Raw genomic sequence first — 114,926 nt, 5'->3', positions numbered from 1 at the left:
GCGCGGCCGCGCTCGTCTTCGCTCTGCATCCGTCGTGGACGCCGGGCCAGGTCAAGTCCGCGCTGGAGACGACCGGCAAGACCACGGTCAAGAAGCCGGACCGGGTCAGCCAGGCCGACCCGTTCGACATGGGTGGTGGCCGGATCGACCTCACCAAGGCCGGCGACCCCGGTCTGACCATGGACGAGACCGCGGCGAACTACGCGGCCTCGGCCACCGACGCGCTGAACCGGATCGACCTCAACCTGCCGTCGGTGAACGCGCCGACCATGCCAGGCCTGATCACGGCCGAGCGGACGGTCAAGAACGTCACCAACTCCACGCTCACCTTCACCGCCACCGGTACGACGGTCAGCGGCGCGAACATCACGGTGCTGCCGCCGGTGTTCCAGGTGAAGGCCGGCAAGACGCAGAAGCTGACCATCGCGATCACCGCACCCGACCTGCCCGACGGCCAGTACTTCGGCCAGGTCAACCTCAAGCAGGTCGGCGGCAGCCGGGCCCTGCACCTGCCGGTCGCGTTCTTCCGCCAGGAAGGCATCGTGCCGATCGACCAGACCTGCACGCCGTCGAGCATCCCGAAGAACACCGGGGCGTCGACCTGCACCGTCACCGTGCAGAACAACAGCCTGCAGACGACCGACGTCACCGCAGTCAGCACCTTGAGTTCGCAGCTGCGGCTGAACAGCGTGACGGGCGCGACCAAGGTCGGCACCCAGATCGCGACCAAGACGGCGACCCTGGCCGGACGTCAGCCCGACAAACCGGTGATCGCACCTGGTGTTTCGCCGGCGGGCTACCTGCCGCTGGACATCTTCGGCATCACGCCGATCCCGATCGGGGACGAGCAGGCGCTGAACTTCAACGTCGGCGCGTACCAGTTCGCCGGGCAGACCTACAACCGGATCGGCGTGACCTCGGACGGCTACTCGGTCGCGGGCGGCACGACGTCGGGCGACGACGTCCAGTTCCTCCCGCAGACGCTGCCCGACCCCGCTCGTCCGAACAACGTGCTCGCGCCGTACTGGACCGACCTCAACGGCGAGGGAGCGCCGGGCATCCTGGCCGGCAACCTGACCGACGGGGTGAACAACTGGCTGGTGATCGAGTGGCGGGAGTTCCTCTTCGGGACCAACCAGCTGAAGGTGTTCCAGCAGTGGATCGGCACCAACGGCGTCGAGGACATCTCGTTCACCTACGACCCCGGCAACCTGCCGGGTGACCCGGGCGCGGCGTACGGCCTGACGGTCGGCGCCGAGAACGTCGAGGGAACGGCGGGCAGCCAGATCGTCGGCCCGCCGGTCGAGGACTACCGCGTCACCAGCACCCCGGGCGCGCCCGGTGGCTCGATGACGTACTCGATGAACATCAAGGGTGTGCAGAAGGGAACCGGCACGGTGACGACCGGGACCTCCACGCCACTCGTCAAGGGCCTCACCATCGAGGTCGACAAGATCACCGTGAACTGATCTTCGCGACGCTCCGGGCCGGATCCCACGGGGTCCGGCCCGGACGTCGTTCGGATAGCGGCCAACAGGTATCAGCGGCCCCCGTGGCGCACTCATCGCAAGTAGCAGATGCGCACTGGCGCATTCAGGTTCTCTTGCCTAGGGGTGGGCGCAATGTCGTTGAGCGAAAGAGGATTCCCGCAGAGTTTCGATCACCCGGCAGCGGGCGAAAGCACTTTGGTCGCCGAACTGCTGGCGATCCGGTGGCGGGACGGGGCCGAGCGTGCGGGCAAGGAGGAGTTGCTCGCGGCGACCGGGTTCGAGCAGGCGACGATCGGGGAGGCCGGCCGGCCCGTTCTGGCCGTCAATCAGACCGACGGCCTGTGGTGGGTACGCCGCGGCGACGAGTCCGCCGTCGACGAGGAACAGCTTGACCAACTGGGGTCCAGTCCGCTCGTCGAGTGGGTGGCACCGGCGTACCGGTCCGCGGGCGCCGCGCGGGCGGCTGACGAGACGGCGACCGTGGGTGCGGTCTTCACGGTCAACCCGACCAGGCTCTACGTTCGGCAGCAGGTCTTCGATGCGGCAAGGACTGCGGGGACACCAGACCTGGCGCCGGATCCGCAGCGCCGGAGCCGGCTGCCGGAGTACGCCGCGATGCGGGTGACCGACGGTACGGCGTTGTCCGTGGCGGCCAGGCTTGCCGACGCGCCTGAAGCGCGGGGTGTCGCGGGTGCGGCCGTCGTCCGGTTCGAGACCGTGCCGTTCATCTCGCCGACCTGCTCCGTGTCGCCGGCCGCGACGCGCGGCAACTGCAGGCCGCCGGCGGGTGAGTTCGTGCCGAACGATCCGCAGTTCGGCACGCAGTGGGGATTGCAGCGAATGGAGGTGCCTCGGGCATGGCAGATCGTGCGCGGTTCGTCCGATGTCGTTGTCGCGGTGATCGACCAGGGAGTCGAGCTGGGGCACCCCGATCTGCTGTTGTACCCACAGTCCTGGAACGCGTCCTCCGACACCCCCGACGGCAGCCCCACGGGCGACCACGGGACTGCCTGCGCCGGGATCGTCGCAGCTAGGCTCGACAACTCCGAGGGCGTGGCCGGGGTGGCCGGCGGATGCCAGGTGATGGCCATCGCGACCTCCACCTGGGCCGACGTGGACATCGCCGAAGGCCTGTACTTCGCGGCGGACAACGGCGCCAAGGTCGTCTCGATGAGCTTCGGCGTCTACGAGTCGTGGGGTGTCTGGGACTTCGACCTGATCCGCGACGCGCTGCAGTACGCGCACGACCAAGGTCTGCTCCTGGTCGCCGCGTCCGGCAACGAGGACGGCAACATCGCCCGCTTCCCCGGGAGTGACTCGCGCACGCTGTGCGTCGGCGGCTCCAACCGCAGTGACGAACGCAAGCGCACCGGCGACTCGTCCGCCGAGGACTTCTGGGGAGCGTCGTACGGTCCCGACCTCGACGTCGTCGCGCCCTGTCTGGAGATTCCGACGACCGACCGGCTCGGCGGCGACGGGTATGACGCGGGCGACTACTTCGGCTTCTTCAACGGAACGTCGTCGGCAACGCCCGCGGTGGCCGGGCTGGGTGCGCTGGTGTTCAGCCTGCGACCGCAGCTGTCCAACGCCGCCGTCCGGAGCATGATCGAGAGCACCTGCGACAAGATCTCGCCCGCGCTGTACTCCTATGCGAACGTCGCGACCAAGCCGTCCGGCACCTGGAACGAGGAGGTCGGCTACGGCCGGGTCAACGCCGAGCGGCTCCTGCTGACCGCCTGCGCCGCCGACGACGGTTGCGACGACTGCACCGGATGCGGCGACGAGTGCCGGAGCCCGCGGCCGGTGCCGTGGCTCCCCTACGACCGCTGCCAGTACTTCTACGAGGCTCGCGTCTTCGACGTCGGCCGGCTCGAGCAGGGCCGGCTGGAGCTCAGGGTCACCTACGAGCACTGCCTCCGGCTGCTCGGCCAGCAACAGGGACCGTTGCTCTACACAACGACCCTGCTACCGGGCGAGAAGGTCGTCCTGTACGAGTACGACCGGTACCGCCGGGTGCGCGCCGAAGAGCAGCGGCTGTCCGTCCACTCATCGTTCCGCCAGACGATGAGCGCGCTGTCGCAGACCCGCCGGTTCGCGTCGGCCACCGCCTACGCCCAGACCCTCGTCGACATCCGCACCTCGGTGGACACCTCGGTGTCGGCCGGCGGTGGCCTGGCCGGGTTCTTCGGCGCCCCTACCGCGCAGGGCGAGTTCTCACTGGCCACCGAGACATCGCTGGCCAGCGGGTCGTCGGTGACCGCGGTGGCCGAACAGTTCACCCAGAACGCCATCACGGCGGCGCAGTCCACCGAGACCGAGCGATCGGTCGTCGTGTCGACCTTCGAGGAGGCCGAGCACCAGCAGTCGACCCGGCGGGTGCTGCGCAACCGCAACCGTTGCCACGCGGTCACGTACCTGGTCCGTCGTGCCCTCGAGGTCTACGAAGCGCACAGCCGCGTGCTCTCGGTCGAGTGGCGGGTCGGGGACGGGATCTGGCGATCTCTGGGCGACCTGACCCGTGAGGTGGAGAGCTTCCTCAAGGACCTCGGCGACCGGATCCCCCGCCCAGGTGAGGAAGCCCGCGACCAGCGCTGGATCACGCTGCCCACGGACGGAACGCTCTACGAGCCGATGCTCGCCTACTGCTCGTCGTGCGAATCGGAACAATGCGGGGACAGCGAACAGGAGGGCCGTGCCTAGGATTGCTTCCATGGAGCGACTCGAGGTCGGCGATGGACGGGTTGTGGAGTACTTGGTCGAGGGGCCTGCCGGCGGCCGGCCCCTCGTACTGCACCACGGCACGCCGGGCGTGGCCATGCTGCTGGAGCCGGTCGCCGAGGCGGCGTACCGGCACGGCCTGCGATTCGTCACTCACAGCCGGCCTGGCTACAGCGACAGCACGCCGCAGCCAGGTCGCCGGGTGGCCGATGTCGCGGACGACGTCACCGCGCTGCTCGACGTACTCGGTGCGGATGACTTCGTCACCATCGGCTGGTCGGGTGGTGGACCACATGCGCTGGCCAGCGCGGCGCTGCTGCCGGACAGATGCCGGGCCGCGGCCGTCATCGCGGGCGTCGCGCCGTACGACGCCGAAGGTCTCGACTGGCTGGCCGGTATGGGCGACGAGAACATCACCGAGTTCGGTGCGGCGGCGACCGGCAAGGACGCGCTCGAAGAGTTCCTCATCGAGGCGAGTGCCGACCTGAAGAACGTCCAGCCCGGCGAAATCATCGCCGCCTTCGGCGACCTGCTGTCCGCTGTCGATCAAGCCGCCCTCCGCGACGGCCTGGCCGACTACCTCGCCGCTTCCTGCCGGGCAGCCGTCTCCCGCGGCTACGACGGCTGGCGCGACGACGACCTCGCGTTCCTCACCGACTGGGGCATCGACCTCGCGACCATCCGGGTCCCGGTCTCCATCTGGCAGGGAGACCAGGACAGGATGGTCCCGCACGCGCACGGCCGTTGGCTCGGCGAGCATGTGCCGGGAGCGACCACCCAACTGGTCCCGGGCGAAGGCCACCTGTCGCTGATCAACAACATCGACACCATTGTGGCCAAGCTCGCGTCAAGCTGACATCCGGCTGACCAGTCGTATCGGTCGCCTTCGCAGGGCGCGGCGTTCCTCCTCGGAGTAGCCGCCCCACACCCCGGCGTCCTGGCCGGTGCGAAGCGCCCACTCCAGGCAGGCGTCGGCGACCTCGCAACGGCGGCAGATCTGCTTGGCGTCCTCGGTCTGTTGTACTGCGGGTCCCGATGTACCGATCGGGAAGAAGAGTTCGGGGTCCTCGTCGACACAGGCTCCCCGCTCCACCCATCTCATCGCGCCTCCTCGGCCGGCTGCTTGATCCTGACGTACCCAGGACCAGGCAGCCGGCCGATTTGTGACGACGGTGGTGCCGTGGGTCAGGAGTTCCAGATCTGGAAGTCGGAGATCTGGCCTGCGATCCAGCCGGTGTTGGCGGTGATGTTGAGGCGGAAGTAGCGCTGGGTGGCCGGGGTGAAGGTGATGGTGACGGTGTTGTTGTTGCCGGGGGCGAAGTTGTAGCCGGCGGATCCGACGAGGGTGCTGAAGGTGGACCCGTCGGTGCTGCCGAGGACGGACAGGGTCTGGGTCCGGGCGCCCCAGCCGGCCGGGAGTTGCAGGACGATCCGGCCCGCGCTCTGCGCGGAACCGAGGTCCACCTGCACCCATTGCGGGAAGGCGTTGTTCGCGCTCTCCCAGTACGTCGCCTGGTTGCCGTCGGTCACGTTGCCCGAGACGTAGACATCGTTGTGGCTGGACTCGCTGGTGGGCTTGCCCGCGGCAAGGTTGGTATTGGTTGCGCCTGCGCCGGTACCGGACAACGTGACCGTGGTCGGGTTGTTGGTCGCATTGCTGTTGACCGTCAACGTCCCCGACCGAGTCCCGGACGCGGTCGGCCGGAAGCTGACGTTGACCGTGCAGGAGGCGTTGACCGCGATGCTGCCGCAGTTGTTGGTCTGTGTGTAGTCCCCCGACACCGTGACGCTCGAGACCGACGCAGCCAGGCTGCCCGTGTTGGTCACGGTCACCGCCTGTGCGGCGCTGGTCGTGTTGAGCGCCTGGGACGCGAAGGTGAGCGACGACGGGCTGGTGCTCAGTACCGGAGTGTTGATCGGGGTGCCACCACTCGGGTACACCTCGAACTCCGAGACCTGCCCGGCCGGCCAACCGCTATTGGCGGTGATGTTGACCCGGACATACCGGGCGTTCGTTGTCGGGACGTTGATGTTGACGACGTTGGCCGGTGAGGTGAACGTGTACGTCGCGGACGCGACCGGCGTACTGAAGGTGGATCCGTCGCTGCTCGCTTGGACCGACAGCGTCTGGGTGCGGGTGCCCCAGGCGGTGGTCGGCGGAAGCTTCAGCGTCACCTTGCCGATGCTGCGTACCGCTCCCAGGTCCACCTGCAACCATTGCGGGAAGGCGTTGTTGTTGCTTTCCCAATAGGTGTTGGCGTTCCCATCGGTTGCGGTGGTCGCGGCCTGGGTGCCGTTGACCTGGCTGCTCGCCGTGGCCGGCTTGTTGAGGGCGAGGTTGGTGTCGGTGCCAACGCCGTTTCCGGTCAGGGAGATCGTCGTCGGGCTGTTGTTCGCGTTGCTGGTCACGGAGACGCCACCGGTCCGGATGCCCGAGGCGGTCGGCCGGAAGGTGACCGTGACCGTGCAGGAGGCGCCTACCGCGACGGTGCCGCAGTTGTTCGTCTGGCTGAAGTCGCCAGTGGCCGCTACGCCGGAGACGCTGGCCGACGCCGTACCGGAGTTGGTCACTGTGACTGCTTGGGTCGAGGAAGAGCTGCCGACCAGGGTGTCCGGGAAGGACAGGCTGCTCGGGTTCGGGTTGAGGATCGGGCCTGGTGAGACGCCCGTGCCCGACAGCGAGACGGTGCTGGTGACGCCCGCCGCGTTGACGGTCAGGTTGCCGCTCCTGCTGCCGGCCGCTGCCGGGCTGAAGGTGACGTTCACCGTGCACGAGCCGCCCGCAGCGATGCTGCTGCCGCAGTTGTTGGTCTGGCTGAAGTCACCGGTGGTTGCGATCGAACTGACGGGTGCCGCCGCGGTACCGCTGTTCGTGACCGTGACGGGCTGCGCCGAGCTCGACGCGCCGGTCGCGACGGAGCCGAAGCTGAGCGCGGTCGGGCTGACCGAGATCTGCGAGCCGTTGTCCGGCAAGTACGGCGGGAAGGCGGGGTTGGTGATGTTCTGGCACTGGTTGGCGCCGAAGATCCCCGAGTTGCCGCCGCCGTCGGTGAGCGTGAAGCCGACACCGCAGTTGTAGATGGGGCCGGGCGCCTGCGTGCCGGTGGCCGTGCTGTTGGTGATGGTCGCCGAGCCGCCGACCTGCTCCTGCACTACCCAGGTACCGGTGTTCTGAATGGTCGCGTTGTTGATCTTGACATTGGTGATGTTCGAGCCCGAGACGAACTGGATCGCCTCGAACGGGCTCTGCTGGATCAGGATGTTGTCGACGTTGGTCAGGCCGGTCATCGCGCCGTCGCGGGCGTCGAACCACAGCGCGCCGACTCCGAAGTTCCAGTTCGGGTCCAGCCCGCCGGAGCGGATGATCGTGTTACGCAGTACGTCGGTACGGCCCAGCGTGGTCGAGCCGAACCGCTGCGCGACGTGGATCGCGCCGCCCTGGGTGAGGCCGGCGTCGATCACCCGGTTGTCGGTGACGAAGTTGTCATGGCCGCCGTAGATGGCGATGCCGTTGGCCAGGATCGGGTACTGCACGGTGTTGTGGTCGAACGAGTCGTTCGCGTCGGCGTTCTGCTCGGCCCAGGTCGCCAGGCCGTCGTCGCCGAGGTTGCGCAGATCGCTGTTGGTGACCTTGGAGTTGGTGACGCCGTTGTGGAAGTTCACCCCGTCGGCCGTCACGTTGCGGATCCGCAGCCCGCTCATCACCAGGTTGGTGAACGGGCCGTCCATCCAGGCGCCGACCTTCTCGTGCTCGATCCAGACCCGGTCCACGGTGGAGTTGTTCAGCGCGCCGCCGATGCCGTTGACCTGAGCACCGTCGTTGCGCTCCTGGACGTCGCCGAAGATGGCGAAGTCCGACAGGTGTACGCCGCTGCTGGCGTTGGGCGCGTAGTTGCCGTAGAAGCCGGGCGCCGCACCGACGACGGTCGAGTGCCACATGCCCGCGCCCTTGAAGGTGATGTTGTTGAGGATCAGGTGACCCGGGATCTTGAACGTCCCGGCCGGGATCCAGACAGTGCCACCGGAACCGGCCTGCGCCATCGCCGAGTTGAACGCGTTCGTGGAGTCCGCGGCACCGGTCGGGTCAGCGCCCGTGCTGGTCACCGAGACCGAGCCGGCCGGCTGGGACAGCGCGCCGGCGACGTTCTCGAAGTCGGCGAAGTCGATCGTGTACGACGAAGCGGTGTCCTCGGCATCGACCTGGAGCTTGAACTTCGTACCGGCCGGGTAGGTAGTCGCGAACAGCCGGTGCACCTCGTCGTAGAAGTGGTGCGGGTTGCTTCCCGGCGTGTTGGTGAACGGGTAGCCGCCGTAGTACCAGCTGTACGCGTTGGTCAGGGTGAAGTTGGGCTGCTTGGTGCCGTTGACGTAGAGGGACAGTTGCGGCGTGTAGACCGAGCCGCCGCCGGTGTCCGGGATGCTGTAGCGGAAGACGATCGAGTTCGTCGCCGCCGGCGTGGTGAACTCGACGAACTTGCCGGTCCCCTGCAAGGTCACCGCCTTGCGGTACGACGCTTCGGCCGCAAGCGTGTTGTAGGCGGCGCTCGGGCCGATGACGGTGCCGTTGGTGGCCGAGTTCTCGGCCTGTACTTCGACGTACGGCAAGGTCGCGCCGACCCCACCCGTCGCCGCGGCCCAGGCCGGACCGGTCGCCAGCACGGCGAGACCGGCGGCGATCAGCGCGCTGCAGACGGCGATGACGCCGGCGCGAGCCTTCCCACTCCAGGATTCGATTGACCGGAACATGCGCAGCTCGCTCTCGACGGGGCGGATGGTCGATGGTGGCCAGACCGTAACGCCGTCGACACATCAACGCAATATCGAGATCAATCTTTGCAAGAATTCGACTCAACGAGACCGTTGAGTCCGCAGGCTCAATCGAGAGGCCGGTCGAGCACCGCCTTCAGGTGGCTGAAGGTGTCGATCGAGTACTTGCCGTGGTACCGGCCCATGCCGCTCTCGCCGACGCCGCCGAAGGGGAGGTCGGTCGCGGTCAGGTGGACGACGGGGTGGCCGAAGCCGACGGCGCCCGACGTCGTCTCGTCGAGGATGCGGTGCTTGGTGTCGTCGGAGTCGGTGAAGGCGTACAGGGCGAGCGGCTTGTCGCGGTCGCGGATGAACGCCAGCGCCGCGTCCAGCGACGGCACGGTCAGGATCGGGAGGATCGGGCCGAAGATCTCCTGGCCCATCACGGCTGAGTCCGGTGCGACCTCGGTGAGAACGGTCGGGGCGATGTACTTCGAGGCCTTGTCCGTCTCGCCGCCGACGACCACGCGACCGCTGGCGAGCAGCCCGCGGAGGCGGTCGAAGTGGCGCTCGTTGACGATCCGGCCGTACTCCGGACTCGTCGACGGGTCGGCACCGAACTTCCGGCGTACCTCGTCGGTCAGCGCCGCCTCCAGCGGACCCGAGTCGCCGATCGCGAGCACGTAGTCGGGGGCGACGCAGGTCTGGCCGGCGTTCAGGTACTTCGCCCGGACCAGCCGGGTCGCGACCAGGACCGGGTCGACGTCGGTGTCGACGATGACCGGACTCTTGCCGCCGAGCTCGAGCGCCACCGGGGTCAGGTGCTTCGCGGCGGCGGTCATCACGATCCGCCCGACCTGGCCGTTGCCGGTGTAGAAGATGTGGTCGAAATGCTGCTCCAGCAGCTCGGTCGTCTCCGGGATGCCACCCTCGACGACGGCCACCGCTGAAGGATCCAGGTACTCCGGTACGTGCCGGGCGATCGCCGCCGAGACGGTCGGCGACAACTCGCTCGGCTTGATCACCGCAACGTTGCCTGCGGCAAGGATTCCGACGAGCGGGGCGAGGGCGAGGTGCAACGGGTAGTTCCACGGGCCGACGACCAGCGCGACGCCGAGCGGCTCGCGGATCACCTGTGCGGTGCCTGGTTGCAGCTTCTCGGGCAACGGCGCGGGCTCGGGCGCCAGCCAGGCGTCGAGGTGCTCCAGGGTGTGGTCGATCTCGTTGATGACGAACTGCAGCTCGGTGCCGCGCGCCTCGTCCGCGGGTTTGCCGAGGTCGGCGTACAGAGCGCCGACGAAGTCCTTGTCCTGCTCGAGCAGCATGGTCTTCAGCGCGCCGAGCTGCGCGCGGCGCCAGTCGATCGGCCGGGTGAGGCGCGAGTCGAAGGTCTTCCGCAGGCCGGTGACGAGCTGGGGGATGTCGGTCATGTTCACAGTCCTGTCGGGAGCCAAACGGGTCGGCCGGAGCCGCGGGGGACGAGAATCGTGCGGAACGCGCCGGGGGTCGCCGACAGCTGCACCTGGTCGGTGACGCCCTGGTAGAGGCCGAGCGGTGTCTCGGCGGTGAAGGTGTCAGGGTCGAGGTAGGCGTGGTCACCGCCGGTGCCCGCGATGCCGCGGGCGTAGTTCTTGTCGAAGACGCCCATGCTGATGATCCACAAGGCGATCCGGGTCAGCGAGATGTGCACCCGGTACGAGCCGCCCTCGGTCGCTCGGCGGATCAGCGCGGAGCAGATGCCGGCGGTAGCAAGCCACGGGACCAGGTAGTCGTTGACGACGCCGATGTGCGGAAGTACCGGCTGGTCTGCCGAACCCTCCAGCGTCATCATCCCGGTCACGCAGCCCGCCGTCTGGTCGAACCCGACCCGCGTCGACCATGGCCCCTGCTCGCCGTGCAGCGAGACGGTCGTGTGGATGATGCCCGGCCGGATCGCGGCTGCCTGCTGCGGCGACAACCCGAGCGACGACACCTGCCCGGGCCGACGGTTCGCGTAGAACACATCGGCGCCGCGGAGCAGCTCACGCAATGTCTCCATCGCCGCGGGGTTGCGGGCGTAGTCGAGAGTTGCCGACCGTACCCCCACATTCGCGGTCAGGTAGACAACCGGGTTCTCCCACTCCGTCGGCCGCCAAAGGTTGAGCGCGTCGGCCCCGTGCTGCGCAAGCGCACGCCCGATCCCCGCACCCGCGATGACATGGCCCAACCCGAGCGCCCTGATCCCGTCCAACGGCTGAACCGCCCCGGCCGGCAGCGGCTCCGGCGCCGAATCCCCGATCTTCTCGATCTCGATCAGTGGCAGTTCTGCGAGCACATCCTGGTACTGCTTCGTCTCCAGGAACTCTTCCGTACTCCGGACCATCGGCATCACAATGCCCGCGTCCGCCCCCGCTTCCTCGAGCTCGATCGCCTTCCACTTGGCAATTGCCGCCGCGATGGCCGTCGCATCGTCGTACGTCCGCAACAACTTCAACGTCCGCGACTTCAGCTTCGGATAGATGTTCAGCGGCATCACCCACCGCCCGTCCCCCGCCTGGTAGAACGTCAATGACAACGGATTCCCCGGATCCGCCGTGTTGGTAGGCGGCAGCCCATTAACCAGTTCCCACTTCTTGTCATAAAACGGACACAACCGACGCGGCGCCTTCCGCAAATCCATCCGGATGTCCTGCCCGGCTCCACCCCGATGGCGCCACAAAGCAGCCACCCCGACAGACTTGGCCACCAACCCAACCGCAGGCGCGGCCCCCAGCCGAACAGCACTGGGCACAATCGGATCGGCACCGACGAATTCGACCCTCCCTCCGCAGTCGTCCGCACTGAGCCCGACGTCAGCCAGCACTTCCGCCAGCGCGGCATGGATGTCGAAATGATCGTCCGCCGCAGACTTGATCGGGTTGGAGAGCGCTGCGCGCACTCGCGCTGTCACGTCCACGGCGCCGTGTAGTCGCCCGGTCCGGTCACGTCCGGCATCCGCATCACCTCGGACCGGACCAACGGGTCGAGGAGTGGTGAGCTGGGCGCTGACGTCGTCCTCGGACATGGCCATGACCCGATGCTATGACATGGCTACACACAGTTCCCTGAGGCTGCGTTTTCGCCGATCGGCGGCGGCCGGTTAAGGTTTCGATGGTGTCCACTTTCGATGTCGCCGCAACAGACCACGAACTGCCGGACGTAGAGGAACGCGCCTGGCGCGATGTCTCCGATGTCGGCATGGCCACCGCTCGGACCGAGTGGGCCGGTGCCGCCCGCGAGATGCTCCTCGTCGCGGCCAAGAAGTACATGTCACTCGTCCAGCACAAGGACATCGCCACCGGTGTCCAGGACCTGACCGGTATCCGGACCAAGCAGCCCACCCGGCAGTGGATCGGCGGCGTGCTCGCCGAGGTCTCCGCCGAGAGCCTGCGCCGGGGCGAACCGATGCTGTCGTCCCTGTGCGTCAACCCGGACGAGAGCGTCTTCGACGGCTACGCCGCCATCGTCGGCGCAGCCACCGGTACGACTCCTGCCGACCCCGACGTCCACGCCTCCCACGAGCGCCTGGCCATCTACCGTCACTTCGAGGCCGCCGGCCTCCCTGCAGGCGGCGGCACCCCGATGATCCCCTCCAAGCTGGGCGCCGCCCGCGCGAGGGCTCGCAAGGCCGCCATCGCCGAGCGCCCGATCAAGAAGTGCCCGAAGTGCAACATGCAGACCCCGGCCAACGGGATCTGCGACACCTGCGACTGACCGCCGAAGAGCACGGGCTCACCCGGTGGCCGGTCACTGGCCCGGCCACCAGGGTGAGGGCCGGTGTGTTGCCCGGGTGCGACAGAACCTGGGGTGGAGTGATCTTCGATGTATGAACACGACACGGATTTCGGCTCCCCGGAGCTTGGCGAACGCGCATCGGGTGAAGGTCGTCGAGCGGGCTGATGTGGCTCGGCTGACTGTGGTTCCGGCGGTGGATCTGGCGGGGCGGCTGGCGGTCGTACCGGGCCTCGTGCGGCCGGGTGTTTCGCACTGGGACATGACTACGCGACTGCCGTTGCATCCGCTGTCGGTGGAGAACGCGTACGCCGATCCGCGGCTGCTGCGTGAGCTCGCGGCGCCGGGAGCGGACTTCGCTCGGCAGCTTGGAGCTGAGGTCGTGGTCGGCGCCGAGACCGGCGGCATCCCGCTGGCGACGGCGATCGCGTTGTCCGGCGACCTTCCGTTCGCGTTCGTCCGCAAGCCCGGGTACGTGGGGCACGAGGACCACGAGCCGCGGGTGCGTGGTGCGGGCGTGACGGGCCGGCGGGTAGTGCTGGTCGATGATGCGATCTCGTCCGGTGCGGCGCTCGAGGCCTTCGCGGATGAGCTCCGTGCCGAGGGTGCGATCCTGGTCGGCGCCTTCGCCCTGGTCGACATGCGTGACGTCGCCGCCTCGGTCACGCCGACCGCGAGGACCCTGCCGATCGGATCGGTCGCCACCTATCTCGACGTCCTGGAGGCGGCGACTGACGCAGGTGTGCTCGACCCGAGCGTTCACAAGCTCGCCGTCGACGCGCTGGTCAACCACTGGTCCGACGACGACCCCCGCTGGTCCCTCCTCGACCAGCGCCCCGCAGCCTGAGGCCCGGCTGCTACCGGATCCCGTAGTCGTGGATCTTCCGGTAGATGGTGGCGCGGGACATCCCCAGAGCCCGCGCTGCCTCACGGCGGTTGCCGTTGTTGTCGAGCAGGCTGCGGATGATGGCGTCGCGCTCGAGTGCCTCGAGCTGGCTCAGGTTGCGGCGGCTGATCGCCTGCAGGTCGGCCGGGAGATCGCCGAGCACGATCACGCCGGTACGCCGGCGGTGCTGGACGATGTGTTTGAGCACCCGATGGAGCTCCGCGGTGTTGCCCGGCCAGGCGGACCGGAGTACCTGGTGCAGCGCCTCCGGGGAGCATCGCAGTTCGCCCCGACTCAGCTGGCTCAGGAAGTACGGGACCAGCTCACGGATGTCGTCGGCATGATGCCGCAGCGGCGGAACCGTGACGGTCAACGGGAACAGCGGTAGCAACTCGCCCAGATCCGGCTCGGTGGTCCCCGCCGTCGTGACAGTCAGCGCCACCCACGGCGGATCCGACCGACGCCGCTCCCGCGCGCTGTAGAGAGCGCCGATCAACTCGTCCAGCTGGGCCGCCGCGAGCTTCTCGGCATGCCGGATCACCAACGCCTGAACGGAATCGTCGGCCAGCTCCTCCTCGACATCTGCTGCGAAATCAGCGACCGGTACCGCCGCATCCAGCACGTCGAGCGCGCCGGCCGGGTTGTTCTGCAAGTGCGCAGCTCGGGCGAGCGCCACCTTGCCCGTGCCCGCCTCACCGCTGAGCACGATCCACTGCCCGGCGCGATAGGCGTTGTCGACGTCCCGGCAACAGGCGAGCCAAGGACCGCTCCGGCCGACCATGCCAGGAAGCTCCGGACGGGGTGGCGGCCGGTTCGTGCTGACCACCATGACGCCGAGGCCGGGCGTTCGCGGGCTGACCTGAAGTACCGCCGCGTTGGTCCGGACGCCTTCAGGCACTGGCCTGCAGGTGATCCGGACGCGGCTCCCGCTCGGCAGTTCGACCGCAAGGGCGGATCTGCCTTCGGTCAGCATCTCGGAGCCGTGCGCGAGGATCGCCGCCTGGTCGCTGTTGTCGAGGTTGCGCCGGGCGTTCGCGTTCATCACCAGCAGGTCGCCGTCGAAGGCCAGCACCATGTCCGCATTGCGGCGCCCGGCCTGCAGGTACTCCTCGACCAGCTCCTGCTGGCGCGCCGAGCAGTCCCGCAGCAGGGCCGCGCGGATCTGGTCCGCGGTCGTCTTGGCCAGCGCGATCAGCAACGAGCCGGCGTCCTTGCGCCAGCAGGTGAGATCGATCGCGCCGACGGTCTTGCCGCTGATCGGATGCTTGATCGGTACGCCGGCGCAGGCCAGGTCCTCCAGGTCCTCCGCGTAGTGCTCGTGGCCGAACACGTGCATCGGGCCGCCGCGTTCGAGCGCGGTACCGATCCCGTTCGTACCGGCGAACTGCTCGGAGTAGCTGAAGCCCGGGGCGAGGTGGACGCGGTCCAGGTGCCTGCTCAGCTGGGTGTCCGCCGTCAGGCGGCGGAGGACCAGGCCGTCCCGCTCGGTGAGGATGACGCTGATCGGCTGGCCGTCGAGATGCTCGTGCAGCCGCATGATCACCGGGTCCGCACTGCGGGTCAGCGGCTGGTCGAGATCCGGATCCGAGACGTAGGGCAGGTCGATCCGGTCCGCGGGCAGGTTGCGCCGGCGCGAACGGACCCACGACGCGAGCACCGGCCGGCGGACGTCGCCGACCGGGAAGGCGTCGTAGGTCAGGAAGCTCAGCCGGGCGCCGGCGGTCCGGGGGCTGTCTGCTGTGACGGTTTCCAGTTCCTCCACGACGGGACCTCCTGCGGTGACGTCGTTCCTTTCAGCGTAGTCGCGCCGAAGCGTCCGGCTGTCTCAATTTGAGACAGCCGGACGGGCTGGTGAGGAGTGTGATGTAAGGGAGCGGAGAGGGGTAGCGGATGGACGACCAGATTCCCGCCGACGAGGCCTACAACCCCTGGACGATCGTGAACGCGGTCTTCCACAGACTCGTCGACGCCGGGCTGCATCCGGTCCTCGGCTCGGCCGGCGATCCGGGGGCGGCGGCCGCCGCGCTGCTGGTCACGCTCGGCATCCGGCCGGCCGTGCCGGGCGACAGCCGCAGCCTGCGGGAGGCGGCCGAAGAGCTGGCCAGACTGCGGGAAACCGTCTTCGGAGACCGGTGAGAAGCGCCGTCTCAATTTGAGACCTCCCGTCGCGGACCGTGTGCGTTGTACTGCAAAGGCAAGCAGGGCGTGGGTCTCCCCCACGTCGTACGGCCCCGTCCGACCGGGGCCCGGCCAGAGGCCACAGCGAGCCATAGAGGAGTGCCATGAGTCGCCAAAGTGTGGCGAAGGCCCACCAGAAGATCCAGGAACTGTCCTGGGAGCCCGCGTACCACGAGCCCGTCTCCCAGTACGGAACCGACTACACGTTCCAGAAGGCGCAGAAGAAGGACCCGCTCAAGCAGGTCCTCCGGTCGTACTTCCCCATGCAGGAGGAGAAGGACCACCGGGTGTACGGCGCCTCCGACGGTGCGATCCGCGGCAACATGTTCCGCCAGGTGCAGGAGCGCTGGCTGGAGTGGCAGAAGCTGTTCCTGAGCATCATCCCGCTGCCGGAGATCTCGGCCGCCCGGGCGATGCCGTTGCTGTTCCGGACGGTCCCGAACCCGGAACTGCACAACGGTCAGGCGATCCAGATGATCGACGAGGTCCGGCACTCGACGATCCAGCAGAACCTCAAGCGCCTGTACATGAACAACTACATCGACCCGGCGGGCTTCAACTCCAGCCTGCGCAACTTCCAGAGCGACTACTGCGGCACCATCGGCCGGCAGTTCGCGGAAGGCTTCATCACCGGTGACGCGATCACCGCGGCCAGCATCTACCTGACCATCGTGGCCGAGACCGCCTTCACCAACACGCTGTTCGTCGCGATGCCGGCCGAGGCCGCCGCGAACGGCGACTACCTGCTGCCGACGGTGTTCCACTCGGTCCAGTCCGACGAGTCCCGGCACATCAGCAACGGCTACGCGACGCTGCTGATGGCGCTGGCCGACGAGAGCAACCACCAACTGCTGGCCCGCGACCTGCGCTACGCGTGGTGGAACAACCACCGGGTCGTCGACGCCGCGATCGGCACCTTCATCGAGTACGGCACGAAGGACCGGCGCAAGGACCGGGAGAGCTACGCGGAGATGTGGCGTCGCTGGATCTACGACGACTACTACCGCAGCTACCTGGTGCCGCTGGAGAAGTACGGCCTGGAGATCCCGCACGACCTGATCGAGGAGTCCTGGAACCAGATCTGGAACAAGGGCTACGTGCACGAGGTCGCCCAGTTCTTCGCCACCGGCTGGCTCGCCAACTACTGGCGGATCGACCCGATGACGGACAAGGACTTCGAGTGGTTCGAGTACAAGTACCCCGGCTGGTACGACAAGTACGGCGCCTGGTGGGAGAACTACAACCGGCTGTCCACCCCCAACGGGCACAAGCCGATCGTGTTCGAGGACGTCGACTACGAGTACCCGCACCGCTGCTGGACCTGTATGGTCCCCTGCCTGGTCCGCGAAGACATGGTGATGGCCAAGGTCGACGGTCAGTGGCGGACGTACTGCCACGAGATGTGCAAGTGGACCGACGAGACCGCGTTCCGCCCGACGTACCAGGGCCGGCAGACGCCGAACATGGGCAAGCTGATCGGCCACCGCGAGTGGGAGACCCTGTACCACGGCTGGAACTGGGCCGACGTGGTCTCCGACATGGGCTTCGTCCGTGACGACGGCAAGACGATGGTCGCCCAGCCGCATCTGGATCTGAACCCGGACAAGATGTGGACCCTCGACCACCTGCGCAAGTGCCCGCCGCTGGCGAGCCCGAACGTGCTGCTGAACGAGATGAGCGACGACGAGCGGACCGCCTTCGCGGCCCGGTACGTCCGCGGCGGTCCGGCCGGACGGCCGGCCAGGGACAACTGACGCAACGCCATGGGAGGGCGGGCGCCCCTCGCTCTCCCCCAGGTCCACCCCTCTGATCGACACAGTCGGTCGGCACAGCCGGTCAGCGCAGCTGCGAGGAGCCATGGGCGACAAGCACGTCGTACGGTTCGAACCGGTCGGCATCGAGATCGAGGTCGGCGAGGAGCAGACCATCCTGCGGGCCGCGGCCGAGCAGGGCGTGATGCTGATGCACGGCTGCAAGGAGGGCCAGTGCGCCTCCTGCAAGTCGTTCGTCCTCGACGGTGACGACATCGAGCACGACCGGTACTCGACCTTCGCTCTGCCAGACTACGAGCTGGACGAGGGCTACACGCTGCTGTGCCGGGCGCACGCCTACGAGGACCTGACGATCGAACTGCTCAACTACGACGCGGACATGATCCGGTCCGGCCTGCCGATCCAGGAGGCGGTCGCCGAGGTGGTCGCGAACAACGCGGTCACACACGACATGCGGCACCTGGTACTGCGCCTGCTGGACCCCGGCGAACTCAAGTACTTCCCCGGCCAGTACGTCGACATCACCGTGCCCGGAACGCAGGCCACCCGGTCGTTCTCGATGGCGAACACATCGAGCCGCGACGGCGGACAGCTCGAATTCGTGATCAAGATCTACCCGGGCGGCCTGTTCTCGTCGTACCTGGACGAACGGATCTCGGTCGGCGACCGGCTGGAGCTGACCGGGCCGTTCGGGGTCTTCACCCTGCGCGACAACCCCGGCGCGCGCCTGGTGTTCCTCGGCGGCGGGGCGGGGATGGCCCCGATCCTGTCGCTGCTGCGGTCGATGGCCGAGCGGGCGATCGACCGGCCGACGACCTTCTACTACGGCGCGCGTGGCAAACGGGACCTGTGCTTCGACGAGGAGCTGCGGTCGCTGGCGGCCACGCTGCCGGACTTCCGCTACCTGCCGGCGTTGTCCGAGCCGGCCGACGACGACGCGTGGGACGGCGAGGTCGGCTTCATCACCGACGTCGTCGCCCGGTACGAGAACGACCTCGACGGCGCCGACGCCTACGTCTGCGGCCCGCCGCCGATGGTCGAGGCCGCGCTGCCCCTGCTGGAACGGCTGGGGGTCGCGCAGAAGCGCATCTTCTACGACAAGTTCACCACCACCGGCGACGCCGGTGATCCCGAGGCGCTGGAGGCAGAAGCCAGATGACGACCACACAGGACTCCCCGCAGGCACGCAGCGTGCCGCAGCCGGTCTTCACCGATGCCGAGGCCGGTGCCAAGGTCTTCCCGGACTCGACGGCCCGCCGGTACAACTACTACACCCCGCAGAAGCGCAAGCAGAGCCACTACGAGGACGTCACGGTCGACGTCCAGCCGGACCCACGGCACTACCTGAGTCAGGGCTGGCTGTACGGCTTCTCCGACGGCCGCGGCGGTTACCCGCTGGACTGGACCGCGCTGAAGGCCTGGGGTTCGGACCAGCCCTCGCCCAAGCGCGGGCCGGGCTCCGGTGGGCTGTTCGTCAAGGAATGGCCGGCCACCGGCTGGCACGAGTTCCGCGATCCCAACGAAGAATGGGAGATGACGCTCTACCGGTACAACTCCAACGTCGTGCGGCAGGTCACCCAGAACGTCGAGGCGGCCCGGCAGTCGCACGCCTTCGAGCAGTGGAACCCCAACTGGATCCGGTTCGTCGAGCAGCACGTCGGCGCCTGGATGCACGTCGACCACGGCCTGGGCCTGTACCTGTTCGCGAACGCGAACCGGCGGGCGCCCACCAACATGCACAACAACGCGATCTCGGTGAACAGCATGCACCGGATCCGGGCCGCCCAGGACCTCGCGCTGTACAACCTCACGCTCAGCGAGGAGATCGAGGGCTTCAACGGCAAGGCGCACCTGGACACCTGGAACTCCGACCCGGCCTGGCAGGGCGTCCGCGACCTCGCCGAGCAGCTGACCGCGATCGACGACTGGTGCGAGGCGATCTTCGCCGCGAACGTTGTGTTCGAACCGCTGGTCGGTGAGCTCTTCCGCAGCCAGCTGGTCCAGCACGCGGCGCCCGGCAACGGCGACTTCGTGACGCCGACGGTGATCGGCGCCGAGGAGTACGACTTCGCCGAGCGCGACCTGCGCTACACGAAGGCGATGTTCGAGCTGCTCACCAGCGACAAGGAGTTCGCCGACCACAACAAGGCGATCCTGCAGGACTGGCTGGCCGACTGGACCGAGCGGTCGATCGGCGCGGCCCGCAGACTGCAGCCGCTGTGGTCGCAACCGGACAGCAAGCCGCCACGATTCGAGGACGGGCTGGACCGGGCGAAGAGCCGCTTCCGCGGCATCGTCGTCGGGTTGGGCCTCGAGGAGCCCAAGGAGCTGGGACTGTGAGCACCACCTTCACCACCGCAGAGAGTCCGTTCAAGTCCGACAACACCCCGTCCAACCGGTGCGGCTTCACGCTGATGAACAACCAGGTCGGCGCGGTCGTGGCGGAAGTGATGGGCACCAAGGACAACGTCACCGTGACGCCGTTGCCGTCGATGATCCGGGTCGACGCGGTCGGCAAGATGGAGGTGATCTACGACGAGATCTCCGAGGCGCTCGGCGAGGAGCAGGGCTTCTTCGACGCGGCCCAGTTCGAGGAGAACATGTCCACCCACTACGGCCGGATGATCCACCTCGACGACCGCACGATCATGTTCGCCAACCCCGAGGACGCTGCCGAGTACATCGGCTTCGACCTGACCACGCGCTGAGAACTCTCGGGAGGGACCGTGTACGAGAAGAACGGCGAGAAGTACTTCGTTGTCGACAGCCACATGCACTTCTGGAACGCCGGGCCGGACAACTGGGTGCCGGGGGCCGAGCAGTACGCGAAGGGCTGGATCGAGTGCTTCCACGCCTACCAGAGCCTGGCGCCCAAGGAGACCCACTGGCCGATCGAGAAGTTCATGAGCTACACCGAGGACGACCTGATGAAGGACGTCTTCGAGGACGGCTACGTGGACGTCGCGATCTTCCAGCCGACGTACCTGAAGGAGTGGTACACGAAGGGGTTCAACACCACCGAGCAGAACGCCGACCTGGGTGAGAAGCATCCCGGGATGTTCGTCCTGAACACCCGCTTCGACCCCCGCGACGGCGACATCGGCCTGGAGGAGCTGAAGGCGAACGTGGACCGGTACGGCTCGAAGGGCGTCAAGCTCTACACGGCCGAGTGGAACGCCGGCTCGCGCGGCTACAAGCTGACCGACCCGGCGGCGTACCGGTACCTGGAGAAGGCGCAGGAGTACGGGATCAAGAACATCCACGTCCACAAGGGCCCCACCATCTGGCCGCTGGACAAGGACGCGTTCGACGTCTCCGACATCGACCACGCGGCGACCGACTTCCCCGAGCTCAACTTCATCGTCGAGCACGTCGGGTTGCCGCGGATCGAGGACTTCTGCTTCATGGCCACCCAGGAGCCCAACGTGTACGCCGGGCTGTCGGTGGTGATCGGCGGCCTGATGGCGGCCCGGCCGCACTTCTTCAACAAGGTGATGGGCGAGCTGCTGTTCTGGGTCGGCGAGGACAAGATGACGTTCGGCAGCGACTACGGCATCTGGGAGCCGAAGTGGCAGATCGAGGGCTTCGTCGACTGGGACTTCCCCGACCTGCCCGAGTTCGCCGACTATCCCCGGCTCGGGGTGGAGGGCAAGAAGAAGATCCTCGGGCTGAACGCGGCGAAGCTGTACGACATCAAAGTGCCCGACGAGCTGCAGCTCAAGGCGGCCACTCCGGCGGCGCAGGACGACGCGAAGCTGGTCACCCAGTAATGACGGCAACAGCTGAGAGGTCCAGGGTGCTGAGCGCCCTGGACCTTGTCCGCGATCCGGAGCTGGACGAGCCGATCACCACGCTCGGGTTCGTCTCGTCCTGTCATGTCTCGGCAGCCGGTGACGTCGTCGTCAGACTCCGGCTGCCGACCTATTTCTGCGCACCGAACTTCGCCTTCCTGATGGTGGCCGACGCGTACGACGTACTGGCCGCGCTGCCCGAGGTGCGGAGCGTGGACGTGACGCTGGAGGACCATTTCGCGGCCGACCAGATCAATGCGGGCGTGGCCGCGCGGGCCGGCTTCGTCGCGGCCTTCGACGGCGAGGCGGCGGATGAGCTGGACGACTTGCGCCGGACCTTCGTGTCCAAGGCGATGCTGGCCGGGACCGATCAGGTCTGCCGGCCATTGGTTGCCTCGGGCACCGATCCGGCCGAGCTGACCCGGCTGACGCTGGGCGACGTACCACCGTCGGCCGACCTGGACCGGCTACGGCGCCGGCGGGCCGAGCTGGGCCTGCGCTCGGACGACGGAGCGCCCCTGCTCGTCGATCCGGGCACCGGTGCGCCGATCGCCGCGGCCGGCGCACCGAAGTACCTGGGCCTGGCCCGGCTCACCCAGACCGGGATCGAGGCCAACACCGGGATCTGTAGGGGAATGCTGCGGCACCGGTACGCCGGGGCCGGGGCCGGGGAATCGGAGGAGGGACCAGGATGAAAGCAGTCCGGCTGCACGGATACCACCAGCAACCAGTGGTCGAGGACGTTCCCGAGCCGAAGATCAGCGGCCCGCTGGACGTGATCGTCAAGATCGGCGGCGCCGGCGTGTGCCGCACCGACCTGCACATCATCGAGGGCCAGTGGGCGGACGCGATGCAGCCGGCCCTGCCCTACACGATCGGGCACGAGAACGCCGGCTGGGTGCACGAGATCGGCTCCGCCGTCACCAACGTCCAGGTCGGCGACACGGTGATCCTGCACCCGACGCCGACCTGCGGCCTGTGCCACGCCTGCCGGGCCGGCAACGACATGCACTGCGAGAACAGCACCTTCCCCGGCCTGGACAGCGACGGCGGGATGGCGGAATACCTGCTCACGTCGGCCCGGGCCTGCGTGAAGCTCGATCCCTCGACGCAACCCAAGGATGTCGCGGCACTCGCCGATGCGGGCATCACGGCGTACCACGCGGTGCGCAAGGCGCTCCCCCAGCTGTACCCCGGCACGACCGCCGTGCTGATCGGGGCCGGCGGGCTCGGCCACATCGGCATCCAGTGCCTGTCGGCGCTGACCGCCACCAACATCATCGTGGTGGACCGCAACCCGGAGGCGCTCAAGCTCGCCGAGCAGCTCGGCGCCGATCACACCGTCGTTGCTGACGGCAACCAGATACAGGCGGTCCAGGAGCTGACCGGTGGCGCGGGCGCGCACGTCGTGCTCGACTTCGTGGCCGAGCAGGGCGCCGAACAGGACGGCTTCGCGATGACCCGGCCGAACGGTTCGTACTTCGTGATCGGGTACGGCGGCGAGCTCCGGGTCCCGACCCTGGACATCATCTCCACCGAGCGCAACGTCATCGGCAACATCGTCGGGACGTACAACGACCTGGCCGAGCTGATGGCGCTCGCCCAGGCCGGCAAGGTCACCCTGCACACCAGGGCCTACCCGTTGGAAGCCGCCGCCGAGGCGGTCGCCGATCTCGACGCCGGCCGGGTGCGCGGCCGAGCGATCCTCGTGCCCTGACGCACCTACACCGTTCGCCCTGACCGGGCACGTACTGAGGAGGGAACGATGGCCAAGGAACTGCGATTCGGTGCACAGGCGCGTGAGCTGATGCTGAGAGGGGTCGAGCAGCTGTCCGAGGCAGTCAGCTCGACGCTCGGCCCGAAGGGGCGCAACGTGGTGCTGGAGAAGATCACCGGCTCCCCCGTGGTGACCAACGACGGCGTCACGATCGCCCGGGAGATCCACCTCAAGGACCAGTTCGAGAACATGGGCGCCCAGCTGGTCAAGGAAGCCGCGATCAAGACCAACGACATCGTCGGCGACGGCACCACCACCGCGACCGTGATCGCGCACGCGATCGTCCGGGAGGGGATGGCCGCGATCGGTTCCGGCGGCAACCCGGTGCTGATCAAACGAGGGATCGACCTCGCGGTGGCCCGGCTGGTCGAACGGCTGCGTCAGGTGGCCTACCCGGTCGTCAGCGAGCTGGACTTCGCCCGGGTGGCGGCCATCTCGGCCAACGACGACAACACGGTCGGGGCGGTGATCGCGAAGGCGCTGCACTCGGTCGGCGACGGCGGCATCGTGACCGTCGAGGAGTCGGCCGAGCACGGGATCCGGGTCGACTTCGTCGAGGGGTTCGAGTTCGACAACGGGTACCTGTCGCCGTACATGGTGACCGATCCGGGCAGCCTCCAGGCGGTCGTCGACGATCCGTACATCCTGCTCTGCAGCGAGAAGATCACCAAGGTACAGGAGCTGATGCCGCTGCTCGAGAAGGTGATGCGCGATCCCAAGCCGCTGGTGATCATCGCCGAGAACCTCGAAGGCACGGCGCTCAGCATGCTGGTGCACAACCACATCAACGGGCACTTCCAGTGCGTCGGCGTGCGGGCGCCCGGGTTCGGCGACCGGCGGCTGCACAAGCTGGAGGACATCGCCGCCATCACCGGTGGCGCGGTGCTCAGCAAGCACTCGGGCTTCAGCCTGGAGACGATGACCATCGACCAGCTCGGCCGGGCCGACCAGGTCCGGGTCACCGCGGAGCGGACGGCGATCGTCGCGTCGCCCGGGCATGAGAAGGATGTCGAGTTCCGGCTCGCCCAGCTGCGGGCCGAGCTTCAGCGGGCGACGTTCGGGGTCGACGAGGACGTACTGACCGAGCGGATCGGCGCGTTGTCGGGCAAGGTCGGCGTGATCTCGGTCGGAGCGCCGACCCCGGCCGAGCTGAAGGAGCTCCAGCACCGGGTCGAGGACGCGCTGTCGGCGACCCGGGCGGCGATGGCCGAAGGGATCGTGGCCGGTGGCGGGGTGGCGATCCTGCACGCCGCGTCGGCGCTCGACGATCTCGAGGTCAAGGACGACTACGCGACCGGCGTCGACATAGTCCGGCGGGCGCTGCGCGAACCGGCGTACCTGATCGCCACCAACGCCGGCTACAACGGCGAAGAGGTGCTGGAGCGAATCAGCCAGCTGAGCACCGACGACGGCTTCGACGCCCTCGACGGCCGCTACGGCAACATGCTCGAGATGGGCATCGTCGACCCGCTCCGAGTAGCCCGCTCAGCCCTCCAGAACGGCGCCTCGGTGGCCGGCCTGCTCCTCACCACCAACGCCATGATCGCCGAAGAACAAACCGCCTGGGGCGGCAGCGCCGCCCTGATGACCGAGTTCGGCCCCCTGGACGAAGGCCTCCACCAACCCTCCCCCGACTCCAGCACCCCGCAATCGCTGGGCCTCGGTCCCTCCGTCGGCTGACCACCTGGTCCGTACGGTCTTCGGCTCAACCGCCGAAGACCGTACGGAAGCCGTCGCGCCAGGACGGGGTGGTCAGGGTCCAGCCGAGGGCCGCCTTGGCCTTGCCGTTGGTCGCGGCCGGGAGCTGATCGCCGTAGTACACGGCCTGTACGCCGAGGGTCTCCGCCGCCTCCGTGGCGGAGATCCGGCGTGGCAAGGGTGCGTCGAGGATCCCTGCGAGATAGGGCAGCCACTCGGCCTGGGCGGCCGGTTCGTCGTCCATGATGTTGTAGACGCCAGGGTCACCCTGCTCAGCGGATCGGAGGGTGGCCGCGACCGCGTCGTCGACGTGGATCAGCGGATAGCGGCCGGCGCCGTCGCCGACGATCGGCAGCTCGCCCGCGCCGATCGCCACCGCGATGTCACCACCGGGTCCGATCGAGGTGCCCGCGCCGTAGAGGAACCCGTAGCGCAGGACGACGCCGTCGATCCCGGTGGTGCCCAGCACCAGCTCCTCGGCCACCACGTTCGCTCTGATGTGGATGCCGATCGGCCCCGGAGCATCCAGGTACAACGGTGACGACTCGTCCGTCAGGTCCTGCCCGGGCGCGGTCATGAAGCTCGCGCTCTGCGCCACCACCCGGCGGGTGCCGGCCTCGCTCGCGGCGCTCATCAGGATCTTCGTTCCCTCGATCCGCAGCCGGTTCGTCACCTCGAGCCAGGCGCCGTAGTCGGCGGCCGGGGAGGACAGCGCGGTCATCAGGTTGACGATCAGCTCAGGCTCGGTCTCGGTGATCGCGCGGTGTACGGCCGCCTGGTCGAGTCCGTCCATCAGGACCGGCCGGGCGCCGAGCGCCGCCACGATCGGCAGATTGGCCGACCGCCGGGCACTCGCGGACACTTGGTGGCCGCGGGCGACCAGCGCATCGACGAGCGGCCTGCCAACCACCCCCGTACCACCCGCGACGAAGACTCGCATGGTCATCTCCTTGTCGCCGATCCGGCTGTGACTGAAGACAGCCTGCCCCGGTCCGGTCACGCTTCGCGCCCCGGACACCCCTGGTCGGGCCACTGGTCGGCGCGACTCACCAGAGGTCCGCGGCCTGCAGCGCTTCGGTCAGATGCGTACGGGTGCTGATCGCGAGCTTGGTGAACACCTTCCGCAGATGCCACTCCACCGTCCGCGGACTGATGAACAGCTCGGCGCCGATCTCGGGGTTGGACAGCCCGCGGGCCGCCAGCCGGGCGATGTGCAGCTCCTGCGCGGTCAGGTCGAGGCTGGTGTCGACCGTCCGCTTGCGCGCCAGCTCACCGGTCGCGGCCAGCTCTCGCCGGGCCCGCTCGGCGAAGGCGTCCATCCCGATCTCGGTCGCTGCTTCGTGGCTCGCCCGCAACAGCTCACGGGCCTCGACCCGCCGGCCCTCGCGCCGCAGCCATTCGCCGTACAGGAGCCGGGCGCGGACCAGCTCGGTCCGTACGTTCGTCCGGCCGAGTCGTTCGATCGCTTCCCGATAGAGATCTTCGGCCTGTTCACCCTGGTGGAGTTGGGCGTTCGAACGCGCGGCGACCCCCAGCGCCCAGTCCGTGCCGCTGGCCTGCGTCATGACGGAGAGCTGCTCGAACGCCTCGACCGCGGTGGCGCGCTCACCCGCGCGCACGGCGGCCTCGACCAGCTCGACCAGTCCCCAGTTCGACACCCCGATCTCGGCCGGGAACGCGGCGGCCTCGCGGGCGGCGGCCAGCGCCTCGGAGTACCGGCTGAGTCCGTTGCAGAGCAACGCCCGGGCCCAGTGCGCCAGCGAGACGCCGATGCCCTCGCCGCGGGCGGCGAGCTCGCGCATCGCGTCGGCGATCAACGGAGCGGCCTGATCCTCGTGACCGCGGAACGCCGCCAGGCCGATCGCCGCGTAGAGCGTCAGCGTGTTCTCGGCCGCCTCGCTCACTGCCCTGATCTCTTCGACCGCGTCGGCGGCCGCGGTCAGCTCGCCGGCGAACACGTCGACGAAGACGCACGTGGTCAGTGCCAGCGGTAGAGCGCTGAGCGCCCCCGTGGTACGGACGTTCGCCAGATGCCGGCTGGTCAGGACGGCCCAGGCGCGCTCGTCCCACAGGTCGGAGGCCACGACCGCCGCCAGCCACATGAAGCGAACGCTCTCCTCCATCGTCAACTCATCGCCACCGAACGCCCGGATCGCCTTCCTGAGCAGCGGTACGGCCGTGGCGTAGCCATCGGCGAACAGGACGGCCACGCCCTTCAGGAGCAGGTCGCCGCGACGCAGGTGATCCGCTGACGCCAGCGCGCCGTGGGCGGCCGAGGCCACCTCCAGCGGTCCTGGCCCCGACGCCAGCCGGCCGGCGAACAGCGCGGCCGTCATGGCGTCGCCATAGCTGTCGAGCGCGAGAGCACGGTCGAGTGGTTCGAGTCGCCGGGCCGCGGTCAGCAGCAGCGACAGCGCCTCGTTCCCGCGGCTCGAGGCGAACTCGACCTGCCCCCGGAGCATGTCGGTACGAGCCCGTTGCAAGGCGGTCAGCGGCCCGTGCCCGGCCACCGCCAGCAGATTCAGGGCGTCGTCGAACGCACCGGCGTGCACCATCGCCCCGGCCGCGTCGAGCTGGCGCTGGGCCCGGTCGGCGGGATCCGGGGTGAGGATGGCCGCCCGGTCGAGGAACGCCGCCGCGGCAGCCAGTCCGCCTTGGGCCATGGCGCGGTCCGCGGAAGCCTCGAGCTCCGCGGCGACCGTCTCGTCCGGATCGGTGGCAGCGTGCGCGCGATGCCAGGCGCGCCGGTCCGGATCCAGCTCGCGATCCGTCGCCTCGGCCAGCGCCCGATGCGCTGTCCGGCGTTCCGCCAGGTCCGCGGACCAGTAGGCCACGGACCGTACCAAGGGATGCCTGAAGTGAACGGTCTCCCCCAGCTCGATCAGACCGGCCTGCTCCGCCGGTCCGGCCGCGTTCACGTCGAACCCGGCCTGCCGGGCGGCGCGCCACAGCAGAGCGACGTCACCCAGTGGTTCGGCGGCCGCGGTGAGCAACAGCCGTCGCGACGGAGCCGGCAGCTGCTCCAGCCGGCGCAGGAACCCGTCCCGCATCCGGCTGACCAGGGTTCGCGGCCAAGGGGGCTCCGGTCCGAAGGTCAGTTCTGTCGAGGTCAGCCAGCGCGGCAGCTCCAGCAGCGCCAGCGGGTTCCCGTGCGCTTCGGCCAGGATCCGCTGCCGGACCCGGTCGTCCAGCGGACCGTCGAAAGAGGCCTTGAGCAAGGTGTCCGCGGCCGGCTCCGCCAGCCCTTCGACAGTGAGCGACGGCAGCCCGGTCCACGACCGGCGGCCCTCGCCATCACGGGTCGCGATCACCAGCACGACGGCCTCGGTCGCGAGCCGGCGGACGACGAAGGCGAGCGTCTGCGCGGACGCTTGATCCAGCCACTGCGCATCGTCGACCAGGCAGAGCAGCGGCTGCTGTCTTGCGCCTTCGGACAGCAACGTCAGGACTGCGAGCCCGATCAGGAACCGGTCCGGTGGTGGCCCGGCCCGCAGCCCGAATGCGGTGCCGAGAGCATCCGCCTGCGGAGCCGGCAACCGGTCGAGCCCGTCCAGCAAGGGTTCGCACAGCTGGTGCAGACCGGAGAACGCGAGTTCGAGCTGTGACTCGACGCCGGCGACCCGCAGGATCCGGCTGCCCCCGGCGGCACCGGCCAGATACTCGAGCAGCGCGGTCTTGCCGATCCCCGGTTCGCCCTGGATCACCAGTACCGCGCTGTTGCCCGCGCGCGCTGCCTTGACCAGACCGGCCAGCGTCTCGCACTCGCTGCGTCGGCCTGGTAGATCCGGCCATCGACTTCGCGGCCCCGGCGACATCGTCCCTCCAGCGACTCGGTCTTACCGTGCCATCCCGGCGCGACGCTGGCAATGGCCGACCAGGGCTGCGACCAGGGCAGTCACTGGTGCCAGTGACTACCGGCCGCGCCAGGCTCGCGACATCGGCAGACACAGCGATCTGTCCCCTGACAAAGGAGTTTCGCGATGAGCAAGTCGCTTTCCCGTCGTGGGTTCGTCACCACGGCCGCAGCCGCCACCACGGTGTCGCTGGCCGGTGGCTGGGCGTCGTCGGCAACGGCCGCGCCCACCCGGGTGCAGGACGGTTTCGGTTCGGTCGGTACCGCTCCGGGGCTGCCGGCCGGATTCACCAAGACGTTCAAGAGCCGGTTCGTCCAGGCCAACGGCATCCAGCAGCACGTCGTCGTCGGAGGTGACGGCCCGCCGCTGCTGCTGATCCACGGCTGGCCCGAGAACTGGTACGCCTGGCGGTTCCTGATGCCGGCCCTGGCCCGTGACTTCACCGTCGTCGCCGTCGACCAGCGCGGTATCGGACTGTCCGAGAAGACCGCAGGCGGCTACGACTCAGCCACTCTGGCCGCCGACCTGGCCGCACTGATGACCAAACTCGGGCACCAGCGGTTCGCCGTTGCGGGCCATGACACCGGCTACATCATCGGCTACGCGCTCGCCGCCGACCACCGTGACCGCGTCGACCGGCTGGTCGTCGCCGAGATCCCCGGGCCACCCGGTGTGGTCGACCCGCTGAACCCACCGCCGCCGCTGTTCCTGCCGGGTTTCCTGAACGACAAGCTCTGGCACATCCCGTTCAACCGGGTCGACGACGAGCTCATCGTGGACATGGTCAAGAGCAACGCGGACGCCTACTACCGCTACGAGTTCTCCATCCAGGGCGGCGGCGCGACCTTGCCGGATCAGGCCATCGACTACTACGTGAAGCTGTACACCCGCGACCGGAACACTCTGCGGGCCAGCTTCGGCCTGTACCGGGCATGGGACGCCACTCTGCAGCAGAACGGAGCACGCCAGGCCAGCAAGCTGACCATCCCGGTGCTGGGCATCGGTGGCGCGAACAGTTGGGGTGGAGCCGCCGCCGGTGGAATCGCCCCCGCCGCGACCAGCGTGCAGTCGCTGGTGATCCCCAGCGCCGGCCACTGGGTAGCCGAACAGGCACCCGCCGCGATGATCGCGGCACTCACCGGATTCCTCACCCCGTAGCCCGACCGGTACCCATTGCCAGGCCTGTTTGCCGATGGCAATGTACGGAGCACGGCCCCTGCACCCACTGGCTGGGAGCCGTGATTCTCCGGACGGTGTGCCATGGCGGCGATGGCAGGCTTGCGGGGGCGAGCCAGCGAGTGCGAAGTGCTGAACGGCCTTGTGCAGAACGCACAGACCGGTCACAGTCAGGTCCTGGTCCTGCGCGGTGAGGCCGGCATCGGGAAGACCGCGATGCTCCAGTTCCTGCTCGACCGAGCCGCCGACTGCCGGATCAGCCAGGCGTCCGGCGTCGAGTCGGAGATGGAGCTCCCGTTCGCCGGCCTGCACCAGCTCTGCGCCCCACTGCTCAATCGTTTGGATGAGTTGCCGACGCCGCAGCACGAGGCCCTGGCCACCACGTTCGGTCTGCGGCCCGGCAACCCGCCCGACCCGTTCGTGGTCGGCCTCGCCGTCTTGAACCTGCTCTCCGGCGCGGCCGAGCAACAACCCCTGGTCTGCGTGATCGACGACGCCCAGTGGCTCGACCACGCCTCCGCCCAAACCCTCGAGTTCGTCGCCCGCCGGCTCCGGGCCGAACCGATCGCCCTCGTCTTCGCCGTCCGTACCACGGACCAGCAGCCCAAGCTGACCGGACTGCCGGAACTCGTCCTGACCGGGCTGACCAACCGCGCGGCGACCGGGCTGCTGGACTCAGTGATGGTCGGCCCGCTGGACGACCGGGTCCGCGACCAGGTGCTGGCCGAAGCTCACGGCAATCCCCTTGCGCTGCTCGAACTGCCCCGCCAGGTGTCCCGGACCGAGCTGACCTTCGGACCGGACGGCGCCACCCTGACCGGCCGGCTGGAGGAAGGATTCCTGCGCCAGTTGCAGGTACTGCCCGAGGAGTCCCGCCGGCTTTTCCTGCTCGCCGCCGTCGAACCTGTCGGCGACGTCGACCTGTTGCGCCGCGCCGCGCAACGGCTCGGCATCGGCCATGTCGCGATCCAGGCGGCCGACGGCGCCGGCCTGCTCGAACTACGGCACCGGGTCGAGTTCCGCCATCCCCTGGTGCGATCAGCCGTCTATCGGGCGGCGAGCGAACAGGAACGCCGTACCGCCCACCAGGCGCTGGCCGACGTGACCGACCCGGTCAAGGATCCGGACCGTCGCGCCTGGCACCGCGCCCGCGCTCTCGCCGGGCCGGACGAAGCCGTCGCCGCCGAACTCGAACAATCGGCCGACCGGGCCCAGAAACGCGGCGGGCTGGCGGCCGCGGCGGCCTTCCTGGCAGCGGCAGCGACCCTCACCCCCGACCCGGCCCGCCGCGCGCAACGCGCCTTGACCGCTGCCCAGGCGAAGGCCGCGTCGGGCGCGTTCGATGATGCGCTCAGCCTTCTGGCGGAGGCTCAGGCCGGACCACTCGACGAGGCCGAAGGCGCGCGGGTCCAGCTGCAGTACGCCCAGATCTCGCACTACTCCCAGCACGGCAACAAGGGCATGCCGCTCCTGCTGGACGCCGCGAGCAGGCTGGAGAACAGCGATCCGAAGCTTGCCCGGGAGACCTACCTGGATGCGCTCGCCGCGGCCATGTTCGCCGGGCGGCTCGCCGACGGCCCCGACACCGGGATGCAGCAGGTGGCGGAGGCGATGCATCAGGTTCAGCTGCCCGCAGAGGCCACCAAGCCCGACCTGCTCCTCCAGCATGTCGCCCGGCTCTACACCGACGGCTACCCGGCCGCCGCGGCCGGCTTGCTCGACGTCGTGAACGCCTTCGGCAGCGACGAACTCACGATGGACGAAGCGGTCCGCTTCGCCTGGCTGGCGGCGTGCGCGGCGACGGATCTGTGGGACGACCTCAACTGGGGCATCCTCACCCGCCGCCACCTGGACGCGATCCGCGGCATCGGCGCGCTCGGCGTACTGCCTGTGGCCCTCAACAGCCGGATCATCTACGACCTCTACAGCGGCGACCTGGCCGAGGCCGAGTCTCTGGTCGCCGAGGCCGCCTGGGTCGCCGAGGTGACTGGTGGCCAGAACGCGATGATCCCGTACGGCGAGATCAGCCTCGCCGCGCTCCGCGGCCGCAGGGTCCACGCCGAGGCCGGCTTCGCCAGGATCCTCGACGACATCGCGGTCCGCGGCGAGGGTGTCGGGCTGAACATGGTCAGCTGGTTCCAGGCGATCCTGTACAACGGCCTCGGCCGGTACGACGAGGCGCTCGCGGCCGCCCGTACCGGCGCCGCCTCACCGCTGGAACTCGGGCCGCCGAAGTGGGCGCTGGCCGAGCTGGTCGAAGCCGGCGTCCGTAGCGGGAACATCGACGAGGCAACCGCCGCGCTCGAGCAACTCGGCACGTTCGCACGGGCCAGCAACACCGACGCGGCCCGTGGCGTCCTGGCGGGACGTACCGCGCTACTGCGCAGCGGAAGCGCCGCCGAGGACTGCTATCGCGAGGAGAGCGAGTTGCTCGCGCGCACCACGCTGCGGGTCGAACAGGCACGTGCCCAGCTCCGGTACGGCGAATGGCTGCTGCGCGGGAACCGTCGCCACGACGCCCGCGACCAGTTGCGTCCGGCCTACGAATCGTTCAGCTCGTTGGGTGTCGACGGATTCGCCGAACGGGCCCGCGGCGGGCTCGTCTCGGCCGGAGACTCCGTCCTCGAACGCTCCCTCGACACACCAGGAGATCTCACCGCCCAGGAAGCCCATATCGCGAGACTCGTCTCGGAGGGACTCACGAACGCCGAGATCGGCGCGGTTCTCTTCATCAGCGCCCGGACGGTCGAATGGCACCTGCGGAAGGTCTTCGCCAAACTCGGCGTCTCCACCCGGCGCGAGCTGCAGCAGCTCAGAGCGGCCAGTGCCGGCACCAGGGGCGTCCCTGGTTCGAAGGAGCGGCACGACGAGCGACGGTGATCCCATGACCACCACCAAAGTGCCTTCTTCGGCAGTACCGACTGCACCCACCGGAAGACCGACGGGGTGGGGAGTGCCGATCGCCCTGTTCTCGATTCCGCTCGGCCTCGCCGGGCTGGGCGGCGCCTGGCAAGCCGCGGCTCAACTCCTCGGGGCGCCGGGCCTGGCGGCCGACCTCGCCTACGCGGCCGCCACCGTCGTCTGGCTGTGCTTCAGTGTGATCTATTGCGTGAGCGCGCTCCGGCACGACCTGGGCAGATTCCACCTGGATCTGCGGCATCCGTTGTTCGGTCCGCTGACCGCCTATATCCCGGTGATCGCGATCCTGCTGATCGCGCACTACGCCCCCGACCTCGGTGCGGCGGCGCGCTGGCTGACCTTCGCCGCGGTGGCCGCGCTGGCGATCAACGCCGCCGCGCTGGTGGCCCACTGGCTGAACGCTCCGCTCGACGCGGACGCGCTGCACCCGGGCTACTTCCTGCCGGTCGTCGCCGGTCCGTTCATCGCCGGCATCGGGCTGGCCGCCGTCGCCGAGATGTCCGTCGCCGTTGCCGTGTTCGGCATCGGCATCTACTTCTGGCTGCTCCTCGGAGCCGTCATCACCGGTCGGCTGTTCTTCGGCTCGGCACTCCCCCAGCCCTTCAAGCCGGTGCTGTCCATCCTGCTCTCACCGCCTGCCACGGCGAGCCTGGCCTGGTTCGCGATCAAGCCCGGACAGCTCGACCAGGTGCAGGCAGCGATCGGGGGCATCACCTTGTTCACCCTGCTGATCCAGCTGTTCTTCCTGCCCGACTACCTGCGGCTGCCGTTCAGCTCCCAGCACTGGGTCTTTACCTTCCCCCTCGCCGTCCTGGGCAACCTCGGCGTCCGCTGGACCGCCGCCCTCGACTTCACCGGCTGGCGGCCGGTCGCCTGGACGATCCTGGCCTTCTCCACCGCGGCGATCCTCGCCATCCTCGGCGGCACCCTGCGCGATCTCGTCCGGAAACTCACCGCGGGCAGGTCAGCGTGACGCCACCGCGGTCCCTGACCGAGGTCGAAGGGCTCGGGTCACCGCACGTCCAGTTCCTCACCACCGAACACTGGAGTCTGCTGGCCACCCGGAGCATGACCTGGAGCGAGATCTTCAGCCGGACCGGCACCTACCTCACCGTACTGTCGGCCACCGTCATCGCCTTGTCGCTGGTGGCCAACGCCAGCGGCTTCGGATCGGCCTTCCTGACCTTCGCGTTGCTGGTGCTGCCGGTCACCCTGCTGATCGGCCTGGGCACGTACTTCCGGCTGATCGAGGCAGATGTCGAAGACTCCTGGCTGGTGATCGGGATGAACCGGCTGCGGCACGCCTACCTCGAACTCGCACCGGAGCTCGAGCCGTACTTCGTCGCCGGCCACCACGACGATCCGCCGGGCATCATGACCACCTACAGCTTCCGCAACCGGGTCGGCCTTTCGCACTGGCTCTCGGGGTCGCCCGTCGTGGTCGGCATCATCGACGCGGTGGTGGTCGGCGTACTGGCCGCGGTGATCTGTGAAGCCGCCGGCGGCGAGGCCGTACTTCGTACCGTGGTCGGCGTTCTGGCCGCTGCCGCCGCCACCGTGCTGCTGGGTGTTCTGGGCTACCGGAAGATCCGCGAGGTGACCCGCGACTACGAGCCGCGCTTCCCGGGCTGACCTGCTGGCAGGAAGAAGCCGATCGAGGGACTTGCCTCGATCGGCTTCTCTTCGTTGGGATCAGGGCTGTTGCATCGGCCGGAAGGCGGCCCGTACTTCGGTAGCGAACAGCTCAGGCTCCTCCCAGGCGGCGAAGTGGCCGCCGCTGCCGGCCTCGTTGAAGTACTCCAGGCCGGGATACACCGTCTCGGCCCAGCTGCGTGGCGCGGCCCAGATCTCACCGGGGAAGGTGGTGAAGCCGACCGGAACCTGGACGGGTGGCGGGGTGTGACCGGCTGCCGCTGCGAGGAACTGTCCGAACTCCCAGTACCAGCGGGCGGCCGAGGCGCCGGTACCGGTCAGCCAGTACAGCATGATGTTGTCGACGATGGTGTCCCTGGTGAGGCCGCCGGTCGGCTGCTTGTCGATGAACGCCTGGGACATCTTGTAGTAGCTGTCGGTGTCGTGGTCGAGCATCCAGGCCGCCAGCCCGATCGGGCTGTCCAGCAAGGAGTATCCGATCGTCTGCGGGCGGGTCGACTGCTCGAGGAAGTACCCGAAGCCGGTCGCCGTGAAGGTCGCGAGCGCCGCATGCGCCGCGCGCTCCTGCTCGGTCTCGGCCGGCAACTGGTCGACGATGCCCAGGGCTGTCGCGAGCAGATTGACGTGGATGCCGAGCAGTCCTTCAGGTCCCATCCGGCCCATCGCGTCCGTGACCGCGGCGCCGACGTCGCCGCCCTGGGCGACGTACCGGGTGTAGCCGAGCCTCTTCATCAGCTCCGCCCAGGCGTGCGCGATCCGGCCGTTCTCCCAGCCGAGTTCGGCCGGCTCGCCGGACAGGCCGTAGCCCGGCAGCGACGGCAGTACCAGATGGAACGCATCCTCGGCCCGGCCGCCGTACGCGGTCGGATCGGTGAGCGGACCGATCACTCCGAGCAGCTCGACGACCGAGCCGGGCCAGCCATGCGTCATGATCAGCGGCAGGGCGTTCTCGTGCGGCGACCGGACGTGGACGAAGTGGATCTCGACGCCGTCGACGTCGGTCGTGTACTGCGGCACCGCGTTCAGTCTCGCCTCGAACGCGCGCCAGTCGTGATCGGTGGTCCAGTAGCGGGCCAGCTCCTGGACCGTCGCCAGCTGCACACCCTGGGACCGATCCGTGACCAGCTCGCGGCTCGGCCAGCGAGTGGCGGCGATCCGGTCGTGCAGGTCGGTGATCGCTTCTTGCGGCATCGCGAGCCGGAAGGGACGGATTGCGTTTTCGTCGGGCATGGTTCCACCTGCCGGGGAGGTTCGGCCGGCGCGGGCTGCGCCGGGTCAGTCCGCTCAGCGTCGCGCGCCCCCTCGCCCTTCGCGCCAGTGTGATCCCCGGCCCACGCCCGGGTCCCCCTTGCGAGGAGCTCGTCGCCCTCTCCCCCGTGTACGTTGACCACCCGACCCTCCACCAACAACGGAACGCTGACACCGATGAGAGAAGACTGGTTACGGCCCATGTCCGGCGTCGAAACGCTCTCGGTGCCGGTCCGCCGGGTTCGCCGGGTGTTCTATCTGACCGGCACCGCGCTGTTCGGCGGCTTGGTCGGATACCTGGTCGCCGCCGGCAGCAACGACGACTACGTGCGGCTTGGCTTCCACATCGGCGTGGCAGGGCTGGCCGTCTATGCGTTCGAGGCGGTGCGGTTGTACTACGGGATCCTCACCGGGCGGTCGAGGCTGACCATCGGTCCGCGGGGCATCGCGTTGGGAGAGCGGCGGATCGACTGGGCGGAGATCCAGGACGTCACGCTGCGGCCGGCCTCACCTGTGTTGCGGTATCTCGCGTTCGGGCCGCCGTCGGTGCGGATCCAAGGGCCTAAGGCGTCTCAGCGGATCGACGTCACTCGGGATCATGTCAAGGATCTCGAAGGCTTTGCCGCCTGGCTGGAGAGCGTCCGGCAGCGCTAGGAGCAGCGGCCGGGGCGGAGGGTGTGGCGGGGGCCCATCTCGCGGGCGTAGTGGCGGAGGCCGGAGCGGTACTCGACGCGGATGCCGGTCAGGCGGGCTTCGGCGAGCGGGTCGGGGCGATGGACGTGCACGATCAGTCTGGTGTCGGCGGACTTCTGGAGTTGGGCGCCGACGGCGAGGGCCGGGGCGCCGTTCTCGCCGTCGAAGGGGCCGTTGCCGAAGGCCCAGCCGGTCTTGCTGCCGCTCGACGACCCGGCGCTCACGGGCACCAGCAACGCACCGTCGTCCTCGACGCCGTCGGGGCCGATGACCGAGACGGCGGTGATCGTGATCGGGTCGGAGCCGGTGTTCCTCAGCGGCAGGTTGCCGATGGTCGCGTCGGCGGTTTCGCCGACGCTCAGGCAGACGGCGTCGCCGAGTACGTTGCCGCTCAGTGGGCCGCCGTCGTGGCGTAAGGCGAAGTACCAGACTCCTACCCCGACGACCAGGGCCCCCGCGGCGATACCGGCGACCAAAGTTCTAGCACCCATCTGATCCCCCGGTTCATTGCGTGCTTGTGGTCAGACGGTATCGCCTGCGGGGGTCCGGGTCAGGTCGGCCAGTCGGCTTCTGTGACGTGTCCGCCGGCTACTTCGACGGTCAGCTGCACGGGGCCGTCGGGCAGCAGGTACAGCTCGTAGCTGCCCTCCGGTACGTCGAAGAAGACTGCCGAGTGGACCAGCGAGCCGTCCGGAGATGGCCGCGGGACAACGGCCACATGCGGAAATCCGGCTCCATGGCCATGACCGTGCCCATGGCCGTGTTCAGCGCCATGGTCGTGACCGTGCTGATGGCTGTGGCCGGGTGCGACCATGTTCTCCGCCGTCCAGCCGATCGGGCGGCGTTCGATCTCGGCGTCGTCCAGGGCGGCCGGCATCGTCAGGACGATCGCGCCGACGCCGTCACCGATGTCGAGCAGGACCGAAGAGCCCTTGCCCGCGTGGGGATTCTCCTCCGCGTTGCTCATGACGCGGCCGGTACGCCCGGCTTGCTCTGGTAGCCGCCACCCGGCGTACCGAGGTACGGGAACACCTTGAGGTAGTCGGAGTTGGTGTTCGACGTCCCGTCCTTGACCGCCGACGCGGCCCCGTCCGGGGTGAACGACGGGTCGACCAACGGGATCGTCAGCCCCGCGACCGCCCGGATCTCGACCGTGACGACATCGTCGAAAACCCTGCGCCCGTTCGGGAAACCGGCCGCGTCACCGGCCACCAGCCCGAGCGGATTCGGCGACTTCGACGGCGGTACGGCGAGGTTCAGCCGCAGCATGTCCGCCTGCACCGGCCCGGTGTAGTTCTGGAACCCCGGTACGACGCCCTTCGGGATCCCGGTCAGCAGAATCGCCGCCAGATCCGCCCGCGGCTTCTTGTACGCCGCCAGGTTCGGGAAGACGCCTGGGTAGAGGACCGGCAGCAACCCAGCCAGCTCGGGCTTGGTCACGTACTGCGCGTACTTCTTGTCCTCCGACGGCGGCCGGCTGTTCCACTTGTCCTTCTCGGCCATCGGCACGATGACCTCGTTGAACAACGGGTTGCCCAGCCGCGACACCTGCTTGTGCGGACCGTGCCAGTGCGAGATCCCGAGCAGCTCGTCGAAGATCTTCGACTGCTGGCGACTCGCGGTCGCGTAGACACCGATGACGGACTTTGCATCCATCACGTCGGTCGGCTTCTTGCCGTCGCGGGTCAGATCCGAGATCGGCACCTGCAGCGCGATCGTGTGCACGTTCGAGCCCTGCAGCCCGTTGACGCCGACGGCGGCCGCCGACGGGATCAGGTGCGCCGCCTGGAACGGACGCAGCGTGCCGAGGTCGAAGATCGACCCGAGGTCCGCGAAGAACCCGTCGGCGCGCTGGCCGGCGAACACCTTGCGGTCCTTGCCGATCGTGTGGATCGCCTCGCCCGCGAGCTTGGCGTAGTTCGGCGTACTGCGCACGCCCACGTTCACCGGCGGCGCGGCCAGGTCGCGCGCCAGGATCCGCGACCGGCCGTGCTCGACCCGGGTGACCGAGTAGTACTGCGGCCGGTTCCAGGTCTTGTCCTTGATCGACGTGATCGGACCGGTGTTGTAAAGGAACGTCTTCTTGTTCCGGATCTCGGCGTGGAAGCGGAACTGGTAGCTGATGTCCGCCTTGCCGGTCCCGGAGTTGGAGATGTGGATCTGGTAGAGCACGTCGTCGCCGAACTCGTAGAAGTTCGGCCCGCCGAACGGGTTCTGGAACGGGATGAAGTTGGCGATCAGGGTGACCGTGTCCGGCTTGTCCGGGCTGACGAACGCGTAGACGTCGGTGTTGTCGGCGACCGGGTCCTTTGAGATCTCCGGTGCTTCGCGATGCGATGACATGTCCCGCTCCTCAGGCCGTGGTCACGCCGGCCAGCCGGGTGGCCAGCTCGCGATCGATGATCGAAACCTCGCGCTCGCCGACCAGGATGGTCAGCTCGCCCAACTTCACGTCCTTGACGTGGACGACGAACGACTCGGCGTTCGCCAGGTCGGCCGCCTCCAGCTGGGGCGCGGCGTCGGCGGGCTGGTCGCCGAAGATCTTCGGCGCCGCGACCGCGCCGACCGCGGCTGCCGTCCCCGCCCCCGCGAAGACCAGAAAGCCGCGACGTGTTGCGTCACTCATGACTGTCCCTTCCCTCGTGTCTGCCCTCACATGCGAATCAGTCGCATGTGCCGTGATCTGGATCACAGGTTGCAGTCGAGGGACATTCGGCGCTGCCCGGCGGCCGGATGGGTGCCTTCCGCCGGCAGATGGGCCGCGTGTGCCTTCGGCGCTACCCCTTGGCCGGCGGGGTGGCCGACGACGGCGGAGGCGTCGAGGGGTTCTCGGGTGGCGGCGTGCTCGAAGGGGCGGTCGTCGGCGCGGACGTGGCCGGGGTGGTGGGTGCGGTGCTCTGCGGCGGCTTGGTCGACGTAGGCGTCTGCGTCGGCGCGGTTGTCGTCGGCGTACCGGAGGACGGCGGCGGTGTGGGCGTGTTCTGGCTGGACGGGGTCTGCGACGGCTTGGCCGTCGTGCTCTGCGTCGACTGGTTCGTGGTGCGGGTCTGGCCCGGTCCCGAGGTCGACGGGTTGGCGGGTGCGGTCGGCGTACCGGAGGTGACGCCTGGGCCGGGGCCGACGTTGTTCGTCTCCGGCAGTTGGGGATCGTTGTTGTTGAGCAGGACTACGGCCAGTACTGCGGCCGCGGCGGCGAGGAGCGCGATCCCGCCCGCCAGCAAAGCCTTCTGCCGCGTCTGCCAACCCGAGGGCGGTGGCGGCGCCGGTGTGACCGGAACAAGCGGTGTCGTCTCGACCGGAACCACCGCGGCACGAACCGTCGGTGCGACGGCTGGGGCGACCATCGCCGCGGTCGCAAGGGCTGGCGTACGGAGGAAGCCGGCCGCGATCTCCTCGGCGGTCGGGCGTTCGGCGGGCTCCTTGGCGAGCATCCGGAACAACGCGGTCTCGAAGGCGCCCGCGAGCTCGGGCCGGGTCGCGCTCGGCAGCGCCGGCTCGGCGTCCACGTGCTGGTAGAGAATCGCGGCCGGGTGCTCGCCCGCGAACGGCGGCTGACCGGTGAGCAGCTGGTAGAGCACACAGCCGAGCGAGTACACGTCCGACGGGGTGCCGGCCTGTCCACCGCGAGCCCGCTCCGGCGCCAGGTAGAGCGCGCTGCCGATCAGCTGCCCGGTGGCGGTCAAGGCGGTCGCTTCATCGGCCCGATGCGCGATCCCGAAGTCCGCGACCTTCACCGTTCCGTCGGGTGTCAGCAGCAGGTTGCCCGGCTTGACGTCGCGATGCACCACGCCCTCGCGATGCGCCGCGGCCAGTCCCAGCGCGGCCTGCTCGATGATGCCGATCGCGCGATCCTTCGGCAACGGTCCGTATTCGGCCAGCTCACCGGCCACCGTCCGCCCGTCGACCAGCTCCATCACCAGGAAGAACTCGTTGCCGTGCTGGCCGAAGTCGTAGACCGCGACCACATGCGGATCGTTGAGCTGAGCCGCCGCCCGGGCCTCCCGATGAAAGCGCTCCACCGCGCTCGGATCGCGATCGGACGGTAGCATCAGCTTGACCGCGACCGGCCGCCCCAACTGCTCGTCGACGGCACGGAACACCTCCCCCATTCCGCCACGCCCGAGGGAAGTACCAAGTCTGTATCGCTCCGCTACCAGCACTCACCCATCCGTACCCCACGACGCAAACCCCAACCGGGCAACCGTCGCTAACTGGTCTGGTACGGACCGAACATCCACTGGGAAGGGGACGCGGGGTCGTCGCCGCGCCAGAAGCCGGACCACAGTTCGCGGAACTCGTCGCGGGACAGGTGGCCGTCGCCGTTGAGGTCGAGCTTCGGGAACACCTCCTCGGCACCGTCGGCGGAGCCCTTCCAGGCGTACACGACCTGCTGGTGCTCCGCCGCCGCGATCCGGTCGTCGCCGTTCTCGTCGATCGCGTCGAACATCGCCTCCGCCGTCGCGTAGACGGCGTCGTCCATCGCCGGCAGCTGATCGACCACCGTCATCAGCTCGTCCAGCGACACCTTGTCGTCGTGGTCGGCGTCGGACATCGTCGAGATCGCCGACCACCAACCCATCATGATCGCGCGCATCCGCTCGTGGTCCTCGGTCCCCGGCTGCCAGCCGCGGATCCCGACCCAGCGCTGGGTCAGCGCCTCGAAATCGGACTCCTCGAGAAAGCCGTTCCGGTCGGCATCCATCGCCTCGAACACCCCGGCCACCTTGCGCCGCTGAAACTCACTGGCCATTCGCCCGCCCCTTTGCGCCACACCTCGATCACACCCCGTGACCGACCCCAGTGTGTGACCGCGGTGACCGGCTGGCTACCCCGAACTATTCCGGCTCTCCACCGAATCTTTTCCGCTGAGGATCTGCGTCACGGTCGCCGCCGGTACTTCGAGGAGGAAGGCCACCCCGTGCTCGTTCAGCCTGCCCCAGGTGGTCAGCGCCAGCGCGAGCTCTTCGAGCTGTTCAGGCCCCGAAGGCCGCGGATCGCAATGGAAGTACAGGCGCTGGGCGAGTTCCTGCCGAATCCCGGTCGCGGACAGCCCATGCGGTAGCGATGCGGGGTGGGCCGCGCAGACGACCGCCGAGACGGACTCTTCCGCCCGCCGCTGGTCGCCGGTCAGCACGAGCGCCAGTGACAGCAGGCCGACCCCGTGCTGCTGGAAGAGGATCGCGGCTGCGGAGCACCGCTGACCGACCAGGCTTCCATGCCCGGAATGGGTCTTCAACATAACGCCCTGCCCCCTGGAATCGACACTCGCTGAGTGCCGCCGGGGTCTTGGGCAGCAGTTCGGAACGATCGGATGAACCGGTCCCCCCGGTCCACACCTCAGTGTGCGCTCAATATCTCCTCACGTACAGCGACGCCGTCAGTTCTGACCGTGGTTCAGCAGTTCGGCCTCGACCGTTCCGTCGATGACGGCCGCCGCGACGGTGGCCAGCGGTCGCTGGTTGCGGCGGGCGTACGCGCGCATCAGGGTGAACGCCTCGTCGACGGTGACACCGGCCCGCTCGGACAGGATCCCCTTGGCCTGCTCGAGCACGATCCGGCTGTTCAGGGCCGATTGGAGCTGCTCGGCCAGCAACTGGCCCTGCCGGACGGCACGCTCCTGCAGCAGTCCGACGGTGGCGATGTCGCACAGCGCCTGCGCAAGCTTCACCTCGGTCGGCCGTAGGGTTGCGGGCTCGCGGCAGAACAGGTTCAGGACGCCGACGACCTGACCGCGCAACCGCAGCGGCAGCGCATGAGTACGCCGGAAACCCAGCTCGGTCAGCGCCGCATGGAACCTCGGCCATCGCTGCTTCGCCTCGTCGGGGCCGACATTCACCACCGGCTGGCCGATCGAGTAGCAGTCCAGGCACGGGCCCTCGTCGTTCTGCAGGGCGAACAGCTCGAGAACCCGGGCCTCGGTGGTGGTCGAGGCCATCACCTGCAGGATGCCCCGGTGATCGGCCAGGATCAGGCCGGCCGCGTCGGCCGGCAGCAGTTCGACGCTCCGCTCGCACAGCGTGTGCATGAGGTCGATGACATCGAAGTCGTCGACGAGTGTGTCGGCGAGCTCCACGAATACTTCGGCGAGGCGCTGTTCCCTGCTCATCGCGTGCTGCCTTTCCGGACCCGCTGGGACCGTTTGTCGATGTCATTCATCATGCTCGTCCTCGGGGTGAAAGGTCACCCGATGGGCGACCACGTCTGCCGCGAGTTCCCGCAGTGGCCTCCCGTCGGCGTACGCGCGGGCCCGCAACAGCAGGAGGGCCTCGTCGAGACCCACCGACGCCTGGACGGTGACGATGCCGGTGGCCTGATGGATCTCCCGGTGGTCGTCGGCCGCGTCGACGAGGTCCGGATGGAGATCGCCCGGCGACGTGGCGTGCTGCAGATCCAGCAGGATCGACGACGCGGCCGCCGCATAGTCGAGCGCTTCTTTGAGTTGCAGTGCTTCCAGCGGTCCCGGCGTATCGCGGTACAGGTCGAGTACGCCGAGCCGGATGGCGCCGATCTGCAGCGGGAAGGCGAAGACGGCGGCAACCCCGGCCGCGAGCGCACCGGGGACGAAGCCCGGCCAGCGGGCGGTCTCCTCGGTCAGGTCGGGCAGTAGGACCGGCCGGCGTTCGTGGAAGGCGTTCAGACACGGTCCCTCGCCCAGGGTCTGCTGCAGGTCCTCGAGGACCGCTGCCGGTCCGTCCGTCGAGGCCAGCGTGCCGCCGTGGCCGCGTGCGGTCATCAGTGCGACTCCTGCTCCCGTGATCGGTACGGCGCTGACCGCCGACGCGCACAACCTGGTCCAGACCGTGGCCCCATGCGCGGTCCGGTCCGGCTGGTCGAAGGCGAGCACCTCGAGGAGGATCTGCCGCACACGGAGCGAAGCCACTGCCTGAGTCCTGTCCCGGCCGGTACTCGCGCGCCCAAACAAGGAGGACCACGGTTGCGCAGTCTCGACGTCGCAGCCCCCACGATGCCTGGCTCAGGCGCGTTTGGGAATCCTGCCGCGCCGCGTCTCGGTCCCGATCAGGACGCAACCGCCGTGATCACCGTGTAGCCGCGGTCCCGGATCGCGTCGAAGCAGCGCTCCCGGACGTCGGCCGACGGGAACGCCGCGACCACCCTCTTGGTGTCCAGATCGATCTCCGACACCGTCACCCCGTTGCTCTGCAGCACCTTGGTGATCGTGCTCGTGCAGTGCGAACACGTCATGTCCGGTACTTCGAACACCTCGCCGGCAGGACTGCTCATCGCGACCTCCTGATCACTGTTGATCTCCACCCCGTCGACCAGCCGGGCGAACGTCTCGACGAAGGTGTCGACGACACCGGGCAGCAGCGTGACCCGGCGGCCGTCGACGGTCGCCGGCATGTTCGCGAGACACCGCGGCTGCTCGGTCAGCGACCCGTACTGCCGCAGCAGACCGGCATCCTCGGGATCAGGCGAGGCGATGACCGCGTCCTTCATGGTCCGCAGCATCCTGGTCGTCTCCGCGGTGTACCGGGTTGTCCCGTCGGCCGGCGCGACCGGGATCATGCCGCGCCGGAACGTCGACGACTGCAGCCCCCAGAACCACGTGTTCGCCACCACCGCGAACAGCCCCGAGTCCCGCAGTCCACGAGCGAACTCCCCCGGGGTCCGGTACCGCGTCCGATCGGCCAGATACGCATGCTGCACCAGCGCCCGCGCAGTCGTCTCCAACCCGACGCTGAGGATCTCCACCGGATCCCGATCCGTCGTGGTCGCCGTCATGACGGCGATCTCGGCGGCGTCCAGTTCTTCGACCACCGCGTCGGCCAGGGCCCTCCGATGTACCAGCACGGTCTCCCGCGCAGCGATCGGGACGATCGGGCCGAATCCACCCGGACCGCAGTGGGCGACGTTCAGCACTCCGTCTGTGTCGTGCCACATCACCCGGTGAGTCGCGCTCGTGACCAACTCCGGCGGGCACGGCCGCATCCCGCTCTCGAGATAACTCAGCTGCGCCCTCGTCAGGTGGCTGCCAGGCGCCGGCGTCAGCGGGGTCAGCTCCGGTTCGACCCGGTACGGCGAAGCCGGAAACCAGCGATCCGGCTGCAAGTCGACGTCGGCGAGCACCCGGGCCAGGAGCTGCGCCGCGGCCGACCGATCGTAGTGCGCTACGTCCGGCAGCATGCTCCAATTCTGGGTGAAGCCAACTGTCAGTGCGCTGCGCTACTGCGTGTCACGGTCCGTATCGCGCGCGGAGCTGTGATGGGCAGTTCGAAGAGCGACTTCGGCAGATAGCGGTAGAGGACGAGGCAGAGCCAGGCGAGGAGGCCGGTCAGGGCGACGGGCTCGGCGATGGCCACGATCCACTGAGTCGTCGGACCGGCCGCGGACAGCGGGCCGATCAGCGCCGCGTGGGTCAGCGCCAGCAAGGGCATGTGCATCACATAGATCGGCAGTGTGCGGCTGCCGATGCTCGCCAGCCCCTTGGACAGGCCTTCCCAGCGGGTCACCAGGCCAGCCGCCGTGACCCCCAGGACGATCGCCACCCCGCTCACGACCGGCCAGAGACCGAACCAGGTCTTCGCGTCGAAGACGGCGATGACGGTCAGCAGTACGGCGTACGGTGCTCCGACAAGCAGCAGCCGTCGCCAGCTCGCCCGCGCGGCCAGGTCCTCGATCAGGCTCTTGCCGTAGAGGCCTGCCAGGAAGAAGACCAGGTTCTGGTAGACGCCGGCCCGGTCACCCGGTACAGCGAGCAGGCCCGCCGACGCTGCCGCCGACAAGAGGAACGCCGGGGTGAGGACCGCCCACGCCGGCAACCGGTGCGCCGCTTTGGCGATCACGAAGTACAGGGCGAGAGCGTAGAGGTACCAGAGGTTCGACGGTGTGATCGTCAACTGCGCCAGGAACTTCAACGGACCGTCCGCCCGCTCGGTGCCGAAGTCCGGTACGAACGCCAGTACGACGGTGTGGATCACCAGCCAGACCACGTAGATGTAGTAGAACTTCGCCACCCTGGTGCGAAGGACCACCGGCCACGGGCGCTGGACCGCGCGGACCGCGAAGAAGCCGGACACCGCGAAGAACAAGGGCATCCGGAGCGGCAGCAACTGCTCACCGAGCGTCCCCCACAGCCCCCGCGCCTGCCCGCTGATGTGCCAGTCGATCTGCAGGTAGTGCTTCATCAGGACGTGCCAGAGCACGACCAGCAGAATACACATGCCCTTGGCAACGTCCGCCCAGGCGACCCGCCCCCGCTCCGTCGTCAACATGCTTCAAAACTTAGGGAAACCGGGCCCTCACTCCATCAGGCCCGAGTCGCCACCGACCGTCATCCCGTGGTCGTAGGCAACGATCCGGGCGTCCACCCCGAGGCCGACGGCCGGCCCGGGATCCGCACCGGATCGCGCGTTCTGTCCCCGGCCGCCGGTAGTGTTTCGGCTCGTGGATACAGGGGAGCGGATTCAGGAGCTGGCCGACCGGATCGTCGTGCTGCGGGACGCCTACTACCGGGGGTCTCCGGAGGTGGCCGACGCCGACTACGACGCGGTCGAGGACGAGCTGCGGGCGCTGATCGAGGCGAATCCGGAGCTGGCGCCCGACCCGAATCCGCTGGAGCAGGTCGGAGCGCCCGCGGTGCTGCACGCGCCGATCCGGCACTCGCGGCCGATGCTGTCACTGGAGAAGGCGACCCGGCCTGAGCAGGTGGAGGCCTTCTTCGCTCGCTTCCCGGGGCAGTCGGTCGTGGTCATGCCGAAGCTGGACGGGTTGTCGCTGGCGCTCGTCTACGACGACGGGCGGCTGGCGCGGGCGATCACCCGTGGTGACGGGACGACCGGCGATGACGTGACGCCGCTCGTGCGGGCGCTGGCTGATGGGGTGCCGGAGCGGCTCGACGTACCGGGCCGGATCGAGGTGCGCGGCGAGGCGGTCATGTTGCGCTCGACCTTCGCCGCCTACAACGCCGCTCATCAGGACAAGCCCCTGATCAATCCGCGGAACGCCGCCGCCGGCACCCTGCGCGCCAAGGACCCGGCCACCGTCGCCGAGCGGCGCCTGCAGTTCCTCGCCTTCGACCTGCTCAGTGACGCCGACGACACCGACGCCGATCTGGATCGCGCGCTGCGGACGCTCGGCTTCACCGTCGCGGAGATGCGGCACTGTGATGACGCGGCCGCGGCGCAGGCCGTCATCACCACGATCGAGCAGCAGCGCAACGACCTCGACTACGACCTCGACGGCGCCGTACTACGCCTCGCGGACCGCGACGCCTTCGCCGCCGCCGGCACCCGATCGAGCTCACCGCGCGGTGCCCTGGCCTTCAAGTTCGCCGCCGAGGAGAAGACCACCATCCTGGCCGACGTGGTCTGGGACGTCGGCAAAACCGGCAAGATCGCGCCGGTCGCCTGGCTCGAGCCGGTCTTCGTCGGCGGCACGACGGTCACCCGCGCGACGCTGGCCAACCAGGAGGTCATCCGCGCCCGCGGCATCAAGATCGGCGACACGGTCCTGGTACGCCGCGCAGGCGACGTCATCCCGTTCGTCGCCGGCGTGCTCGATGCCGCCAAGCGCACCGGCGCCGAGCGCGACATCGTGCCCCCGTCGGTCTGCCCGTCCTGCGAGCAGCCGCTGACCGAGCAGGGCAACAGCCGCGAACTGTTCTGCACCAACGTCGCCTGCCCCGCCCAGACAGTCCGCCGCCTGATCCACTGGGCGTCCCGGGCGGCCGCCGACATCGACGCGATCGGCGGCGTCTGGATCGAGCGGCTGGCCGAGGCCGGCATCCTCGAACACCCCTCGGACTTCTACCACTTGACCAAGGAGGGCCTGCTCGAGTTCGACCGGATCGGCGAGGTCTCGGCCACCCGGATGATCGACTCGATCGATGCCAGCCGCCAGGTCGGCCTCCGCCGCGCCCTGATCGGCCTCGCCATCCCGATGGCCTCCGAAGGCACCGCCACCAGAATGTGCCGAGCAGGCTTCGGCTCCCTCGAGGAAGTCGCCGACGCGGGCGTCGACGGTCTAGTCGCGGTCGAGGACATCGGCCCGAAGGTCGCCGCCTCCCTGATCGAGCACCTGGCCCGGCTCCGCCCAGAACTCGAGCGCCTCCGAGCAGCCGGCGTCTCCCTGGACGTCCGCGAGGAAGACCTCCCACCCGTAGTCGCCGCCGGCGCCCCGCTGGCCGGCAAGACCGTGGTCGTCACCGGCTCGATCAGCGACCCCCGCTCCGGCGAGAAGGTCCCCCGCCCCGCCTTCCAGCGCCTCTGCGAGAAGGCCGGCGCCACCATCGCCTCCTCCGTCTCCGCCACCACCGACCTCCTCATCACCGGCGCCGACGTAGGCGCCGCCAAACTCACCAAGGCCGAAAAGCTGGGCGTCACCGTCATCGACCAGTCCGACATCTGGCAACAACTCCAAGAAGCCGACCTGCTCAACCGCTGACCCCCAGCAATCGCTTGATCACCGGCCGGTACGGACGCTGCGTGGCCACCTCCGTACCGGCTGTGGCAGCCGCGCCGACAACGCGCCGTCGTTAGCCAATCTCCACCTAACGGGGCGTGGTCAGCCCTATCGTGAGCGGCGTCGACCCGATAACAATGGGCGACGGGAATGTGAACAACGGTCATCATCCTGAGGGGGCGAGATGACCAAGATCTTGGTTATCGACGACGAACCAGACCTGGTGAAGTTCGTCAAACGGGCACTGGAGACTGACGGGTATCAGGTGCTCACGACGACCAACGGGTTCGACGGTATCCGGCTTGCGCTGACCGAACGACCCGACCTGGTCGTGCTCGACCTGATCATGCCGGGCGTCAACGGTGAGGCGGTGCTGTCCGCGCTGATGGCGCAGGACCCCGGTCTGCGGGTGCTCATCTTGTCGGCGACCGGCGACGTGCAGCTGCGGATCTCCTGCCTCGAGCAGGGCGCGGTCGACTTCCTGGCCAAGCCGTTCGCGGTCCGGGAGCTGATCGCCCGGGTGCGCAGCCGGCTGCGGGAGACCGCCACCATGCGGCGAAGAGACACCCTGCAGGTCGGCAACATCGTGCTCGACCTGCAGGCGCGTCAGCTGCTCGTCGACGGCAAGCCGACAGTGCTGTCACAGCGGGAGTTCCTGCTGCTGCTGCACCTGATGCGCAACGCCAACGCGGTCTGCACCCGCCAGGAGCTGCTCTCCGAAGTGTGGGGCTACGACTTCGATCCAGCCACCAACGTGGTCGACGTCTGTATCGGCCGGCTGCGCGCGAAGTTGCGCCCCGATCTCATCGTGACGGTCCGCAATGTCGGTTATCAGCTCCAGAGCGCGTGAGGCGCTGAGCACGCCGGTCCGGGTTCCGGTACCGCGCCTGCGGACCGGGCTGGCGGTCGACGTCTGCCTGGCCGTCTTCGTCGTGGCGATGATGGGTCTGATGCTCGCGCTGCCCGGACATGAGGCCGCGCCGTTCCACATCATGTTCCTGGCCCTCGCGGTCGCCTACGGCTACCGGGTCTGGCCGGTGGTCCCGACCCTGGCCCTGATCGTCGCGATCACCGTGCCGGGCGGCTGGCTCATGTGGACGCATGCCTCCGAGGGCGTGCTCGCCCGCGCCGAGCTCGCCGAGATCCCGTTGATGCCGGCAGTGCTCGGCGTGATGGTCTGGCACGCCCAGCGCCGGGCCACCGCCCTGCGCCAGGTCGAGGAGATGGCCGCCAAACAGGTCGCCGGCGTGAACCGGGAACGCGAGTTCTTCCGGGACGCCTCGCACGCCATCCGTACGCCGGTGACGATCGCGCGCGGGCACCTGGAGCTCGCCGCGGCCTCCGGGGTCGCACCGGGCACGGCGGAGGACCTGACCGTCGCTCTCACCCAGCTGGAGCGGATGTCGGCCCTGTCGAACCGGCTGCTCGCGCTCGCCCGGCTGGACTCCGGGGTCGCGATCCGCCGGCAGCCGACGGACCTGGGCGAGCTGGTCGGACAGCTCGGCGCCAACTGGTCGGCCGGCGCCGATCGGGCCTGGCGGATCCGCAACGGGGAGACCGGCATCGTCACGGCCGATCCCGAATGGCTCGCCCTGGCCATCGACGCCCTGATCGAGAACGCCGTGCACTTCACCGCCGACGGCGGCGCGATCACCGTGGCCTGCCAGTTGCTCGAAACCTCCTTCGTGATCGCCGTGACGGACTCCGGTCCCGGGATCGACCCCGAGGACCTGCCCGCCATCTTCGACCGGTTCTGGCACCGGATGCCGCCGAACGGCCCGATGGGCAGTGGCCTGGGCCTGTCGATGGCCCGGGCGACCGCCACCGCCCACGGTGGGACTCTCACCGCTCACAACCATCCGCTAGGCGGCGCGGTCTTCGAACTGTCGCTGCCGCGCTGAGCACTCGATGACAGTTCGGTCATCTTCCTTGTCCTCCACGGCATCCGGCCCGCAGCCTGGATGACGACTGCGTACGTCGACGCGCCAGGACGTCCCCCCATTCGTCCCGGCGCCGCGGCTGTCGCCCGTCACCGGCACTCCCCCCTCGCCGTGACAGGACCACCGCGCTTGGCCGACGTACGCAGTGGTACGTCGGCTCAGCCAGCGAGCAGGCGCGGCTACGTCGATTGCGCGATGCAACGAATCCACCCGCTTCCTACCGTGGAACCATGAGACTGATCAGGAGTCTGGGCCTGTGCGCGACCGCGCTGTTACCGGCCGGCCTGCTGGCGTTTCCTCCGCTCGCCGAGGCCGCCACGACCTCGCTGTACGTCGACCGCACAGCAGCCTGCTCGGACTCCGGGACCGGCACCGCCACCACGCCGTACTGCACCATCGGCAAGGCCGTGACCAAGCTGGCCGCCGGATACACGCTCTACATCGGCAACGGCACCTACGCCGAGACGATCAAGCCCACCGTCTCCGGTACCGCCGCCGCGCCGATCACGATCACCGGGTGGCCCGGGCGCACCCCGACCATCGCCGGTGGCACGTACTACGGCGCTGCCCTGACCGGGCGCAGCTACGTCGCCATCGCCGGGCTGACCTTCGCCGGAACCGTTGCTGACGGCATCTATGTGTCCGGCGGCGACCACCTCACAATCACCGGCAACACGATCAGCGGCGCCGGCCGCCCGGCCACCGGCAAGACCGCCCCCGGGATCAGCATCCGCGGCGCCACCTCGTCGGTGGTGACCGACAACTACGTACATCACAACAACGGCAGCGGCATCGTGCTCACCTCGGGCGCGACCGGCATCACCGTCAGCCGCAACACCGCGAGCTTCAACGCCGAAGGATTCCGGCGCAACGCCAACGGGATCAACGTGGTCAGCCCGGGCAACTCCGTTCTGCGCAACGTCACTCATGACAACGAGGACTCCGGGATCCAGTTCTACACCGGCGGCAACGACAACCTGGCGGCGCTCAACGTCACCTACAACAACGGCGACCACGGCATCGACAACCTGAACGTCACCGGCGGCCGGATGATCGGCAACACGGTCTACCGCAACTGCACCACCGGGATCAACGTCGAGGGCACCTCCGGCGACTACCAGGTGGTCGACAACATCGCGGTCGACAATGCCGTCTACCCTGCCTACCAGGGCATCTCCTGTGCCCGCCGCGCCGGCAACATCGGGATCTGGGACTCCGCGCCGGCCAGTACCACCGTCGACCACAACCTCGTCTGGCTGACCAAGGCCGGCAAGATGTACGCGTTCAAGTCGACCTACACCTCGCTCGCCGCGATGCAGGCAGCGACCCAGCAGGAGTCCCACGGCATCCAGGCCGACCCCGGCTTCGTCTCCCCCGGCGGCTGGGACCTCAGGCTGCAAGCCGGTTCGGCCGCGATCGACCGTGGCGACTCCGGGGTCTCCGGCGCCCAGTCGACCGACCTCCTCGGCGCCGGCCGGTACGACGATCCCGCCACGGCCAACACCTTCGCCGAAGGCCCGAGGCGCTACGACGACCTGGGTGCGTACGAGTTCCGTCCATGATCCCCGCGCGCGGTTCATGACAGGAAAATGACCGCCTCATGACGACTCCGCGAAACCGCCACCAGCACGCGAGCCAACCCCCTGTACTGGTGCCCTGAGACCGGGACGTGCACGCCAGGGGGCCCTGCGAGGGGATTGGCCGCACGGAACCGCAGGGGCAGCGGTTCGCTCGGTGACGACTCTGAGGGGGGTCACGGATGAGTGCTGTCAGTGCGCCGGAACCATTCGTCGAGAAGTGTGCGGAGACGAACAACCCGGATCAGTTGAAGAGGCTGTGCCACGACCTGCGGCAGTACGTCGCCGCAGGTCTCCTGCTGTCCGAGCCGAGGGCCGGGCAGGACGCCGGGCAGACCCGGATGACCTTGATCCACCAGCAGTTCACCGCGATCGCCGAGATGCTCGCGGCCGAGTTCGACCGCGGTCAGGACACCGGTACGGTCAACCTTGCCCGGCTCGTCACCGAGTGCGCGGAGGTCGTGCGGCTCACCCACCGGGGCCAGATCACCGTCGTACGGTCGAAGCACGTACTGGTAGCGGGCGAGCAGGCCTTGTTCCGGCGGGCAGTCGGCAATCTGCTCGACAACGCCTGCCGCGCGGCCGGACCGGACGGAACCGTGACGGTGACGGTCGGCGTGGACGGCGACGAGGCGAAGGTCGAGGTCGTCGACGACGGCGCTGGTTTCGGCGGCATCGCGTCAGGCACCGGCCACGGCCTGCAGGTCGTGGCGGCCGCGGTCCGGGCCTGCAAGGGCAGGCTCGAGATCTCCAGTGGACCCGGAGCCGGTACCACCGTCCGCCTCTGTATCCCGGCCCTCCGCCGTCCGGTGAGGCCGGCATGAGGCTCGCGATCTGCGACGAACAATGGCTCTTCTCGTCGGTCCTGTCGACAGCTCTCGCGCAGCAAGGCCACGAGGTGGTGCTGACCACCGACGAGCCTGCCGTGCTGATGAACCGCGCCACCGAGCTGCGGCCGGACATCTGCGTCATCGACGTCGTGGAGGCCTATGCGGTCGCCGTCGCCGGGTTCCTGGCCGGCCTGGACGATCCGCCGGCCGTCGTCCTCCTCACCGACGTCTGCCAGGACGGCGTGTGGGACGCCTACGAGCAAGGTCTGATCCGCGGAGTGGTCAACAAGGCCTGCGCCTTCCCCGTGCTGATGAACACCCTCGACCGGGTCGCCGCTGGTGAGCGGGTTTCCGAGGGCTGGCAGATCCCGGGCCAACGGCACGATCACGGCGTCGTCGACGCCCTCACCGGCCGCGAACTCGAAGTACTGCGGCTCGTCGTGCGCGGGCATTCCACCCAGGCGATGGCCGACCAGCTCGGGGTGAGTCGCCACACGGTGCGAACCCATGTCCAGCAGATCCTGCGCAAGCTCGGCGTCCATGGCAGGGGCAAGATCGCCAGGGCTGCCGAGGCCGCCGGTCTGGTCGACGCGGCCGCCCTGAGCAGTGGCGGTACGCCGGTATGACCGACGGCGCGACCCTCTTGCTCGTCGACGATCATCGCGTCTTCGCGGACGTCCTCGGCGAGGCGTTGCTGGGAGAGGACGGCATCGACCGGGTGAACCGTGCCTCGAACCTCGACGCCGCCCGCGCGCTGATCGCCTCCGATCCGCCCGACCTGGTGCTGCTCGACCTGATGCTCGCCGACGAGTCCGGATTCGACCTGCTCGAAGAGCTGGCCCGCAGGACGGACGGCCCGCCCGCGATCGTCTTGTCGGGCAGCAACGAGCCGCGCCTGATCGTCAAGGCGCTCGAGTCGGGCGCCGGCGGATGGCTGTCCAAGACGACTCCACTCCAAGCTCTGGTGGCGGCTGTGTGGCAGGTCCTCGGCGGCCAGCTCTACCTCGCGCCGACCACGTTACGGCCGGTGCTGGACCATCTGCTGTCGGACCGCCAAGGACGTCAGGCGGCCGCCGGGTTCGTCGCGGAACTGACGCCGCGCGAGCTCGAAGTACTGCGCTGCTTGGTGTCCGGGATGACCAGAGCCGAGGTCGCGGCACACCTGTTCGTCTCCATGAACACGGTCCGGACCCACGTGCAGAGCCTGCTCCGCAGATCGGACCAGCACTCCGCCCTGGCACTGGTGGCCTTCGCCCGCTCACACGGCGTGAAAGGCATCGACGAAATCGACGAACTCCCGGCCACCACCGGCCGCGGATCGCCCTTCTGACGTAGACGTTCTCACCTCCTCGTCGGGCGCGAGCCACGCTCACGGCCCGTAGCGTCGAGGTCAAAGCAGGGGCTCTGAGGGGGGCTTACGGGATGACGACCCGAATCAATGCTGTGCCGCGCGCCGTACCGGCCGAAGAGGTCCAGGTACCGTTCGCCGACTGCTACATCACCGCCGCGGCCCAGAACGCCGCACTCCGCGTACTCCGGTCCGGCTGGGTCACCACCGGCCGCGAGGTGGCCGCCTTCGAAGGCGAGTTCGCCGGCTACGTCGGGGCCGATCACGCGATCGCGGTTTCCTCGTGTACCCACGGGATCGAGCTCGCGTTGCGGTCCTACGGGCTGCCGCGCGGATCGCTCGTCCTCACCTCGACGATGACGTTCTGCGGCGCCGTCCAGGCGATCGTGCACGCCGGGCTGCAACCGGTCCTGGTCGATGTCGACGCGATCACCGGCATGCCGACTCCCGCCACCGTGCGGGACGCAGTACGGGCCTTCGGGCAACCCGCGGCGATGACGGTCGTGCACTGGGCCGGCGATCTCGCAGACGTGCCGGCGCTGGCCGAGGCGGCCGGCCTCACGCTCGACCAGGTCGTGGTCGACGCCGCCCACGCGATCGGCACCTACGAGGGCTCGACACCCATCGGCTCTCAGTGCGGTGCGACCTGTTTCAGCTTCTACGCGACGAAGAACCTGCCCCTCGGCGAGGGCGGCATGATCACCACCGACAACGCGGACCGGGCCGGATGGTTGCATCAGGCCCGTTTGCACGGGATGACCGCCGACGCGTGGCGCCGGTACCTCCCCGGCGGCAGTTGGCGCTACGACGTCGCCGAAGCCGGTCTCAAAGCCAACATGACCGACATCCAGGCAGCGATGGGCCGCGCCCAGCTCACGCACCTGCCCAGGTGGCAGGAGCGCCGAGCCCAGATCGCTGCCCGCTACGACCTCCAGCTGTCCACGCTGCCGGCGGTGGCGCTCCCCCACCGGCCCGCACCCGGAACCGGCACCCACGCGTGGCATCTCTACCCGATCCGGCTGGCAGCAGGGATCGAGCGGGACGAGGTGATCGCCGAACTGGCGGCCCGGGGAGTCGGCACCTCGGTGCACTTCATCCCGGTCCACCAGCTCACGTACTTCGGCCAGGTCGCGTCGATTCCGCCGAGCGGGATGAGCGGCGCGGACGCCCTGTTCGACCAGTTGCTTTCACTACCGATCCACCCCCGTCTGACCGACGGCCAGATCGATGCCGTGTGCGCCGCGTTGGCAGACGCGACGTTGCGGCGGTTCTCCAGAAAGGGAGCGGAATGAGTCAGCCTGTGCTGCTACGGCAAGACGAGAAGAACCTGTTGCGGACCATCGTGGTCGGGGCCGGTGAGGCCGGCCTCGCCCTGGCCCGCGACCTGCACCGGGTCAGCTCGTTCGGGCTGGAGCCGGTGGGCTTCCTGGACGACGACGAATCCAAGCGGGGGCGGCGGTTCGGAGGACGCCGGGTACTGGGCACGCTGGCCGACCTCGAGGCCGTACTCGAAAGCAACCGCGTCGATGTCGTCGTGGTGGCCATCCCGTCGATGCCGACCCACGAGGTGAAGCAACTCGGACTCCGGGCCGCCGCCCAGGGCGTCACCGTGCTCCACCTGCCGCCGTTCCTGTCGGCGCTGCAGCGGCAGATCGCCGGCACCGACATGCGCGCGCTCCAGGTCGGGCCGTTGATCGGGCGACCGGAGATGCACGTGGTCAGCCGTGGAGCGGCCGAAGCGATCGCGGGCAAGCGGGTCCTGGTGACCGGCGCCGGCGGCTCGATCGGCAGCGAGTTGTGCCGTCAGGTCTACGGCTTCGGGCCGGCCGAGTTGATCATGCTCGACCACGACGAGTCGAACCTGCACCGCACCCAGCTCGACCTGTGGGGTGAGGCGCTGCTGGACACCGAGAGCACGGTGGTGGCCGACATCCGCGACGGCGAGCGGATCCACCAACTGTTCCGCGACCACCGTCCGCAGATCGTCTTCCACGCCGCGGCACTCAAACACCTGCCGGTACTGGAGCGCCACCCGTGCGAGGGCGTGAAGTCGAACGTCCGGGGCACCGAGAACCTGGTCGAGGCCGCGATCGCGTACGACGTCGAGCGGTTCGTGCTGATCTCCACCGACAAGGCGGCCAACCCAGCTTCGGTGCTCGGGGCAACCAAACGGCTGGCCGAGCTGGTCCTGGAGGCGCACCACGGCTCGGACACCGTACTGACGGCGGTCCGGTTCGGCAACGTGCTCGGCAGCCGTGGCTCACTCCTGCACGTGGTCCGCGACCAGCTCGCCAGCGGCGCTGACGTGACGGTCACCCACCCGGACGTGAACCGCTTCTTCATGACCATCGAGGAAGCCGTCGGGCTGGTCCTCGAGGCGGCCCGGATGGCCGACGGATCCTCGACGTACGTGCTCGACATGGGCGAACCGGTCCGGATCGTCGACCTGGTCCGCAACTTCGCGAACCTGCTCAACATCCGCGACGTGAAGTTCCGCTACACCGGGCTGCGGCCCGGCGAGAAGCTGACCGAGGAGCTGTTCGGCTGCGAGGAGGAAGCGCTGCCGACCGACCATCCGCGGATCTCGATGACGAAGCCGCCGCACGCCGTTGCCGGCTTCCGGGCCGGCCTGCGCGAGCTGTACGACGCGGCCTCGCACAACCGTCCCGACGAGGTGTTCCGGCACCTGCGCCGGCTCGTCCCGGAGTACACGCCGGCCCCCGGCCTGGTGTCCGCGGTCACCGCGTGCGCGCCGTACCCCGACGACTTCTGACCACGTGACCGCCTACCACGACTGCGAGCAGACATGACCACTGAGCAACGGCCACCACTGAACGTCCGCGTCCTCGACTCCGCCGTCACCGACCCCCCGACGGTCTTCGATGACCCCAGCCTGCTTCCGGCTGACCACGCCACGGTCTCGGCGTTGCGTCATCAGGTCGAGGGCGCGGACCTGGCCGCTCCACCCGTCGTCCTGCCCGATTTCCACCACAAGTCCAAGATGGAACTGCCCTCCAGCGTCGCGGTAGCCACCACCGGCACGATCCGCCCGGACCTGACCAGTTCGTCGGTGAACTGCGGGATGGCGCTGATCGCCGTCGACTCCGAGGTTCCGGACGACCGCGCGATCGATACCTTCATGCGGGCAGTCCGCGAGCGCTATCCCTACCCGACCCAGGGCACTCGCGAACTGTCCCGCTCCGAGGTCGTCAGGGCGGTCAAGAACGGCTCCGAGTTCAGCGTCGAGCGCTGGGGCGCACCCGCCGACGACCTCGAGCGAATCGAGGAGGGCGGCCGGATCGAGCTGGAACGCTACGGCGGAATCGACCGGCTGCAGTCCGAGTTGCCCGGCGTCGCGTTCCAGCTGGCGCGGTACCGGTTCGGGACGGTCGGCCCGTCGAACCACTTCGTCGAGCTGCAGCGGGTCGAGGAGATCCTCGATCCGGAGCGGGCCGCCAAGCTCGGGGTGAAGGAAGGCCAGCTCACCATCCAGTACCACGGCGGCGGTGGCGTCTTCACCGGTGAGATCGGCCGGCTCTTCTTCCGCCGTAAGGACTACCCGCGCCAGATCAAAGCGGTCAACGCGGCCCTGAAGCCGTGGTTCCACCTGCGCTCGGCGAAGTCCTTCGCCCAGCTCAAGGCCCGGCTGAGCCTCTACTTCACCGACGGCTGCACGCCGCTGGAGCTCGCCACCGACGAAGGCCAGCGGCTGATGCTCGCCACGGCGGCGGCGATGAACTACGGCTTCGCCTTCCGTACCGCGACGTACGCAGCGCTCCGCAAGATCGCCGCCGAATCCTTCGGCGGCGCCACCGGGCGACTCGTCGTCGACTCACCGCACAACAGCATCTACGAGGAGCCCGTCGACGGATCGACGGCCGTGGTCCATCGGCACAACTCCTGCCGAGCCTTCCCGGCCAGCATGATGACGCCCGGGACCACCTTCGCGGACACCGGTCAGGCCGTCCTGCTGCCCGGCACGCATCGCACCTCCAGCTACCTCGCGGTCGCCGGGGACAAGGCAGCCAACAGCCTGTACTCCGCCTGCCACGGCGCCGGCACGGTCGTGAAGGACCTGGTCACCCGGGGCATCTCCGGCGACGACCCGCTCGGCCGCAAGACGTTGCGCTATCGCTACGACGACGGTGCGCCCACCGACGCCCCGCACTTCGACAACCGCGGCGTCGACGCCGCGCTCGACGTCCTCGTCCGCAACGGGCTGGTCAAGCCCGTCGCCCGGATGCGGCCGGTAGCCGTACTCCACTAACCACGCTTCCAGACGCAGGAGAGATCATGTACAGACGGCTCAAGCAGCTGGCGGCCGGGTCGGTCATGATCCTCGCCGCGTCCACCCTTGTCATCGTCAGCAGCGGCCCGGCGGCCGCGGCCGGAACGGGCTACTGGGTGAACAACGGCGCGGCCAACTGCAGCGACACCCTGGCCGGCGCAGGCACCCAGGCAGTGCCGTTCTGCACGATCTCGCAGGGCACCAAGAAGGCGATCGCGCCGGGCGACACCGTGCACGTCGCACCCGGTACGTACCGCGAGCAAGTCACCATCAACGCCTCCGGTACCGCCACCGACCCGATCAGCGTCGTCGGTGACGCACCCGGTGTCGTCATCCTCGGCACCCGCTCGCTGAGCACAGCAGCACTCTGGACGGCGACAAGCACGACAGCATGGAGTACGCCGTACGCGCCACCCTCCGTCCCGCGGCAGGTCTTCCTCGACGGTCAGCGTCTGGCCACCGCCACCTCGGCGACCACCACCACCGCCAACAGCTGGTTCTACGACGCGACCGCCAAGGTCCTGTACGTCGACGCCGGCGGCGCCAACCCCGGCGACGGCCACCAGGTCGAGGCCGGCGCGCAGTCCTTCGGCGTCACCGCGAGCAGCAAGTCGAACGTTGCCATCAGCAACATCGAGACCGACCGGCCGAACCTGGCCGGCGTCCGGCTGCTGACCGCGACCGGGGCCACCATCGATCACGTCACCGCCTCCCAGTCGGCCAGCAACGGCATCCTGATCGATACCTCACCGGGCGGCGGCAACGTCGTCCGCGCTGCCGCCGTCGACGGTTCGTTGTCGACGGGGATCCGGATCGCCGCGTCCAGCGGCGTCACCGTCACCGGGTCGAGCAGCCATCACAACGGTCTGCACGGCATCGGTCTGTCCACCTCGTCGAACAACCTGATCGACGGCAACACGAGCTACGCGAACACGTCGGTCAGCCCGACGGCCACCTCGGCCGGCATCGACGTGAACACCAACTCCCCCGACAACACGGTCGTCAACAACGTCACGTACCAGAACCAGGACACCGGCGTACAGGTCTACAGCGGTTCCCACCGCGCCCTGGTCGCCCGCAACATCTCCTACGCCAACGGCGACCACGGCTTCGACACGCTCGCGTCCACCGGGGTCCGGTACCTCAACAACACCTCGTACGCGAACCGCCGCGACGGCATCTCCGTCGAAGGCGTCTCCACCGGTGCGACGCTGGCCAACAACCTGCTGGTCGACAACGGCGTCACCGCCACCGAGTACAACCTGTACGTCGACGCCGGCTCGGTCTCCGGATTCAGCGCCGACTACGACACCGCCTTCAACCACACGACCGCTCCGACCACGAAGGTCGGCGGCGTCGTCTACCCGAAGCTGTCCGGGTACGCCACCGCCAGCGGCCAGGAGAGCCACGGATCCTCGATCGACCCCGACCTCGTCAACCCGGCGTCCGGCGACTTCAGGCTCACCGCCGGCTCGACCGCCGTCGACTCGGCGAACTCCGGCGCCACCGGCTTCCGGGCGACCGATGCCGCTGGCAACCAACTCGCCGATGACACGATCGTCGCCGACACCGGCGCCGGCACACCGGCGTACGCCGATCGCGGCGCGCTCGAGTTCCAGCCGGTCGCCGGTTCGACGAACTACGCACCGCACGCCGCGCTGATCCTCAACCCCGCCGCGATGAGCACCCCGCCGTCGCCCCCGGTGACCGCCGACGCGAGCGGCTCGAGCGACACCGATCTGAACGGCATCGCGTCCTACACCTTCGACTTCGGCGACGGCACGGTCGTCGGCCCGCAACCCACGGCGACGGCCACTCACACCTACGCCGGTCCAGGCAGCTACGCGGTCACCGTGACCGTCACGGACGCCGCGGGTCTCACCGACTCCGCAAGCTCGCAGGAGGTCGTCAGCACCCGGCCGGTCCAGACCTACTCGGTCGAGCAGACCAACCCCGCCTGCACCGACACGGGCCCCGGCACGGTCGCCTCTCCGTTCTGCACCATTGGCGCGGCCACCAGGAAACTGCTCGCCGGTGACACCGCCCTCGTCGGACCAGGCCAGTACCGCGAACAGGTCACCATCACCGCCAGCGGCGAGCCGGCCAACCCGATCACCCTGAAGGCGACCTCGCCGAGCGCCGTCATCGTCGGCACCAACGACGTCTCCGACGCGGCCGGCTGGACCGCCACCTCGACGACCGCCTGGACACACGCCTTCGCAGTCGCTCCCGCCCAGGTCTTCCTCGACGGACAACCCTTGCCCAAGGCAACCAGCGCGACCACGACCACCCCGAACAGCTGGTACTACGACGCCGCCACGACCAGCCTCTACGTCGACACCGGCGGCACCAACCCGGCCGCCGGCCACACCGTCGCGGCGGGCGCTCGCAGCTTCGGCATCCTGCTCCGCCAGGTCAGCGACATCGCGGTCTCCGGATTCGCGATCCGTCAGCAGAACTTCAACGGAGTGGACCTGGACCGGACCCAGCGGGTCACCCTCGGGGACCTCGACGTCGCCCAGGCCGGCGCTCCCGGCATCACGGTCGACGCGTCCAGCAACGCGAGCCTGACCGGCATCCAGTCCGCCTTCAACCTGTCGATCGGGGTCCGGTTCTTCAACTCCACCGACAGCGAGCTGCGCAACTCGGTCACCCACGAGAACCAGCACCACGGCGTCAGTGTCCAGGGCAGCACCCGGGTCACGGTGGCCGGAGTGACCACCTACCGCAACAAGCGGCTGTCCACCCGGATCGCGACCGGCATCGACGTCAGCGCCTCCTCCCAGCAGACCGTGGTCGAGGCGAACCTCACCTACGGCAACGACGACTCCGGCATCGAGTCCTACAGCGGCTCGACCGATACGACGATCCGCCGCAACGTCGTCTACGACAACGGCGACCACGGCATCGACACCTCGTTCGCACCGAACACCACGGTCCTGTCGAACACGGTCGTCCGCAACGCCACCGCCGGGATCAACTTCGAGGGCGGCTCGACCAGCTCCACCGCCCGCGACAACGTCGCCATGGACAACGCGGTCGGCAGTACCCGGACGATCGGCGAGATCCGCGTCGACGAAGCGTCCAGCCCGGGCACCACACTCGACCGCGACCTGGTCTTCCAGACAGCTGCCAACGGCAACTTGTACGAATGGGCATCCCAGCCGTACACGTCGATCGCCGCTTTCCGGACCGCGAGTGGACAGGAGGCCGCCGGCCAGGCAGCCAACCCGCTCTTCGTGAACCTCACCGGTCGCGATCTGCACCTGACCGGCCAGTCCCCCGCGATCGACTCCGCCGACACCGCGGTGACCGGCTGGACGGCGATCAACCGCGACGGCACGGCTCTGGCCGACAACCCGGTGATTCCCAACACCGGCGTGGGACCGGTCGTCTTCGCCGACCTCGGCGCCTTCGAGTTCGTCGGACCGGTGGCCAGGGCGACCGTCACGCCGGCCTCGGCGTTGTTCGCCCCGGTGGACGTGACCGTCGACGGGTCGGCCAGCGTCGGACTGGGCGCGCCGATCACGGCGTACCAGATCGTCTGTGGCAACGGGACGGTGCTGACGACCTTGAGCGGCGTCTGCCGGTACACGGCGGCCGGCACCTTCACCCCGACCGTCACCGTGACGGACTCGTCCGGCCTGAGCGACACCTGGACCGGCACAGCCCTGGTGGTGAAGCCGAACGGCCTGCCGACCGCACGGCTCACCGCGACGCCCAACCAGGCCTACCGGCCGCAGCAGGTCGTCCTCAACGCGAGTGCCTCGTCGGACGCTGATGGCAGGCCACTGGCCGGCTACACCTTCGACTGCGGCAACGGGCAGACCTCCGGCACGCTGACGACCTCGTCGTTCACCTGCAGCTACCCGAACGCGGGCACCTTCACCTCCCGGGTGACCGTCCGCGACACGGCCGACGCCACCAGCACCGTGACCGCGCAGGTCAGGATCCTGGCCGACGTGGCGCCGACCGCAGACCTCAAGCTCAACAAGTCCTCGATCAAGTCGAAGCAGTCCGTCACCGCGGACGCGTCGGGGTCGACCAGCGTCGACAAGTCGCCGATCGCGACCTACCAGTTCAGCTGCGGCAGCGGGCCGGCCAAGCCGGTCCAGACCACGCCGACCACCACCTGCACCTACACCTCGATCGGGATCTTCACGGTCGGGGTGACGGTCACCGACACGGTCGGGCTGTCCAGCTCGGCCACGAAGACAGTGCTGGTGCTGCCATGAGGCACGCCATCGGACGAAGGGCACAGCGATGACCATCGAAGAGATGTTCCGTCGGATCGTGCGGGCCCACCTGGGGATCATCCTGGTGTGCGTACTGCTCCCGGTCGCCGCCGCGATCGCCTGGCAGTCGAGGCAGCCGTCGGTGTCGCTGGCCTCGATCCGCCTCCAGGTGGTCTCCGGAGCGCCGCGGTCCGCGACCGAGGCGGAAGGGATCAGCAGCCGGGTGCTCGCGCTGGCGACCACTCCCGGACTGCTGGACGCCTCGCTCAAACAGGCCGGTGCCCAGCGCGACGTCGCCGACTTCGCCGCCACCCATGTGGCGGCCCAGCGGCTCGGTGAATCCTCGATCGTCGAGCTGAGTGTGACGGACAAAGATCCGGTCGCGGCCGGACAGATCGTCGCCGCCCTGGCCGAGCGGGTCGCGCTCTTCATGAACCAAGGGGATCGGGCCGCGTTCAACGCCGCTCTGACCAAGCTGGACGAGCAGGTCGACGCGGCCACCGCGAACCGCAACAAGCTCGCCCTGCAACTCAAAGGCATCGCGGACATCAACGCCCGGGCCGACATCCAGACACAGATCCAGTCGGCCGATCAGCTGCTGTCCCAGCTCACCACCCAACGGGCTTCGCTGACCATCGCCGATGCCACCCGCGACATCGTCGTACCGGTCGGCAACAAGCCGGAGCTCAGCCAGGTGCAGTCGCCGCTGCTCCCCCAGGCAGCGCTCGCGTTGCTGCTCGGGCTGGTGCTCGGGCTGACCGCCGCGGCCGTCCTCGAGACGATGCGGCCGCGAGTGGCGAGTGTCCGGGCGCTGGCCCACCTGCTGGAGGCGCCCGTCCTGGGCAAGTCCTCCGAGGAGATCGGCTCGCTGCGCAACACGATGGCGCTCGCTGCCCGCCGGCAGGGGGTCGATGCCGTCGTCTTGATGGGCGCCGACGAATCGGATGCCGACACGGTCAGCCAGTTGCTGTTCTCGCTGTCCGGTTTCGCGTCGGCGCCGCATCGGGCGAAGAGCACCTCGCCGGGCGGGATCGAGGAGGCCGGTGAAGCGAGCGTGCTCGAAATGGACGCGCCGTTCGCGAACGTCCGGTTCACCGGACTGTCCGCGGTCACGCCGCAGGACGAGATGACGGCCGGCGTGGTGGTCGTGTCGGGCGGCACGGTGCTGCTGCGCCGCCTCGACGACCTGGACGACGTGCTCAAGGCCGTCCGCTGGCCGGTCCTCGGCATCGTCAACGGTCCCGCCAAGCGTCGCTTCGGCAGGCTGGCGTGAGCGCCGCACCGATCGCGCACACCTTCCTGCACACCGCCGGCCAGCGGATGGCGGTCGAGGGATCGGCGGCCGCGATCGCCACGATTCTCGCTGCGACCGGTGGGGCAGAGCGCGACTGCGCCGACCTGCCCAACGTCGTCGTCGCCGTGGAGCCGGGCAAGCAGCGGTTCGGCACCACTGGCTGCGAGCCGATCACCCGGGGCGTCTGGGCCACCCATCGGCGCGAGGCGATCCTCGACAGCGCGGGCGGCTCCGGCTACAGCCAACTGTGGTCGATCGACGAGGACGGTCTCCGGGTCGTCAGCCGCTGGACGCCGTCGGCCAAGGAGGCCGCCGCGGCCCGGTTGCTTCCGGCCAGGCACCACGCACTGACCGGGCAGGTGCTCGTGCACTACCCCGCGCTGTGGATGGCGATGCAGCAAGGCTTCGCGCCACTGCACGTATCGGTCGTGGAGATCGACGGAATCGCCGTACTACTGGCAGGACCCGGCGGCGTCGGCAAGTCCAGCCTGGTGGCGCGCGAGCTCGCCAACGGCAGCCGGGCCACCTGCGACAACCTGGCCGCGTGCGACGGCACCATCGCCTACGGGCTGGCCGAGCCGATCAGGCTGCCGGCCGAAGCCGCAGACTCCACCGGCCGCAAGACCTTCCACGGCCGCCGAGAACACGGGTGGGAGACCCGGATGCGATCCCTGCGACCCGAGCTGGTCGTCGTCGTACGCCGTGGACAGCAAGCCGACCCGCAGCTTCGATCCATCACCGCTGCGCAGGCAACCCGCGCCATCGTCACCGGCACGTACTCCGCCGGCGAACTCCGGCGCTTCTGGTCGACCGCGGCCGTTCTCGCGATGGCGACCGGTTGCGGACCGGCGCACCCACCGGTCGAGGAGGTCGCTGCGGTCCTCGCCAACCGGCTGCCCTGCTTGGAACTCCAGTTGGGACGTGAACCCGGTGCAGGCCTGGCGGAACTCCTGCGGCCGCGCCTGGAGTCGGTCCGCTCGAACGGGGTGTCGTGATGACGGACCGGATCGAGGTCGCCCAGATCGTCACCCGCTTCATCGCCGGCGCCGGCGGAGTCGCCCTACGCGGCGTACTGCCACTTGACCCGAATCGGTACGCCGTCACCATCATCACCGGGCAGGGCGGACCGTTGACGGAACGGGCCGAGGCCGCGGGCTTCCGCGTCGTCATCGAGCCCTCGCTCGTCTCGCCGCTGTCACCACGCGATGACCGCACAGCGCTGCGCCGGCTCACCATGCTTTGCGAGGCCGGTGGCTTCGACGTGGTGCACACCCACAGCGCGAAGGCCGGCGCGCTCGGCCGGCTGGCCGCCCATCGGGCCGCGGTCCCGATGATCGTGCACACGTACCACGGCTTTCCGTTCCACGAATTCCAGAACCCGGTGCGCAAGGCGGCGTACGTCGCCATCGAACGCAGGCTGGCGTCGATCACCGACGCCGTGCTCGCGATCGGCAGCGGCGTCGCCACAGAGGCGCTGCGCCGAGGACTGGCGACCCCGTCGTCCTTGCGCACCATCGCTCCGGTGGTCGAGGCAGTCACCGTACCGAAGACCGCCGAGTCCCGGGCGGCCGCGCGGATGGCGCTGGGCCTCGCCGACGATGGCCTGGTCGTCGGCACAGTCGGCCGGGTCGACTACCAGAAGGCGCCGGAGCACCTGATCGCGGCGATCGCCAACCTGCGGCACCACGACGCGACGGCCGTCTGGATCGGCTCGGGGCCCGGGCTCGCGGCAGCGCGAGAACTCGTCCGGAGGGCAGGGCTGTTCGACCGGTTCGTGTTCGCCGGCGAGCGATCGGATGTCGCGAGTCTGTTGCCCGCCTTCGACGTGTTCGCGATGGCCAGTCGCTACGAGGGCCTGCCGTGTGCCGTCGTCGAGGCGATGCGATGCGGTGTGCCCGTGGTGGCGACGGCCGTGAACTCCGTCCCCGATCTGGTCATCCCGGGTGAGAGCGGCGTCCTGGTACCTCCGGGGCGGCCGGAACTGCTCGCGGCCGCGATCGACGGCGTGCTGGACGAACCGCGGACCGCCGAACGACTCGTCCGGCAAGGGCGGGTGCTCGCTGGGGCGACCTTCGATGCCGAGCGGCTGGCCGACGTACTGGACCAGGTCTACTCAGGCGGGCGGACCGCCGGTCTGGTGGCGCGATGAGCTACGCGGAGCCGGCCGGCCCGTCCCGGCTCGCGACCTCGCCCTGGATGACGTTGTGCCCACTCGGCACCTTGGAGATCGACACCCGGACCATCGACGACGACCTCACGGACCAGCTGAAGCCCGACCTGCCGGTGGTGCTGATCGATCAGCGCCCGTTCAGCCGTCGCCGGTTGCGGCGGCTGGCGCGGGAGCTGGCGATCGAGGTCGAGCGCGAGTTCATCGTGCTGCCGGCGCTGGGCCGGCCGATCGTCCTGATCGACGACACCGAAGCAGCCGTCCGGCACTTCTGGACCACCTTCGCCACCGTCCCGCCGGGACTGGCGATCAGCGCGGTGCCGGCGTCGGCGCTGCTCAGCCTGGCCCGGAGGCTGCCCTGGCGCTGGACCGGCGCGGCCGCACCTGGCCGCGCTCTCGTGGGGAGACGACCATGACCGAAGCGCCCCGAGCGATTCATCCCCGGCCGCGGACGGTGCACGAACTGCTGTTCGCGCCGGACACCCGGGGCGTGCTGATCGCCGCCTCCCGCGATCCCGACGCCAAGATGACCTTCATCGTCACTCCCGCGCCGGGCCTCTTCCCGGGCGGACCGGCCGGCCCGATCGCCGTCAAGATCCCCGCGACTCCCCTGGCCGCGGCGGCGATCCGGCACGAGACCGAGATGCTGATCGACCTGCGCGACGCCGGCCTCGGAGGTCTCGGCGAGACCGTCCCCCGGTACGTCGAGACACTCGACAGCGACGGGCTACCCGCGCTGGTCTCGACTGCCTTGCGGGGCAAGCCGATGAGCGTCGCGTACCACCACTGGCTGCACACCGCCCGCGCCCGGTTGGTTGCCGTCGACTTCGCGCTGGCCGGTGGCTGGCTGCGGCGATTCCAGACCGCGACCTCGGGCGAGCGGGCCCGGATCCGCTGGGCCGAGGAGGTGGCCGACCAGCTGCGTCAGCGTTGGACCGGCCATCCGCAGCTCGACTCCGCCCTGATCAGGTTGACCTCGGCCGATCACCAGCTGGGCGACCAGCGGGTCTGCCGCACGATGGTGCACGGCGACTACTGGTTCGGGAACCTCCTCGTCGACGACGGGGTGATCACCGGCGTGGTCGACTGGGAAGGCGGCGAGCGCAGTGGCTGGCCGTTGCGCGACCTGGTTCGATTCGCGGTCAGTTATTGCCTCTACCTGGATCGGCACACTCGCCCTGGCCACCGTGTACTCCGGCATCGGGGCTTGCGGCGTACGGGTTTTGGCGCGGGCATCCGGTACGGACTACTCGGGCAGGGCTGGCTATCCGACCTCGTTCGCTCCTACCTACGCGACGGGCTCACCGCGCTCGGGCTGCCGGCCGGCCTCTGGTACAGCGCGGCCCTCGTCGGGCTAGGCGAAGTAGCTGCGCTGGCGAACGACGACGGCTTCGGCAGCGACCACCTCGAGCTGCTGGCGACTCTGCCGCTGTGGCCCACCGAGGGTAAGGAGTGAGAGCCCGATGACGCTGACAGCTCCACAACGCGCTCCCGGCGGGATCAGCCGACCAGGCCTGCCTCGCGGCGACGTGCTCGCCACCATGATGGGGCTGACCGTCTGTCTGCTCCCGTTCCTGGTCCCGGCGGGGCCGGGCAACACTGCTCTGGCCGACGTCGGCATGACGCTGTGCATCGGCCTTGCCCTGCTCTGGTCGGTTCGCGAACACCTTCCGGTCAAAGTGCCCTATCTACTTGGCGTTGCGGGCCTGTTGCTCGGCGGCGCCTTCGCGGCGTACGTCGCGCAGGCACCGGTCGGAGTAGGCCTCGTACTGGCGCAGGACGTGCTGCTCCTGGCCTGGGGCGCCGCCCTGGCGCTGGGCCGCCACAACCCGGCGATCGTGTCGGCGGTCACTCGGGCCTGGTGCCGGACCGCGCCGGTCTACTCCGGCGTGATGGCCGCGGCCTACTTGCTCGGTATCAACGCGCTCAGCGGAGTCTCCGCCAAGGACGGCGTCCGCGCGTCGTACACCTTCGGAGACCCGAACCTGGCCGGCAACTACCTGGTCGTCTCGCTGTTCGTGATGGCCGCGTGCAAGTGCCCGCAGTCCCCCGGCGTACGCCGGATCGCCTACATCCTCGTCCTGGCAGCGATCGGCTTCACCGGCTCGAACGGCGCCATGCTCACCCTGCTGGTAGGGCTCGTCCTCGCCTTCACCGTCACCCGGTACCGCCGCAGAGGCGCTCTGATCGGCCTCACCACGCTGGCCGCGTCGGTGTTGCTGGCCGGACTCGTGTTCGTCTTCGTCATGCCACGCGTCGACCTGGGCCAGGTCCGTGAAGCGGCAGCCGGCAGTGTCCCGCTGCTGCGCGACTCCTTCGGCCGCAGCGGCAGCTCCACCAGCGAACGCGCGACCATCGTGCACGAGGGCACCAACCTCTTCTTCGAGGGCGACGCCACCGGCTACGGACCGGCCCGGACCAAGGCCGCCCTCGCCGCCAACCAGGCGCCGTACGTCAAAGAAGCCCACAACGACTACCTCGCGACCCTGCTCGAACGCGGCCTGATCGGTGCGCTCGGCCTGCTGGCACTGGGCCTCGCCATCGGTATGCGGTGCTTCCGGCTCGTCGTCGGGAACCTGCCCGAGTCCTATGCGGCGTTGGTCCCCAGACCGTGGCTGCTGGCCGTCATCGGACCGATCATGGCGACGGCTGCCGGGTTCTATGAGGTACTGCATTTCCGGCACCTCTGGACCTGGCTCGGCCTGGTCGCCGCACTCGTCCTCGTCCTGCAGGACCAGCAGAAGAAGCGCGCCTCATGAGAGGCCGTGTCACCGGTGAGCTGTTCCGGACCGTCGTGGCGAACACGTCCGCCCGCGCGTTGGCGATCGCCGGCCTGACCTTCGCCACCATCCTCGTCGCGCGCACCGGCGGCCCATCGGCAGTCGGCGAGTACGCGCTCCTGCGGATGCTTCCCGGGCTGGTCGGCGTGCTCTGTGTCCTGGGCCTGCCCGGCGCTCTCGCCTACTTCCTCGCGGCACCGCGACGAGACTTGCCGCGGCTGTGGCCGACACTGATCGCGATCGGGTTCGGCGGCGCGTTGTTCGGCACAGTGGTCTGGCTGATCGCCTCACCGGTCATCGCGCATCTGTTCTTCCCGGACGAGCCGGCGTTGCTGATCGCAGCTGCCGGAGTGACCGTGCCGACCCAACTCCTGCTCACCTTGGGGAAGACGGCCCTGCAGGGGTTGGAGGATCGCCGCGGCGGTGACGTGGTCATCGCGGCCGAAGAGCTGGCGTTCCTGCCTTGCTATCTGCTGCCGTTGCTCACCGGGTTCCATGGGGTCACGGCCATCGTGATCGGGCTCGGGCTCGCCGACCTGGTCGTCGCCGTCGAGGCCTGGCGGCGGGTCAGCCGGTTGCTCGGCTGGCGGCGGTACGGACTGTCGGGTGACGGCCTCGGGTGGTTCGGCAGGCCGGATCGCGAGCTGGGCAAGCAGATCGCGTCGTACGGGCTGCGCGGGCAGGTCGGCGGGCTCATCACGTTGCTCAACCTCCGGCTGGACTTCGCGATCCTCGGCGCGATGGCGGGACCGGCCGTCCTGGGCAGCTACGCCGTCGCCTCGAAGTACGCGGAACTGCTGAGGTTGCCGGGCACCGCGTTGACCTGGGTCTTCTATCCGCGGTTGGCGAAGCTCGGGCAGAGCGAGGCCGCCGCGACGGCGCGGCGGATGATCCGGCCGACGCTGATCGGCATCCTGCTGGCCGCGATTCCGGTCGCGCTGCTGACCTCGCCGGTGATGCGGCTCCTGTACGGCGCGGCGTTCGGTCCGGCCGTCGCACCGGCGCGGGTGCTGCTGGCGGGCATGTTGCTCGCCGGCGCCTCCGGGGTCGCGAGTGCCTATCTCTACGGACGCGGTACGCCGGGACTCAACTCGATCGTGCTCGGTATCGGACTCGTCATCACGGTCGTCCTCGACGTGCTGCTCATTCCCGCCCACGGCGCCATGGGTGCGGCCATCGCCTCCACCGCCGCCTACCTGTCCACCGACGCACTACTCATCGGCCTGCTGCTGCGACTGAGCGCGCCCAGCAATGCCCGCCACGGCAGGCCCGCAGTACCGATCACCGAGGTCACTTCATGAAATTCACCGCCCCCGTACTGCTCATCGCCCTGCTCGTCACGGGCTGCTCAGGCGCAACGCCCGAGGCCGACCCGACCATCGCTTCACCAGGCGTCACCAACACCGTGCCGCCCACCCAACGCACCGGAGGACCGGTGTCTGTCTCCTCGCCACGGGCCCCGCAGCCACCCCGCCTCGGCGCCGACCGGTACGCCGAACTGGCGACCGCCCTGCACCAGCGTGGCGTGGCCATCTGGTGGGAGACCGACCTGGTCGCCCGCTGGCTGGAGGGATCAGCCTCGTTCGACCAGGCGATCGTCCGGCTCGGCGAACTCGCCAAGGTCCCCGGCGTCGTCGGCTTCAAGGTGTCCGACGAGATCGGCTACAAGGACGGCCTGCAGACGATGGCCGAGGCGGCCCAGTTCCTGAAGGCCGCCAAGACCCGCCTCGCACAACTTGCCCCCGGCAAGCAGTTGCTGGTGGACGCGATCGTGCCCGAACTCGGCTGCCTGCCCTGGCGCGGGACCAATCAGCAGGGCTGTGCGCAACGCGTCCGGCTCAAGTACCCAGCCGCGACGGCCGCCGCCCTGGAGAGCTATCTGCGGGCCGGCCTGATCGACCGGCTCGATCTCAGCACCGGCTTGCTCGAGGACGCGACCTACGCCAAGTGGGGCCTGACCAAACGCGAGGCCCAGGCCGACGCGTGGAACCGGGTCAAGGCCCAGGGATGGCCGCAGCTCACCGTCCTCCAGGCGCGGAAGGCTCTCGCCGAACCGGACGGCTACCAGGGTGACACCGGCCAGGCGGACGAGGACAGCCGCACCTACATCGACGTACCGGTCGCAGCCGGAGCGAAGGCCGTCGACATCTGGACCTGGCGCCAGCAGTACCAGGGCAATGTCGTCAGCCTGCTCGGACCGAGCCTGTCCCCCAACCCGCTGTGGAGCGAACTGGTCCGGCACCACCGCGCGGGAGCTCAGCTCCTGACCCACATGACCCCGTCGCAGATGCCTTCGGAGTCCGCCGCCTTCGCCCATGAATGCGATCTCGCCGCGGCCGCCTTCACCGCGGTCTTCGTCGCCGCCGGAACCGGCTGACCAGCTAAGGAGCCATCATGTCCCTGATCACCCGCACCCGGAGCAAGGCAGCCACCGGCCACGACGGTGTCGGACTGCTTCGCCGGACACTGGATGTCGCCGTCGTCCTGCTGCTGTCGGTGGCAGTCCTGCCGCTGATCGCGGTCGTTGCCATCGGCATCCTGTTGACCGACGGCCGGCCGGTCTTCTTCCGGCAGTCCCGCGTCGGCGAGAACGGGCAACGGTTCACGCTCTACAAGCTCCGCACGATGCGAGTGGTCGCTGCCGGCCCCGAGGTGACCGCCGAGTCGGACGTCCGGATCACCCGCCTGGGCGCCTTCCTGCGGCGTACCGCGATCGACGAGCTCCCCCAGCTCTGGCACGTACTCCGCGGCCAGATGACCCTGGTCGGTCCACGCCCGGAGAGCGACGCCCTGGCCCTTCGCTACCCGGAGTCCTGCCGGCCGATCCTGCTCGCTCGTCCTGGGCTCACCGGCCCCGCACAGCTGCACTACCGCGAACGGTCCAACGTGCCACCTGCGAACTGGACCGATGTCGAGAGCTACTACTTGCAGGTGCTGGTCCCACTGCGGGTCGCAGCCGACCAGGAGTACCTCCACCGCCCGACGCTCAGGCGGACGTTCCACTACCTCCTGCTGACGGCGCTGTTCGTCACCGGCCTGGCCGACGTCCAGCGCCAGGTGCAGTAGGTCAGACAGCTTCGGAGTACGGCTCGCTGCGCTTGATGTGCAGCGAGTCGGACCGGGCGTTGAGGCAGTCGCCGCTGGTCAGGTCGAACTCGAAGTTGTGGCCGAGGCAGCGCAGTACGCCGTTCACCACGACCCCCGTCTCGGCCAGGTCCTCCCCGGCGTGCGGGCAGAAACGGCTGACCTCGATCGTCTCGCCGTTCACCGTGAGCGCGATCGTCTCCTCCGGATCGCGAGCCGCCTCGAACTCCTCGACCGCACGCAGCGCGGCCCGGTCGGCATGCTTCAGCAGCCCGACCAGGTAGTCGTTGTACTGATCGGGCTGGCGCCGGGCGGTGAAGCGGAGCGACAGCAACAGCTCCTCCCACCTCGTACGACCGGAGACCACACCGTCCAGCCAGCGACCGTCGAGGATCAGCCGGTAGTCCGCGTGACAGCCTCCACCGGCCAGCTCGACCCGTACCCGGCTGGGACCGATGTGCGCGTCCCATACACCGCCGTGCGGACCCTCGACCTCGAAGCGCACGGTCATGCCGATCCGCGCCAGGAAGTACTCCGACAGGGTGCCGAGCGACTCGAAGTGCGCCTTGAACCGCTCAGCCAGTCCGGGTGCCGGTGGTGGGTTCGCCGCCCAGACCGCGTCGATCGCTGCACGGCGCCGGTCGGCGTACTCGAGCAGGTAGCGGCGGCGAGCCTCCGAGCCGGCGTCGAGGGAGAAGTCCTGCCACTGTGGGTCTCTGGTGACCTCCAGGCTACCGAGGTCGACCCGGTCGCCGGGGAGCAGGCACACGCCGGGCTGCTCGGGGAGACGCTCGGCCAGCCAGGCCAGCGCCTCGCCCTGGTCGGGAAAGATCCCGCCCGGTTGCAGCCCGCTGTTGAGTTCGAACAGATCGTCGTCGAGGAAGCAGGGCGGACCGGCGTACGGCATCACCAGCCGCGGCTTGACCTGCCGGACCAGCCGGGTGACGGCCTTGAACTTGCCGACCCGTTTGATCGTCGAGATCCGCTCACGCTCGACCTCGTCGTACTCGTACCGCACTGGATGCCAGCTCGCGCCGGACATCTGCGCGCCCATCAGGTCGAACTGCCCGCCGACCTCCGCCATCGCCCGCCTGGTCTGGCCGAGCGAGATCCGCGCGTCATTCGTGTGCAGCAGACTGCGACCGGCCACCTTGATCAGCACCGCGGAGTCGTGGCTCATCGGACACTGCTCCGGGATCACCGTCAGCCAGTCGTCGCCACCCAGCGAGTACCGCTGCCATGCGTCCAGCACCACGACCCGCGTCCGCCCGATCGCCGCGAGCCGGCGCTGCATGATCGTCGACGGATACCGCGGAATCACCACCGGCACCTCCGGCGGGAGTCCGGCGATCAGGTCGAGGTCGAGATGGTCGAGATGCTCGTGGGACACAACGACGAGATCCACGTCGAGCAGCTCGGGCGTGAGCAGGTGCGAGTTGTCCGGGAACGGGAACCAGGCGCCGAGGAACGCCCCGGACGACGACATCCAGGGGTCGGCGAGAAGACGGATTCCGGGCGCGTCGAGGCGCAGACCGGCATGACCCAGCGCGGTGACCATCGGCTCACTCATGGTCCAAGGCTCCCGGCCGGGCCGGGCCGGATCATCCCCCGCCCGGACGAGACCGGCTACGCCGTCTAGGCCAGGTCAGCCGTCGGGCGGATCGAGCCGGTACCCGTGCCCTCGCAGCGTTGCCACGGTCGGCAGCCGCGCTGCGCCGGCGTGTTCGCCGGCCGCCTGCAGCCGGCTGCGCAGGGACGCGATCGTCACGTCCAGCGTCTTGGTCGAGCCGAACCAGTTCTCGTCCCACACCCGGGCCATCAACTCCTCCCGCGACACCGCGGAGCCCGAGTTCAGCACCAGCGTCTCGAGCAGGTCGTACTCCTTCGGCCGCAGTACGACCTCACTTCCCGCGACGCTGCAGCGGCGGGCCGCCGTGTCCAGGGTCAGATCGGCGATCGTCACCGGCAGCCCGGCGTCCGGGGCCGGCCGCCGGCGCAGATGTGCCCGGAGCCTGGCCAGCAGCACCGTGAGACTGAACGGCTTCACCAGATAGTCGTCCGCGCCGGCGTCGAGGCCGGACACCACGTCGATCTCTTCACCGCGCGCGGTCAGCATGATGATCAGCAACTCAGGCAGCTCTGCTCGCAGGCTGCGGGCGAGATCGACGCCGTCGACGTCGGGCAGGCCGAGATCCAGGAGGACGACCTCGGCCTGCTCGCGGCGTGCACCGGCCAGGCCGGCCCAGCCGGTGCGATACCAGGAGGACCGGTACCCGTTTCCGCGCAACGCGCGATCGAGCAACCGGCCGACCGTCTCGTCGTCCTCGATCACGACGGCGACGGCCGGTTCCATCCTGGTTCTCACCGTGCCGAAGCTAGTACCGCAGTGCTGAGAAGCAGCTGAGTCAGAGATCCCGAAGCTCCTCCACCGGAGGTCTTGCCGTCCCACGGGCACCCATCAGAGCACCGCCGAGAATGGCCGCCACGGCGACGGCCACGGTGACATTCAGGTATGGCCAGGGCACCGCGATCACCGAAGGCGGCGGATCGAAGACTCCGGTCAGCACCTTGACCAGCATCCTGGTCAGCGCCCAGGCGATCAGCGCACCGCCGGCCAGTCCACCGATCGTGACGACCGCGGCCTCGCTCAGCACCAGGCCGCGAAGCTGCCGTCGACCTGCCCCCAGCACGGTCGCGATGGCGAATGCCCGCCGCCGCTCGGCCAGCCCCAGGGCCAGTACGAGACCGCCCGCGCCGGCCGCGATCAGCACCGCGAAGGTGAGCTCGAACCTGGTCAGCCCGGCGAGATCGACCGAGGTCAGGCTGGATCCGATCTGCGACCGGCTCTGGGTCAGGTCGGTGATCTGGGCCGACGCGCCGAGCTGCTGCCGCAGGACCGCCGCGACCTCCTGCTGCCTGCTTCCCCCGGTGTCCAGCAGGAACGCCCCGACCGCGTCGCTGCCACTGGCGTTCGCCACGTAGTCCGCGTTCGCCACGAAGAAGCTGTCGTGCGGCGCGGTCGGAAACTCCTTCACGATGCCCGCGTAGTGGAACGGCACCTCGCGGAACGCCTTCGTCCGGCTGTCCTGCAGCCGCAACCTGAGCAGGTCGCCCGGGGCGAGCTGAAAGTCCTTGACCGTCTCGTCGCTGACCAGGATCGCGTCCGGCTGCCTGGCCAGCGTGTCCATCAACTGCCGCGCGGTCCCGCCGACGAAGTACGCGTCCTGCAGCGCGGTGGCGGCGGTGATCGTCGAAGGCCGTACGCCGTACAGATCCTGCAGATCGGAGCCGACGTAGGCGAACCGGTGCTGGATCGGCTCGACCCCGCGGACGCCGGGGGTCGCGGCCAGCCGGTCGCCCGCGGTGGGGCCGGCGACGACGCCCGGCGATTCGGTGACGGTGACGTCGGCGCCGTTCGTCAGCAGGGCATCGACCTCGGCCTGCTGCTTGTACGTCGCGTTGAAGGTCGCGGTGGAAACGGCGAAGGAGACCGCCAGCGCGAGCAGCACGACCGATCTGATCAGTGGACGCCGCTGCCGGGACATCCCGGCGGCGGTGGTCGTCGCGAGCGTGCCGGTCAAGGGCCTGACCAGGCTGGTCAGCGGACGGCGACCATAGGTCAGCGCGACCGAAGCGATCCGCCACAACAACATCGCCCCGCCCACCCAGAGCAGCGCCGGCCCGAAGAACGCCCAGTAGGACACCGAGATGGCCGGTACGCCTTCCGGCGCGAGCACCAGCGAGTAGTTGTTGTTGCCCGAGGCCCGGAACACCAGCAGCGACACGGCCAGCAGGACGAAGTCCAGCCCGAAGCGCATCCACAGCGGCGCCCGGACCCGGCCGACCTGTTGCCTGGCCTCGCTGATCGTCGCCGACCGGACATCTCGCACGGCCGGTGCCAGCACGGTCACCGCGGCCACCGACAGGCCCACGACGAACGCGATCGCGAACCACAACAACGCCGCGCCACCACGGGCCCCGAACGAGGCGGCGCCGAACGCCGTCCGGCCCACGACGGCGGCGACGGCCAGACCGATCGCTCCCCCGCCGACCCCGACCAGGCACGCCTCCACTGCCGCGAGGCGCGTGACCTGTCCGACCGACAGACCGCGGACTCTCAGCAGGGCCTGCTCCCGCCGCCTCCGGGACGCACCCGCGCCGGCCAGGGCCGCCGTCAGCAGCGCTGCCAGGACAGCTCCCGGCAGACCGAGGAACAGGAACAGGATCTGCGCGTACGACGCGTCGCCACGCGCCGCGTCCAGCGCGGCCCCGAGATTGTCGCCGACCAGTCCGGCGCCGGCCAGCTTCGCCTCCAGGTTGTGGGCCGCGCCGACGACCGCGGTGTACGCGCCGGCCGGATCCGGCGGGAGGGTGGCGGTCCGGCGTACATGGATCTGTGTCTTCACCGCTTCCGGGTCGGTCGCCGTCGCCGGCCCGATCAGTTGGTCGAACAGCGGTCTGGGCAGCAGGACGACGTTGTCCGGCGGAGCCGACGGCTGTGACTGCGGTGGTGCCCCGACCTTCTGGAACAGCGAATCCGCTTGCGGCAGGTCGATGACGCCGGCCACCCGGACGACGGCCGGCGTCAGGCCGGGTCGCCCGATCGAGATGGAGTCACCGGGTGCCGCGTGCAGGTTGGCGGCCGTCTGCTGGGCCAGCAGTACGCCGTCGGAAGCGCCCCTCAGGGTCCGGATCTCACCCGGGAAGGTCGCTCTGTACCCCGGCGGCAACCCGAGAACGACGCCAGGTCCAGTGGTCTGGGTCGACCCCGCGACGGTCGCCTCGAAGCCGGTACTGCGACCGAAACCGACCACCTCCGCCGCACCCGTCCCCGTCGCCGCGCGGGTTGCGTCCAGAACCGCCGCCGGATCGGCACCGGACTGCACCTCGACCTGCCAGTCGACAGCCACCGACGAGGCCGCCCGAGTCGTCATCGTCGCCTTCGAGGCGGTCAGGAAGGCACCCAGCGCAGCGATCAGCGCCACCGACAGGGACACCCCCGCGGCGGTGGCAGCCAGCCGTCGCCCGCGATGCCGGATCAGCCCGCGCAGCCAGAGCCCCATCACGAGGCACCGTCCAGAACCGGCAGGAACAGCCGGCCGTCGCGCATCTGCCATTGCTCGTCCAGCCGGTCGCCGACCGCCGGATCGTGCGTACTGACCACCAGCGCCGCACCGAGCGTGTCCGCGGCCGCGAGCAGCACGTCCATCACCTGGCGACCCGTCCCCTCGTCCAGCTGCCCGGTCGGCTCGTCCGCCAGAAGCAGTCTGGGCCGCAGCGTCAGCGCCCTTGCCACTGCTACGCGTTGCGCCTGCCCACCGGACAACGTCTCCGGCAACTGATCGACCAGGCCCGGAATGCCGACGTCGTCCAGCGCGACGAGCGCCCGCCGGGTCGCCTCTTCCTCAGCCGTGCCGGTCAGTACCGCCGCCATCACGGTGTTCTCCAGTACGTCGAGAGCCGGCAACAGACTCGGCCCCTGGAACACCACCGCGATATCGCGCGCACGCTCCAGCGGTGACGCCGCGAACTCCGGCCAGCTCACCGTCCCGCTCGTCGGCTTCTCCAACCCTGCCAGGAGATGCAGCAGCGTCGACTTGCCCGACCCGGACGCCCCGGTGATCGCGATCCGCGCACCGGCCGCGATCTCGCAGCTGCAACCGTGCACCGCGACCACCGCCCGGTCCCCGTGCCCGAAGGTGCGGGCCACGTCCGCACAACGCACCACACTCATGCCACGATCCTTCCGTCGTGCAACCGGATCACCCGGTCGGCGATCCGCATCACGACCGCGCTGTGGGTGACCACGAGGACGCCATGACCACCGGCCGCCCGGTCCTGGATCAGCTCCAAAACCACCTGCTCGGTCACCCCGTCCAGCTCGCCGGTCGGCTCGTCCGCCAGCAGCATGTCAGGGCTGTTGCTCAGGGCAACGGCCAGTCCCGCCCGGGCCAGCTCGCCGCCGGACAGCTCTGATGCCACCGCGCGAGCGCGGCGTGCCAGGCCAACCTGCTCAAGCAGTTCCTCCGGCGCCTGTGCGGGACGCCGGCCGGCCGCGGCCTGCGCCAACCGGATGTTGTCCCGGACACTCAGGTGCGCCAGCAGGTTGCCCGACTGGAGCAGGATGCCGAGACGCCGGCTGCGGATCCGGGCCCGGCTTCGCTCGGGCCGATGGCTGATTTGCTCGCCACCGATCGTGACGGCCCCACCGGCGGGCTCGTCCAGCCCCGCCAGGCAGTTGAGCAGGGTGGTCTTGCCGGAGCCGGAGGGCCCGGCGACCGCGACCGTCTCGCCCCGGCCCACCTGCAGGCTTACTCCGCGCAACGCGAGCGTCTCCTCGTCACCGGCCCGGAAGAAGCGGTACAGATCCCGGCAGCGCAACGCCTCGTCCGGTTTCACCGCCACCTCACCGAGTCGGACACGATCTTCCAGGGATCCACGTTGTCGGCGTTGGTCGGACCGGACAGGGTCAGCGCCAGCTCCCGGCTGCCCTGGTGGAACAGGTAGAGCTCGAACGCGTCCCGGACCACCTTCCCGGTCACGGGATCCGGGCTGGAGTCGCCCTGATAGGTGACGAGGAGTGCCCGGCCGGCGGCCCGGGAGACCTCGCTGACCTTGCCCATCGCGAAGCGGGGTACGCGTTGCCGCAGAGCCGGTACCAGCTGACGGTCGACGTTCTGCGCGGTCACCGGCGTCGCTGTGCTGCTGACCTGTACCTGGATCCGGTTCAGCTTGTCGGTGAACGACGTGGCGACGCCCGCGGTACTGCGGGCCCACCCTTCCGGCACCTTGACCGAGAAGCCACCCGCCGGCGGGCTGAACGTCACGAAGGCCTGGTTGTCCGGGATGTCACCCGGCGGGTTCGACTCGGTGGCCGCGGGACTCGGTGGGGTGACGGACGGCTGCTCGGAGCTGGACGGTGGCGTGCTGCTGCTCGGAGCGGTCGCCGGAGTGGAGGCCGGGGTGCTGGCAGGTGTGCTCGCTGAGCCCGAAGGCGGCGCGGTCGCCGTTCCACCCCCGCTGCTGCACCCGGTGACGATCAGAGCAACCACGCTGACGGCTACGCCCGCTGGACGCCAATGCTTCATCTGCACTCTCCCGGTCAGGACATCGGATGCTTCCGACGCTAGAAAGCACCAGGTGAGCGGTTTACCAGCTGCGGGTTAGACGACGGCAAAACTTCTGACCGGAGGCCGGTGGGGCGGGCGATGATGACCTGATGAGACGACGCGTGAGCCGGGTCGCGCTGACCGCTGTCGTGATGTCCTTGCTGCTGCTCGCGATCCCGCTGGCGATCGGGATCCGGATCTCGTTCTTCAGCGACGAGTCGACAGAACTCGGGCGGGCCGCACTGGCCGCGGCCGTCCAGGTCGGCCCGGACTTCACCGCCGGCGACCCGGTGGAGCTTCCCCGCTCGCTGACCGACGGTTCCGTGGCCGTCTACGACCGGTCGTTCCAGCTGCGTGCCGGAACCGGTCCCCGGGCTGTCGACGAGGTCACCCGCTCGGCTCTCGGCGGCGAGGTGAGCCAGGGCAGGGCCGGCGGCGACCTGGTGGTCGCGGTGCCGGTGGTCGCGGCCGAGCAGGTGATCGGTGTCGTCCGGGCGGCGTCTCCGGCCGCCGCCGTCTGGACCCGCGTTCTCCTCGCCTGGCTCGGGATCGCAGCCTTGGCCCTGATCGCCTTGCTGGTGGGATGGTCGGTGGCGGTCCGCCAGGCGGCCCGGTTGACCAGACCGCTCGAGTCGCTGGCCGATGTCGCGCGCTCGGTGACCGCGGGCGACCTCACCGCTCGCGTACCGGTCAGCGGCATCCCGGAGATCGACGCCGCCTCGGCGACCCAGAACGCGATGGTGAGCCGGCTGTCGGCCGTACTGGATCACGCCCGCCACTTCGGTACGGATGCCTCGCACCAGCTGCGGACTCCCCTGGCCGGCCTGCGGCTGGGGCTCGAGACCGCGCTCCAGGATCCGCGGGCCGACCCACGACGGTCGTTGGAGGAAGCACTGCAACGAACCGACGAATTGCAGCTCACCGTCGAACAGGTGCTGGCACTGTCCCGGTTGACCACGCAACCGCCCACCGACGACCAGCTGGGCAGCCTCGACGAGCTCAAGGACGCCTCGCTGCGGCGATGGCACGGAGCGCTCGCCCTCGACGGCCGCCGGATCAGCTGTCTGCTGGCGCCCGCGGTCGCTTCGCTCGTGGTCCCCCTCAATGCCTGCCAGCAGATCCTCGACATCCTGATCGACAACGCCAGGACCCACGGCCGCGGCACGGTCCAGCTCCGGGCTCGCGACGCCTTGGGCGCGATCGCCATCGAGGTGGCCGACGAAGGGCGGATCAGGTCCGGCAGCGCGGACCTCTTCCGCCGCGGCGTGACCACTCACGCAGGCTCCGGCGTCGGCCTGCCACTCGCCCGCGCCCTGGCCGAGTCCCTTGGCGGCCGGCTCAACCTCACGGGCCACAGCCCGACCTGCTTCACCCTCCTGGTCCCTGCCGACGGGACCGCCGGCATCCGCTCCGATTTCGTACACGGCGCGTAGTACGCTGCGGAGATGCAGGTCAACGATTCGCAGACGCTCGTTCTGTGTGTGCTCGCGAACGGGCCGCTGCACGGGTACGCGATCAACGCGGCGATCGAGGAGCTGACCGGCGAGCGGCTCGGAGCCGGAAGCCTGTACGGCGCCCTGGCCCGGCTGGAGGCCAAGGGAATGATCGAGCCGCTGGCGGAGCAGGGTCGGCAGCGACCTGTCCGGTTGACCGCGAAAGGCCGCGCCGAACTGGAACAGGAGCTCCGCGCCATGGCAAAGGTGGCGGCGACCGGGCTCAGGCATCTCGGAGTGAAGCCGGCATGAGCGTCACTCGCGCACTGGTCGGCCTCTACCCGCCGGCAGTCCGCGAGCGCTGGGGGCCGGAGCTCGAAGAAGAGGCCTGCCGCGACGGGTGGCGCGGCTGGCCCGATCTGACGGTCAACCTGCTCGGGCTCTGGATGCACCCGGCGATCTGGCCGGCCGGATCCATGACACACCGGCGAGCACGCGTGGCGAAGCTCGCCATCGGCTTGACCGGCACGGGCTGGCTGACCGGCCACGCGCTGCTGGAGTTGTCGGCCGCGGTTCCCCGGAGCTTGACACACTCCTGGATCCTCGATGCCTGTGACGCCATCACCTTGCTCGGATTTCTGCTCGTGCTGCCACTGCCCCGGCCGGCGTCCTGGCCCGCGCTGGCCGCCACGGCGGCGCGCCGGCTGCCGTTGCTGGGTGGCTGGTGGCTCGCGCTCATCGTGGCCGTCGTCCAGGTCGCCCGGACCGTCGCATCGATCGAGCCGCCACCGGGACCGCGGCGCCTCGTCACCGGGCTCTGGTTCGCGACCCTCGGCCTCAGCACCAGCGCCGGCGTCTTCGTCACCGCGACATTTGCCAGCGGCAACGATCTCGTGACCGGGCTGGCCGCCGGTTGCGGCCTGGTCGCCCTCGCCCTGGCCGGCGGCGGCACGATCCGCGACCTCGCGGCCATCGACTAGGCAGCCGTCAGCTCCGGATAGCCCTGGGCCGGCGCGCCCACCGGCGCCCCGCGCGTGACGTGGTCGAAGAAGGCCGACAGGCAGTGGCTCTGGATCGCCAGCGCGCGGCGCCCGTCGATCGACCCCATGCCGACCAGGTTGCTGATCGGCGGAGCGAGGAAGTAGACCGCGTAGTCGGTGAAGTCGAAATGCCTCGCACCGCGGACGACGTACCGCACCGACTCACCACTGCTCGCCTTCACCAGCGACGCGGCTGCGGCCTGCTCGCCGTCGGGATTGGTGGCCTTGGGCCCACACGTCCCGGTCACACAGGAGTCCTCCGAGCTCAAGATCATGAACGGAACTCGAAGTCCTTGCTCGACCACACCGCCGAACTGGGTGCCGTCCAGGTCGACCGCACCGGCACACGACCGGTCGAGACGACACGCCTCCAAGGAGGCCGCCCCGCCGAAGGAGTGACCGAGATAGCTGACGCCCGGTTGCACCCGACCGGCGAAGCGGCCCGTCAGTCCGGCCACCTGACCTGCGACGAAACGAGCGTCCGCCGCCCACAGACCGACGAGCTCGTTGCCCTCCGCCAGTGCCGCCCCGCTGTGCCCACCGAGATCCTGCGGATTGCCCTGCGCCGTACTCTCCACCAGCTTCCCGTCGAGCACGCTCACATTGGCGCTGTACGTCGGCGTCACCCCGGCGACCAGATAGCCGTGGCTCGCGAGGTCCTCCGCGATCGCGGTGTACTGCGGCGCCGAGAACCCCATCCCCGGCGACAGCACCACGAGCGGGAACCGTCCGACAGCGATCGGCGCATCCGCGACGGCATGCACCCGGACGTTCTCGAAGTCGGTCTCGAACCAGCCGACCACGCCCCCGAACTGCTGCTTGCGCCAGAGTCCCGGCATGTATTCGGCCGGCTCGCCCGATCCCGTCGCCGGATACCAGAGCCAGACGGCCAGCCGGCGCGGGCCGCCTCCGCTCGCGAGCGGATCCACCCGGCCGCGATCGGTCCACTCGAACGCCGTCCGGCCGACCTGGTGCGACCCCGTCAGGGCAGGCAGGACAACCGGCCGGCTGCTCAGCGCGGCCACCACCGCGACATAGCCGGTGGACCCCACCAGCAGCGCGAGGGCGACGACGGCCAGCGCTTTGGCGATCTTCTTCGTCATAGCCGCCCATAGTACACGCCACGTACTACGCATCGCGTACCAATTCATCATCAGGCCAGGTACAGGCCCACTCCGAGCAAGGCGGCCCAGGACAGGCCGGCGACCAGGAGGACGCGGTCGCGGAAGAGTTCGTGTTCGGGGAGTTCGCCTCGGCCGGTCGAGACGAGGAAGCCGTAGCGGAGGAGAGCGGTCAGGAAGGGGAGGAAGGAGACGGTGAGGAGTTGGCGGTAGACGTCGTCGCCCAGGTACTGGAAGGCCCAGAGTCCGTAGGACAGGCAGGTTCCGAGGAGGGCGACGGTGGTGAGCTGGTCCAGCCAGGCGGCAGTGTAGGCGGCGAGGACTGGGCGGGTCCGCGCGTCGGCTGTGCTGGCGCCGCGCTCGGCCCGGCGCTTGCCGGCGACCAGGAAGAGGGCGCCGAACAGGGAGACGAGCAGGAACCAGTTGGAGACCGGTACGCCGGTCGCGGTGGCGCCGGCGGCGGCTCGTAGTACGAAGCCGAGAGCGACCGCGATCACGTCGACGACTGCGATGTGTTTGAGTCCGTAGACGTAGAGCAGTTGCGTGACCAGGTAGGCGACGGCCAGCCCGGAGGTCGCCGGGCCGAGTTGGGCGATGACCACCAGGCCCGCTGCGGAAGTGATCGCGGCCCAGGCGATGGCAGCTCTGGGCGACAGGGCTCCGGAGGCGATCGGGCGGTGTTGCTTGGTCGGGTGGCGACGGTCGTCGGGAGCGTCGCGGACGTCGTTGAGCGCGTAGATGGCGACGGACAGCAGGGTGAAGGCGATCGCGGCGATGGTTGCCCGGAGCAACGCATTCGGCTGGTCGATGACGCCGGCGGCCGCCGGCGCGGCGTACAGCATGATTGCCTTGTGCCACTGCTGGGGCCGGCTGAGGGTGAGCAGCGAGCGGGCGCGGGAGGTTCGCAGGACGACGTCCGGGCGCTGCTGAAGGGACGTCATCGGGCCACGACGTAGAAGTAGTCGCGCTGGTCGTCGATCAGGTACCGGTTCGCGGGTGAGTTCATCGACTCGATCAGCCGCTTGCTCAGGATCGAAGCGCCTTGTGGGGTCTCGATGTCGAAGCTGACCATGGCCGCGTGGATGTCCAGCTCCATGCCTTCCTGGATACCGGCCTGCTGCATCGCGGCGGCCAGGGTCGCGAGCGTCAAGCCCTGGCCGGCGACGTAGATGAGGTTGCCCTTGGCATCGGTACCGAGACCGGAGCGCCAGGTGAACTGGAACTGGCTGCGGACGCTCCCCCATCGTCCGTTCGCATTGCTGGTCAGCCCGTCAACGATCCGGCCGCCGACGATCACTGGGTCCAGGTTCTGCCGGACCGCGACGACGTCGGGGGTCATCCGCACGGTCTTGCCCCACTCCCCGATCCGCACCACACCGTTGCGATCGATGACCGCGGAGGCCCGGCCGTCCACGAGCGGTACGGCGTCCGACTCCTTGGTCCACCAGCCGCCATGGGCGTCGTGCATCTTGAAGCCGGCGTTGAAGGTGGCGACCAGTCGCGAGTAGTCACGGACCGGCACGGAGTACCCGTCCTTGGACGCCATCCCTACCACCGGCTCTCTGGTGCCAGGCATCAACCGAACCTGGTCCGCTCCCTGCGGGATGAGCGCCGCCGCGGCCGCCACCGGCAGATGCGCGCTGTCCGCCCGGAACCATCCCGTCCAGAGCAGCGGCTTGCCTTTGCTGCTCTGTCTGGCAACCGACCAGGTCCCCTCGTGCGGTAACGCTTTGACCCCTGGCAGCAGTTTGATCATCGGCAGATCCGTCGCCTTCACGGGTGTCCGGGACGGGACGACCGCCGGGATGTCCTGCGGCCGGCCGGTCGCCGGCGGTGCCTGCCGGGAGTACTTCCAGGTCTCGATGGCGTCGATCATCCCGCCCGCGCCGTGATCGCGGATCCACTCCACGGTCCGTACCGCCAAGGACGCGTTGCCCGGGTAGAGCAGTGCACGCACGTAGGAGACGACGGGCAGAACGAGCAACAAGCAGAGGACCAGCGCGATGACCCTTCTTCGCCTGCGCCTCCGCGCTTTCTCAGCAGGAGATCTGGGCTTCATGAACCCAGTAGAACGATTCCCCGCTGAGAGGAAGCGGAGAGAGCCGATCAGCGCAGCTCGGCCGGCAGCATCCGCCGCGGCAACCTGCCCAGCAACCACACCATCAGGCCCATCGGCGCCGGCGCCCAGACAACCACCCGCCGTCCCTGCAACGCCCGTACTACGCGCTGCGCGACCCTCTCCGCAGTAGTCGCCAGTGGCGCCCGCTTCAACCCATCGGTCATCCGCGTCGTCACGAATCCCGGCCGGACCACCAGCACCCGTACGCCGCGCTCCGCGGCCTGAGGCGCGAGCATCAGCGCGGTCGAGTCGGCCAGTTGCTTTCCCAGCGAATAGGCCATGATCGACCGTCGAGGCCGGGCAGCCGCCGCCGATGACAGCAGCACCAGCTGGGCGTCGCTCAGCCGCTGCACCAGCGCATGCACGAGCAGCGCCACGGCCACCCCGTTCACCACCAGCCCGTCCTCGAACGACGCCGTCGCCATCGACCCGACCGCGACCACGGCGAGTCCGACCGGATGATGGGCGGACAGATGTGCGAGCAGCCCGTCGATCTCACCGGCTTGCAGCGTCGCGTCGTACTGGGCTGTGGTTACGTGGTACCCGAGATCGCGGAGCTTTTCGGCGTTCTGCCAGAGCTGACCGCTGGGGCGTCCCGCAAGCACCACATCGCGTGGTGGTGGGCCGAGCAACTCCTTCAGCACGGCCATCCCGATCTCGGAGGAGCCTCCGACCAGCAAGGCAGTGCTCGTCATGGCAGGAGGTGCAATCGCTCGGCCAGCGCGGAGGTGAAGCGCCGATCCGGGTCGAGGCGGTCTCGGGTGCGTTGCCAGGTCTTGAGTCTGGGATACATGTCCGGGATGAGGTCAGGGTCGACGGTGGAGTCTTTGGCGAGGTAGACGCGGCCGCCTGCCTCGGCGACCATCGCGTCGAGCGTGCGCAGGGTGCGGCCATCCTGGAGCCAGCGCGCCGGCAGGTCGGCCGCGAGGGTCCAGCCGTGGAGTGGGAACGACAAGGAGCCGGCTGTGCCGAAGCCGAGGTTCTTGAGCGTCGTCAGAGCTGGTGACATCCGGCTGCCGATCAGGAAGGCCAGTACCCGGCGTAGTACCGGGGTGGCGTCGCTCGGGATGGCGAACTGGTACTGGACCACGCCATTCCGTCCGAAGGCTGCGGGCCACGCATCGGCCCGGTCCAGCGGACAGAGAGCTGACATCAAGGGCAGTAGCCGGCCATCCTTCGTGTTCGCGAAACGCCACCTGGCCACGGAGGCCGCGGCGATCGTCGGGCCGAAGACGACACCTGGCCCCGGTAGGGATCTCACCGGCCGCCTACTGACGGATCGGCGACGCTCCGGGTCCGGCGGGACACCGTGGGGCAGGTCGGTCAGCTGCGCCGGCTGCGATTCATCGATCACTCCCCGACCCAGCCTCGGGCCGGGGGTGTGGGTGTCGAGCCACGCCACCACATGGAGGTTGGGATCGGTCTCCTGCCGGACGGCGAGCTCACGGAGTACTGCGATCGTCTCGTCGAGCGAACGAGTCCGGCGACGACGCTGTCTGGCCCATCCCGTCTCGACGGGCTGGAGCTGGATGGCTGCCTTGAGGATGACCCCGGTCAGTCCCATCCCACCCAGCGTGGCCCAGAACCCATCGGGATCCTGGCCGGCCGACAACTCGACGACCATGCCCTCCGTGTCGAGCAGCGACAACCAGAGCACGTGCTGCCCGAACGACCCCGCACCCGGATGGTTCTTGCCGTGGACGTCGCTCGCCAACGCTCCCCCGACGGTGATCCGTGCTGTACCGGGCAGGACCGGCAACGCCCAGCCCAGCGGTAGTACCTGGTCCATCAGCTCGCCCAGCGTCACACCGGCTTCGACCACCACAACGCCTTTGAGCCCGTCGAACGACAGCACCCGGTTGCGCGCGGTCATGTCCAGCACGATGCCTTGCCCAGGCAGAGCAGCGTCCCCATAACTACAACCAGCTCCCCGAACGGTCACCTGACCGGCCGACTTCAACGCCTCGGCCAACTCACCGTCCGTCGTAGGTCTCCGGACGATGCTTCGGCGGTGCACCGAGCGTCCCCAGCCGCTCAGCGAGGTTTCCTCGCCGGTCATACGGTCGGCCGGGAGCGTTGGCGGAGGAACTCGATTCCGACCGGTACGAGCGAGACGATCACGATGACGGCGATGATCGGCAGCAGGTACTTGTCGACCCCCGGGATCTGCGACCCGAGCAGATGACCCGCCAGCACGAGCCCGACCGTCCACACCACACCACCCGCGACCTGCCAGCGGGTGAAGGCCTTGGCGTCGATCCGCAACGTTCCGGCCAGTGGGTTCATCACCGTACGGACGCCAGGGATGAACCGGGCCAGCACGACCGCCCGGCCGACGCCGTACGACTCCAAGTGCTCTCTCGCCCGCTCGGCCGCCCGCATGAGTCTCGGTCGCTCGACGATCGCCGGGCCGAACCTGCGGCCGATCAGGTAGCCGACCTGGGCTCCGAGCACCGCACCGAGCGGCGCGAAGACCAGCGTCAGCGGCAGGTTCAGATGGATGCCGGTCGTGGTCAGCAGACCGGCGGTGAAGAGCAGCGAGTCACCGGGGAGGAAGAACCCGATCAGCAGACCTGTCTCGGCGAACATCACCAGCAGCACCGCCCACGGACCCAGCTGGGAGAGCAGGCTGTGCGGGTCGAGCAGATTCATCATGCCGTCGACGGTAGGAAGCCGGCGCTGAGAGCAGGCTGAGTAGCGCGGTAACAGGCGACATGCTGATCGATCACCGTCGGCCACGTCATCACCGGATCGCTGAATCTGTTGTGCGCTTGGAGTTTCCGCAACAGTGGTGCATCGGTGAGCAGCCCGGCGGTGACCTCGGCCATCGCCTGGTGACTGTCGACCAGAAACCCCTCGACACCGTCGCGGACAAACTCACCGACACCACCCGACGCCATCGCCACGACAGCCAGACCAGCACACCGAGCCTCCAGAGCGGCTACTCCGAACGACTCGAGTTCGGCGGGAGCCAGGTAGATATCGGCCGACCGATAAAGCTGCTGGATCTCGAAGCGGGTCAACCGCCCGGGCAGCTCGACCCAGTCCAGGCCGCGACGCCTGGTTGCTCCGGTGATGGCCGCCGCACGTGGACCGGCACCGATGATCACCGCTCGCAGCGGGATCCCGGCGGGTACCCGGTGACGAATCTGCTGCAGAGTTCTGAGGAGTGCGTCGGGCCGTTTCCGTTGGGTGAGACGCATCGTGCTGACGACGGTCAGCGGATGGTCGGCCACCGGAGATTGCCGCCAGGGCACCGGGTCGATGCCGTTGTGGAGTACGGCGATCGGCCGATGCGGGAGCACCTTGCCCAGGCGACGAGCCACTGCCTCGCTGACGGCTGTCCACCGCACCCTGGGACCGAAGTCGCGATCGACATGCGCGAGCAGCCAGGCAAGGAGCACGCCGTCGGGTGCGGGCAGCGAGTGGAGGGTGATGACAGCGGGCAGGTCCAGTTCGGCCGCGAGCCGGGTCGCGTTCCATGCGAGTGGTGAGAAGAACGAGGTGTGCGCATGCACGAGGTCGTACTCGCCGGAAGCGAGCGCGAGTCGGAGGGCCTCGATGGACGTCGGTACGCCGGCCAGCGAAGGCAGCCGTAGTACCGGTACGTCGGTGGCCGGGGAGTCGGCCGGGGTCGCGGTGAAGACGGTGACGGCGTGGCCCGCCTGCCGGAGTTGGACGGCGAGATCGTGCACGTGCAACTCGATCCCGCCCAGCCGTGGCAGGTACACATCGCTGACGAGTGCGATCCTCACGCCGCCACCGCCGGCTTGCGATTGACGAGCAGCCAACAGGCCAGCGTCACTCCCCCGACCGGAATCTCCAGCAGGTACGTGAAGCCGCGGAACAACACGATCCCCGCCGTCACGGCGGCCGGATCGACGCCCATCGCGACCAGCGCCGCCACCGTGCCCACTTCGACGACACCAGCACCGCCGGGCGTGATCGGAATCAGCGTCAGCAATCGCTCGACCGCCAGCCCGGTGATCAGCACCGGCAGACTCAGCGAGGTCCCCAAGAGCCGGAAACACAACCACAGAAGCGCCAACTGCAACAGCAGATAGGCCACCATCCCACCGGTCATCGGCCGCCAGCCCCCGCGAAAGACGTCAAGGACGGAGGTCCGGAGAGCCGGCAGCGAACGCTCCAGGTCACCGCGTCTCCGCACGCGCCTCAAAACACGGCCCAGTACGCGGCTGAAGGCCCGGTCCAGCACGCGGCCCGCCGATGCCGCAGCGCGCTCGCTTGCGAGGAACCAGAAGACACCGGCCAGCGCGACGAGCACCGGCACCAGCAGAACGCCGGCCCGGCCGACCGGCAAGATGCTTGTGTGTCCGATCGGCAATGCCGTTGCGGCGTTGACGATCGGGGCCAGGGCCAGTGCGACGGCGATCACGCCGAGTTTGGCCAGGACGTTGATCAGGGTGGTGACGGCGAGGAAGCCGGCGAAGGCTGCGGAGGTGAAACCCCAGCGTCGGGTCATCGCGAAGTTCAGGCCCGTACCGGCGGCTCCTCCCAGCGGCAGGACGTTGGCCACCGCGCTGCCGGTGAGGCTGAGGGTCAGGCCGCGGCGTTTGGTGAGGCCGGGCAGGGATGCGGCAAGGACGAACGAATGCGACCACAAACCCGCGATCCACACGACGGCCAGCAAGGCGATGGCCGGGAGCGAGAGGTGGCCGAGGAGCGTACCGACGGTTGACCAGTTGGTACCGACGGCACGGGGCAGCAGGACGACCAGGGCGATCGTCAGGGCGCCGGTCAGTACCGAGGTGATCGTTCGCCGGGGTGTGCTCATCGCGATCCTGTTCCACGGACGGGCGTTGTCCGTTCATCGTCGGAGCAGGTCGCTGAGAGGGCGCTGAGAGCGGTTCGGGCTGTGGGCAACCACGTGCCATGGTGGTGAGGTGGCCTACACGCTGGTGTCCTTCCACGCGCATCCCGACGACGAGGCGTTACTGACGGGCGGCACCCTCGCGCGCCTCGCCGCCGAGGGGCATCGCGTGGTGCTCGCGGTCGCCACCGACGGGGAAGCCGGAGCGGCCTCAGCCAAGTACCGCGAAGATCTCGCCGCCCACCGCCGCGACGAACTCGACCGATCCGCCGAAGCCCTCGGCTGCGCCCGCGTCGTCCGCTTCGGCTTCCGCGACTCCGGCTGGTCCCGCTCGTCGACACCCGGCCCCGGCACCTTCAGTGCTCTGCCCGCAGACGAAGCAGCCGCCCCACTCGCCGACCTCCTGGTCCAGGAACACGCCGACGCCCTCACCGTCTACGACCCCGCCGGCGGCTACGGCCACCCCGACCACAAGCAGGTCCACACCGCCGGCCTCCGCGCCGCCCGCCTGGCCGCCACCCCTTTGGTGCTGGAGGCAACGATCGACCGCACCTTGATCCGCCGCCTGATCCGCCTCGTCGAGGCAGTCCCCGGCATCCTCCCCGACATCCACGCCGCCGACTACGCCACCGCCTACACCGCCCGCGAGTACCTGACCCACCGCATCGACGTCCGCCAGTACGCCGATGCCAAGCGCCGCTCCTTCGAGGCCCACGCCAGCCAGACGACCTCCGACGACACCGCCCGCACCCTCGCCCTCCTCCTCAAGCTCCCGCCGTGGCTCTTCCGCCGAGCCCTCGGCCACGAATGGTTCGTCGAACACGGCCGCTCCCCCGGCGCCTTGACCGACGACCTCTTCGCCTCGCTCAGACCGCGCTGACCAGACCGGAACGGAAGGTGCTCGCGATCAGTCCGGAGTACACGACCGGCCAGATCAGGACCACCTTCACCGTGCAACCCCGGCGCCGGCTCGTCTTGGCCGCCAAAGCTGCCGTGCTCACGATCGTCGCCCTGGTGGTCGGTGAGCTGATGTCCCTGGTCAGCTTCCTCGTCGCCCAGCAGGGATTGCGCAGCGCACACGTCAACGTCTCACTCAGCGACGGCGCCGCGCAGCGCGCAGTACTCGGAGCAGGTGTCTATCTCGTCGCGCTGACGCTCCTCGGCCGAGGGCTGGCGGCCGTCATCCGGCACACGGCCGGAGCGATCAGCGCCGTCCACGTGCTCGTCCCGCTTGCCCTCGCCGTGGTTCTGATCGGCCGCCGGGACGCTTGAGCCCGCGTCACTCAGCTGATTCTCAGCGGGGTGGGGACAGACTGGCGGTATGCGGGTGCTGATGGTGGAGGACGAGGAGCGGCTGGCCGAGACGGTTCGGCGGGGGCTCAGCGACGCCGGGTTCGTGGTCGAGGTGGTGCACAACGGCGAGGACGGGTTGTGGGCCGCGAGCGAGCACAACTACGACGTGATCGTGCTCGACATCATGTTGCCCCGGGTGAACGGCTACAAGGTGCTCGAACAGCTCCGCGAGCGTGGCGTCTGGACGCCGGTGCTGATGCTGACCGCGAAGGACGGCGAGTACGACCAGACCGACGCCTTCGATCTCGGCGCCGACGACTACCTGACCAAACCGTTCAGCTTCCTGGTACTGGTCGCCCGGCTGCGGGCCCTGATCCGGCGGGGCGGCCCTGAACGCCCTGTCGTTCTGGTGGCCGGCGACCTCACGCTCGACCCGGCCCGCCGTCGGGTCGAGCGCGCCGGCCGCGAAGTCACCCTCACCCCGCGCGAGTACGGCCTGCTCGAGTTCCTGATGCGGCACCGCGGCGACACCGTCAGCAAGGGCGAGATCCTCGAGAGCGTCTGGGACCCAGCCTTCGACGGCGACCCCAACGTCGTCGAGGTCTACATCCGCTACCTCCGCCTCAAACTCGACGCCCCCTTCGGCCGCCGGGCGATCGAGACGGTCCGCGGCATGGGCTACCGCCTCGACCCGGACGGTGGCTGATGGCAACCATCATGGCGGACACCAGACCAAGCACCCGCCGGTACGCCGTACCGGTGGCGAGCGCCACGATCGCGGTGGCCGGCGCCATCGCAGTGATCGGCCTGGCCGACGCGGCGACCGAATCGGACGGCCTCGCCGCGCTCGACCCCGGGTTCACCGCCGACGTCGTCTCCGACCGGACCCCGGCGCTGACCGTCCTGGCCCGCTCCCTCACCTTCGTCGGCGACGTGCCGGTCCTGGTGACGCTGATGCTGATCGCGGCCTTTCTCCTGTGGAGATGGACCCGCGGCCTGCGGGCGCCCGCCCTGCTGCTGTTCGCCATGGCCGGATCGGCCGCGCTGACCGCCGGCTTGAAAGCGCTCGTCGAACGCAAGCGCCCAGGCGTCACCTTCGTCCTCGGCCCGGTCGACACCGGCTTCGCCTTCCCCTCCGGCCATACCCTCAACTCGACGGTCTTCTTCGTCACGCTGGCCGCGTTGCTGTGGGTCGGCCTGCGCTCGTACGGCGCAAAGGCGGCCCTCGTAATCGCCGCAGGGCTGATGAGCATCGGCATCGGGCTGAGCCGCGTCTATCTCGGGTACCACTGGGCCACGGACGTCCTCGCAGGCTGGACGGTCGCCGTCACGTGGCTCGCACTCGTCTCGCTGCTGGCCTACTTCACCCGGCCACGGGAAGCCTGACGACGAACCGGGCACCACCCAGCGGCGACTCAGTCACCTCGACCGTGCCGCCGTGGCCCCGTACGACTTCCCGGACGATCGCCAGCCCGAGTCCCGACCCACCGCTGCCCCGGGCCCGGCTCGCGTCCAGCCGGACGAAGCGCTCGAACACCCGCGACCGCTCCTCCGGCGGGATGCCGTCGCCGTCGTCCTCGACGGTCACGGTCGCGGTACCGGCCTCTTCGGAGAGGGTGAATCGCACCTTGCCGTGAGCCGCCTGGACCGCGTTGTCGGCGAGATTGCGCAGTACCTGACTGAGCTTGGCCGCGTCGCCGCTGACTCGCACCGGCGGTACCACCGCTTCCACCGCAACGCCGTTGGCGGCCCGCAAACGGCGCAACTCGATGCCTACCAGGTCGTCCAGATCGACATCGGTCCGCTGGATCCGCAGGCCCGTATCGTCGGCCTTCGCGAGCAGCAACAGGTCCTCGACCAGCCGCCGCATCCGCTCGGTCTCCGCCTGCATCACCTGGTGCAACTCCCGCGCCGACTGACCGGTCTCGTCCGCCTCGACCACGTCCAGCGCCGCCATCAGACTCGCGATCGGCGACCGCAGCTCATGACTGGCGTCCGCGACGAACCGCCGCTGCGTCTCCTGCCCCGACTGCAACCGATCGAGCATCTCGTTCATCGTCACCGCCAGCCGGGCGATCTCATCGCCCGCCGCCGGCACCGGCACCCGATCGGCCAGCTGCCCGACCCCGATCCCGTGCACCCGCGCCCGGATCCGCTCCACCGGCCGCAGCGCCCGGCCGACCAGCATCCAGGTCGCGACCCCGACGAGCACCAGCAGCAACGGGAACCCGATCAACAGGTACGTCGTCACGGTCGTCACCGTGTCGCGCTGCGTCTCCACCGACGACGCGACCACCACCGTGTACCGGACGCCCTGAAACTCGGTGCCGCGGGCAACGATCAGGTACGGGCTGTCGTCGTCGAGCAACGGCATCCGCCCGACCTCGTCCTCGACCGCCTGATCGACCGGCGGCCGGGACTGCGTCAACGGCTCGGCGGCGGCCTTCGGCGAAGAACTCGCCACCACCTTGCCCTGCGCGTTCACCACCTGGATCAGCTGGGTCACCCGCGTGTTCTCGATCAGCTCCTTGGCCAGCCCGGCCTCACCTTCCTCCGAGACCTGGCCCGCGACGTCAAAGGCCCGCGACTGGGCCTGGTCCACCACACTCGTGATCAGCGTGCGCTGCAGCAACAACAGAAGCACCGCGGCGCCGATCGCCAGCGCAGCGGCGACGACGAGCAGCGCGGCCGCGGTCGAACGCGCCCGGACGCCGGACCGGCGGACGAGCGCCGGTGCCCACATCAGCTGACCAGTCCCAGCCAGGAGCCGGCGACCGCGACGAACTCGGCGACCGCCAGCCCGGTGGCGAGCACCTGCGCCATTGCCAAGGCCACGATGCCGGCGAGGCTCCCCCACCGTTTCGGGCCCTTCGGCTCGGTCATCGCGGCGACCCTGTCGACCGCCCGCGAGCCGTGCAGACCCATCACGGGCAGCGCGTTCCGTCCACGGGCGGCCAGCGACGCCTTCGCCACGGTCCTCGCGACCAACTGACGGTCACCGGTCCTGGCAGCCGCGTCCTCATCGGCCCATCGTTCGACCAGAAACGCCACCAGCGCAGGCACTCTGGCAAGCAGCGGGTTCATCGCCGCCGCGCTACCGGTGATCGCGACGAGACGGTGGTGGTGGCGGAGCAGGTGCGACCGTTCATGAGCCAGCATCACCCCACGCTCCCGATCGTCCAGGAGCCGCAGCATCCCCGAAGTCACGAGTACATGTCCTGGCCGGCCGGGGACAGCTACCGCGAATGGCTCGCTCACATCCGCGACCGCGATGCCGGCTCGAGAGACGCCCATCGCTCTCAAGTCGCGCCTCAGCCATGTACGGCGGACCAGGTCGGCAACGACCCGGATGCCGCCCGCCAGCAGTGCGAGTGCAGCGAACGCGGCCAGCCAGCCTGGTACCGGCCTTGGCAGCTCGGAGCGGTGGTCGAAGGCCGACAGCGGTGGCAGATCGTCGAAGAGCGTCAAGGACAGCATCGTCAGGCTGGCGGCGTAGGCCACGGCGGAGATCGCGGCGCCCGCAGTGGCGGTACGTGCGGCCAGGTCGGGCGGCAACCAGCGGGCCATTCTCGTCGTCACCAGCGGGACCACCAGGCTGAGCAGCAACGGGAGATAGACGAAGAACCTCATGAGTTGTCCTCGGAGCGCGCCGACAGCCAACGCTGCAGGGTCTCCGCCTCGTCGTCGTCCAGGCCGGCGGCGAACTCCCGCAGTACCAGTGCCCGGTTCTGTACTCCGCTCAGCGTCGTGCGCAGCTGGTCGGCGATCGAGGCGGCCTCGTTCTTGGTCGGCCAGTAGACGTGGGCACGGCCGCGGGTGGCGCGCTGGACAAGGCTCTTGGCTGTCAGTCGGGCGAGGATCGTCTGCACGGTGTTGTAGGCGAGCTCGTCGCCGAGTTTCGCGTGCACCTCGGCGGTGGTCAACGGCAGCTCTGCCGACCACAGCGCGGCCATCACCTGGCCCTCGAGCTCACCAGCGCCGCGCCGTCCACCTCGATCCGTCACACCTGCAGCCTAGCCAGCCGACCGCGGGGCCGGGCTGACCGACTGGCGAGACTGCAGCGGGCGGAAGTACAGGACCAGCACCGGCGCCAGGTACAGGAGCCAGACGCACGCCTCGACCACAGTGGGCGACGGATTGAAGTTGAAGATGCCTTTCAGCAGTACGCCGTACCAGCTGGCCGGCGGGATCACGTGGGAGATGTCGAAGGCCAGTGTGCGCAGGCCGGGCAGGATGCCGGCCTCCTGCAGATCGTGGAAACCGTAGGCGAGGATGCCGGCGGCAACGACGACGAGCAGCGCGCCGGTCCAGCGGAAGAACTTGCCCAGGTTGACCTTGACCGCGCCCCGGTAGATCGCGATCCCGCCGGCGACGGAGGCGAGCAGGCCGAGCAGGACGCCGGCGAACGGTCCCCCGGTGGTGGCAGTGGCCGCCGAGGCGTAGACGATGAAGGCGGTCTCGATCCCTTCCCGGAACACCGCCAGGAAGGCCAGCAGGACGACCGCGCCCGGTCCGACCTCGAGTGCCTGGCCGAGTCGCTCGCGCAGCTCGCCGGCGATACTGCGGGACGCCTTGCGCATCCAGAAGATCATCCAGGTGACGAAGCCGACCGAGATGATCGACATCACGCCGCCGATCGTCTCCTTGGCCGTGAACGACCGGGCGGTCAGCGAGGTGATGAACTGCAGCACCGCCCAGCCCAGCACCGCCGCGCCGACGGCCGCGGCCACCCCGATCCACACCTGCCGCAGGCGCTCGCGATGGCCGGCCTTCACCAGGAAGGTGGCCAGGATGCTGACCACGAGGGACGCCTCGAGCCCCTCCCGCAGACCGATCAGAAAATTGGCAAGCATGGCGGCACTCCCCACTCGACGACGCAAGATCCCACCTGAGCCAGCCAAGGCTAACCTAAGATATCCCCAACTCCTACATCGTGTAGGTGTCGTTCTCGCCGTGGCGCCTTGACACCGTTCTCAGGTGTCGCTCAGCCGGCGGTGCGTACGGTCCCGGTGTGGCTCGGATCGGAGTGTGCGAGGACGATCGCGCGCTACGTGGTCTGCTGCGGCGGGCACTGGTCGCCGACGGGCATTCGGTCGTCACCGCGGCGACCGCGGCCGAGTTCCTCGGCCGGCTGGATCCGGCTCCTCAACTGGTGATTCTCGATGTCGGGCTGCCGGACGCGGACGGGCGGGACGTGTGTCTGGCATTGCGGGCGCGCGGCGTCGACGCGCCGGTGCTGCTGCTGACGGCGCTGGGCGGGATGCACCACAAGGTCAGAGGGTTCGAGGCCGGCGCCGACGACTACCTCACCAAGCCTTTCGACCTGCCGGAACTGCTGGTCCGGATCCGCGCGCTGCTGCGCCGCGTCACGGTCCCGACGACCGTCGACGAGGTCGCGCTCGACCCGACCAGCCACCAGGTACGCCGGGGCGCGGCAGGCGAGGCCCTGACGCCGACCGAGTTCCGGCTGCTCGGACGGCTGATCTCGGTCCCCGGCGAGGTCGTCCGACGGCACTCGCTGGTCGCCGCCGGCTGGCCGCACGGCGCCTCGGTGAGCGAGAACACCCTGGACTCGTACCTGCGGCGGCTCCGGGTGAAGCTCGACCGGCTGGGGATCGCCGACCGGGTGGCGACCGTCCGCGGCGTGGGCTATCGATGGGACTGACCGGCTTCCGCGGCCGGATCGTCTCGCTGGCCGTGCTGACCGCGACCCTGGTCGTCGCCGTCTTCGTGGTGCTCAGCCACGTCCTGCTTACCCGGTCGGCCGACGCCGACACCAGGACTCTGGCCCGCACCCGGGTCGAGGCCGTCGCCGGCACCGTCCAGGTGCACAACGGGAAGGTACGGCTGGTCGAGGGCACCGGCGACGCCTTCGACACGGTCGCCTGGGTCTACGAGGACGGCCGGCTCATCGACGGGGCCGAGCATCCCACCGATGCCGTCAGCCTGCTCGGCGCGGCCGGCCGTCACGAGTTCCGGGTCACCGGCCGGTACCTCCTGTACGCCGAACCGCTCCCGGTGCAGGGCCATCGGGTCACCGTCGTCGTCACCGTCGACCTCGCGCCGTACGAGCACTCCGAACAACGCAGCCTGATGATGTCGCTCGCCCTCGGCGCTCTCGCCGTCGCGCTGGCGGGATTCATCGCGCACCTCGGCGTCAACCGTGCCTTGCGCGTCGTTCAGCGGATGTCGGCCCTCGCCGACGAATGGGGTGACCACGACCCGGCCAGGCGCTTCGGCCTGGAGTCGCGCGACGAGTTCGGCGAGCTGGCGAGGACCTTCGACCGGCTCCTCGACCGGGTCTCGGAGACGATCGCGGACGAGCGCCGGCTGACCGACGAGATCGCCCACGAACTGCGCACCCCGATCGCCGTACTCCGCGGCGAGGCCCAGTTCGCCGAGCTCTCCAGCACCCGGATCGAGCCGCAGCTCGTCCGCACCGAGGCGGACCGCCTCGACACCGCCGTGAGCACGATCCTCGACGCCGCTCGCTCTCGTAACCGCCAAGCCCAGACCTGCCGGCTCACGGTGGCCCTGCGAGGCGCCACCCAGCGCCACGACGTGTACCTCGGCAGCGCTCCAGAGGTCGACGTGGCGGTGCCGGCCGATGTCGTCGTCTCCGTGCTGACTCCTCTGCTGGACAACGCCGTACGGCACGCCCGGACGGCCGCCTCCGTGCAGGTGGAGACCTGCGGCGAGCACGTCCTCGTCCATGTGCTGGACGACGGGCCGGGTTTCCGTCCGGACGATCTCGAGCGCGTCTTCGAGCCCGGGCACAGTACCGCGGACGGTCACGGCCTCGGCCTGGCGGTGGTACGCCGGATCGCGAACGCGACGGGTCTCGGCGTGCGAGCGGTCGCCGACGGCCGCGGCCATGTCGAAGTACGGTTCCCGGCGGCCTGACGATCGCAGTCAGGTTGTCTGCAGGTGATCCGCGCAAGGGTGGCCGGCATGACTACCAATACCGCAACCCGTTCAGCAGTACCGCGGGCACTGCTGAACAAGGTGCCCGAGGTAACCATCTGGTTCTGGCTGATCAAGATCCTCTGTACGACGGTCGGTGAGAGCTTCGCCGACTGGATCAACCTGCAGCTCGGCGTCGGGCTCGTCGCGACCGCGGTCATCTTCACCGTGGTCTTCGCGATCGTCCTCGGCTGGCAACTGAGCACGAGGCAGTACAAGCCGGCCGCGTACTGGCTCACCGTCGTGGTGGTCAGCGTCACCGGCACCCTCTACACCGACATCCTCACCGACCAACTCGGCGTACCGCTCTGGCTCAGCTCCTCGGTCTTCGCCGTCGCCCTGGCCGCCGTCTTCGGCACCTGGTGGGCCCGCGAACGCACCCTCTCCATCCACAGCATCATCACCCTCCCCCGCGAGGCCTTCTACTGGCTCGCCGTCCTCGTCACCTTCGCCCTCGGCACCGCGACCGGCGACTGGACCCTGGAACTCACCGGCTGGAGCCCCGGCACCTCGGTCCTGCTCCCCCTGGCCCTCATCGCCATCGTCACCGCTTGCTGGCGCCTCGGCGCCAACCCAGTTCTGGCCTTCTGGCTCATCTACGTCCTCACCCGCCCCCTGGGCGCCAACCTCGGCGACTGGCTGGCCGCTCCGAAGATCCCCGACCAGGGCCTCGGCCTCGGCACGCTCGTCACCAGCCTCATCTTCCTCAGCGCGATCCTCGCGACCGTCGTCTACCTGACCTTCACCAAGAGCGACGTCATCGAGGGCCACCGCGCCGCCCGTACGCCGAAGTACCACCGCCCGGCCCGCGAACTCCCCCTGATCGCCGTCATGGCCGTGGCGACCATCGCGGCCGGCTCGCTGCTCAGCTGGGCCTCCGCCCAGCCCCACACCAACGCCGCCGCGGAGAAGGAAGGCCCCAACCCCGCGGCGAACGCCAACCTCACCCCCGCCCAGTCGACAGCCAACTTCCCCAAGGAGGACGTCGCCCAGTTCCGCGCCCTGGTCGCCGGCATGGACACCGCGCTGACCAAGAACGACCAGTCCGCCCTCAACACGGCCGTCGACAGCTACGAGAAGGCCTGGGACGACGACCAGCCCAAGCTCGAGAAGCTGGACAAGAAGGCCTGGGGTTTCATCGACGGCCAGAACGACGCCGTCTTCACCTCGGTCCGCGAGACCAAGAACCCCGACGCCGAGAAGCAAGCCGTCCGAACCCTCCTCAAAACCCTCGGCGGCTGAGGCGAGCCGGCCACGACCACCGGACAAAGGCGAAGAGCCCCTGCCGGAGCAGGGGCCCTTCGTTCGTGCGGGGTGGATCAGCCGTCGTTCTCGGTGGCTGGGATTGCTGCGCCCGGGACGTTCTCCGGGGCGTAGAGCTGGTCTTCACCGGGGTACGGCTTGGACCATTCGTGCGCCTGGTACCAGTCGAAGTGGTTCATCTGGGCAGGGTTGGCGAAGTCGGCCCGAGCCTCCGGACCGGCCAGCTTCTGCTGCGACTTCCAGGTGTCCCACTTGGCCGCGAGTTCCTGCTTGTCGGCCGGAACCGCCGCCTTGGGTGCGGGCGCCACGGCCGGGTTCTGCGCCGCGGGAACGTCCGCGCCACACGACGGCAGGTTGGCGGCGCTGAGGCCCGCGGTCAGCGAGGTGCGGTTGGGCAGGTAGGTGAACGGGGTGAAGTCGGGCGTCGTGGTGAAGGCCGCCGTCATCGGGCTCGCCGCGCTGTCCTTCTGGTTCATCGGGTGGATGCCGAGCATCTGCTCGATCGTCCGGATCATCGTGATCTGCGTGTAGTACCGGTTGTCGACGACGCCGCGCTGGGCGTACGGGCTGATGATCTGGATCGGCGCCCGGTGCCCGTCGACGTGGTCGAGACCCGCCTGCGAGTCGTCCTCGACCACGAAGATGGCCGAGTCCTTCCAGTACTTGCTGTGCGAGATGGTGTCGACCATCTTGCCGACCGCGAGGTCGTTGTCCGCGACCTGGGCGGCTCCGTTCGGCGGGCCACCGGTGTGGTCGCTCGACAGCCAGAACATGTTCAGATTCGCGGGACCATTCTTCTCGAAGTCCTGCTTCCAGATCTCGTTGCGGTAGATGTCCGGCACCGAGGTGTCGAACTTCGGGAAGCCGGGCACCGACACGTCGTTGAGCGACGGGATCGGCGACGAGGAGATCAGCGGGTACGCCGTCTTGGCACCGGTCGACGCCATGTTCTTCGTGTCGCAGTACAGGTTCTGCCAGCTCGCGCCGGCCGGCTTGGTGAGGAACTGCTGGAACTCACCGAAGTTGCGCACGGTCTTGCCGGCCGCCTGCGCACCGGTCCAGATGAACCCGGTCCGCTGGTGCCCGAGAGCGTCGTCCTCGGTGTCGTAGCTGCGCAGGTACTCACCGGCCGAGGATTCGGTGTACTCCGGGTTGTCGGCCTGCATCAGCCAGTTGTGACCCTCGGCGGAGTTCGTGCCGATGTCGTAGGTGTTGTCGTACAGCCCGAACTGCTTGGCCAGCGCGTGCTGGTTCGGCGTCACATTCTCGCCGTACTGCGCGAGCGCGGGATCGCCGTTGCCCTCCGGGATGTCGCCGTACACCTGGTCGTAGGTCCGGTTCTCCTTGACGATCAGGAAGACGTGCTTGATCGTCGACGGTTCGCCGAGCCGGTTCGGGACCGGTACCGGCTTCTTGTTGCCCTCGCCGACGCGGACCGAACTCTTCGTCCAGGCGTTCTGCTCGAAGACCGCGTCCGTGCCGTTGCGGATCTCGCGGTCACCCGGCAGCTTGAACCGCTGCAGGCTCGAGGTCGTGTCGTGCGTACCGTGGCCGGCAGCCGTCGTCGGGCGGAGGGCGTCGATACCGCGAGTGTTGGAGACCAGCACCTCGTCGCCGACGGTCGTGATCTCCGCCGGGAAGTAGTCCGTCGGAAGCAGGCCGATGTAGCTGACCGGCTCCTGCGCGGACGTGTACTTGTAGACGGCGACCGCGTTGGCGCGGCCCAGTGTCACCAGCAGGTGACCGTCGTCGGTCAACGTCACCGCGTCGGGCTCGTAGCCCACGGACGCCTCGGGCCACGGCTGGGTGGCGATCGTCTGGACGACCTTGTCCTTGGCCGTGTCGATGACCGAGACGTCGTTGGTCGCGGTGTTGGTGACGAAGAGTGCGCCGTCCTTGGCGTACAGCGCGGTCGGGTGGAGGCCCACGTCGATGCTCGCTGGTGGCGCGCCCGGCGCGTTGAGATTGATGACGCTGACCGTGCCGCTGGTGGTGGCCGCGGTCACCTGCGATGCCAGTACCTGGGTGCCGTACGAGTTGATCGTCGGTTCACCCGGCAACGCGGGACGTCCACCCTCGTTGCTGACGTACAGCTTGTCGCCGACCTTGACCAGGTCGCGCGGCGCGTTGCCGACGGCCCAGCTCTGGGTGATGGCTCCGGTCGCCGCGTTGATCGCGACCACCCGGTTCTGGCCGTTCACCGCGGCGTACACGGTCGATCCGTCGGCCGAGAACACCGGCTCGGCGGCCAGCGCGTGCTTCGCGCCGTCCGCGGGGATCGAGACGAACGTCGGGTTGGCGAGGCTGCCGTCCGGGTTCACCGTGAACTTGCGGTACCCGTCGGTCTGCCCCAGCCAGAGCTGCGAACCGTCGGGCGAGTACGTCGGGCCTTCCTGGCCGATGTCGTTGCCGGGGATGCGCAGGTTCGCCGCGGCGTTGTTGCCGATCAGCTGCTGCACCTTCCACGTCGACAGGTCGACGATGGCCAGCGCCATTCCGCCGTCCGTGATCGAGGCCGCGACGTGCTTGCCGTCGGGGCTGACCTCGGACGACATGATCTTGCCGTTGTTGATGACCAGGCGCTCGCCGATCGGGTTGATGTACTGGTCGCTGGAGACGACCTGACCCTTCTCGGTGACCTGGCCGACCTGTTCCGTTCCGAACATGTCCGTCTTGGCGACGGCGACGCCGGTACCGGCGGCCACGACGGCGACAGCGGTGGTACCCGCTGTCACCCGTGAGATCCGTCGGCCGACTTGCCGAGCGGCGAGGCCGGGGCCTCGCTGCTCGCGCCTTCGGCGGGTTACTTGCATGGAGCTTCCCTTCTAGCGGGTGGTGAGCAGTTCGACATTGGCGTCGAACTGCCAGAGTGGGTTCGGCTGGTCACCGGCGGGCGTCCGCACCAGGAAGTAGCCGTTGACTTCCTTCGGTCCGTCGCCGTCAGCGACGTAGCGCCCGTTCGGGGTGAGGTCGAGCTGGTAGATGGCCGAGCCGGCGGCCTCGATGCCGGGCAGATGCCAGGTCACCACGCAGCGCCAGTCGTTGCCTGGTCCTTCGGCATCGAGCTGCCCGCCGCCCTTGGTGCAGGCTGCCGTCGTCTTCAGCTGCTCTTCGGTGACGTCGGCGCGGTTCAGCTGCTTGGCCTGGATGCGGTACAGATGCGCGAAGGCGGTGGCGACCGACTGCTGCACCTTGTCCTGGGTGATGCCCGATCCGGTCGCGCCCGTCGCCGGCGCGATCGCGCCGGTGGTGATCCCGAGCAAAGCGGCCAACGGCAGGACCCCGAGCCAGATCGCTCGGCGTGAGGAGCCGTCATCGGTGAGGTTGGTGAAGTCGCGTCTGAGGAACAGCAGGTAGGCCAGGGCTGTCGCGACCACGGCCCACACCAGGCTGACGACGATGCCGATCAGCAGTGGACCGACCTGCGTCGGGCTGGTGAACAGGCCGTTCCAAGCGATGAACGCGTACCCGGGCAAGGCGAGCCGGAAGGCGACCGGGATCGGCAGCATCTGCGCGAGCTGCATCACCAGGGCGACGATCGCCGGTACCAGCAGGCCCATCGGCGACCGGCCGAGGGCGATCGATCCGAGCAGCCCGATGGCGGCGAGTGCCAGGGTCGGGGCGAGCACGCAGACCCAAGCGAGCAGGACTTTGCCGGCCGCATCCGACGAGGACAGCAGGTGTCCGTCGAGGCCGATCAGCGGTTGGTTGCCCACCGCAACGAGTCCACCGGCCGAGCTGCCGACGACGAGGCCGGCCACCAGGATCAGGATGACGGTGAGGCTGGCCAGCGCCTTGCTGACGAAGATCCGGCGGGGTGACCGGACGGCGACGAGCAGATGCCGCCAGGTGCCGAGCCGGTCCTCGGAGGCGAACACGTCGCCGGCGATCATCGAGGTCAACAGGGGCAAGGCCCAGGTACCGGCGAAGCCGAGCGTGACGAGCGGACCGGCCCAGGCGGTCGCGTGCATCCAGCGGCCGAACAACGTGTCGACCGGAAGCGAGCCCTGCTGGCTCACCGCGGCGACGAAGACGGCGGGGGCGATCCAGCACGCGATCACCAGCAAGCGCACGCGCCATTGCGAAACGAGCTTCACCAGTTCGAAGCGATAGCCACGAGCCACGGACACGCGACCTGCGGCCGGTGCTGCGGTTGGTGCCGGGGCTTGTTCCGGGGCGACGTCGGCGACGGTCGCGGTCATCAGTTCTCCTGCTGCTCGGTCGCGGCCTGGTCGGTCAGGGCCAGGAAGGCTGCTTCAAGGGGTGACACCACGGGAGCGAGTTCGCGGATCGCGATCCCCGCCTGGACGAGCCGGACGACCAGCCCGTCGAGAGCCGGTACCTCCGCCCGCACCACGAACCACGCCTGCTCCACTCCTCCGGCGGCGTCGGCGGTACGGATGCCGGCCGTCTCGCCTGCCACCTTCCGAGCGGCCTCCGGGTCGGAGGTGAGCAGCCGGTACTCCAACTCGCCGTTCTCAGCGGCCAGCTTGCTCAGCGGCCCGGAGAAGACGACACGTCCGGTCGACAGGATGGTGACCTCGGAGCACAGCGTCTCGAGATCGTCCATGCGATGGCTCGACATGACGACCGCGGTCCCCTCGGACGCGAGCCGGGTCAGTACGCCGTGCACGTGCCGCTTGCCCGCCGGGTCGAGGCCGTTGGACGGCTCGTCGAGCACCAGCAGCCGCGGCTTGCTGAGCAGCGCGGCGGCCAGGCCGAGTCGCTGCCGCATACCGAGCGAGAAGCCACGGACGCGGTCGTCCGCAACGTCGGTCAGCCCGACGTCGGCGAGCGCCTCGTCGATGCCGGCCGTGCGAGCGTTGCGGCCCTGGAGCTCGGCCAGCGCGGCGAGGTTCTTCCGGGCGGTGAGGGACGGGTACAGGCCGGGGCCGTCGACGAAACCGGTGACTCCGGCGGGGGCGGCGAGCGCCCGGCCTACCGGCGTACCGAGGATCTGGAGACTTCCCTTGTCGGCGACGGCCAGTCCCAGCAGCAGGCCGAGGAGCGTCGTCTTGCCGGCGCCGTTCGGGCCGGCCAAGCCGTGGATCTGGCCCTGCTCGACCTCCAGTTCGATGCCGTCGAGAGCGACGACCTCACCGAAATACTTCTCGATTCCCCGGGCGCGGACAGCAGGGGACGACTTCTTCATCAAGCGGACTCCGTGGCGGCGGAACAATGTGACGGACTACCTGACCACGTTGTCACCAACTTCCGGTGACGTCACTACCCCCGAAGGTGAACAGTTGTTGACCCCAGCGTGGAGCCGCCGGTCAGCGGAGTTCGAAGCCCTGGGTCCGGAGGGCGCCGCGGAGGTGTTCGCGGCCCTTGAGGCCGGCCACGCTGCCGAAGCGGTGGGCCACCCGTTTCACCCAGCTGCCCGGGAGGCCGGCGGTCGCGTAGAAGGCGTTGAGCAGTTCCTCGTACGCCTCGACATGGGCGAGCTGCGGCTCCAACGCGTACTGCTCGTGATGCAGCACCGCCTGCTGCGGCAGCCGCGGCTTCACCGCCGCCTCGTTTCCCAGCTCCGGGTGACCAACCGTGAGCCCGAAGACCGGGAACACATTCGGCGGCAGCCCCAGCTCCTCGGCGACCTCGAGCGGCCGGTTGCGGATCGCACCGACGAACACCGTCCCCAGCCCCAGCGACTCCGCCGCCAGCGAAGCATTCTGAGCCGCGAGCGCAACGTCGATGAACGACAGCAACGCCGCCTCGACGAAGTCGGCCCCTTCCGCGGTCGCCGAGCCGATCTCGGTGGTCACCTGCCGAGCCCGGGCCAGATCCGCCAGCCAGACGAGCAGCAACGGCGCATCCACAATGAACTGCTGATCCCCCGCCAACTCCGCGAGCCGCGCCCGCCGCCCGTCATCCCGAACCGCGACCACACTCCACAACTGCAGATTCCCCGACGTAGGCGCCGACTGCGCGGCCGCCACCAGCGCCGCCAACGTCTCGTCGCCGACCGCCTCCGCCCGATACCCCCGTACCGACCGATGAGCCAGCTGCTGCTCGAGCACCGCACTCCACTCCCCCGGCACCTCGAACCCCGCCCCGTACCGCAGCCGATAGGACTCCTCCGCAGTTGTACTCATGCCCTCGATTCTCGCCGAAGTCCACTACCCCACTGCACTTCGTCCGCCATCCGATCCAGCAGGCGCTACCTCGACCCCTGGCGTTTGCCCGACGCTGGAGGGATCCTCAATCGCATCAGGGCTAGGGGGAAAGCATGAAACGCTGGTTGGCATCCTCGCTCGGCGCCGTCGTACCGCTGAGTGCGGCCGCCAAGCAGTCCAAGGCCAGAGCTGATCACCCCAGAGCAAGGCCCTGCTGCAGCACGTGGTGTTCGAGGTATGGAGTCACGTTCGCCAGCGCACGCTCGACGTACTCGTCCTTCTCGCCGACCGGGGCGACGTAGTGCATGGCGGTCCTGGCGGCTTCGAGGGTGTGGAGGCGGGCGATGGTCCAGGTGGCTAGGTAGGTGGAGGCTAGGCAGCCGCCAGCTGTGGCCACGTTGCCTCGGGCGTAGAAGGGTTGGTTGAGGAATTCGACGCCGGCGGCGATCACCCAGGGCTTGGTGGTGAGGTCGGTGCAGGCTGGTACGTCGGCCAGGTGGCCGAGTTTGGCCAGGACCAGGGCGCCGGAGCATTGGGCTGCCAAGAGTTGGCGATTGGGGTTCAGGCGGCTGAGGGTGGTCATGATGGCGGGGTTCTCGACCACCTCGCGGGTCTTGCTGCCGCTGCCGATGATGACGGCGTCGGCGGTGCAGGCCTCGTCGAGGTCGATCATGGCGTCGATGGTGACGCCGTTCATCGAGCGGAGGCGCGGCGCCGGGCCGGCGATCGACACCCGCCAGCCGGGTTCGCTGACCCGGTTGAGGATGCCGAGGGCGATCAGGGAGTCGAGTTCGTTGTAGCCGTCGAAGGTCAGGATCGCGATGTGCATGAGGTCGACGGTAGGAGCCTCGATCCATGACGATCCAGAAATTGTCCTGCATACAATGCGGGGGTGAGAGTCCCGAAGTACAAGGGCGTCGTCGATGCGCTGGCGGCGCAGATCCGCGACGGCAGGTGGCCGGCCGGGCATCGCCTACCCACTCACCGCCGGCTGGCGGCAGACGAGGGCATTGCGGTGGTGACGGCTTCTCGCGTGTACGCCGAACTGGAGGCGATGGGCCTGGTCAGCTCCGAGCAGGGCCGGGGCACGTTCGTACGGGATCTCGCGGCCGCCACAGGCGACGATGTCGATCAGCGCGAGGTCGCCGTCGACGCCATCGACCTAAGCTTCAACTACCCCGCCATCCCCGGGCAGGCCGACCTCTTGCGCCAAGCCCTCAGGGATCTCGCCACCGCAGGCGATCTCGAAGCGTTGCTGCGCTATCAGCCCCATCGCGGGCGGGTACAGGATCGAGCCGCGGTTGCCCACCATCTGCGGCGGCGGGGACTCGACGTCGGCCGCGAGCGCGCGCTGATCGTCAACGGCGCTCAGCACGGTCTGACAGTGGCGGCGATGGCGTTGTTCCAGCCGGGCGATGTGGTCGCGGTCGATGCGCTGACCTACCCCGGGTTCATCGTGCTCGCCCGCACGTTGGGGCTGGAGCTCGCGCCTTTGCCGGTGACCGGAGATGGGCCCGACCTCGACGCGCTCGAACAATTGTGCCGGCGACGCCGCGTCCGGGCCGTCTATGCGATGCCGACCATGCACAACCCGCTCGGCTGCGTGCTCGACGCTTCCCAGCGCGCTCAGCTGGTCGCCATCGCCTCCCGGTACGACGTCACGATCATCGAAGACGCCTCCTACGCCTACCTCGCCGACGACTCGCCACCGCCGCTGGCGACACTCGCGCCCGACCTCACGGTCTACGTCTCAGGGCTGTCGAAGAGCATCGCGCCCGGTCTGCGGATCGGCTTCGTCATCGCTCCCACGGCGCTCGTACCGGCGCTCGAACGCGCCATCCGGGCGACCACCTGGCACACGCCCGCCATCACAGCGGCGATCGCCACCCGCTGGCTGACCGACGGTACGGTCGAACGCCTCGAGACCCAGAAGCGCGACGACGCCCGCCTCCGCCAATCCATCGCGGCCGACGTACTGGCCGGGTTGCCACTGGTACGTCATCCGTCCTCGTACTTCGTATGGCTCCCACTCCCCCAAGACGCCCGCCCCGACCGGATCGCCGCGGCCCTGGCCGGCCAGCGCATCGCTGTCTCCACCGCCGAGCCCTTCGCCACGACTCCGACGGTGCCGCACGCCCTCCGGCTGGCACTCGGCTCGGTCGGCATCCCCGAACTGCGCGCCGCGCTTCCCGTAGTACGGACCGAGATCGACAACGACCCCTATCGCTAGTCGGTGATCCCTCGCGTCAAGAGCACCAAGGCAATGAAGCTCCGGAACAGCTCCAGCGGATCATCGTTGCTGATAGCAACGACCCGCTCGCCGCGCCGCCCGACGTTCCGCAACGCGCAGACCAGCTCCGCGAAGGCTTGGTGGTGGAACCGGACCGTCAACTCGGCAGGCCGCGTGATACTGGGCAAACCGAAGCCGGACAGTCGATCCAGCGCACGCTCCGCGCCATCCCGGATCAGCTCGCGCGCCACCTCGGGATGCACGGACAGCGCCGCACTGTGCGAGACCGACTCCTTGACGACCACCGACTCGATCCCCGGACAGAACGCCTGTGCCTCGTCGATCGTCACCTGATCACCCGAGATCAGGACCACCGGCACCCCGTGCGCCAGTGCCACCAACGCGTTGATCCCGGCCTCGCCGGTGACCTCACCGTTCAGCCGCACCTCGGCGATCGCCCGCGGGTTGTACGTGTGATGCAGCACGGACGACGTGGCTCCCGCGGACCCGTGATACGAGACGAAGAACGCCGCATCGAAGGAATCGTCGAGCCCTTGCATCATGTACAGCGGCTTGTGCCGGCCGGACAAGTAGCTCGCCTGCCCCAGCAACCCGTCCGGCCGCAGATTCTGCATCGTCGAGTGCGAGTCGTTGACCAGGAACTCCGTCGCCCCCGCCGCCATCGCACCTTCGATCGCAGCATTCACCTCAGCCTGCAACTGCCCGCGGTAGTACTCGTACTCCTGCCCCGGCCCGCGACACTGACTCCAGTCGACGACGCCGGCCGTCCCCTCCATGTCAGTAGACAAGAACACCTTCACGCCCGTCTCCCCTTGCCGTAGCCGACCGCCATCATCGCGCACTGCGCCGGGTCGGCTCCTGCAGGTCGGCCAATGGCAAGTTCGCGTACCGCTGGCGCCAAGCATCACGCCACCGGCACAAAAACCCGCCACCCAACCACCGTTCCTCGCCGGGGACGGACGAACGGATCAGGCCGCGGGCCCCCGAACGCGCACGCCCTTAGGTTAGGCTCACCTAAGGATCTACGTCGGGGTCCCGGGCCTAACGGGTCAGAGCGTGTGCAGTTTGTCGAACGGGGAGAGGACCCGCAGCAGCTTGCCGCCGCCCAGGTCGACCACCACCGCGTGGGTGCCCTCGACGGCACTGATCGTGCCCATGCCCTCTTTGTCGTGAGACACCCGGTCACCTTCTTCGAAGGTCTTGATCGGGGCGGGCACCCGGGGCTTGAAAGGACTCGTGGACAGGTGACGACGCGTCGTCGCGCGGGAAGGCTCCATCAGGTCTCCAGTATGCGCCCATGACGCAATCTGCGCATGTTGCCTCCAGGCGACTGAACTCTTGTCCGGCCTCTCCCAGCGGCAATAGCATCCACCGTCACTACCGCCGAAGGGATGCCGCGATGGCGTGGGGTAAGGGAAAGCAGAAGGCGCAGGATCCGGAGCAGGGTGGCTGGCAGTCCGGCCGCAAGGCCAAGAAGGCCGCCGGTTCCGGTGGGGGCCTGGTCGGCGACAAGGTCGTCGATCCGAGGGGTCGCGTGGTCAAGGACTTCTCGGGCCGCCAGCGCCGGCAGGGCAACGAGCACGGGGTCTAAGGAGCCGCTATTCCTGCGGTGGCGATCTGTAGTGTCACCGCGTCCGGGTGCAGGAGAGGTCTCGCCAGAGCAGTGACTGCTCTGGCGGCCTCGACGGTCCGTTGACGGATCTCCGCGACAGGCGCTGAGCGGCCGCGGTCCTCGAATGTCGCGACCGCTTCGAGGAAGAGGCGTGACTCGAGGACGGTCCAGGGGCGATTGCGTTCTGCGGCGATCGCTTCCGCGCCGGCGGGTTGTCGGTGCCAGCGGCCGTCGGCGGTTCGCTGGTTGGCGTAGAGGAGGTCGCCGTTCGGCCGCAGTACGGCGACCACGTCGGCGAGTTGTGCGCGATCGAGTGCATCGGCTGCTCGGAGTACGGGTTGTTCATCACCGGCTAGGCGTCCGCAGCCGTAGGCCTCCAGCGCACGGAGGTAGCGATCCTGTACGCCGAATCGGCTGACCGCATCTGCCACCGCGACGATCGCGACCTCCACCTGATAGCCGGCGGCCTTGAACTCACGAGCCGCCTGCTCGAAATCAGCCGGCGCCTCGAGTACGACATCGAAGCGCCGGGCGCTGACGTAACGGGTGGCGCCGGCCGTCCGGCGATCGGGGTCGATCACGACCGGACGGCCGCGACGGTTCAGGACCTCCCGGGCGAGCGCGGTGATCGACGCCTTGCCGTCACCGGGTTCACCGACCACGATCACGACGATCGGCCGAGCCTGCGGCGTACCGATCAACTCGCTCTCGTCATCGGACAGCGGACCCCTCACGGCAGACCTCGGCGCCAGGTCTGGTGGGTCTTCATCGGGTTCGGCCAGTAGGTCTTCGCCGTCGGAGTAGATGGCGGCGACCTCGTCCACATTCAAGGGCGTCAGCTCGCGCCGCCTGACAGCCCACGTCTGCCGGGCCTCGCGCCAATCGGCGAGCGCCGCGCGGTCCGGCGTACCGGCTGCTTCTTCGCGCGCGATCAGCTCGGTGTACCACCCGATCACCTGAGCGGCGCCTTCCAGTGCGACCTCGTACCGCACTGCTTCCTCACCCGACCAACTCGCCGAGCCCAACTCGGCCAGCACGTTCAGCACCCGGGCGACGATAGCGGCGTTCAGACTTCCTGGACATGGCGAAGCAGCGTTTTGTGGTACCCACGGCATTTGAAGAGGAAAGGCCCCGGAACCCAGGAGACAAACGGTGGAGTTCGACGAGTACGTCGCCGCCCGCGGGCAGCAACTGGTGCGCTTGGGCCTCGTCCTGTCCTCCGACCACCACCGCGCCGAAGACCTCGCGCAGACCGCGCTGATGAACGCCTACCGGCACTGGCGACGCGTCCGCGCGATGGACGACCCCCATGCCTACGTCCGCCGCATCCTCGTCAACGCCTACCTGGCGACCACCCGCCGCAGCTCCTCCCACGAAACATCGTCGGAACTGGACGACGTACAGCATCAGGAACCCGACCCATCACTGGCGCTGGTCGAGCATGACGCGATGTGGCAGATGCTCGCGACGCTGCCGACGCGGGAGCGGACCGTCGTCATCCTCCGGTACTACGAAGACCTCGACTACGCCGCCATCGCGACCCTGCTCGGGATCAAGGACTCCACCGCCCGGGCGAGCGTGAGCAAAGCACTCGCCTCCCTCAGAGCAGCGCACGACCCGGCTGAAGGACACAACCGATGAACCAGACAGAGCTCGAGCAGGAGCTTCGCGCGACGCTGGCCGAGGCGGGCGATCAGGCCCACGTCATCCACGACCTCGGTCTCAGAGCAGTACGACCGGTACGCCGCCGCCGTACCTGGCTCGCCTCCGGCGTCGCCGCCGCGCTCGTGGCTGCTGCCGCGGTCGTCTTCGCAGTCAACGCCTCCGACGTCGGCAAGAGCGAAGTGGCGAGCAGCCCGCCGTCCAGCAGGCCGGTCGCCATCCCGACCTCGTCCTGGAAACCGGGCGACGGCGAACTGCAAGCTCTGCAGACCGGAGTACTGCGCGTCACTCCCGAGGGTTGCCCGTACCTCATCCCGGCGGACTCCCGGGCGAGCTCGAAGGACCGCACCCCACTCGTCTGGCCGGCCGGCTACACCGCCCGCTACGCCGCCGACGGCAAACTGGAGATCGTCGCTCCGAACGGCGCCGTCGTCGTCCGCGAGGGCGGCGAACTGTCCGTGGGCGGCGGTCTCATTCCCACCTCCAGCAAGCTCTGTACCTTCGGCGAATCCGACGCCTTCGTGATCATGGAAGACCTCACCAAGCCACGCTGAGGTGTGACGAGTGGCGTCACGGTGTTCCGGTGGTTGTCACGCCTAGGGGGTGACAACCAACCACCAGCAGGGAGAACACCATGTCGACTACGACGATGCAGCCGGATGTCACGACGGCTGTGGCCAAGCTGATCCGGTTCCTGGAGACCGGCGAAGTACCGGACGGGCTCTTCACCCCCGATGTGTTCACTGATCTGTCGCTGCCGCAGTGGCGGGTGCAGGCGAACACCATCGACGACGCGCTCGCGATCCGCCTCGAAGGGCATCCCAGTCCGGGCAAGGTGCACGTGACCCGGGTAGACCCGACCGATCGCGGGTTCACGATCGAGTTCGAGGAGCGCTGGGAGCAGGACGGCCAGCGCTGGTACTGCCGGGAGATGCTCCGGGCCGACGTGGTCGGCGCCGCCATCTCGGACCTGTCCATCTACTGCACCGGCGACTGGGACGAGGCCAAGCAGCGGGAGCACGCGGCCGCGGTACAGCTGATCCGTCCCTGAAATCCGCCGCCGGGGCTGCCCGGAAACCTACGATGAGGCTGATGTCCACCTCGTCGAGGGTCCGCGATCTCCTCGACCGAGCCGACGCCGAGCGCGCGGCCGGCCGGGGAGACGCCGCGTCCAGCCTGTACGACGAAGCAGCGGCGCGATGCCGGGAAGCGGACGACCTCGACGGCTGGACCCAGGCGGTGCTCGGCGCAGCCACCGTCTACCTGTTCGGCGCCGAGCCGGGGAAGCTCCCCGCTCAGCTGTACGACGTACTGGCCAGGACCACCGACGACGCGACGAGAGCCCGCCTGGCCGCCGCGCTCACCCGCTGCTGGGCTTACGCCGGTCAGGCCGCGCGGGCTGCTCAGTTCGCGACCGAGGCGGTCGAGTGCGCGGAGCGTACCGGCGTACCGGCGTTGATCGCTGACTGTCTCGACGCTGCGCTCGCCGCGCATTGGGGTCCGGACGAACTCGAAGTACGCCGCTCACTCACCCGTCGCCTCGACGACGTCGCGGCCCATGTCCTCGATCCCGACGCACGTCTGCAAGCACATCTGTGGGGGCTGCAGGTCGCCTGCGAGAGCCTCGACGTCCCAGCGATCCACCGACAGTCGCGTGCCCTCGAACGACTCGGCGAGGAGTCGCCGCGAGCGCTCTTCTTCTCCGCCTCGCGCCGGCTGATGCTCGACGTGCTCAGAGGCCGGACCGACACCACCGCCGGGCTGATCGAGATCGCCACCAAGGCCGCCGACCAGGCCGCGCTGCCGGATTCGTGGATGGTGCTGATGGCGATGGCCGCCTATGCCGCAGCTCAGTCCGGCGACCTGGACGCCTGCGCGGCCGGAGCCACAGCTGCCGAGTCTTTCGCGTTGTCCGAAGGCATCACCGTGCTCTCCGCCGAGGCCGCCTACCTCTGGACCTGCGCCGGAGACCTCCCCCGGATCCGCGCGCTCGTCCACACCTTCCACGGGACCGTGCTCGACGAGCTCCCCCGCGATGTGAACTGGCTGCTGACCCTGCAGTGTGTCCTCGATGCAGCGCTCGCCGTCGCCGATCGCGAGGTCGTCGGCAAAGCGGCTGAGCTTCTCGGACCGTACGAAGGCCGCGCAGTGTTCAACGCCGGAGCCGTATGGTTCCACGGCGTCACCGACGACACCCTCGCCCGCGCCGCCGCGCTGCTCGGCGACCCCACCACCGCCGACCGCCTCCGCACCCGCGCCCTCGCCACCTACGACCGGCTCGACGCCCCCTGGTGGCGCGATCGTCTGGCTTCCTGGCCGTTCGAACCAGTTGCCCAGGACAACAATCAGGTACAGTTCCGGCCTGCGCCCGGCGGACTCTGGCTGATCGGCAGAAACCCAGCCGGTACGCCGCTGCGCGAACTCCGCGGCTTCGGCTACCTCCGAGAGCTACTCCGCCACCCACGCCGGCCGGTCGCCGCACTCGACCTCGTCGGCCCCGGGACAGCGATCGAGTCCGGCCTTGGCGAAGTACTGGACGAGCAAGCGCTCAAGGCCTACCGGCAACGCCTTCGCGACCTCGACCAGGAACTCACCGAGGCCGGGGAATGGTCCGATCTCGGCCGGCTGACCACCGTCCGCCTGGAGCGCGACGCGCTCCTGGACGAGTTGGCGCGAGCGACCGGCCTCGGCGGCCGCGCCCGAACCACCGGCTCCAGCCAAGAGCGCGCCCGGGTGGCCGTCAAGAAGGCGATCAGCGCCGCCATCGACCGGATCGCCACCGTCGACGAGCCGCTCGCCGACCACCTCCGCTCCACCATCCACACCGGCCTCACCTGTTCGTACGAACCCACCCCGAACGACACCCTGCAATGGATCCTCGACTGACGGCCGGCACCGAAGGTCCCGTCCACCAGGGGCCTCTGGCGCGATCCGCCGGCCGCGCGCTGGATGGAGGTATCGGTACGGCGACCGGAGGTGACAAGCGTGGAGAGGTCACCTCGACGGCTGGCGCTTCGTGCGTTCCACCGCGTAGACGGCCGCCTCCGCGATCAGGTCGAGGATCCTGCGTTCCTGCTCGGTCGGCGACTTGTACCGCGGGTCGTCATCGTCCTCCACCGGGTGCCGCAGCTGCGGCGAACGACCTCGTGGTCGTCGAGCAGGAACACCTTGATCGTCGTGTCGCCCCACGCCAGCTCTCACAGTCGGGACTGCGGCTCACACTAGACCGCTGCTGCCTGACGCGCCGGCGACGATGAGTAGGCTGCCGCGCTTCTTCGACCACGGCGGCCGCGCGGATCTCATCCGGCTGGGCATCGAGGTACTCGAGGGCCGACGTCTGGTCGCCCGGGAAGGGCGCCGGTCACCGTAGGTATCCAAGGCGGTCATCGTTCCGTACGGTGGGCCGCATGGCCGGTACCGGCAGGAAAGTGAGCAAGAATCGCGCGACCTGGGGCGAAGGCACCCTCGAAGCCCTGCTGGACGCCGTCGTCGGCATCGGCGCCGACCTCGACCTGACCAGCACGCTGGACCGGATCGTCACCGCCGCCTGCGAACTGGCCGGAGCCCGGTACGGCGCACTCGGCGTGGTCGGCCCCGACGGCAAGCGCCTGGTCCGCTTCATCACCCATGGCGTCACCGCGGCGGAGATCGCCGCCATCGGGCCGTACCCCGAAGGACACGGCATCCTCGGCCTGCTGGTCGACCACCCCACTCCGATCCGGCTCACCGACCTGGCCGGGCACCCGAGTTCCTTCGGCTTCCCGGCCAATCATCCACCGATGAGCAGCTTCCTCGGCGTACCGATCCGGACTCGCGGGCACGCCTTCGGGAATCTGTATCTGACCGAGAAGGCCGACGGCGCCGACTTCACCGCGGACGACGAGCGCGCGGTGACCGCCCTGGCGGCCGCGGCAGGCGTGGTGATCGACAACGCCCGTCTGCACGCCGACACCGAGCGCCGCCGCCGCTGGCACGAGATCACGGCCGAGATCACCCAGTTCATGCTCGGCGAGTTCGATTCACGGCAAGCACTCCAGCTGATCGCCGCCCGGGCTCGTGAGGTCTCCGGCTCCGTCCTCGGGATGGTCTTCCTGCTCGAGAAGGGCGAACTGGTACTACAGGCCGTCGACGGACCGGCGGCCTTCCACCGCTATCTGGGCCATCGGATGCCTGCCGACCGGCCGGTGCTCGGCGACGTGCTGGGCGGCGACGAGCAGTTGGTCGTCGAGGACCTGTCCGCCCTCGCCCAGGAGACCGGCCGGCTGGCAGACTTTCCCGAACTCGGCACCCTCGGCCGGGCCATCTTCGCGCCGCTGCCGGGCGGCGAGGACAGTACCGGCGGAATCTTGATGGTGGCCGCCGATCGCGACGCGGTTCTCGGCGTGACGGCCGGCACGGATCTGGTCCGGATGTTCGCCAGCCAGGCGACGCTGGCGCTCGACCGGGCGCAGGCTCAGCAGAACCGGTTGGTCCTCGCGGTGCTGGAGGACCGCGACCGGATCGCCCGCGATCTGCACGATCTGGTCATCCAGCGGCTGTTCGCCACCGGGCTGCAACTGCAGGGCATGCACCGGATGGTCCGTCCGGAGGTGCAGGAGCGCATCACCACCGCGGTGGAGGACATCGATGCCACCATCCGCGACCTGCGCGGCGCGATCTTCGAGTTGCAGAGCCAGCCCGGCCGGCAGTCGCTGCGCGCCGACCTCCACGCCCTCGTCGGCGAGTACGCCGGTCCGCTGGGTTTCCGCCCCGAGCTGATCATCACCGGGCCGATCGACACGGCCGTGTCCGCCTCGGTGCGGC

Annotated in this window: 102 protein-coding genes (2 of these 102 running past the window's edge); 56 read left to right on the top strand and 46 right to left on the bottom strand. The window is 69.2% G+C overall.

Annotated features, from left to right (window positions below; genetic code table 11):
• The 3 genes from ABD768_RS32235 to ABD768_RS32225 all read left to right on the top strand — a co-directional run.
• Positions 1–1,469, top strand: partial view of a S8 family serine peptidase gene (locus ABD768_RS32235; protein ID WP_344846909.1) — the 3' portion only. It extends 1,879 nt beyond the left edge of the window; the window shows 1,469 of its 3,348 coding nt (coding positions 1,880–3,348); the start codon falls outside the window, past its left edge; its stop codon occupies positions 1,467–1,469.
• A gap of 153 nt (positions 1,470–1,622) precedes the next feature.
• A complete protein-coding gene (locus tag ABD768_RS32230) occupies positions 1,623–4,190 on the top strand; it encodes a S8 family serine peptidase (RefSeq protein ID WP_344846907.1) in 2,568 nt (855 codons plus the stop codon).
• A gap of 10 nt (positions 4,191–4,200) precedes the next feature.
• A complete protein-coding gene (locus ABD768_RS32225; RefSeq protein WP_344846905.1) occupies positions 4,201–5,064 on the top strand; it encodes an alpha/beta fold hydrolase in 864 nt (287 codons plus the stop codon).
• On the opposite strand, the gene ABD768_RS32220 is transcribed toward ABD768_RS32225, so the two are convergent.
• The 4 genes from ABD768_RS32220 to ABD768_RS32205 all read right to left on the bottom strand — a co-directional run bounded on the left by ABD768_RS32220 (position 5,056) and on the right by ABD768_RS32205 (position 12,003).
• Positions 5,056–5,310, bottom strand: coding sequence for a WhiB family transcriptional regulator (locus ABD768_RS32220; RefSeq protein ID WP_343965248.1), 255 nt, complete (start codon positions 5,308–5,310; stop codon positions 5,056–5,058). The genes ABD768_RS32225 and ABD768_RS32220 overlap by 9 nt on opposite strands.
• Positions 5,311–5,393: 83 nt before the next feature.
• Entirely contained in the window at positions 5,394–8,954 is a 3,561-nt protein-coding gene (locus ABD768_RS32215) for a choice-of-anchor D domain-containing protein (protein WP_344846903.1), read from the bottom strand.
• Between the two features lie 128 nt (positions 8,955–9,082).
• Complete coding sequence (locus ABD768_RS32210; RefSeq protein ID WP_343965250.1) at positions 9,083–10,384, bottom strand: aldehyde dehydrogenase family protein; 1,302 nt, start codon at positions 10,382–10,384, stop codon at positions 9,083–9,085.
• Positions 10,385–10,386: 2 nt separating this feature from the next.
• Positions 10,387–12,003 (bottom strand): CoA transferase, encoded by a 1,617-nt coding sequence (locus ABD768_RS32205; RefSeq protein ID WP_344846900.1) that lies wholly within the window; start codon positions 12,001–12,003, stop codon positions 10,387–10,389.
• A gap of 83 nt (positions 12,004–12,086) precedes the next feature.
• Here ABD768_RS32205 and ABD768_RS32200 point away from each other — a divergent pair, with 83 nt between their 5' ends.
• Complete coding sequence (locus ABD768_RS32200; protein ID WP_344846898.1) at positions 12,087–12,686, top strand: hypothetical protein; 600 nt, start codon at positions 12,087–12,089, stop codon at positions 12,684–12,686.
• Positions 12,687–12,798: 112 nt separating this feature from the next.
• Positions 12,799–13,551, top strand: coding sequence for an orotate phosphoribosyltransferase (locus ABD768_RS32195; protein WP_344846896.1), 753 nt, complete (start codon positions 12,799–12,801; stop codon positions 13,549–13,551).
• 10 nt (positions 13,552–13,561) lie between these two features.
• On the opposite strand, the gene ABD768_RS32190 is transcribed toward ABD768_RS32195, so the two are convergent.
• The gene (locus ABD768_RS32190) at positions 13,562–15,352 is read right to left on the bottom strand and encodes a sigma-54-dependent Fis family transcriptional regulator (protein ID WP_344846894.1); all 1,791 of its coding nucleotides are present in this window, start codon (positions 15,350–15,352) and stop codon (positions 13,562–13,564) included.
• A gap of 128 nt (positions 15,353–15,480) precedes the next feature.
• On the opposite strand from ABD768_RS32190, the gene ABD768_RS32185 reads away from it, so the two are divergent.
• From ABD768_RS32185 to groL, 9 genes are all read left to right on the top strand, one after another.
• A complete protein-coding gene (locus ABD768_RS32185) occupies positions 15,481–15,726 on the top strand; it encodes a hypothetical protein (RefSeq protein ID WP_343965260.1) in 246 nt (81 codons plus the stop codon).
• Positions 15,727–15,872: 146 nt separating this feature from the next.
• Positions 15,873–17,522 carry a ferritin family protein gene (locus tag ABD768_RS32180; protein ID WP_343965262.1) on the top strand — a complete coding sequence of 550 codons (1,650 nt, stop codon included), beginning with the start codon at positions 15,873–15,875 and terminating at the stop codon, positions 17,520–17,522.
• Positions 17,523–17,625: 103 nt separating this feature from the next.
• Positions 17,626–18,699: an NADH:ubiquinone reductase (Na(+)-transporting) subunit F gene (locus ABD768_RS32175; protein WP_344846891.1), complete on the top strand. Its 1,074-nt coding sequence runs from the start codon at positions 17,626–17,628 to the stop codon at positions 18,697–18,699.
• A complete protein-coding gene (locus tag ABD768_RS32170; protein ID WP_343965266.1) occupies positions 18,696–19,880 on the top strand; it encodes a ferritin family protein in 1,185 nt (394 codons plus the stop codon). The genes ABD768_RS32175 and ABD768_RS32170 overlap by 4 nt, the downstream gene beginning before the upstream one ends.
• Positions 19,877–20,248 (top strand): propane 2-monooxygenase effector subunit MimD, encoded by a 372-nt coding sequence (gene mimD / locus ABD768_RS32165; protein WP_343965269.1) that lies wholly within the window; start codon positions 19,877–19,879, stop codon positions 20,246–20,248. Before ABD768_RS32170 ends, mimD begins: the two co-directional genes overlap by 4 nt.
• An 18-nt stretch (positions 20,249–20,266) precedes the next feature.
• Complete coding sequence (locus ABD768_RS32160) at positions 20,267–21,310, top strand: amidohydrolase family protein (protein ID WP_344846888.1); 1,044 nt, start codon at positions 20,267–20,269, stop codon at positions 21,308–21,310.
• A complete protein-coding gene (locus ABD768_RS32155; protein ID WP_344846886.1) occupies positions 21,310–22,026 on the top strand; it encodes an iron-sulfur cluster assembly protein in 717 nt (238 codons plus the stop codon). Before ABD768_RS32160 ends, ABD768_RS32155 begins: the two co-directional genes overlap by 1 nt.
• Entirely contained in the window at positions 22,023–23,048 is a 1,026-nt protein-coding gene (locus ABD768_RS32150) for an NAD(P)-dependent alcohol dehydrogenase (RefSeq protein WP_343965275.1), read from the top strand. Before ABD768_RS32155 ends, ABD768_RS32150 begins: the two co-directional genes overlap by 4 nt.
• Positions 23,049–23,096: 48 nt before the next feature.
• Complete coding sequence (groL, locus tag ABD768_RS32145) at positions 23,097–24,788, top strand: chaperonin GroEL (protein ID WP_344846884.1); 1,692 nt, start codon at positions 23,097–23,099, stop codon at positions 24,786–24,788.
• Positions 24,789–24,813: 25 nt separating this feature from the next.
• On the opposite strand, the gene ABD768_RS32140 is transcribed toward groL, so the two are convergent.
• Positions 24,814–25,806 (bottom strand): NAD-dependent epimerase/dehydratase family protein, encoded by a 993-nt coding sequence (locus ABD768_RS32140; RefSeq protein ID WP_344846882.1) that lies wholly within the window; start codon positions 25,804–25,806, stop codon positions 24,814–24,816.
• Positions 25,807–25,852: 46 nt separating this feature from the next.
• Positions 25,853–28,621 carry an ATP-binding protein gene (locus tag ABD768_RS32135; RefSeq protein ID WP_344846880.1) on the bottom strand — a complete coding sequence of 923 codons (2,769 nt, stop codon included), beginning with the start codon at positions 28,619–28,621 and terminating at the stop codon, positions 25,853–25,855.
• 165 nt (positions 28,622–28,786) lie between these two features.
• Here ABD768_RS32135 and ABD768_RS32130 point away from each other — a divergent pair, with 165 nt between their 5' ends.
• From ABD768_RS32130 to ABD768_RS32115, 4 genes are all read left to right on the top strand, one after another.
• Positions 28,787–29,818, top strand: coding sequence for an alpha/beta fold hydrolase (locus ABD768_RS32130; protein WP_344846878.1), 1,032 nt, complete (start codon positions 28,787–28,789; stop codon positions 29,816–29,818).
• A 111-nt stretch (positions 29,819–29,929) separates the two neighbouring features.
• The gene (locus tag ABD768_RS32125; protein ID WP_344846876.1) at positions 29,930–32,716 is read left to right on the top strand and encodes an ATP-binding protein; all 2,787 of its coding nucleotides are present in this window, start codon (positions 29,930–29,932) and stop codon (positions 32,714–32,716) included.
• 4 nt (positions 32,717–32,720) lie between these two features.
• Positions 32,721–33,728, top strand: coding sequence for an SLAC1 family transporter (locus ABD768_RS32120; RefSeq protein WP_343965287.1), 1,008 nt, complete (start codon positions 32,721–32,723; stop codon positions 33,726–33,728).
• Positions 33,725–34,387 carry a hypothetical protein gene (locus ABD768_RS32115; protein WP_344846874.1) on the top strand — a complete coding sequence of 221 codons (663 nt, stop codon included), beginning with the start codon at positions 33,725–33,727 and terminating at the stop codon, positions 34,385–34,387. The genes ABD768_RS32120 and ABD768_RS32115 overlap by 4 nt, the downstream gene beginning before the upstream one ends.
• Positions 34,388–34,447: 60 nt before the next feature.
• On the opposite strand, the gene ABD768_RS32110 is transcribed toward ABD768_RS32115, so the two are convergent.
• Positions 34,448–35,638, bottom strand: a complete 1,191-nt coding sequence (locus ABD768_RS32110) for an epoxide hydrolase family protein (protein ID WP_344846872.1) — start codon at positions 35,636–35,638, stop codon at positions 34,448–34,450.
• A gap of 219 nt (positions 35,639–35,857) precedes the next feature.
• Between ABD768_RS32110 and ABD768_RS32105 the strand changes: the two genes are divergently transcribed.
• Complete coding sequence (locus ABD768_RS32105; protein WP_344846870.1) at positions 35,858–36,310, top strand: hypothetical protein; 453 nt, start codon at positions 35,858–35,860, stop codon at positions 36,308–36,310.
• Here the strand turns inward: ABD768_RS32105 and ABD768_RS32100 are convergent.
• The 11 genes from ABD768_RS32100 to ABD768_RS32050 all read right to left on the bottom strand — a co-directional run bounded on the left by ABD768_RS32100 (position 36,307) and on the right by ABD768_RS32050 (position 45,582).
• Positions 36,307–36,840, bottom strand: a complete 534-nt coding sequence (locus ABD768_RS32100; RefSeq protein ID WP_344846868.1) for a hypothetical protein — start codon at positions 36,838–36,840, stop codon at positions 36,307–36,309. The genes ABD768_RS32105 and ABD768_RS32100 overlap by 4 nt on opposite strands.
• A gap of 59 nt (positions 36,841–36,899) precedes the next feature.
• A complete protein-coding gene (locus ABD768_RS32095) occupies positions 36,900–37,316 on the bottom strand; it encodes a hypothetical protein (RefSeq protein WP_344846866.1) in 417 nt (138 codons plus the stop codon).
• The gene (locus tag ABD768_RS32090) at positions 37,313–38,692 is read right to left on the bottom strand and encodes a DUF4331 domain-containing protein (RefSeq protein ID WP_344846864.1); all 1,380 of its coding nucleotides are present in this window, start codon (positions 38,690–38,692) and stop codon (positions 37,313–37,315) included. Before ABD768_RS32090 ends, ABD768_RS32095 begins: the two co-directional genes overlap by 4 nt.
• A 10-nt stretch (positions 38,693–38,702) precedes the next feature.
• The gene (locus ABD768_RS32085) at positions 38,703–38,975 is read right to left on the bottom strand and encodes a twin-arginine translocation signal domain-containing protein (RefSeq protein WP_343965301.1); all 273 of its coding nucleotides are present in this window, start codon (positions 38,973–38,975) and stop codon (positions 38,703–38,705) included.
• Between the two features lie 151 nt (positions 38,976–39,126).
• Complete coding sequence (locus ABD768_RS32080; protein WP_344846862.1) at positions 39,127–40,509, bottom strand: serine/threonine-protein kinase; 1,383 nt, start codon at positions 40,507–40,509, stop codon at positions 39,127–39,129.
• 47 nt (positions 40,510–40,556) lie between these two features.
• A complete protein-coding gene (locus ABD768_RS32075) occupies positions 40,557–41,099 on the bottom strand; it encodes an EF-hand domain-containing protein (protein ID WP_344846860.1) in 543 nt (180 codons plus the stop codon).
• Between the two features lie 75 nt (positions 41,100–41,174).
• Positions 41,175–41,588 carry a hypothetical protein gene (locus ABD768_RS32070; RefSeq protein WP_344846858.1) on the bottom strand — a complete coding sequence of 138 codons (414 nt, stop codon included), beginning with the start codon at positions 41,586–41,588 and terminating at the stop codon, positions 41,175–41,177.
• 138 nt (positions 41,589–41,726) lie between these two features.
• Complete coding sequence (locus ABD768_RS32065; RefSeq protein WP_343965308.1) at positions 41,727–42,455, bottom strand: GAF and ANTAR domain-containing protein; 729 nt, start codon at positions 42,453–42,455, stop codon at positions 41,727–41,729.
• A gap of 42 nt (positions 42,456–42,497) precedes the next feature.
• Entirely contained in the window at positions 42,498–43,229 is a 732-nt protein-coding gene (locus tag ABD768_RS32060; protein ID WP_343965310.1) for an ANTAR domain-containing protein, read from the bottom strand.
• A 137-nt stretch (positions 43,230–43,366) separates the two neighbouring features.
• Positions 43,367–44,494 carry a heavy-metal-associated domain-containing protein gene (locus tag ABD768_RS32055; RefSeq protein WP_344846856.1) on the bottom strand — a complete coding sequence of 376 codons (1,128 nt, stop codon included), beginning with the start codon at positions 44,492–44,494 and terminating at the stop codon, positions 43,367–43,369.
• A gap of 26 nt (positions 44,495–44,520) precedes the next feature.
• A complete protein-coding gene (locus ABD768_RS32050; RefSeq protein WP_344846854.1) occupies positions 44,521–45,582 on the bottom strand; it encodes an acyltransferase family protein in 1,062 nt (353 codons plus the stop codon).
• A gap of 172 nt (positions 45,583–45,754) precedes the next feature.
• Between ABD768_RS32050 and ligA the strand changes: the two genes are divergently transcribed.
• The 20 genes from ligA (at position 45,755) to ABD768_RS31950 (ending at position 71,295) form a co-directional block, all read left to right on the top strand.
• Complete coding sequence (gene ligA / locus ABD768_RS32045) at positions 45,755–47,752, top strand: NAD-dependent DNA ligase LigA (RefSeq protein WP_344846852.1); 1,998 nt, start codon at positions 45,755–45,757, stop codon at positions 47,750–47,752.
• Between the two features lie 202 nt (positions 47,753–47,954).
• Positions 47,955–48,620 (top strand): response regulator transcription factor, encoded by a 666-nt coding sequence (locus ABD768_RS32040; protein WP_344846850.1) that lies wholly within the window; start codon positions 47,955–47,957, stop codon positions 48,618–48,620.
• Entirely contained in the window at positions 48,592–49,671 is a 1,080-nt protein-coding gene (locus ABD768_RS32035) for a sensor histidine kinase (protein WP_344846848.1), read from the top strand. Before ABD768_RS32040 ends, ABD768_RS32035 begins: the two co-directional genes overlap by 29 nt.
• Before the next feature lie 269 nt (positions 49,672–49,940).
• Positions 49,941–51,272, top strand: coding sequence for a right-handed parallel beta-helix repeat-containing protein (locus ABD768_RS32030; protein ID WP_344846846.1), 1,332 nt, complete (start codon positions 49,941–49,943; stop codon positions 51,270–51,272).
• A 197-nt stretch (positions 51,273–51,469) separates the two neighbouring features.
• The gene (locus ABD768_RS32025) at positions 51,470–52,111 is read left to right on the top strand and encodes a sensor histidine kinase (protein ID WP_344846844.1); all 642 of its coding nucleotides are present in this window, start codon (positions 51,470–51,472) and stop codon (positions 52,109–52,111) included.
• Positions 52,108–52,743, top strand: a complete 636-nt coding sequence (locus tag ABD768_RS32020) for a LuxR C-terminal-related transcriptional regulator (protein WP_344846842.1) — start codon at positions 52,108–52,110, stop codon at positions 52,741–52,743. The genes ABD768_RS32025 and ABD768_RS32020 overlap by 4 nt, the downstream gene beginning before the upstream one ends.
• Positions 52,740–53,447, top strand: coding sequence for a response regulator transcription factor (locus ABD768_RS32015; protein WP_344846840.1), 708 nt, complete (start codon positions 52,740–52,742; stop codon positions 53,445–53,447). The genes ABD768_RS32020 and ABD768_RS32015 overlap by 4 nt, the downstream gene beginning before the upstream one ends.
• Before the next feature lie 92 nt (positions 53,448–53,539).
• Complete coding sequence (locus ABD768_RS32010; protein WP_344846838.1) at positions 53,540–54,757, top strand: DegT/DnrJ/EryC1/StrS family aminotransferase; 1,218 nt, start codon at positions 53,540–53,542, stop codon at positions 54,755–54,757.
• On the top strand, positions 54,754–56,238 hold the full coding sequence (locus ABD768_RS32005) for a polysaccharide biosynthesis protein (protein ID WP_344846836.1): 1,485 nt from the start codon (positions 54,754–54,756) through the stop codon (positions 56,236–56,238). The genes ABD768_RS32010 and ABD768_RS32005 overlap by 4 nt, the downstream gene beginning before the upstream one ends.
• A 33-nt stretch (positions 56,239–56,271) precedes the next feature.
• Complete coding sequence (locus ABD768_RS32000) at positions 56,272–57,732, top strand: RtcB family protein (protein WP_344846834.1); 1,461 nt, start codon at positions 56,272–56,274, stop codon at positions 57,730–57,732.
• A gap of 26 nt (positions 57,733–57,758) precedes the next feature.
• Positions 57,759–61,988 carry a right-handed parallel beta-helix repeat-containing protein gene (locus ABD768_RS31995; RefSeq protein WP_344846832.1) on the top strand — a complete coding sequence of 1,410 codons (4,230 nt, stop codon included), beginning with the start codon at positions 57,759–57,761 and terminating at the stop codon, positions 61,986–61,988.
• A 28-nt stretch (positions 61,989–62,016) separates the two neighbouring features.
• Positions 62,017–63,261, top strand: a complete 1,245-nt coding sequence (locus ABD768_RS31990) for a GumC domain-containing protein (RefSeq protein WP_344846830.1) — start codon at positions 62,017–62,019, stop codon at positions 63,259–63,261.
• Positions 63,258–64,277: a hypothetical protein gene (locus ABD768_RS31985; protein WP_344846828.1), complete on the top strand. Its 1,020-nt coding sequence runs from the start codon at positions 63,258–63,260 to the stop codon at positions 64,275–64,277. The genes ABD768_RS31990 and ABD768_RS31985 overlap by 4 nt, the downstream gene beginning before the upstream one ends.
• Complete coding sequence (locus ABD768_RS31980) at positions 64,277–65,431, top strand: glycosyltransferase (protein WP_344846826.1); 1,155 nt, start codon at positions 64,277–64,279, stop codon at positions 65,429–65,431. The genes ABD768_RS31985 and ABD768_RS31980 overlap by 1 nt, the downstream gene beginning before the upstream one ends.
• Complete coding sequence (locus ABD768_RS31975; RefSeq protein ID WP_344846824.1) at positions 65,428–65,865, top strand: hypothetical protein; 438 nt, start codon at positions 65,428–65,430, stop codon at positions 65,863–65,865. Before ABD768_RS31980 ends, ABD768_RS31975 begins: the two co-directional genes overlap by 4 nt.
• Positions 65,862–66,905, top strand: a complete 1,044-nt coding sequence (locus ABD768_RS31970) for an aminoglycoside phosphotransferase family protein (protein ID WP_344846822.1) — start codon at positions 65,862–65,864, stop codon at positions 66,903–66,905. The genes ABD768_RS31975 and ABD768_RS31970 overlap by 4 nt, the downstream gene beginning before the upstream one ends.
• A gap of 7 nt (positions 66,906–66,912) precedes the next feature.
• Positions 66,913–68,208, top strand: a complete 1,296-nt coding sequence (locus tag ABD768_RS31965; protein ID WP_344846820.1) for an O-antigen ligase family protein — start codon at positions 66,913–66,915, stop codon at positions 68,206–68,208.
• On the top strand, positions 68,205–69,530 hold the full coding sequence (locus tag ABD768_RS31960) for an oligosaccharide flippase family protein (RefSeq protein ID WP_344846818.1): 1,326 nt from the start codon (positions 68,205–68,207) through the stop codon (positions 69,528–69,530). The genes ABD768_RS31965 and ABD768_RS31960 overlap by 4 nt, the downstream gene beginning before the upstream one ends.
• Positions 69,527–70,606 (top strand): hypothetical protein, encoded by a 1,080-nt coding sequence (locus tag ABD768_RS31955; protein ID WP_344846816.1) that lies wholly within the window; start codon positions 69,527–69,529, stop codon positions 70,604–70,606. Before ABD768_RS31960 ends, ABD768_RS31955 begins: the two co-directional genes overlap by 4 nt.
• Before the next feature lie 17 nt (positions 70,607–70,623).
• Positions 70,624–71,295: a sugar transferase gene (locus ABD768_RS31950; RefSeq protein ID WP_344846814.1), complete on the top strand. Its 672-nt coding sequence runs from the start codon at positions 70,624–70,626 to the stop codon at positions 71,293–71,295.
• Between the two features lies 1 nt (position 71,296).
• Here the strand turns inward: ABD768_RS31950 and ABD768_RS31945 are convergent, their stop codons facing one another.
• The 6 genes from ABD768_RS31945 to ABD768_RS31920 all read right to left on the bottom strand — a co-directional run bounded on the left by ABD768_RS31945 (position 71,297) and on the right by ABD768_RS31920 (position 78,401).
• On the bottom strand, positions 71,297–72,883 hold the full coding sequence (locus tag ABD768_RS31945) for an MBL fold metallo-hydrolase (RefSeq protein WP_344846812.1): 1,587 nt from the start codon (positions 72,881–72,883) through the stop codon (positions 71,297–71,299).
• A 75-nt stretch (positions 72,884–72,958) separates the two neighbouring features.
• Complete coding sequence (locus ABD768_RS31940) at positions 72,959–73,678, bottom strand: response regulator transcription factor (RefSeq protein ID WP_344846810.1); 720 nt, start codon at positions 73,676–73,678, stop codon at positions 72,959–72,961.
• Positions 73,679–73,718: 40 nt separating this feature from the next.
• Positions 73,719–76,376 carry an FtsX-like permease family protein gene (locus tag ABD768_RS31935; protein ID WP_344846808.1) on the bottom strand — a complete coding sequence of 886 codons (2,658 nt, stop codon included), beginning with the start codon at positions 76,374–76,376 and terminating at the stop codon, positions 73,719–73,721.
• Positions 76,376–77,047 carry an ABC transporter ATP-binding protein gene (locus tag ABD768_RS31930; RefSeq protein ID WP_344846806.1) on the bottom strand — a complete coding sequence of 224 codons (672 nt, stop codon included), beginning with the start codon at positions 77,045–77,047 and terminating at the stop codon, positions 76,376–76,378. The genes ABD768_RS31935 and ABD768_RS31930 overlap by 1 nt, the downstream gene beginning before the upstream one ends.
• Positions 77,044–77,712, bottom strand: a complete 669-nt coding sequence (locus tag ABD768_RS31925; protein ID WP_344846804.1) for an ABC transporter ATP-binding protein — start codon at positions 77,710–77,712, stop codon at positions 77,044–77,046. Before ABD768_RS31925 ends, ABD768_RS31930 begins: the two co-directional genes overlap by 4 nt.
• The gene (locus ABD768_RS31920; protein WP_344846802.1) at positions 77,709–78,401 is read right to left on the bottom strand and encodes a hypothetical protein; all 693 of its coding nucleotides are present in this window, start codon (positions 78,399–78,401) and stop codon (positions 77,709–77,711) included. Before ABD768_RS31920 ends, ABD768_RS31925 begins: the two co-directional genes overlap by 4 nt.
• 131 nt (positions 78,402–78,532) lie before the next feature.
• On the opposite strand from ABD768_RS31920, the gene ABD768_RS31915 reads away from it, so the two are divergent.
• Genes ABD768_RS31915 through ABD768_RS31905 form a run of 3 tightly spaced genes read left to right on the top strand, consistent with a single transcriptional unit; the run spans position 78,533 to position 80,835 of the window.
• Positions 78,533–79,855: a sensor histidine kinase gene (locus ABD768_RS31915; protein WP_344846800.1), complete on the top strand. Its 1,323-nt coding sequence runs from the start codon at positions 78,533–78,535 to the stop codon at positions 79,853–79,855.
• 12 nt (positions 79,856–79,867) lie between these two features.
• Complete coding sequence (locus ABD768_RS31910) at positions 79,868–80,167, top strand: PadR family transcriptional regulator (RefSeq protein ID WP_344846798.1); 300 nt, start codon at positions 79,868–79,870, stop codon at positions 80,165–80,167.
• Positions 80,164–80,835, top strand: a complete 672-nt coding sequence (locus ABD768_RS31905) for a hypothetical protein (RefSeq protein WP_344846796.1) — start codon at positions 80,164–80,166, stop codon at positions 80,833–80,835. Before ABD768_RS31910 ends, ABD768_RS31905 begins: the two co-directional genes overlap by 4 nt.
• On the opposite strand, the gene ABD768_RS31900 is transcribed toward ABD768_RS31905, so the two are convergent.
• From ABD768_RS31900 to ABD768_RS31865, 8 genes are all read right to left on the bottom strand, one after another.
• Entirely contained in the window at positions 80,832–81,998 is a 1,167-nt protein-coding gene (locus ABD768_RS31900; protein ID WP_344846794.1) for an alpha/beta hydrolase family protein, read from the bottom strand. The genes ABD768_RS31905 and ABD768_RS31900 overlap by 4 nt on opposite strands.
• Positions 81,999–82,048: 50 nt before the next feature.
• Positions 82,049–82,957, bottom strand: coding sequence for a decaprenyl-phosphate phosphoribosyltransferase (locus tag ABD768_RS31895; protein ID WP_344846792.1), 909 nt, complete (start codon positions 82,955–82,957; stop codon positions 82,049–82,051).
• Positions 82,954–84,003 (bottom strand): phosphodiester glycosidase family protein, encoded by a 1,050-nt coding sequence (locus ABD768_RS31890; protein WP_344846790.1) that lies wholly within the window; start codon positions 84,001–84,003, stop codon positions 82,954–82,956. Before ABD768_RS31890 ends, ABD768_RS31895 begins: the two co-directional genes overlap by 4 nt.
• Before the next feature lie 119 nt (positions 84,004–84,122).
• Positions 84,123–84,830 carry an SDR family NAD(P)-dependent oxidoreductase gene (locus ABD768_RS31885; RefSeq protein ID WP_344846788.1) on the bottom strand — a complete coding sequence of 236 codons (708 nt, stop codon included), beginning with the start codon at positions 84,828–84,830 and terminating at the stop codon, positions 84,123–84,125.
• Entirely contained in the window at positions 84,827–86,194 is a 1,368-nt protein-coding gene (locus ABD768_RS31880; protein WP_344846787.1) for an FAD-binding oxidoreductase, read from the bottom strand. Before ABD768_RS31880 ends, ABD768_RS31885 begins: the two co-directional genes overlap by 4 nt.
• Positions 86,191–86,790, bottom strand: coding sequence for a DedA family protein (locus tag ABD768_RS31875; protein WP_344846785.1), 600 nt, complete (start codon positions 86,788–86,790; stop codon positions 86,191–86,193). The genes ABD768_RS31880 and ABD768_RS31875 overlap by 4 nt, the downstream gene beginning before the upstream one ends.
• The gene (locus ABD768_RS31870; RefSeq protein WP_344846783.1) at positions 86,787–87,890 is read right to left on the bottom strand and encodes a glycosyltransferase family 4 protein; all 1,104 of its coding nucleotides are present in this window, start codon (positions 87,888–87,890) and stop codon (positions 86,787–86,789) included. The genes ABD768_RS31875 and ABD768_RS31870 overlap by 4 nt, the downstream gene beginning before the upstream one ends.
• The gene (locus ABD768_RS31865; RefSeq protein ID WP_343965324.1) at positions 87,887–88,930 is read right to left on the bottom strand and encodes a lysylphosphatidylglycerol synthase domain-containing protein; all 1,044 of its coding nucleotides are present in this window, start codon (positions 88,928–88,930) and stop codon (positions 87,887–87,889) included. The genes ABD768_RS31870 and ABD768_RS31865 overlap by 4 nt, the downstream gene beginning before the upstream one ends.
• Before the next feature lie 109 nt (positions 88,931–89,039).
• On the opposite strand from ABD768_RS31865, the gene ABD768_RS31860 reads away from it, so the two are divergent.
• The 4 genes from ABD768_RS31860 to ABD768_RS31845 are packed head-to-tail and all read left to right on the top strand — an operon-like array spanning position 89,040 to position 91,645.
• Positions 89,040–89,846 carry a PIG-L deacetylase family protein gene (locus tag ABD768_RS31860; protein ID WP_344846781.1) on the top strand — a complete coding sequence of 269 codons (807 nt, stop codon included), beginning with the start codon at positions 89,040–89,042 and terminating at the stop codon, positions 89,844–89,846.
• 17 nt (positions 89,847–89,863) lie between these two features.
• On the top strand, positions 89,864–90,238 hold the full coding sequence (locus tag ABD768_RS31855) for a hypothetical protein (protein ID WP_344846779.1): 375 nt from the start codon (positions 89,864–89,866) through the stop codon (positions 90,236–90,238).
• Positions 90,239–90,287: 49 nt separating this feature from the next.
• On the top strand, positions 90,288–90,965 hold the full coding sequence (locus tag ABD768_RS31850) for a response regulator transcription factor (RefSeq protein WP_343965330.1): 678 nt from the start codon (positions 90,288–90,290) through the stop codon (positions 90,963–90,965).
• Positions 90,965–91,645, top strand: a complete 681-nt coding sequence (locus ABD768_RS31845; RefSeq protein WP_344846776.1) for a phosphatase PAP2 family protein — start codon at positions 90,965–90,967, stop codon at positions 91,643–91,645. Before ABD768_RS31850 ends, ABD768_RS31845 begins: the two co-directional genes overlap by 1 nt.
• Here the strand turns inward: ABD768_RS31845 and ABD768_RS31840 are convergent.
• From ABD768_RS31840 to efeU, 4 genes are read right to left on the bottom strand one after another with little or no spacing between them, the layout of a single operon-like run.
• On the bottom strand, positions 91,623–93,002 hold the full coding sequence (locus ABD768_RS31840) for a sensor histidine kinase (protein WP_344846774.1): 1,380 nt from the start codon (positions 93,000–93,002) through the stop codon (positions 91,623–91,625). The two genes, ABD768_RS31845 and ABD768_RS31840, sit on opposite strands and share 23 nt — an antisense overlap.
• A complete protein-coding gene (locus ABD768_RS31835) occupies positions 93,002–93,889 on the bottom strand; it encodes a M56 family metallopeptidase (protein WP_344846772.1) in 888 nt (295 codons plus the stop codon). The genes ABD768_RS31840 and ABD768_RS31835 overlap by 1 nt, the downstream gene beginning before the upstream one ends.
• Positions 93,886–94,263 (bottom strand): BlaI/MecI/CopY family transcriptional regulator, encoded by a 378-nt coding sequence (locus ABD768_RS31830; protein ID WP_344846770.1) that lies wholly within the window; start codon positions 94,261–94,263, stop codon positions 93,886–93,888. Before ABD768_RS31830 ends, ABD768_RS31835 begins: the two co-directional genes overlap by 4 nt.
• A gap of 9 nt (positions 94,264–94,272) precedes the next feature.
• Positions 94,273–95,112: an iron uptake transporter permease EfeU gene (efeU, locus tag ABD768_RS31825; RefSeq protein ID WP_344846768.1), complete on the bottom strand. Its 840-nt coding sequence runs from the start codon at positions 95,110–95,112 to the stop codon at positions 94,273–94,275.
• Between the two features lie 158 nt (positions 95,113–95,270).
• Between efeU and ABD768_RS31820 the strand changes: the two genes are divergently transcribed.
• From ABD768_RS31820 to ABD768_RS31810, 3 genes are read left to right on the top strand one after another with little or no spacing between them, the layout of a single operon-like run.
• Positions 95,271–95,924 (top strand): response regulator transcription factor, encoded by a 654-nt coding sequence (locus tag ABD768_RS31820; RefSeq protein WP_344846766.1) that lies wholly within the window; start codon positions 95,271–95,273, stop codon positions 95,922–95,924.
• Positions 95,915–97,162 carry an ATP-binding protein gene (locus tag ABD768_RS31815; protein ID WP_344846764.1) on the top strand — a complete coding sequence of 416 codons (1,248 nt, stop codon included), beginning with the start codon at positions 95,915–95,917 and terminating at the stop codon, positions 97,160–97,162. The genes ABD768_RS31820 and ABD768_RS31815 overlap by 10 nt, the downstream gene beginning before the upstream one ends.
• A 48-nt stretch (positions 97,163–97,210) precedes the next feature.
• A complete protein-coding gene (locus ABD768_RS31810) occupies positions 97,211–98,464 on the top strand; it encodes a COG4705 family protein (RefSeq protein WP_344846762.1) in 1,254 nt (417 codons plus the stop codon).
• A gap of 77 nt (positions 98,465–98,541) precedes the next feature.
• On the opposite strand, the gene ABD768_RS31805 is transcribed toward ABD768_RS31810, so the two are convergent.
• The 5 genes from ABD768_RS31805 to ABD768_RS31785 all read right to left on the bottom strand — a co-directional run bounded on the left by ABD768_RS31805 (position 98,542) and on the right by ABD768_RS31785 (position 105,427).
• Positions 98,542–101,220, bottom strand: a complete 2,679-nt coding sequence (locus ABD768_RS31805; RefSeq protein WP_344846760.1) for a bifunctional YncE family protein/alkaline phosphatase family protein — start codon at positions 101,218–101,220, stop codon at positions 98,542–98,544.
• 90 nt (positions 101,221–101,310) lie between these two features.
• Positions 101,311–102,687, bottom strand: a complete 1,377-nt coding sequence (locus tag ABD768_RS31800; protein ID WP_344846758.1) for an ABC transporter permease — start codon at positions 102,685–102,687, stop codon at positions 101,311–101,313.
• On the bottom strand, positions 102,687–103,637 hold the full coding sequence (locus ABD768_RS31795) for an ABC transporter ATP-binding protein (protein ID WP_344846756.1): 951 nt from the start codon (positions 103,635–103,637) through the stop codon (positions 102,687–102,689). The genes ABD768_RS31800 and ABD768_RS31795 overlap by 1 nt, the downstream gene beginning before the upstream one ends.
• A 121-nt stretch (positions 103,638–103,758) precedes the next feature.
• A complete protein-coding gene (locus tag ABD768_RS31790) occupies positions 103,759–104,577 on the bottom strand; it encodes an NADPH-dependent oxidoreductase (RefSeq protein ID WP_344846754.1) in 819 nt (272 codons plus the stop codon).
• 214 nt (positions 104,578–104,791) lie between these two features.
• Positions 104,792–105,427 carry a DJ-1/PfpI family protein gene (locus ABD768_RS31785; protein ID WP_344846752.1) on the bottom strand — a complete coding sequence of 212 codons (636 nt, stop codon included), beginning with the start codon at positions 105,425–105,427 and terminating at the stop codon, positions 104,792–104,794.
• A 63-nt stretch (positions 105,428–105,490) separates the two neighbouring features.
• Here ABD768_RS31785 and ABD768_RS31780 point away from each other — a divergent pair, with 63 nt between their 5' ends.
• Positions 105,491–106,828, top strand: coding sequence for an aminotransferase-like domain-containing protein (locus tag ABD768_RS31780; protein ID WP_344846750.1), 1,338 nt, complete (start codon positions 105,491–105,493; stop codon positions 106,826–106,828).
• Here the strand turns inward: ABD768_RS31780 and ABD768_RS31775 are convergent.
• Positions 106,825–107,649 carry a M55 family metallopeptidase gene (locus tag ABD768_RS31775; protein WP_344846748.1) on the bottom strand — a complete coding sequence of 275 codons (825 nt, stop codon included), beginning with the start codon at positions 107,647–107,649 and terminating at the stop codon, positions 106,825–106,827. The genes ABD768_RS31780 and ABD768_RS31775 overlap by 4 nt on opposite strands.
• A 249-nt stretch (positions 107,650–107,898) precedes the next feature.
• Positions 107,899–108,027, bottom strand: coding sequence for a hypothetical protein (locus ABD768_RS31770; protein ID WP_343965352.1), 129 nt, complete (start codon positions 108,025–108,027; stop codon positions 107,899–107,901).
• 221 nt (positions 108,028–108,248) lie between these two features.
• Here ABD768_RS31770 and ABD768_RS31765 point away from each other — a divergent pair, with 221 nt between their 5' ends.
• Positions 108,249–108,440, top strand: a complete 192-nt coding sequence (locus ABD768_RS31765) for a hypothetical protein (protein ID WP_343965354.1) — start codon at positions 108,249–108,251, stop codon at positions 108,438–108,440.
• Here ABD768_RS31765 and ABD768_RS31760 read toward each other — a convergent pair.
• Positions 108,437–109,507, bottom strand: a complete 1,071-nt coding sequence (locus ABD768_RS31760) for a zeta toxin family protein (RefSeq protein ID WP_344846746.1) — start codon at positions 109,505–109,507, stop codon at positions 108,437–108,439. The two genes, ABD768_RS31765 and ABD768_RS31760, sit on opposite strands and share 4 nt — an antisense overlap.
• 106 nt (positions 109,508–109,613) lie before the next feature.
• Here ABD768_RS31760 and ABD768_RS31755 point away from each other — a divergent pair, with 106 nt between their 5' ends.
• The 4 genes from ABD768_RS31755 to ABD768_RS31740 all read left to right on the top strand — a co-directional run bounded on the left by ABD768_RS31755 (position 109,614) and on the right by ABD768_RS31740 (position 113,009).
• Positions 109,614–110,102 carry a SigE family RNA polymerase sigma factor gene (locus tag ABD768_RS31755; RefSeq protein ID WP_344846744.1) on the top strand — a complete coding sequence of 163 codons (489 nt, stop codon included), beginning with the start codon at positions 109,614–109,616 and terminating at the stop codon, positions 110,100–110,102.
• Positions 110,099–110,677: a hypothetical protein gene (locus tag ABD768_RS31750; RefSeq protein WP_344846742.1), complete on the top strand. Its 579-nt coding sequence runs from the start codon at positions 110,099–110,101 to the stop codon at positions 110,675–110,677. Before ABD768_RS31755 ends, ABD768_RS31750 begins: the two co-directional genes overlap by 4 nt.
• Positions 110,678–110,757: 80 nt before the next feature.
• Entirely contained in the window at positions 110,758–111,174 is a 417-nt protein-coding gene (locus tag ABD768_RS31745; protein ID WP_344846740.1) for a hypothetical protein, read from the top strand.
• Between the two features lie 41 nt (positions 111,175–111,215).
• Positions 111,216–113,009, top strand: a complete 1,794-nt coding sequence (locus ABD768_RS31740) for a hypothetical protein (RefSeq protein ID WP_344846738.1) — start codon at positions 111,216–111,218, stop codon at positions 113,007–113,009.
• Positions 113,010–113,117: 108 nt separating this feature from the next.
• Here the strand turns inward: ABD768_RS31740 and ABD768_RS31735 are convergent, their stop codons facing one another.
• Positions 113,118–113,240 carry a hypothetical protein gene (locus tag ABD768_RS31735; RefSeq protein WP_344846736.1) on the bottom strand — a complete coding sequence of 41 codons (123 nt, stop codon included), beginning with the start codon at positions 113,238–113,240 and terminating at the stop codon, positions 113,118–113,120.
• 311 nt (positions 113,241–113,551) lie between these two features.
• Between ABD768_RS31735 and ABD768_RS31730 the strand changes: the two genes are divergently transcribed.
• A protein-coding gene (locus tag ABD768_RS31730; protein ID WP_344846734.1) for a sensor histidine kinase crosses the window boundary here: on the top strand, positions 113,552–114,926 show its 5' portion. 275 nt of this gene lie beyond the right edge of the window; only the first 1,375 of its 1,650 coding nucleotides appear in the window; it begins with the start codon at positions 113,552–113,554; its stop codon lies beyond the right edge, outside the window.

Origin of the sequence: Kribbella ginsengisoli, from assembly GCF_039537185.1 — a bacterium.
In the GTDB taxonomy this organism is placed as follows: Bacteria; Actinomycetota; Actinomycetes; order Propionibacteriales; family Kribbellaceae; genus Kribbella; species Kribbella koreensis.
The sequence above is the reverse complement of the archived record's forward strand: the minus strand, read 5'-3'. Positions and strand labels throughout refer to the sequence as shown.

Bases quoted from the DNA above. Each gene is read 5' to 3' on its own strand.
- ABD768_RS32230 (WP_344846907.1), top strand. From the start codon at position 1,623: ATGTCGTTGAGCGAAAGAGGATTCCCGCAGAGTTTCGATCACCCGGCA.
- ABD768_RS32225 (WP_344846905.1), top strand. From the start codon at position 4,201: ATGGAGCGACTCGAGGTCGGCGATGGACGGGTTGTGGAGTACTTGGTC.
- ABD768_RS32220 (WP_343965248.1), bottom strand. From the start codon at position 5,310: ATGAGATGGGTGGAGCGGGGAGCCTGTGTCGACGAGGACCCCGAACTC.
- ABD768_RS32215 (WP_344846903.1), bottom strand. From the start codon at position 8,954: ATGTTCCGGTCAATCGAATCCTGGAGTGGGAAGGCTCGCGCCGGCGTC.
- ABD768_RS32210 (WP_343965250.1), bottom strand. From the start codon at position 10,384: ATGACCGACATCCCCCAGCTCGTCACCGGCCTGCGGAAGACCTTCGAC.
- ABD768_RS32205 (WP_344846900.1), bottom strand. From the start codon at position 12,003: ATGGCCATGTCCGAGGACGACGTCAGCGCCCAGCTCACCACTCCTCGA.
- ABD768_RS32195 (WP_344846896.1), top strand. From the start codon at position 12,799: ATGAACACGACACGGATTTCGGCTCCCCGGAGCTTGGCGAACGCGCAT.
- ABD768_RS32185 (WP_343965260.1), top strand. From the start codon at position 15,481: ATGGACGACCAGATTCCCGCCGACGAGGCCTACAACCCCTGGACGATC.
- ABD768_RS32180 (WP_343965262.1), top strand. From the start codon at position 15,873: ATGAGTCGCCAAAGTGTGGCGAAGGCCCACCAGAAGATCCAGGAACTG.
- ABD768_RS32175 (WP_344846891.1), top strand. From the start codon at position 17,626: ATGGGCGACAAGCACGTCGTACGGTTCGAACCGGTCGGCATCGAGATC.
- ABD768_RS32170 (WP_343965266.1), top strand. From the start codon at position 18,696: ATGACGACCACACAGGACTCCCCGCAGGCACGCAGCGTGCCGCAGCCG.
- ABD768_RS32155 (WP_344846886.1), top strand. From the start codon at position 21,310: ATGACGGCAACAGCTGAGAGGTCCAGGGTGCTGAGCGCCCTGGACCTT.
- ABD768_RS32150 (WP_343965275.1), top strand. From the start codon at position 22,023: ATGAAAGCAGTCCGGCTGCACGGATACCACCAGCAACCAGTGGTCGAG.
- groL (WP_344846884.1), top strand. From the start codon at position 23,097: ATGGCCAAGGAACTGCGATTCGGTGCACAGGCGCGTGAGCTGATGCTG.
- ABD768_RS32135 (WP_344846880.1), bottom strand. From the start codon at position 28,621: ATGTCGCCGGGGCCGCGAAGTCGATGGCCGGATCTACCAGGCCGACGC.
- ABD768_RS32130 (WP_344846878.1), top strand. From the start codon at position 28,787: ATGAGCAAGTCGCTTTCCCGTCGTGGGTTCGTCACCACGGCCGCAGCC.
- ABD768_RS32125 (WP_344846876.1), top strand. From the start codon at position 29,930: ATGGCAGGCTTGCGGGGGCGAGCCAGCGAGTGCGAAGTGCTGAACGGC.
- ABD768_RS32120 (WP_343965287.1), top strand. From the start codon at position 32,721: ATGACCACCACCAAAGTGCCTTCTTCGGCAGTACCGACTGCACCCACC.
- ABD768_RS32110 (WP_344846872.1), bottom strand. From the start codon at position 35,638: ATGCCCGACGAAAACGCAATCCGTCCCTTCCGGCTCGCGATGCCGCAA.
- ABD768_RS32105 (WP_344846870.1), top strand. From the start codon at position 35,858: ATGTCCGGCGTCGAAACGCTCTCGGTGCCGGTCCGCCGGGTTCGCCGG.
- ABD768_RS32100 (WP_344846868.1), bottom strand. From the start codon at position 36,840: ATGGGTGCTAGAACTTTGGTCGCCGGTATCGCCGCGGGGGCCCTGGTC.
- ABD768_RS32095 (WP_344846866.1), bottom strand. From the start codon at position 37,316: ATGAGCAACGCGGAGGAGAATCCCCACGCGGGCAAGGGCTCTTCGGTC.
- ABD768_RS32090 (WP_344846864.1), bottom strand. From the start codon at position 38,692: ATGTCATCGCATCGCGAAGCACCGGAGATCTCAAAGGACCCGGTCGCC.
- ABD768_RS32085 (WP_343965301.1), bottom strand. From the start codon at position 38,975: ATGAGTGACGCAACACGTCGCGGCTTTCTGGTCTTCGCGGGGGCGGGG.
- ABD768_RS32075 (WP_344846860.1), bottom strand. From the start codon at position 41,099: ATGGCCAGTGAGTTTCAGCGGCGCAAGGTGGCCGGGGTGTTCGAGGCG.
- ABD768_RS32070 (WP_344846858.1), bottom strand. From the start codon at position 41,588: ATGTTGAAGACCCATTCCGGGCATGGAAGCCTGGTCGGTCAGCGGTGC.
- ABD768_RS32065 (WP_343965308.1), bottom strand. From the start codon at position 42,455: ATGAGCAGGGAACAGCGCCTCGCCGAAGTATTCGTGGAGCTCGCCGAC.
- ABD768_RS32055 (WP_344846856.1), bottom strand. From the start codon at position 44,494: ATGCTGCCGGACGTAGCGCACTACGATCGGTCGGCCGCGGCGCAGCTC.
- ABD768_RS32050 (WP_344846854.1), bottom strand. From the start codon at position 45,582: ATGTTGACGACGGAGCGGGGGCGGGTCGCCTGGGCGGACGTTGCCAAG.
- ABD768_RS32040 (WP_344846850.1), top strand. From the start codon at position 47,955: ATGACCAAGATCTTGGTTATCGACGACGAACCAGACCTGGTGAAGTTC.
- ABD768_RS32035 (WP_344846848.1), top strand. From the start codon at position 48,592: ATGTCGGTTATCAGCTCCAGAGCGCGTGAGGCGCTGAGCACGCCGGTC.
- ABD768_RS32030 (WP_344846846.1), top strand. From the start codon at position 49,941: ATGAGACTGATCAGGAGTCTGGGCCTGTGCGCGACCGCGCTGTTACCG.
- ABD768_RS32025 (WP_344846844.1), top strand. From the start codon at position 51,470: ATGAGTGCTGTCAGTGCGCCGGAACCATTCGTCGAGAAGTGTGCGGAG.
- ABD768_RS32020 (WP_344846842.1), top strand. From the start codon at position 52,108: ATGAGGCTCGCGATCTGCGACGAACAATGGCTCTTCTCGTCGGTCCTG.
- ABD768_RS32015 (WP_344846840.1), top strand. From the start codon at position 52,740: ATGACCGACGGCGCGACCCTCTTGCTCGTCGACGATCATCGCGTCTTC.
- ABD768_RS32010 (WP_344846838.1), top strand. From the start codon at position 53,540: ATGACGACCCGAATCAATGCTGTGCCGCGCGCCGTACCGGCCGAAGAG.
- ABD768_RS32005 (WP_344846836.1), top strand. From the start codon at position 54,754: ATGAGTCAGCCTGTGCTGCTACGGCAAGACGAGAAGAACCTGTTGCGG.
- ABD768_RS32000 (WP_344846834.1), top strand. From the start codon at position 56,272: ATGACCACTGAGCAACGGCCACCACTGAACGTCCGCGTCCTCGACTCC.
- ABD768_RS31995 (WP_344846832.1), top strand. From the start codon at position 57,759: ATGTACAGACGGCTCAAGCAGCTGGCGGCCGGGTCGGTCATGATCCTC.
- ABD768_RS31990 (WP_344846830.1), top strand. From the start codon at position 62,017: ATGACCATCGAAGAGATGTTCCGTCGGATCGTGCGGGCCCACCTGGGG.
- ABD768_RS31980 (WP_344846826.1), top strand. From the start codon at position 64,277: ATGACGGACCGGATCGAGGTCGCCCAGATCGTCACCCGCTTCATCGCC.
- ABD768_RS31975 (WP_344846824.1), top strand. From the start codon at position 65,428: ATGAGCTACGCGGAGCCGGCCGGCCCGTCCCGGCTCGCGACCTCGCCC.
- ABD768_RS31970 (WP_344846822.1), top strand. From the start codon at position 65,862: ATGACCGAAGCGCCCCGAGCGATTCATCCCCGGCCGCGGACGGTGCAC.
- ABD768_RS31965 (WP_344846820.1), top strand. From the start codon at position 66,913: ATGACGCTGACAGCTCCACAACGCGCTCCCGGCGGGATCAGCCGACCA.
- ABD768_RS31960 (WP_344846818.1), top strand. From the start codon at position 68,205: ATGAGAGGCCGTGTCACCGGTGAGCTGTTCCGGACCGTCGTGGCGAAC.
- ABD768_RS31955 (WP_344846816.1), top strand. From the start codon at position 69,527: ATGAAATTCACCGCCCCCGTACTGCTCATCGCCCTGCTCGTCACGGGC.
- ABD768_RS31950 (WP_344846814.1), top strand. From the start codon at position 70,624: ATGTCCCTGATCACCCGCACCCGGAGCAAGGCAGCCACCGGCCACGAC.
- ABD768_RS31945 (WP_344846812.1), bottom strand. From the start codon at position 72,883: ATGAGTGAGCCGATGGTCACCGCGCTGGGTCATGCCGGTCTGCGCCTC.
- ABD768_RS31935 (WP_344846808.1), bottom strand. From the start codon at position 76,376: ATGGGGCTCTGGCTGCGCGGGCTGATCCGGCATCGCGGGCGACGGCTG.
- ABD768_RS31930 (WP_344846806.1), bottom strand. From the start codon at position 77,047: ATGAGTGTGGTGCGTTGTGCGGACGTGGCCCGCACCTTCGGGCACGGG.
- ABD768_RS31920 (WP_344846802.1), bottom strand. From the start codon at position 78,401: ATGAAGCATTGGCGTCCAGCGGGCGTAGCCGTCAGCGTGGTTGCTCTG.
- ABD768_RS31915 (WP_344846800.1), top strand. From the start codon at position 78,533: ATGAGACGACGCGTGAGCCGGGTCGCGCTGACCGCTGTCGTGATGTCC.
- ABD768_RS31910 (WP_344846798.1), top strand. From the start codon at position 79,868: ATGCAGGTCAACGATTCGCAGACGCTCGTTCTGTGTGTGCTCGCGAAC.
- ABD768_RS31905 (WP_344846796.1), top strand. From the start codon at position 80,164: ATGAGCGTCACTCGCGCACTGGTCGGCCTCTACCCGCCGGCAGTCCGC.
- ABD768_RS31900 (WP_344846794.1), bottom strand. From the start codon at position 81,998: ATGACGAAGAAGATCGCCAAAGCGCTGGCCGTCGTCGCCCTCGCGCTG.
- ABD768_RS31895 (WP_344846792.1), bottom strand. From the start codon at position 82,957: ATGACGTCCCTTCAGCAGCGCCCGGACGTCGTCCTGCGAACCTCCCGC.
- ABD768_RS31885 (WP_344846788.1), bottom strand. From the start codon at position 84,830: ATGACGAGCACTGCCTTGCTGGTCGGAGGCTCCTCCGAGATCGGGATG.
- ABD768_RS31880 (WP_344846787.1), bottom strand. From the start codon at position 86,194: ATGACCGGCGAGGAAACCTCGCTGAGCGGCTGGGGACGCTCGGTGCAC.
- ABD768_RS31875 (WP_344846785.1), bottom strand. From the start codon at position 86,790: ATGATGAATCTGCTCGACCCGCACAGCCTGCTCTCCCAGCTGGGTCCG.
- ABD768_RS31865 (WP_343965324.1), bottom strand. From the start codon at position 88,930: ATGAGCACACCCCGGCGAACGATCACCTCGGTACTGACCGGCGCCCTG.
- ABD768_RS31850 (WP_343965330.1), top strand. From the start codon at position 90,288: ATGCGGGTGCTGATGGTGGAGGACGAGGAGCGGCTGGCCGAGACGGTT.
- ABD768_RS31845 (WP_344846776.1), top strand. From the start codon at position 90,965: ATGGCAACCATCATGGCGGACACCAGACCAAGCACCCGCCGGTACGCC.
- ABD768_RS31840 (WP_344846774.1), bottom strand. From the start codon at position 93,002: ATGTGGGCACCGGCGCTCGTCCGCCGGTCCGGCGTCCGGGCGCGTTCG.
- ABD768_RS31835 (WP_344846772.1), bottom strand. From the start codon at position 93,889: ATGAGGTTCTTCGTCTATCTCCCGTTGCTGCTCAGCCTGGTGGTCCCG.
- efeU (WP_344846768.1), bottom strand. From the start codon at position 95,112: ATGCTTGCCAATTTTCTGATCGGTCTGCGGGAGGGGCTCGAGGCGTCC.
- ABD768_RS31815 (WP_344846764.1), top strand. From the start codon at position 95,915: ATGGGACTGACCGGCTTCCGCGGCCGGATCGTCTCGCTGGCCGTGCTG.
- ABD768_RS31810 (WP_344846762.1), top strand. From the start codon at position 97,211: ATGACTACCAATACCGCAACCCGTTCAGCAGTACCGCGGGCACTGCTG.
- ABD768_RS31800 (WP_344846758.1), bottom strand. From the start codon at position 102,687: ATGACCGCGACCGTCGCCGACGTCGCCCCGGAACAAGCCCCGGCACCA.
- ABD768_RS31795 (WP_344846756.1), bottom strand. From the start codon at position 103,637: ATGAAGAAGTCGTCCCCTGCTGTCCGCGCCCGGGGAATCGAGAAGTAT.
- ABD768_RS31790 (WP_344846754.1), bottom strand. From the start codon at position 104,577: ATGAGTACAACTGCGGAGGAGTCCTATCGGCTGCGGTACGGGGCGGGG.
- ABD768_RS31785 (WP_344846752.1), bottom strand. From the start codon at position 105,427: ATGCACATCGCGATCCTGACCTTCGACGGCTACAACGAACTCGACTCC.
- ABD768_RS31765 (WP_343965354.1), top strand. From the start codon at position 108,249: ATGGCGTGGGGTAAGGGAAAGCAGAAGGCGCAGGATCCGGAGCAGGGT.
- ABD768_RS31750 (WP_344846742.1), top strand. From the start codon at position 110,099: ATGAACCAGACAGAGCTCGAGCAGGAGCTTCGCGCGACGCTGGCCGAG.
- ABD768_RS31745 (WP_344846740.1), top strand. From the start codon at position 110,758: ATGTCGACTACGACGATGCAGCCGGATGTCACGACGGCTGTGGCCAAG.
- ABD768_RS31740 (WP_344846738.1), top strand. From the start codon at position 111,216: ATGTCCACCTCGTCGAGGGTCCGCGATCTCCTCGACCGAGCCGACGCC.